Here is a 115343-nt window from a genome sequence, read left to right as displayed (position 1 = left end):
AAGTATGGAGTATGTTGGAAGAAGTTTGCATCTAATGACCCTTCTTCTACAGCAGTGTTAGGTTGATTGTAATCATTAAATTCTGTTATTTCTACTGTATATCCTTCTTTTTCAAGTAATGGTTTAGCTATATTCACTATTTCTTCATGTGGCTTTGGTGTTACCCCAATCTTTATTACCTTGTCATTCTTAGAATCTTTGCTTCCTGAAGTAGCTGTGCCCCCGCAACCTACTAATCCTAGTGTCACTACTCCTGCTAAAACTACTGATAAAATTGATTTCTTTTTCATATTTATTCCCCCTATTTTGATAATTTATTGTAAAAATAATTGCCTATAAGCTGTAGTCCTTGTACTACTATAATTAACACAATACATGTTACTACCATATAATCAGTTTGGAATCTTTGATATCCATAGCTTATAGCTACTTGACCAAGTCCTCCACCCCCAATAGTTCCTGCCATTGCAGAATATCCAACAATACTTATTATTGTAAGAGTAATTCCTGATGCTATTGAAGGAATTGCTTCTTTAAGCATTACCTTAAAGATAATTTGAGTGTTTGATGCTCCAAAAGATCTTGCCGCCTCTATTATTCCTTTATCCACTTCTCTAAGTGATGATTCTATAATTCTTGCCACAAATGGTGCTGCTGCAATTGTAAGTGGAACAATAGCTGCTTCTGTACCTATAGATTTACCAGCAATAAATCTAGTTAATGGTATTATTGCTACCATTAATATGATAACTGGAAAACTTCTTAATATATTAATTACTAAATCTAAAATTGTATAAACTATTTTATTTGGTCTTAATCCGTCTTTTGCAGTAACTGTTAATATTATTGCAGGTATAAATCCTAAAATAAGTGAACCTATAGTCGATGCAAAAACCATCTCTAGAGTTTCTATTAAAGCTTTTACTATTACCTGATTCATTATTCGATCACCTCCAATAAGATTTCCTTATTTTCAAGGTACTTTATAACCTTGTCCTTATCATCTTCGCTGATATTTATTACAAGCCCGCCTAATACTTCGCTTCTAAATTTTTCAAGTTTTCCCCAAACTATAGAAAAATCTATTTCTAATTCCCTTGCCATCTTTGTGATTAATGCATTTTCAGAAGAATCACTTGGGAAGAATATCTTGATATTAACACCTTCTTCTGGTAGTATCCCTTCATCTTCTTCTCCTAAGAATTTCTTTAATGATTTTCCTGGTTGTAAGAATAAATCTTCTGCTCTTCCTTCTGCTTTTATTTTTCCACCATCTAATAGTGCAACTTTTTCACAAACTTCTTTTATTACTTCCATTTGATGAGTTACCATTACTATCGTAATCCCTAATTCTTTGTTTATTTTAGAAAGTAACGCTAAAATATCTTTTGTAATTTTAGGATCTAAGGCAGAAGTAGCCTCATCACAAAGTAGTATTTTAGGGTCTAGTGCTAATGCCCTTGCTATTGCTACTCTTTGTTTTTGTCCACCACTAAGCTCTGACGGTTTGCTTAGCTTTTTGTCTGTTAATCCAACTAAATCTAATAATCTTAATACTTTGTCCTTAATTTCACTTTTGTTGTACCCCCACACTTCAAGAGGAAGAGCAACATTATCAAAAACATTTTTTCTTTGCATAAGATTGAAATTTTGAAAAATCATCCCCAAATCTTTTCTAAATTCCCTAAGACTTTTTCCTTCTAATGATGAAACCTCTTTCCCCATTACATTTACTGAACCTCCATCATAAGATTCAAGTCCATTAATGCATCTTAATAATGTTGACTTTCCTGCTCCGCTGTGCCCTATTATTCCATAAATTTCGCCCTCTTTAATGCTTATTGATACATCTTTTATAACTTGTGTTTCCCCAAAATTCTTTACCACATTTTTAATTTCTATCAAACACATTTCCTCCTTTGACTTTGTTTTGTTAGTTTCCGGATAACTAAGGTGATGTAATAATTAACTTGATTATTAACGTTCACCTCAAAACAAAAGCGCTAGAGAATAAATCTCTAGCGCATAAAACACCATACAAATTTATCCTCTCATCTATCAGCTAAAAGCTGCTGGAATTAGCACCATATAAATATCATTTAATAAAAATAATATTTCGGTTGCCGGGTTTCAAAGGGCCAGTCCCTCCACCGCTCTCGATAAGATATTCAGATTATTTAATTTAGCTTTGACCTAATTATATACAACTTTTTTTAATTTGTCAAAATCTATAGAATAACCTTTTGCTCTTTCAAATCCAAGTATTGTAATCGGATTGGTTTTATTATATATATTTTCTGCATATATTGCAAGATTTTTTTACGAAATTAATTAATAAATTTAAGTTTATAGTATAAATATTAAATTATTTTATATTTATATTGTTAAATCTGCTGCATATGCTATATATTTCTATCAAATATTCAAAATCAATATCTATGCTAATAAAAATATTAACATAAAAAATAATAAATATTCTACAATAAAATTTGAAACCATACACATGTAGATAAATCTATCTATGTGCATGGCTTCATTTTTACTAGAATCACTTTATATATTTTATTCCTCAAAATAATTGCTTCATATCTTAAGCTGCTTTTTTCTGTTTATCTACATTCAGTATCTCCCAATTATTTGAGCAATCTGGAGATATCTCTCCATGTTTTTTAATGTAGCTAGTCATTAAGCTTCTCACTTGGCCATCATCACCAAGTGCTTTTCCTGAATCATAGACAATAATATTTGGATCAGTATTACTTAATCCAGCGGCCTTCATAAAACCACCACCGCCATTAAATCTATAATTGTTTATAGCAACTGTAAATTCATCTGAATCTTTTACTTCAACACCATTAACCTTTAAATTCTTTATTCTATTTCCTGATATTACTCTTCCTGTTTCCTTACCGATAGTACATGCAGGCTGTGTTAAATCAATATCATATGTTGCACCATATAATTGATCCAAGTTATAATCTGGAATATTTAATATTGGATCTTTTATTACTGCTGCATTATCCCCTGTTGTTTGAGCATAATATCTAACTGAATATTCCATCCAATCCTTCAATTGCTTTCCTGTCATTTTTACTCCATACAAAAAGTTTTCAAATACATATACTGCCATCATATCTTTTATTGTAACATCCCCTTGAGGTATATATGCTCCAGAACTTAATGGTGCCGCAATTGATAATTGAGTCCCAGCACTTTCTTTTTGTACTTTATTAATGAGCTCCATAATTGCAGTAGGCTCAGTTAACTGTCCACTTCCTGTAAATTCTCCAGTTGAAGTTCCTATTTTTGTATCTACATATTTTAATGTTGTATCTTCATAAGGTTTAATTAAATCGACAATCTCCTGATCATCTACTATGCTATTATCGATAACAATGTTTTTTGTTGAAATTCCTATAAGCTTTGCATTTCCATCAAAGTTCATATCCACTTGTGCCAAACCTGTAGCTCCCTTAGTTGACTCAACTATTGGAACAACTTTACCTTCTGGATTCTTCTTAGTTAGATCATTTACTTTTAAATGTGTGTGACCTGCCATAATTGCATCTATTCCATCAACTTGTGTCGCTATTGCATTAATTTCATTTTCTGGTATAACATCTGCATCACTCTCTTGACCACTATGTGCTGATATTATAACAACATCTGCGCCCTTGGCTTTTACTTCTTTAACCCACTTTTTAGATTCATCTACAAGATCATTAAATACCAATCCATCATAATGTTTTTTATCTTCCCAACTTGGTATGCATTTATTTTCTAAACCTATAACCGCTACTTTGACTTCTTTACCATTAACATAAAAACTTTTCATTATATATGGATCTACAAAATTTGTTGAATCTTTCTTATATATATTAGCTCCAAGTACTGCTATACCTTCTGATTTATAGTCTTTAATTACTCTATTTAATACATCTAATCCATAATTGAATTCATGATTTCCTAGTGTCCACGAATCATACTTCATGGCCCCCATAACCTTTGCCATAGGGTGCTCTAAAGTAGTATCTAAAATATCATAGTAATATGATAGTGGTGTTCCTTGAATTGTGTCTCCATTATCAATTAGCATCACATTATTATTATTTTCTCTTACACTTTTAACATATGATGAAACTTTAGCTAATCCCTGTGCTTTAGATGGTGCTTTCCCTGTTCCATAATCATAGTTTAAAACTGTACCATGAACATCTGTTGTTGCTAATAAAGTTATTGAACTAGATATATTAACCATTCTTGGTATATCAGTATTAGGTATTGTATTTTTATCATTTTTATCTTTATTTTCTTTACACCAATCTATAAATGCATCTCTTACTAAAACATGAGTATCATTTTTAACATCTAATCCACCGTACTTTGTAAATGCAGTAAACGAATCTCCTCCTTGAGCCACAAAATCTGGAACTGCAACTGATAAACTTTCGTTATCACTAATAGGAGTTCCATCTTCTTTTGTGATAGATTTAACTCTTTGGCCTGATGGAAGATTTGAATCATAGCTAAATTTAATTCCCGATACCTGTAACCCCTTGCTGTTATCCGCAACAGCCTGCTCTAGAACTTCCTTTAATTGAGACTTTGTCATGCTTAATTTATAAATTGTGTTATCAAAAGGCATAAACTGCCACATAGTTCCGACTGTAATATTTCCTTGTGGAATATCTATTCTAAGACCTCCATTGTTTTGAAATCCAACATCAGCTTTAATAGAACTTCTTGTAACATCAGATGCCCAATTTCCTAAAACTGATGATCCATATGGAGAAGCATCTAATTTTCTTGTTAAATCTTTTTCTATATTATACCCAATAACTTCATTCGTCATTGGCTCTATTTGTTTATTAGCACTATTTACAATTTTATCAACTTCACTGTCTGTTTGTGGTGTTCCAGTTTTATACCCCTTGTCATTATCTAATGCCACATAACTTGTTTCAAGACTTGGCTGATTAAATACGATTTTATTATCACTAGTCACCTTGAATTTAGCATCTATATATCCTTTACCGTTTGATCCCGCAATATATACTGGGATATTGGTATTTTTAGCAATCGCAGCAGTTTTAGTATGACTATGTCCGCCAAACACAGCATCTACATTCTGAAGATTATTAGCTAAATCAAATACTGGCCCTGTTGCATTATCACCCTTATCACCTTCATGCACCAATACAATTACTACATCTGCCAATTTATCTTTCTTTATTTGTAGTGCAATAGGATTTATTTCACTTGCAAGATCTGTAAATTTATAGTCACTCACAAATTTAGGTGATACACTCGTCTCTGTTTCTCTTGTTATTCCGCCTATAACGGCAATCTTTATTCCATCTTTAGTTATAATTTTATATGGATCAAATACACGCTTGCCAGTCTTCTTATCGTAAAGATTGCTGCAGACTATTGAATATGCTGCGCCTTTCATTGTTGTATTTGTGGTTGTATCCAATCCCCAATCAAACTCATGATTTCCAAGAGTTGTTATCTCCATTCCAATCTTAGACATAGTCTCCTGAACAGGAACCCCTTTCATGATATTTGATGTTGCAGACCCTTGATACAAATCACCTCCACCTAAAATCAATGTCCTATCTTTATTAGACTCTTTCACTTTTTCTACTCTATCTGCTAAAACCCCTGCAACTTGATTTCCTGATGAATCATTAAGTGATCCATGAAAATCAGTAATTTCGATAACGTCAAATATTTTTTCATTCTCAGTTGCATAAACTCTTATAGAAAATGAGCTAAATAAAGTAATTATAAAGAATAAGCTAGTAAAAATTGATATAACTTTTCTGAACTTTGGAAGTTTTTTCACAATTATTTCCCCCTTAATACTAATCTCATTTACATATTATTACTCACAAAAAATTATATGACACATATTTTTGCAATAGTCTATTTATTGTAAATGTCACCCATTTATTATTCAGATTATTTCTATAATAATTTTATCTAACAACCTCATATTATCTTGTGTTTTAAACAAATAAAAAACTACCAAAAATATTTTTATACTTTCGGTAGCATGCTTAATTAATATTTATTTTTTTCCTTAATTGCCCTATCCATGTCCCTCTTATGAGCTTTTTCTAACATAGAATCTCTCTTATCATAATTTTTCTTACCTTTACAAACTCCAAGCGCAACTTTAACTTTTCCGTCCTTCAAATACAATGATAGAGGTATTAAGGTATATCCATCTCTAGACACTAAACCATCAAGCCTTCTTATTTCATCTCTACGAAGAAGTAATTTTCTCTCTCTTAATGGATCTACATTAAATATATTTCCTTGTTCATAAGGAGATATGTGCATATTTTTTACAAATATTTCACCATTATATATATCTGCATAACAGTCTTTAAGATTCACTCTTCCATTTCGTATTGACTTAACCTCTGTCCCAACTAAAACCAATCCTGCTTCCATTGCTTCTTCTACAAAATAGTCATGCCTTGCTTTTCTATTTTCTGCTAATGAATTCTCATTTCTTTTTCTTGCCATCATAATCACCCGCTATGGTTATATTTCTACTAAAATTATATTATACCCATTTCTGTAAATCAACTTATTTTGAGCATTGCTGATATCAACACTCAAAATAAGTTTATACGCACAAATTTTTGCTCCTTCAGAATATTAAAATCATATCTTATACTTCAACTAGCTCTCTTTCTACTTCGCTAATTTTTCCTTCTGATTCAAAATCTTTATCTGTTTCTTCTCTCTTTGGCTCTTGTGTAATCTTAAAAAATATCTCTCTATTTGTTATATCTACATTAACGCATTCTACTTTTACTTTATCTCCAAGTTTATATAACTTTTTAGTTCTTTCACCAATCAAGCTTAGATTTGCTTCATTGAATATATAATAATCATCGTCTAAATCTGTTATATGAACTAAACCTTCAATTGTATTTGGTAACTCAACGAATACTCCAAAAGATGTAACTGAAGATATAATTCCTTCGAATTCTTGACCAATTCTCTCTTGCATATATTCAGCTTTTTTAAGATCATCAACTTCTCTTTCTGCATCTTGAGCCTTTCTTTCCATTTCAGAAGATTGTTTAGCTGCATAACCTACTATATTTTTTAATTTATTTATTCTAGTTCCATCTACTTCTCCATGCAAATATTCTTTTATGATTCTATGAATTTGTAAATCAGGATATCTTCTTATTGGTGAAGTGAAGTGGCAATAATACTGAGCTGCAAGCCCAAAATGTCCACTGCACTCTGGCGCATATCTCGCCTGCATCATAGACCTTAATAGTAGTGTACTTACAACTGTTTCTTCGTTTTTTCCTTTAACCTTTTCTAGAATCTCTTGAAAACTTTTTGGTCTTATTTCTTCTGTCCATTGGATAGCATATCCTAAATTATAAACAAATTCTTTAAATTTAGCTAATTTCTCTTCATCTGGGCTCTCATGGATTCTGTATACAAAAGGTATATGAGTACCAAACATATGCTCTGCAACTGTCTCATTTGCTGCTAACATAAATTCTTCTATCATCCTATTTGATATTTCACGATCATATGGTTTAATTTCAATTGGTTTTCCTAAATCGTTAAGTGTTATCTTAGCTTCTGCTATTTCAAAATCGATAGCACCTCTTTTGGTTCTCTTATTTCTCAATATACCGCATAGCTCTTCCATCATTTTAAAGTCATCAACAAGATAATCATATCTTTTTATAAGTTCTTCATCATTATCTCTTAATATCTTTGTAACATCTTTGTATGTCATTCTCTCATTAGTTTTTATTACAGATTCTACAATTTCATGGTCTACAACTTTTCCTTTATGGTCTATCTCCATAAAGCAAGTTAATGTTAATCTATCCACTCTAGGGTTTAACGAACATATTCCATTAGATAATTTTCTAGGTAACATTGGAACAACTCTATCTATTAAATAAACTGATGTTGCTCTTTTTAATGCTTCCTTGTCTAATGGACTATTTTCCTTTACATAGTGTGTTACATCGGCAATATGAACTCCTAGTTTAAAGTTGCCATTACTTAATTTTTCGATAGATACAGCATCATCTAAGTCCTTAGCATCTTCACCATCTATTGTGACCATTCTCAAATCTCTTAAATCTCTTCTGCCTTTATATTCTTCTTCATCAATTTCCTCAGAAATACCTTCCGCATATTTTTGAACTTTTTCACTAAATTCTTCTGGAAGTCCAAGTTTTTTAATTATCATTAGAATATCTATTCCTCTGTCACCTTTTCTTCCTAAAACCTCTGTTACAACTCCTTCAGCCTTTCTATTTTCCTCAGGCCATTTTGTTATCTTAACTGTAACAACATCTCCATCCTTGGCACCATTCCTATCCTTCTTTGAGATGAATACATCTTTAGATATTCTTGGATCCTCAGAAACTACAAAACCAAAATTCTTAGAATCTTCATATACACCTACTATTCTAGTAGTGTTTCTTTCAATAATTTCGACTACTTCTCCTTCTCTTTTCTTGGTCTTTGTATCTTCTCTTGTTACTCTAACAGATATTTTATCACCATTCATAGCTCCATTTATACAATTGCTTGGTATAAATACGTCTTTTTGTCCCTCTTCTTCTGGAATTAAAAATCCAAAACCTTTTGAATGTGATTGAAGCGATCCTATAATAAGACCTTCTTCTTCATGATTCGCGTTAGCTATCATATACTTGTCTTTTTTAGTTCTTATAATAAATCCTTCATCTTCCATAGTTCTTAAAGTCTTTTTAAACGCATTATATTCATTTTTCTTTATATCAAATACAGCAATTAACTCTTCAATGTCCATTGGCCTATATGCAGGTTCTTTCATAAAACTTGCTAATGTTTGTTTTATTCCCATAATTTCTTCCTCCATTATACTATTACTATATTTTATTCCTATATACCTATATACTACCACAATAACCTTGTACAATATAGATTTTATCTTATTTTAATATTAGTATTGACATATATATTCTAATTTATTTATATACTATAGTTTAGTTAATAAAAAAATAGTAGTATTTGAGCTATTTATATATGATGCAATGATAAATTTTATTTAAAATTCTGTTACTACAAATACTCAAATAAAGTTATCAATTAAAAAAATCAATTAAAATATATACATTTAAGAATTATTTAACAAAAATAGATATCCTCTTTTATCAAAAGGATATCTGTAAATGACTAAAATATTTTAATTTTAAGGATCTATATGTTTCAAAAAATATTATTACAATATTATACTCCATATATTTTATGCCTGCCAAAAATTTATTTAACAAGCAATAAAACTGAGTTTCTCATGTAATAAATAATGCATAATCAAGAAACTCAGTCTCTAGTTTTCTAGTCAACTTCGTTAATAAAGGTATCATAATAAAATCCTATACTATAAAAAATTTGAAATCAAAATTTTGTCTTTATATATTTTATATTCTTAACTTTCTAATTTATTTATATCAACTAGTCATCAAACAATGTTGTACTTAGATACCTATCTCCCCTATCAGGGAAAACAACAACTATATTTCCACTATCAATCTCACCAGTAAGCTTTAATGCTGCTGAAAGTATTGCTCCAGATGATGATCCAACTATTAAACCTTCCTTTTTAGCCAATAACTTCACATTCTTAAAAGCCTCATCATCGCTAACTTTTATAACTTTATCAACTAAAGATATGTCCATTGTTTTGGGAACAAAATCATTTCCGATGCCTTCTATTTTGTAACTCTTATGCTCTCCACCGACCATTGTTGATCCTTCTGGATCTGCAAGCACTCCTTTAATGTTCTTATTCTTTTCCTTTAGATATTTTATGATACCAGTAAATGTGCCCCCACTTCCAGCACCTGCCACGAAATAATTTATATTACCGTCTAAAGCTTTATATATTTCAGGCCCTGTTGTTTTATAATGAGCCAAAGGATTATCTTCATTTTCAAATTGACCTAGACTAGTGCTATCAGGAATCTCTTTTAACAACTCGCTAGCTTTATTTATAGCTCCAAGCATCCCTTCTTCATCTGGAGTATTAATGATTTTAGCCCCCAAAGCTTTCATTAGCTTTTGCTTTTCTATTGAAAATTTAGTTGGTACTACAAATATTATATTATAGCCTTTATTTATTGCCGCTAGAGCTATACCAAGACCAGTATTCCCCGCCGTTGCATCAACTATGGTATATCCCCTCTTTAAACTTCCATTTCTCTCAGCCCCCTCAATCATTGATACTCCAATTCTATCTTTTACACTGCCACCAGGATTAAAACACTCAAGTTTAGCAAATATATTAATATTTTTTTTAACATTTATATGTGTGAGTTTTATCAGCGGAGTATTTCCAATAAGTTCTTTTACATCACTTACATAATTCATATTAAACTCTCCTTAAATGCATTATTTAAATCATCAATCAAATCATCAATATTTTCTATGCCTACTGACAACCTAACTAGATTATCGACAATTCCGACCTCCTGCCTTATTGTATACGGAATTGCTGCATGTGTCATGCTGGCTGGGTGACATATTAAAGATTCCACTCCACCTAGGCTTTCTCCTAAAGTTATAAGTTTTAAAGAACTTAGAAATTTTTTATAATCTATCTTTTCATTTATAACAAAAGACAATACTCCCCCAAAGCCAGATGCTTGTTTTTTGTGAATTTCATACCCCTTAGAATCTTTTAGTCCGGGATAATATATTTTAGTTATATATTCACTTTGCGATAAAAATTGTGCTATTTTCTCTGCATTTTCATTGTGTCTATCTAATCTAACACCTAATGTTTTTATACCTTGAAGCAATATAAATGAATCAAATGCACCGAGTACTCCTCCAGTTGAATTCTGTATAAAATGCAACTTATCCCACAGTTCTTCACTATTCACAGCTATTAACCCAGCTACCACATTACTATGGCCTCCTAAATATTTAGTGGCACTATGAACAACAATATCCGCTCCAAATTCTAAAGGTCTTTGCAAATATGGTGACATAAATGTATTGTCTACAACAGTAAGTGCTCCGTATTCCTTTGCAAGCTTGCTAACCTCTTCTATATCAGTTATATCCATTAGCGGATTTGTTGGAGTTTCAATAAAAACAGCCTTTATACTTGTGTTGTCCTTTCCATTTTCTAGAATTCTTTTTACATCATTTAATCTAGAAAAATCAACTATTTCATATTGAAGATTAAAATTCTTAAATACTTTATCAATTACTCTGAAGGTTCCTCCATAAAGATTACTTGGAATTATCACTTTGTCACCGCTGTGAAATAAAGATAACACCGCCGTAATAGCAGCCATCCCGCTGCTAAATGCAAGCCCCCCGCTTCCACTTTCCAATAAAGCAATAGTTTTCTCTAGTGCTTCTCTCGTGGGATTTCCAGTCCTTGAATATTCATATCCTTTATTTTTACCTAACTGTTCTTGCTTATATGTGGAAGTTTGATAGATTGGGACATTCACCGATCCTGTTGTCTCATCCCCATCAATTGCACCATGAACTAATAATGACTCTATTTTCATTTTTCTCTCCTCCTTAATGTTTCGCTAGTGCAAAGTTTTCTACACTATTCTTTATTTCTTATATATAAAGGTTTCTGCTATTTCTAAATATAAATTACTATATATTATTAATATAATTCTTATTTGTTTACTATGTTTTATGATAAATAAAATATTTATATTTTATTTCCCTTCACGATTATCATTATGAATCCTTAATAATTTTTTAATACTTGTTTCTATTTATATTAATTAACTAATTTCCTATCCATGAGAGAATGTTCCAAAAACTTCTTTGTCATATAACTGACCATGCATATCATGATTTTTACCTGGAATTACATATGCATCAGCTATAAAATGTTTGCAGTGTCTAAATACATCAAAATATCCACCTGCTTCTCCTCTAAATTTGTCAAGCATTATACATGATGGTGCTTCAAGATGAGAAAGCTCGTTTTGTGGTATTAATGGAATTATATTTAATATTGATGCTCCTTTTATTGTCATAGAAGATTCTTTTAAATTGATTGTTCCCATAATCTTGATACTCCTCCTTTAAATCGTTGTTTAAGTAAAATCTTTAAGCAATCGTACTGACTATTATTTTTGATTGTGCCTTAAATGCAAAATAAAAGAGGACATACTTCTATCTCTAGAAGTACATCCTCTGGTTTTCCAGTCAGATTCTTTGAATATTATCCTTTTCCATATACTCTTATTCATATAAGATTGCTATATTTTTATATAATATATTCCTTAAACTCAAATTTGTCAACATCTTTTTGACTTAATTATGCTTAAAGCTCTCATTAATCTTTACCCTCGTAATATATAATCATACTCCTCTAGATGCTAACTCTAAAATACTACCTCATTCTTATTTTTTCGTTCTTGTCCACCTGTATTACTACTCCATCCTGTATTATTAACGTTATTGATCCAAATCTTATTTTTTCAACCATCTTTAATATTTCCTCTAGTTTTTTATTTTCCACAATTTCTTTACTATTAATATCCATATAATCCCCTCCACAATTTGATATATACAAATTATCTATATATAATTATTTACAAATCATATATTTCCCCTAGAAATTTGTCATATAAATTTCTCCTAAAAAAATAAACTACCTCTGCAAAAAAAACAGAGGCAGAAAATTTCCGCGGTTCCACTCTGATTGTTATTCTTAATGCTTAAAGGCATTTTTATTTAACAACATCTTTATGTGCTATATCAGGCACACCTGCTAAGCATACTTTTAGTTTCAACTTAGTGCTCCAGGATGCATTCAACTAGGTTCAATTTAGAATTCCTCACAGCCTTTTGAGAATTCCTCTCTAAAAACTTCCACTAACTTACTTTTTCCCTTCATAGCGTTAATCTTTTATAATTATATTAATATTTATTCATATTATTCCTATTAAATTACTATGATTTATTTTTATTTAATTATATTCCATATAGTTGCAATTAGTCAATGCGTTTTATATAACACTTTATTAACCATTTGACTAAATTTATTATTTTATGATGATAACAAGTTTCTATAATTATATGGACATACTAAAATTTTAAAATAAAAAAAGCTACCTAAGTAAAGTAGCTTATAGTTATTATTTTATTAAATTTAATAAAATTGTATTAATTGCAAACAATGCCATAAAAATAACTGTTAATCTCACAAGAATTACTTCTTTAGTTCTCGACTTATTTTTTGCAAAGAATGTATCTTTTGTGCTCCCTTGTATTAAACCACTTAACGCATCAGCTTTACTAGGTTGCATATAAACAGTTATAATAGTAGCTAAGCCTAATATTCCTTCAAAAATTAATAATATATTTTGCATAGGTAACACCTCCTATAATGATCAATAACATACATTTAATAATATCACATTTATTTACTTATTACAACTTATGTAATAAAAATTACACCAAGATCGAATTATTTAGAATTTAGAAAAAAGTTATAAGAACTATATTCCTATAACTTTTCCTAATAAACTTTATTATGATTTATCCTTAAGCAAAATTACTTCTTACTTAAAAATTATCTTTAATAATAATTTATTTTATATTAAAGAAAGCTTTTCTGCCTCTGTACTCAGCAACATCATTTAACTCTTCTTCAATTCTTAACAATTGATTATACTTAGCAACTCTTTCTGATCTAGCTGGTGCTCCAGTCTTTATTTGACCTGCATTTACAGATACAACTAAATCAGCTATAGTTGTATCTTCTGTTTCTCCTGATCTATGAGAAACAACTGCTGTATATCCAGCTCTATTTGCCATTTCTATAGCATTTAATGTCTCTGTTAATGTACCTATTTGATTTAGCTTAATAAGAATTGAATTAGCTACACCAAGATCAATACCTTTTTCAAGTCTTTCTGTATTAGTAACAAATAAATCATCACCAACTAATTGAACTTTCTTTCCTAATCTTTCAGTTATAAGCTTCCAACCTTCCCAATCTTCTTCTGCCATACCATCTTCAATTGAGATAATTGGATATTTATTAACCCAATCTTCAAAGAAATCAACCATCTCTGCTGATGTTAATGTTCTTCCTTCATGTTCTAATACGTATTTACCATCTTTATAATATTCTGATGAAGCAGCATCAATTGCTATAAAGATTTCTTCTCCAGCCTTATATCCAGCTTTTCCTATTGCTTCAATTATTACATCAAGAGCTTCTTGATTTGATTTTAAGTTTGGTGCAAATCCGCCTTCATCACCAATACCTGTTGAATAACCTTTATCATTTAAAATTTTCTTTAATGTGTGATAAACTTCAGCACACATTCTTAACGCTTCACTAAATGTAGGTGCTCCTGCTGGCATGATCATAAATTCTTGTAAATCTACAGAGTTATCAGCATGTGATCCACCATTTAATATGTTCATCATAGGGACTGGCAATACTTTTGAATTAACTCCACCGATATATCTATATAAAGGCATATCTAATGAATTTGCAGCTGCATTTGCAACAGCTAATGAAACTCCTAATATAGCATTAGCACCAAGCTTACTCTTATTGTTTGTTCCATCTAATTCAATTAGCATTTTATCAATGTAAGTTTGTTCAAACACATTGCATCCAATTAATTCTTCTGCAATAATTTCATTTACATTTCTAATTGCGTTTAAAACACCTTTTCCTAAAAATTTATCTTTATCACCATCTCTTAATTCTACTGCTTCATACATTCCTGTTGAAGCTCCTGATGGCACTGCTGCTCTTCCAATTGTTCCATCTTCTAAATATATTTCTACCTCTACTGTTGGGAAACATCTTGAGTCTAAAATTTGTCTTGCAACTACATCTACAATTTCTAAATAATCTTTCATTTAATATTACCTCCTCATTTTTATAATTGTATTGAGAATTCTTATCAATATAATTATAATACATAATTTACTAAATAAAAAGCTTTTTATTTGATTTACCATAATATTATTGGTAAAATAATTTAGGAATATTCATATTATTTTTTATGTAAATATAAAACTGACTTATACGATTAAACAAGATCAAAAGTCAAGCTTATATAACATAATTTATTTGTTTAATTTATACAATTATTCTTAGCATATTAGCCGATATAATATTTTATATAAATTTCATAAGAGATTTACTCAAAATGATACTAATGCCATAACGTTTATAAGTATTTTACTTATAACTAATTACATTTAATATTCATTTTGAGTTATCTTCTCCTATATCTTTACATATTTAATCATCATCTAATATCGATAGGTTTTTTGCCCCGCAATATCTTCTAAATTTCAATTCCCATGATGCGGCTTTCTTTGCATCTATTTTTTTTATACATTCAAAAAATTCATCCAACACACCAACTTTACATAATCCCTTCATTAAATGCCTTGGATAATCAACCTTTCTACTATACGCCTTTTTAGGATCTATTATCATAAGTTTTTCATCCTCTGAGACATAAACATCTTTACATCTGATATCTAATTTCTTAAATTTAAGTCTCTTGAACTCTAATAATAATTCATATATGTTTCTAACTAATCTTTCACTTAACCCATTTTCCTTTATATGCTTATCAAGCCTTATTCCATCAACTAAATCCCTTATCACATAGAATTTTCCTCGCTTATACATATAGGGAAAGTATTTCGATCCATTAGTTTTGGCAAGAATACTGCCTTCATCATTACATACCTTTTTTCTCAAAAATATTTTGATGGCTTTTTTATTTGGTAACTCATAAACCACACCATTGTGTCCTTCACCTAGATACTTAGCTTCTCTAAATAATTTTTCTGTATATTCATCAAAATCAGCAGAGTATGCAAAATTCTTTTTCATATTATCAATCCTAAATCTTTTTTACTAATATATTAATTTTACGCTTATTTTATGCAATTCTGATTAAATCCTTCTTTAAAATCTTATCTTTCTTAACTTATCTGAATAAAGTTATACTTATTCTATATAAGTTTTAATTAATAAAGTTTATAACTTAACCTATTACCAAATTCGCTCTTTTTGATGATGAATCAAATTTTAATGAATAAATTTTTAAAATGTATATTTTATAAAACAAAAAAAACTGCCTGAAACAATTTAAATTATTCCAAGCAGTTTTTTTATTAATTAAAATTATTTATTTACTATTAGATTTTCTCCAGTCATTTCTGTAGGAACTTCAAGTCCTAATTGAACTAACATTGTTGGAGCAATATCTGCAAGTTTTCCGTTGCTTAATTTCTTACCTTCAGTATCATTTGCAACCCAAATAAATGGTACTTCATGTGTAGTATGCGCTGTATATGGATTTCCAGTTGAAAAATCTATCATAGTTTCAGCATTACCATGATCCGCAGTGATAAATAAGCATCCATTCTTTTCTAAAATTTTATCTGCAATCTTTCCTACACATTCGTCAACTGCTTCGATTGCTTTAACTGCAGCCTCAACAACTCCTGTGTGACCTACCATATCTGGATTAGCAAAGTTTAGAATTACCATATCATACTTATCGCTATCTAATCTATCTAGTAATTCATCTGTTACTTCATATGCACTCATTTCTGGTTTTAAATCATAAGTTGCAACCTTTGGTGAAGGTATAACTTTTCTGTCTTCACCTGGATTTTCTTTCTCTACTCCACCGTTAAAGAAGAAAGTAACGTGAGCATATTTCTCAGTTTCTGCTATTCTTAATTGATTTAAGCCCTTATTACTTACATATTCTCCAAGAGTATTACTTAAAGTTTGAGGAGTATATGCAACATTTACTCTTTCTAGAGTCTTATCATATTGAGTCATTGTTACAAAAGTAAGATCTAGAGTTTCTCTCTTGAATCCTGCAAATTCTTTATCATTAATAGCTCTAGTTATTTCTCTTGCTCTATCTGGTCTAAAGTTAAAGAATATAACTGAATCTCCATTTTTAATATTTGCAGTTGGATTACCATTTTCAGTTACAACTGTTGGCAATACAAATTCATCAGTTTTATTATCATGATATGATTTTTCTATAGCTTCAGTTGCACTACTTGCAGTTTCACCTTTTCCTAAAACTAAAGCATTATATGCAAGTTCAACTCTTTCCCATCTATTATCTCTATCCATTGCATAGTATCTACCACTTACAGTTGCGATCTTACCTACGCCTACTTCAGCCATCATCTTTTCAGTTTTTTCAATGAATTCTTGTCCTGATGAAGGTGGAACATCTCTTCCATCCATGAATGCATGAACATAAACATTTTGAACTTCTTCTTTCTTAGCAAATTCTAAAAGACCTCTTAAATGTTCTATATGTGAATGAACTCCACCATCTGATAATAAGCCCATTAAATGTAAAGACGATCCTGTCTTTTTAGCATTAGTCATAGCTAATTTTAATGATTCGTTCTCAAAAAAATCTCCATCTGCTATTGCTTTTGTAATTCTTGTTAATTCTTGGTATACTATTCTACCAGATCCGATATTTAAGTGACCAACTTCTGAATTACCCATTTGACCTTCTGGTAATCCAACAGCTAACCCACTAGCTTGTAATTGTGAAGTTGGGTATTTTTCGAATAGTTTATCTAAATTTGGCTTTTTCGCTAAAGTTACAGCATTTCCTTCTGATTTTGGTGCAATCCCAAAACCATCTAATATCATTAACATAACAGGTTTTTTTGACATTTCCTATCCCTCCAAATATTTTCACAAAATATACTATAAAATTCTTAGATTTCTTTATTAAATTAATATCTGTAAGTTAACTAAATAAACTTATTTGTTAGAAATATATAATATTAAATATTATCATTTATTATGTTTTACATACTATTAATATCTTAAATTATATTATTTTTTTACACTTAATGCAACTTTATAAACATTTAAAGTAAATTTATGTTATTATAATATAAATGTTTTATGAATTACTTTAATATCAAATTATTATTTACTTAAAAAAAGCTGTCTTAGTGCGATTTTCGTCATTCTAAGACAGCTTAAAAAATTTAATACTAATAATTAACTATTGCAGCGAAATCAGCTGGAACTAAACTAGCTCCACCAACTAATGCTCCGTCTATATCAGACATTTCCATTTGTGCTTTTATTGTATTTGGTTTAACTGATCCACCGTATTGAATTCTTGTTTTTTCAGCTGATTCTGCTCCATACATTTCAGCAACCATAGCTCTTATAGCTTTGATTGTTTCATTTGCTTGTTCATCAGTAGCAGTTTTTCCTGTTCCAATTGCCCAGATTGGTTCGTAAGCAATAACAAGTTTTTCTACTTGTTCATTAGTTAATCCAGCTATATCAGCTTTTATTTGAGCTTCAATAACTTGGTTAGTAGTTCCGTTTTCTCTTTGTTCTAAAGATTCTCCACAACAAAGGATTGGAGTAATATTATGTTCGAAAGCTTTCTTAACTTTTTTGTTTAGTGCTTCATCAGTTTCATTGAAGTATTCTCTTCTTTCACTATGACCTAAAACAACATAATCTATTCCCATAGCTTCAAGCATTCCTGGAGCAACTTCTCCTGTGAAAGCTCCACTTTCTTCAAAATGCATGTTTTGTGCAGCAACCTTTATATTTGAACCAGCTACAGCCTTTTTAACTGCATCTAAGCATACAAATGTAGGACATACAACTACATCACATGTAGCATCTTTAACTAATGGCTTTAATTCTTCTACCATTTTAACTGCTTCATCAATAGTTTTATTCATTTTCCAGTTTCCTGCGATAATTGCTTTTCTCATTCTACTCACCTCATAATTTTTTATTAATGAAACTTATAAATTATCTAATTATATTATGAATCTATATAAGCTTAAGGAAAGTGATCAGATTTCCTTAAGCTTATTATATATCTACAAAAATTACAAACTAGATATTTAAGAATGAATCCTTGGCCTTAGATTCATCAAATCCCGTCGAATTTGCTTCCTAAAAAATAGCTTATCACTTCTCTTCAATATATATTCCCTAATTATTTAAATACCTTACCTAACAATCCAGCATTTTCAAAAATCTATTACTTAATTATAAGAGATATGTCTATACTCTTGTAGGTAAGTTCAAGTTAAATTCATTTGGGGGTAATCACTACCTAAATCAAGTTTCACTTTATAATCTAACTAAATTTATAATTTTCTTTTGAAAATATTATTTATTCCAAACTAACTATTTAAAATTAGTCGTTTAATGCAGCGATTCCTGGTAATACTTTACCTTCTAAGAATTCTAATGATGCTCCACCACCTGTTGAGATGTGAGTCATCTTATCTCCAAATCCTAAAATATTAACAGCAGCAGCTGAATCTCCACCACCAATTATAGTAGTAGCATCTGCATCAGCCATAGCCTTAGCTACTGCAATTGTTCCTTTATTATAGTTTTCGAATTCAAATACACCCATTGGTCCATTCCAGATTACAGTCTTAGCATCTTTAATTGCATCAGCATATAAAGCTTCTGTCTTTGGTCCGATATCTAATCCCATGTTTCCTACTGGAATATTTTGATCTTCAGTAATTGTAGCTTCTACATCTTTGAATTCTGCAGCAACTCTGTGATCTACTGGTAATAAGAATTTAACTCCTTTTTCAGCAGCCTTAGCAACCATTTCTTTAGCATATTCAAGTCTATCTTCTTCAACTAATGAAGTTCCGATTTCATATCCTTGAGCTTTTAAGAATGTATAAGCCATTCCTCCACCGATAATAATTGTGTTAACTTTATCTAAAAGATTGTTTATAACAGCGATTTTATCAGAAACTTTAGCTCCACCTAAGATAGCAACGAATGGTCTTACTGGACTTTCAACTGCATTTCCTAAGAATTTTAATTCTTTTTGGATTAAGTATCCACATACAGCTGTATCTAAGTAATCAGTTACACCAACAGTTGAACAGTGAGCTCTATGAGCTGTTCCAAATGCGTCATTAACAAATACATCAGCTAATGAAGCTAATTCTTTAGAGAATTCTGGAATGTTCTTAGTTTCTTCTTTTCTGCATCTTGTGTTTTCTAATAAAACGATGTCTCCATCTTTCATTTCTGAAACTGCTTTTTTAGCGTTTTCGCCAACAACTTCTTCATCTCTAGCAAAAACAACTTCTTTTCCTAGCATTTCACTTAATCTTGTAGCTACTGGTGCTAATGATTTTGAAGCATCTTTTCCTAAATGTGAACAAAGAATAACCTTTGCACCTTTTTCTACTAAATATTTAATAGTTGGAAGAGCTCCTACTAATCTGTTTTCATCAGTTATAACTCCATCTTTAAGTGGTACGTTAAAGTCACATCTTACTAGTACCTTTTTTCCACTCACTTCAATATCTTCAATTGTTTTTTTATTGAAATTCATTTATTTTCACCTCTGATATTTATTTTATTGATTATTCCTTCATTTTAAAATAGTCTGGCTTTATAGCCTTATACTACAAAACCAGACTTATTTACTTTAACATAAATTTGCGCTCTTTATGTTCTAAGATATAATTCAAATTACTTTAAGTTAGCGAAGTATCCTAAAGTTCTGATTAATTGGTTAGTGTATGACATTTCGTTATCGTACCAAGCAGCTACTTTAACTAATTGTTCTCCATTAACTTCCATAACCTTAGTTTGAGTACCATCGAATAATGAACCGAAGCTGCTTCCGATTATATCGCAAGAAACTATTTCATCTTCAGTGTATCCGAAAGATTCAGTTGCAGCAGCTTTCATAGCAGCGTTAACTTCATCTACAGTAACTTTCTTAGATAAAGTACAAACTAATTCAGTTAATGAACCAGTGATTGTTGGAACTCTTTGAGCACCACCATCTAATTTTCCAGCTAATTCTGGAATAACTAATCCGATTGCTTTAGCAGCACCAGTTGAGTTAGGAATGATAGAAGCTGCAGCAGCTCTAGCTCTTCTTAAATCACCTTTTCTGTGTGGAGCATCTAAAGTATTTTGATCGTTAGTGTATGAGTGGATTGTAGTCATGAAACCTTTTGTTAATCCAAAATCATCACTTAATACTTTAGCCATTGGAGCTAAACAGTTAGTAGTACATGAAGCACCTGAAATAACTGTATCTTCTGCCTTTAAGATGTCGTGGTTTACATTGTAAACTACTGTTGGTAGATCATTTCCTGCAGGAGCTGAAATAACAACTTTCTTAGCACCAGCTGCGATATGAGCTGAAGCTGATTTCTTTGATGCAAAGAATCCAGTACATTCTAAAACGATATCTACGTTTAATTCTCCCCATGGTAAGTTTTCAGGCTTAGCATCAGCAGTAACCTTGATTTCCTTTCCATTAACTACGAAAGCTCCTTCTTTAACTTCGATTTCTCCATCGAATCTTCCTTGAGCTGAATCATATTTGAATAAGTGAGCTAACATTTTAGCATCTGTTAAGTCATTGATTGCAACCACATTAAATTCAGGGTTGTTGATCATTAATCTTAAAGCTAATCTTCCTATTCTTCCAAAACCATTAATTGCTACGTTTACCATTACAATTACCTCCTAATAATGCTTTTCTTTTTTATAAAAATAAATTTTACAAACTAATTTAATAACTGAATTTAACTATTTAGTTTACTTAATATTCCTTTGGCTGCTGCCTCATCTGTAACTAAAACACCATCATTGTCGTTATATTCAGTTGCAATAATTGACTCTACTTTATTTTTCCCACCTGCTACTGCAATATGTGTTTTTATTTTTCTTGCTTCATTAATTTTAATTCCAATTGCGGTAGTTTCTGAGATTATTTTCGAATCCTTATTAAAATAACATCCAAATGCTTCTCCAACAGCTCCATTATTAATCAAATTATCAATTTCTTGCTGTGGTACACCCCTTTTTCTAGCCATCTGCACCGCGTTACCTATACCATAAATTAGTACATCCGCCTTATGTATAGTATCTATAACAACTTTTACTGCCTCTTCTTTAAGCAAGGTGCCTATTATATCTAAGCTCAAATTTTCCGAGATATGAAGCATCTTATAAGTACCGTTTAATTTCTTTGCTAAAGTGGCTGCTAATGTATTAGCTTGGGTTTCAACTTTCTTACCCATTCCTCCTCTTGCTGGTACTACTTGTATCTGTGATAAATTTGTTACTCTTGGAAAAGCTTCTACAACTTCTTTTAAAGTGCTCCCTCCTGTTAATGCTATAATAGAATTATCTTTTAGCACATCTTTAACATAATTAGCACATGCTTTTCCCAAATCCTTTAAAACCAAAGGATTTTCTTCTACATCTCCTGGGACTATGATTACTTTTTTTAAGTTAAGAGAAGATTGTATTTTCTTTTCAACTTCTGAAAGACCTTTTATTTCATGAATGAAATCATTTAGTTTGTGTATAATCTCTACGCCTTCACTTGTAACTGTCATTCCAGAAGTATTTATCTCAATTAAACCTTGTTCTTTTAAAAAACCTATTTCTGTTCTAACTGTTCTTTCACCGACATTTAGCATATCAGCGAGTACTCTTCGTCCTATAGGTTGATTATGAAAGATTGTTCTGAGTACGTTATACCTTTTCTCCAATGTATTTACAAGCTCAGGAACTATCTTCTTTTGTAATTCTAATATTTCCTGCAACTCAAACACTCCTTTGGTCACTACGTGTCCCATATCATTTCATTATGTCCCACATCTATTATTATAAAACACCTTTTTGAAATTTTAAAGTCTTTAGGAAAACTTTTTTTATAATATTTCAAAAAAAACAAAAAAACCCTAACAAAATAAATTATTAGCAAACTTTTTTCTAGTTTTATACAGCGTTTCATATTTAATATTATTACGCTTAATAATAGCTATGTGAAATAGTATTTTTGAATTCAAGAACCATTTTATCAACTGTCAATTTCAATTACAGAAAAGATAATCATGAACTTTATATATTCCTATAATTAAAGTTGACATGTTCTTAAACTGTAATTGAATATTTACAATTGAATTTAATATTAAAATCTAAAGCTAATTATTTCATGGAATCTTTATAATCTCTTCCTTGCTGAAGATGATTTTATACCTAATTCCTCTCTATATTTTGCAACAGTTCTTCTAGATATATTCATATTTTTTTCTACTAACATAGAACTTATTAGTTGATCTGATAAAGGCTTACTTTTATTCTCTTCTTCTATTATTTTCTTTATTTCATTTTTTATTTTTGAAGTTGCCATATCTTCGTTATTGTTTGAGGATAACCCACTTGCAAATAAATCTTTTATTTTAATTGTTCCATAACTTGTTAAAACATATTTATCTTTAATTGCTCTACTTACGGTAGATTCATGAAGATTGATTATTTCTGCAACTTCTTTTAGTGTCAAAGGTTTTATATACTGTCTTCCAAACTTAAAGAAATCATTTTGCTTTTCAACAACACATTCTAACACCTTATATAATGTATTTTTCCTTTGCTCTATTGACTTAATTAAGAAAAGTGCCTGATTAATTTTTTCTTTAACATAAGTGTTTGTTTCAGAATCTTGATTATTTCTTAAAACATCTCTATATGTTTTATTTATCATAAGTCTTGGCAAAACACTTTCATTCATCAAAATGAAAAATTCACCATCAACATTCTTTATTTCAGCATCAGGAATTATATAATTAACCTCTTCTCCTGTATAAAAGCCTCTTGATGGTTTAGGTTCCAACTTCTTTATTAAATCACCATATCTTTGAGCTTCTCTTGGATTTATATTGAGGTCCTTCGCTACAACTTCATATTTGTTTTCTGCAATATTTTCTAAATGATTTAAAATTATTTTTTCTATCGTATCATCTAAAATATTTAATTTTAGACTCTGAATAAGCAGACATTCCTTGATATTCCTAGCACCAATTCCATATGGTTCCAATGCCTGTACCACTTCTAATGCCCTATTAACTATCTCCTCAGATATATTTAATTCTTCCGCAAGTTCTCGTGTTGATATTTCCAAATACCCTCTATAATCTAATGATTCAACGATATAATTACATATATCTAACATATATTGATCTATATCAGCTTCAATTAGTTGTTCTTGTAAATATTCTTTTAGTGATACTTTCTTCTCAATGAAATTTAATGGTGAAACTTCTTCATTAGAATAATTTGTTTCTGATCTATCCTTGTAATTATCAGAATATAATTCTTCAACTAATTTTTTATGATCGTATTTGTCTTCTATATTAACGTCTCTGTTTATCTGTTCATCATCATATGAGCTTATTTCCTCGTTAACCTCTAACACTGGATTTTCTGAATACTCATTGTCAATATATTCTCTCAAATCATGAAGAGACATTTGTAAAAGCTTTATGGATTGTTGCATATTTTGAGTGAGTACTAATCGCTGTTCCTGGGTCATCTTCATGTTATAATCCAAATTCATAAGTTTCCTCCTTATAATTTATATAAATTATTTTTAATTAAACGTATTCATTAAATTTATTGAAGTAATCTCTCTTTCTATTAGTATACCTCCTATTCTGTAAATATTGCAAGTCCACTATATGTAACTATGTGAATCATATCTAGTACAATAAATATAAAAACATGCTTATATACTACTTATATCAACCATGTTAAAATATAAGTAATAGCTAAAAGCATGTTTTTTATTTATTAATTAAAATTATTTATTTAAAAAAACTAATCCACAGCATCCAGGTCCAGAATGTATACATACAGTTGATCCAACCGGACATTCAATAAAGTTAACGTTATTATCATTCATATATGTTCTAAGTGCTTCCTTTACTTCAATATTATTTACGTCAATCAATATTACAGGCACTTCTTCATCTAAAGTCGCATTTTCCAAATCACTAATAATTTTCTTAATCGCCTTTTTATTTCCTCTAATTTTATCTTTAACTGACATTATGCCATCTTTTATTTCAAGTATTAACTTTATTCCAAGCATGCCACCAACCATGCCAGCAGTTTTTGAAATCCTTCCGCCTCTCACTAGGTACTCTAAAGAATCAAAGTAAACTGAAAGCTTAACTTTATTTCTAATGCTATTTAATTTTTCTTCTACTTCTGAAATGTTATAACCCTTTTCTATGAGCTTAACAGCTTTTAATACAAGTATTCCTAAAGCCGCTGTTACATTCTGAGAATCAACAACTATTATATCTTGGCTTTCCAGCATTTCCTTAGCAATACATGCCGATTGATATGTTCCACTCATTACAGAAGACATATGAATTGATATAATTTTATATCCTTCCGCTAAGTACTTCTTATAGATTTCAACGAATCTATTCGGAGTAACTTGAGCTGTAGTTGGAAGTATATTTTCATTTCTAATTCTTTCAAAAACTTCATTAGTATTTATCTCAACTCCATCTAGATAACTTTCTTCACCAAAGTTTATCAATAATGGCAAAACTTCTATATCGTATTTCTCATATATTTCTTTTGGCAAATCAGCAGTGCTATCTGTTATAATTTTTATCTTTTCCATATATCTTCATTCCTCTTCAATTATTTCATATTAGGAAATCCTATCTGCCTTAAAGCTTCATAAGCCACTATAGCTACTGTATTAGATAAATTTAAACTTCTAGTACTTGATTTTATCATTGGAACCCTAAATCCAATATGCCTATTATGCACTTCTTCAGGAACCCCACTAGATTCTCTTCCAAACATTATAAAATCCCCTTCTTTGAAGGAAATTTCATCAAAATGCGCTTCTCCGTGTGTAGTTGATAAATATATTGTTTTATCACCATATTTTTTCAAGAATTCTTCATAGCTATCATGTATTTCTAGATCTAAATCTTTCCAATAATCTAAGCCTGCTCTTCTCACTTGCTTTTCATTTATTTCGAACCCAAGAGGTTTTATTAAATGCAACTTACTGCCTGTTAAAACACAAGTTCTTGCAATATTTCCAGTATTCTGAGGTATCTCAGGTTCATATAATACTATATTTAAATTCAAAACGTCACCTTCTCCTATTTTGTACAAAAATTATTTCACTTTAATTTAAAATTATACTATATGGTTCATAACAAGTCAAAAATAATAATTGCTTAACCATAGAAAAGTCTTTCACTATAAAAGGTATATTATTGTGTATTCTAATCAGTAAATTATTAAATATATTAAAGTTGTTTTAACCTTAATAAAACTTAAGCATATTTTCTTTAATTAATCTTAATAATTCCTAAAGAAAATATGCTTTGAGTTTTTTATAAATATTAAATTTTTATCTATTGTGTTGGTTGAGCTACAGGTGGTTCTGCTGTTGGCTGAGCTGCTGGCGGCTCTGCTGTTGTTTCTGGCTGTTGAGTCGCATCTACAGGTTGAGTTCCTTTTTTGACTACTATCCCTACACTTGCATAAGTATCTGTTGATACTACTTCTCTATTCACTTCAGAACCATTTTCATAAGTTATCTGATATGCTCTTGCTCTATAACCAGTCATTCCAGCTCCCTCTGTTACTTCTTGTCCTACTGGTAAACTGCTATCATCTACCACTTTTGTTTCTGGTGGTATTGTTTCAAGAATTTCACTTGCCATATCATATGTTCTTCCATTTAAAGCACTAGGATCTCCATATATACTGTAAGTCACTACTTTACCTGACGTATTTCCTTGAATATATATAGGAAAATCATATGTGTTTTTAAACTTATAATCTAAATATCCATATGAAACAGTGGCATCAAGCCCAGGTTGTGCATAACCAACAGCCATGGAATGATTTGTTCTTTCAATAGACCTTAGGTTTGCTTTCATAGCAGCTCTATAAATAGTGGTCGATACTTGACATATTCCACCACCAATTCCGGGCTCTATTTTATTTCCAACATATGTTCCAGCTTCCTTATAACCTCTTTCAGCTGTTCTAGGTCCTACAACGTCATTAAAACTAAATATTTCTCCTGGCATAACTATTGTTCCGTTTATTGCTGAAGTAGCTATTTCTATGTTATTACATCTTCCTTCCGGCGATGTGGAATAATTTGATGAAAAAGTACCCATTACTCCTTTTATCTTGGATAGATCTTCTTGAGTTATTTTAGGTTTTGTTACTTCTAAATCAATTGATACTGAATTATCAGAATTAATATCTCCATTTATATTTTCTTTCAACTTCTGATCTAGTGTATCTAAATTAACTGTCTTTCCTTCTGTCTCTGGTTTAATCACAATATTATTCTTTTGTATGCTAACTGCTGCATCTTTAGCAGGTTGATTAACAGCTATCTGAAGTTTTTCCTCGTATTCCTTCAATTTTTCTTCATTATAAGAAAATTTGATTGGAACCTCCTTGCTCTTACTATTATTACTCTTTATGCTTATATATCTGCTTAAGACCCCATCTTTTTTTCCAAGTTTATAAGCCTCTTCAACAGTTGCATCTATATCATATTTAGGATTAATATCAGAGTAAATAAGTTCATATTGTTTGTCCTCTATTTTAATAGATAACTTTTTATTTTCTATAGATGTTACAAATGTTTCGGTAAGCTTATTCTTAGCTTCTTCTTTAGTCATTCCTCCAATATTTATTTCTTGTACAGTTACTCCCGGATATATTTTATCATCCCACTCCTTAACTATACCTTTTATAGCTATTGAGTATGCAATTAGTGCAGCAGCTCCTACTATAATTAATGTAAATATTGCGAGCATAATTTTCTTCTTTTTATTATAATTGTCTTTAGAAGCGTTTGCTCTTTTGCTGGTGCGTTTTTCCACTCCCTTATTCTCCTTTCAAGGAATTAAATATCATACATCTTCTATGTTTAATATTTATTTTGAGTACATTTATCGATAGCAATTTACATATTTTTCAAATTGTCATCAATGTTTTCATTATATCATATTCCAACTATCAATAGAAATATGATTATATTCCCATATAAGCTGAAATACGATACTATTTATTATAGATTTACTTTTGCACGAGTTTTTGAAGTTTCTCCATCATAATCAAAAGCTTCAATTGATACTTCTACTGGTGCATTCTTCTGAGTATTTACCTTATTACTAGTTATTAAGTAACTTGTAGCATTTTCATCAACAGTTCCAACCCATTCTCTATTTACAAAAATGTTATATCCCAATAAATCTACATCAGGATTTCTATTCCAAGAAACATTTATGTTCCTATTCTGGTACGCTGCCTTTAATCCAGTAACAACACGAGGCTGCCTTAATAAATCTACATTATCCGGTCCCCAATTTGCATCAACAGGATTCCCAATTCCTTGTACAGTTTGGCTTTCACTATATTGCCATATCCTCCATCTGGTCCAGCCTCCAACATTAGGAGGGAATTCAGGATTAATAGGGATACTTGTATACATTGCAATCCATAGTGGCATATTTTTTAGTGGATAGCCACGTCCAGGAATATAAAAATTATCATAAAGCTCTATAAAATTTGTTCCTGTGTAAATCATAAGCCTTCTTCTAGTTTTTCTTTCAAATCTTTTTCTAAATCTATCAATCCAATCAATTAATGTTCTTGTACTTATTGATTTATCCAAAGGTGCCTCTACATCTATTACAGGAAACAAATCCCCATAATCATTGTTTCCGAACCCCTGCTGCAGTGTATTTATAAAGTCATCACATTGTCTATCCGCATCTGTTAGATCATAAGATGGCATAGAAAAATGATATGCTCCAACTGGGATTCCATAATTCCTACTATTCTTCGCATAATCTACAAACTTTCTATCAACCCTAAACCTTCCTGTTGCAGATCCTGACGCTCTCAAGTACAAAAAATCTACTTTTGTTGCCAATACGTTAAACTGAACACTTGTTGTATATTCATTTATGTCTACTCCAAAACGACTGTTAGGATTTTTGTTTTGCATATTTCCTCCACATAAAAATACTTCTCTAATATAAATATTAATTTACAACAGAAAAAGTACCTATAATTTAGTAATTAATTATAGGTTTAGTTGTACATAAAAACTTATATTATTTCCTACTGATTCAGCCCATATTTTGCCGTCATGCAATTCTACTATATTCTTAGAAATAGCTAACCCAAGACCTGATCCTCCTGTATTAGTATTTCTAGATTCATCTAGTCTATAAAATCTATCAAATAATTTTTCACTTTTTTCTTTTGATAAATGGTCTCCTTTATTTCTAAAAACTACAATGGCTTTACCATCCTTCTCGTATAATCCTATTAATATTTCTCCTGGTTTATACGAATATTTTATTGCATTTGTTATTATATTCTCAAAAACTCTAAGCATCTTTAATGTATCTATAGAAACTGAGATTTTTTCAGATTCGAATTTTTTATATATCGTTAATTTATTTTCATCGAGTAACGGTGTCAATTCTTCTATTAATTGTGATAGAAATTCTGCTAGATTAACTTTAGTCTTTGTTAGTGTTATTCCGCTGTTATTTAGCTTAGTATACTCGAATAAATCATCAATTAGTAGCTTTAATCTTTCAGCTTTATTGAATGCTATGTTTAAGTATTCCTCCATTTCTTTTTCATCTTTATACCTGTTTTGAATAACAAGCCCTATGTATCCCATCACAGATGTCAGTGGCGTCCTTAAATCATGAGAAACATTCGTTATCAAATCTGCTTTTGTTTTTTCTGCATCTCTCTCAGCACTAATTTTCTCTCCAATTTCCTTAGCCATTTGATTTATATTATAAGCTATATTTTTAATTTCATCCGTACCTTTCTCTTCTATCCTATAATTCAAGTTTCCACTTGCTATTATCTTAAGGCCAACTGCAATCTCATCCAAGTATTTCATCTTATTATTAGTTATTACAACAAATAGAACTATAAAAACTATAACTGTGAGAATTAGTGCTAAAGATGAATTTGATGTGCTAATTGTATTGTATGTTATCCTTGCCTCTGGAATCTTTGAATAGATCAAGTAAACTCTATCCGAACCTATCTTTAGCGGCATTATATAGCTTTTTTCTCTTGGTTCACTAATCCCTTCACTATTTACATTTGTCATTGCACTTTTTAGTGCACTATAAATATCTATGTTTTCCTCTGCAACATTTTTAGTCTTATATAACACCTTTCCATCTAAATCTGTTATATAACTTTCCTCTCCATCTGATACATTTTCTAAAATGCTATTAATCTTATCTTTATCTTCTAATTTTAAATTTTCTTGAGATTCTATTTGTTTAGCTAAATCATTTGCAGACCTCTCAATAGAATCATAATCATATTTTATCTGGGGTTCAGTATGCTCTCTCTTGAAAAGATTATTAGAAAAACTATAGAAGATAAATGCAGCTAAAAAGCATATTCCTATAACCATCATAAGCTCAAATCTTATATTTTTCTCAATTCTTTTTTTTATACTTCTTATTATTTTTTCAATATACTGTATTAACTTTAAATTTGAAATATCATTGCTAAAAATTCTATGCCTTCCAAGATCTTTATTTTTCAATTTTATATCCTACCCCCCAAACAGTCTTTATAAATCGAGGATTTCTTGGATTTTCTTCTATCTTCTCTCTTATTTTTCTTATATGAACCATGACAGTGTTATCTGAAGTCATGAATTCCTGATTCCAAACGTTCTCATAAATATTTTCTATTGAAAATACTTTTCCTCGACTTTGAGCTAGTAATGATAATATATCAAATTCTGTTGGCGTAAGTCTTACTATATTATCGCCTAACGATACTTCATGTGTTTCTAGATTTATCGTAAGATCCTCTATTTGTATTATATTTTCTTCTTCTACTTCTAATAAATTTGCGTTCTTACCAAACATATGAAATCTTCTAAGTTGTGACTTTACTCTTGCAACTAACTCTAATGGATTGAATGGTTTCGTTAAATAATCATCAGCTCCCATATTAAGGCCTAATATCTTATCAATATCCTCACTTTTAGCGGATAACATTATTATAGGCATTTCTTTAATCTCTCTAATCTTTAAGCAAGTCTCTATTCCATTTAAATTAGGCATCATGACATCTAATATTATTAAATCTATATCATTATCTCTAACTAAATTAATAGCTTCTAAACCATCGCATGCGCTTATGGTATTAAACCCATCGCTCTTAAGATATATATCGACTAAATCTCGTATTTCCTTTTCATCATCCACAATTAGAATAGTTCCTTTTTCCAAACATCCCATCTCCAATCTAAAAATTTTATATCTGAATTCTACTATAATTTCATTCTAACTTAAATATCTTAAAAAAATTTACTAGTAGTTCTTAATATTTTCTAAAATATGTCCATACATACTCTGATGTATAAATATTAAAAGAAATTAAAATATAAAATATTCCTTATGTACACATATGATACATAAATAATTTCCTAATAAAAGGCATGTATTGTTATAGTTGATGAAGCTTAATAAACTGTAATTAAGCTTATATTTACACCATATACAAAACATGCCTTTATTTATACTGTTAATCGTCTCTTTCCAGTTTTCTTTTTTATAACTTATTAATCTATATCATGTTAAATTAACTAGAAATCTCTTCCCATTGTTCATATAATTTTTCAATAGTTTCTTGAAGATTTTTAATTTCTTTATTTACTCTTTCACTTTCAACCGGATTAGAATAAACTTCTTCTTTACAAAGTTCCTCCTGCAATTTTTCAAGAGCTTCCTCATTTTGAGTTATATTAGTTTCTATATTCTTAATTTCATTTTGCTTAGCCTTAGCTTCTTTCTCTAAAGCCTTTTTCTTTTTCTTTTCTTCATTTAATTGCGTTTTTGTCTTTCCAGATGCCAACCCTTCATACGTCTCAAATCTTTGTGGATTCTTCTTCTTTTCAGTATAGTAGCTATAATTCCCAAGATATTCATTGACTCCATGCTCTTCTAATTCCAATATTCTATTAATTACTTTATTTAAGAAATATCTATCATGTGAAATTACAATCAATGTACCATCATAGCTTAAAATTGCCTCTTCAAGAGCCTCTCTTGAAGGAATATCCAAATGATTTGTAGGCTCATCTAATAGAAGTAAGTTTGATTTAGATAACATCAATTTTAGGAGATTTATTCTACATCTTTCTCCTCCACTTAACTTGTTTATTTCTTTAAATACATCATCGCCTCTAAAAAGAAATGATCCAAGAAATCCTCTAAGTTCACTTGTAGTTAACTCTGGAAAGTCATCCCATACTTCATTTAATATTGTCTTATTAGGATCAAGATTAGATTGTTCCTGATCATAGTATCCTACATTAACATTTACTCCTAAAACCTTAACTCCTGAATCACTCTTAACTTTATCCATTATTATATTAAAAAGTGTGGTTTTACCCCGTCCATTTTCACCTATTAACGCAATCTTTTCTCCTCTTTTTAAATCAAAAGATAAATTATCGAATAATTTCTTTTCTCCATAGCTTTTAGCCAGTTTTTCAACATGAAGCACATCATATCCACTTTTAACAGAAGCTTCAAATTTAATCTTAGATGCAGTTTTTTCTTTATCAGGAGCATCTACAATTTCCATTTTATCAAGTGCCTTCTCCCTACTTTCAGCTGCCTTTATACTTTTCTCTCTATTGAATGATCTAAATTTTTCTATTATTGCTTCTTGTCTTTTTATTTCCGTCTGTTGTAAATTATAAGCTTTTAATTTAGCCTCATAATCTTTCTTCATAAGTTCTAAAGATTTTGTATATGGAGCATTATAACAATTCACGTGACCATTTATAACCTGAAATGTTGCTGTTGTTACAGAATCCAAGAAAAATCTATCATGGGAAATTACAATTACAGTTCCTTTATAAGTTTTTAAATATTCTTCAAGCCATTCAATTGCTTCCAAATCCAAGTGATTCGTAGGCTCATCAAGTAGTAGTATATCAGGATTTAAAAGTAATAGCTTACAAAGTGCGACTCTAGTTTTCTGCCCTCCACTTAAAGTTGAAATTAGTTTATCAAAGTCATCTTCTGTAAATCCTAATCCTTTAAGAACTCGCGATATTTCTCCTTTATATGTATATCCGCCTCTGTTTTGATACAGATCTTGGGCAGTTCCATAGTCTTTTATAATTTTCTCATGATATGAAGCATTATTTTCATCATACGGTTCATTCATCTTAGCTTCTAACTCTGTAATCTTACGTTCTAATCTTTGGAGATCTTCAAAAACAATGAGCATTTCATCATAAATCGTTTTGTATGAATCTAATGCTAAATGTTGAGCAAGATAACCCAAAGACTTATTTTTATCTATAAAGACTTCTCCATCATCTTGCGTAATTTCTTTTGATAATATCTTAAACAAGGTTGTTTTTCCTTCTCCATTTGATCCAATTATACCAACCTTATCTCCTTCATTTATTGAAAATGTTACATCTTTCAAAATAGTATTTATACCATAACTTTTACATATATTTTTACAACTTAATACAATCATTTTTTATCCTCCAGTATTTCATACGAAAATCCAGAATTTAAACTATAAAGGTTTAATTTAATATTAAAACGTAAATCCTATATAAAATGGATTAATAGCTTAACTAAATTTTCTCTACTAAATTATACTATCTTATCGGTGTTATATCAATTTAACTATATTAAGAGTTAATTGATAATTTTTTTATTATCGCTACGTAAAATTTGGATTATTATTTAATTTGCTTTATAATAAGTTAAACACGTAATTTGGAGGCAAAATATGACTTTAAAGAATAACAATAAATCTCTTACCCAGAATAAAAAACAATTAAAAGAGGAAGAGTTATTTTTAGCAGCATATGATTTATTTCTTAAAAACGGCATAGAAAAAACTTCGATCGATGATATAACTAAGAATGCAAGAGTAGCAAAAGGGACTTTTTATCTATATTTCAGTGATAAATATGATATTTTAAATAAATTAATTCTTCAAAAAAGTAATGAAATAATACGAGAAGGATTGGCTAAAACAAATGCTTTGGGAAGTAAAGATTTTAAAGAACGTACACTATTCTTCATTGATTATATAATAAATTATTTAAAAGATAATGTTTCTCTGCTAAAGCTAATTAATAAAAATATTTCATGGGGACTTTATAGGAAGGCAATAATGAAACCAGAAGCATATAATGATGTAAAGAAAGTCCTAGATATTTTTGTTAAGAACCTAACTAAATCAGGAATGGACGAAGAAGAAGCTGAAATGACATTATTTATGATTTTTGAATTAGTTGGCAGCATATGTTTTACTACTATAATATTGAAAGAACCCACAGATATCGAAAGTATAAAACCAATACTTTTTAAAAAAATTTTGGCTATGATAAGCGTGTAACTCATATATATTGAAACCTATTTTTAAAAGCTATGTAAAGAAATATCTTAAAGATTTTACATTATAGTAGTTGTAAATCTTCAAGATATTTTTGTATGTTAAACTGGTTATTAGTAGTTATTATTTTTATCGCAATATGCTAATGTAAGTTTTATCAACCTTTTGATAATTACTCTAACTATCGGACGAGGAATTCTATATGAATAAAGAGTCGCGAATATTCCTGGATGTCTTCTTTCAATTCTAGCATAAATTTTATTCACATCATTATCGGAATTATTTCTTTCAAGATCTTCTTCATTTAAATCTAAATCAAGGCCTCTTAGTGCATCAAAAGTAGTAGGTATTTCATTATTAGCTATGTTATTAAAATTGAAACAACTACTAATTCCTTCATTTTGATTATCGGAATAATAACATAATTCAGGCATGCCTGTTTCGGAAGGAAATAAATCTAAATTACGATTATTATCATCAATACCAAACGAAACTTTTTCGTAGATATTTGTACTCATAAATGCTGGTGGAACAAATCTAATATCGTTATCACTCGAGCTGACTTGAGACATATACTTCTTATCAGGGTTCATTTTAAACTACCTCCTAAAAATAAATAATATTTGCTTCTCTTAATTAATATGCATAACAATTATATATAGTACAAAATGGAAAGAAAAAGATATGAATTTTACAGCCCTCTTAAGCGAACAATAAATATATTATAGGAATAATATATATTGGAGGAGATGCATATGAAGATAGAAAATAAGGAAAACATTAAAGACTTATTTGTTGGATTAGATGAAAAAGTGTGTGATTCTGATGGAAATTGTATAGATGGAATAAATTTTGATAATGCAGCTACAACTCCGCCTATTAAGTCAAGTATTGAATATATCAAACAATTGAGCAATACTTATGCTTCTATAGGACGAGGAACAGGTCAAAAAGCTGAAATAACTACCAATTTATATAAAGAATCTAAAAATTTTTTACTGGATTTTTTCAATGTAAAAGATAAAGATAAATATGTTGTAATATACGTTAGCAATACAACTGAAGGTATAAACAAATTAGCAAAAACTCTTACTAAAACTCCAGACGAAATAGTATTAACCTCTAGAATGGAGCATCATTCAAATGATTTGCCTTGGCGAAAAAGAGGTAACGTCGATTATATCGAAGTAGATCAACAAGGCAGGCTCAAACTTGAAGAGTTGGAAGAGAAACTAAAGAAAAGCAATGGTAAAATAAAATATGTATCTCTTACTGGAGCTTCTAATGTAACTGGTTATATAAATCATATTCATTTTATAGCAAAACTAGTTCATAAATATGGTGCCAAATTGATTGTAGATGGTGCACAACTTGTACCACACACAAGAGTTAATATTAGCGGGGACACAGATGATGATCAAATTGATTTCTTGGTATTTTCGTCGCACAAAATTTATTCTCCCTTTGGTGTAGGAGTCATAATAGGATTAAAAGAGGATTTCATGGATGCAGATCCTGATTATTTAGGTGGTGGAACTGTTGAATTAGTAATGGATAGAGAGATTGAGTTTCTTCCCCCACCAGAGAAGAATGAAGCAGGAACACCAAATTTTTTGGGTGTAATGAGCTTAGTTAATTCATTACGAGTTATTAATACCATTGGATACGACTATATAGAAAAACATGAAAGACTTCTTTTAGAGCACACTATAGAAGGACTTAAGAAAATCCCTAAAATTATAAACTATGGAGATACTGAAAACATCAGTGATAGGCTTGGAATTGCCACCTTTAATATAGAGGATATGTATCATCATGATGTAGCTGATATCTTGGCTAAAAAGAAAGGAATTTCTGTAAGACATGGCTGGTTTTGTTCCCATCCATATTGTAGAAGACTCATGAACGTAAGTGAAGATGAAGCTAAAGAATTCCTTGATAATCCAGATAAAAAAATGTTAGGAATGATACGAGTAAGTTTTGCATTATATAATTCAATTGAAGAAGTGGATACCTTTTTAAATGTATTAGAAGATATCTCTTTACGAAAAATAAAATAATAAATTTTCTTTATTTAGAACTAAAAATAAATAGTACAATAAAATTTATTATACTATTGAAAATTCTATTAATTTATAGGATGTATAAATGAAATTCTTCATATATACATCCTTCTATTAGTTAAATATTAAAACATCTAAGCTTATGATTTTATACTTATTATCTATTGATTAAACACCTTATATTTTGGAAGATTTCTCTCAAACTCTAAACTAGGAGCATCTTTGATTAATGGCTCAAAATATGAGCATGCTTCAGGTGTTACAAAATTACCTTCTTTATTAATCCATTCTATAGGGAAATACTTAACATTATTTGCTACATCTTCTGCCTTAACTAATGGATAATTAACTTCATAAGGCTCATTAGATAACCTGTTAATGCTAACCATTTTCCCTGATTCTCCTTGTGAAGCATATTGTAAAGCCATCTTTCCAGCATTATACGCTTCTGTCAAATCAGTGTCTGAAGCACAATGCATTGCACAACGTTGAAGAACCCCAAGTTGTAGTGCTTTTACCCTTGTTGTAAATCCAGCATCAAGAATTAGCCTTCTCAAGTATTCAGATACCCCTCCTAATTGAACGTGTCCAAATTTATCTTGAGAAACACAATCAAATTCAGAAATGAATCTTCCATCTTTATCTCTTATTCCTTCTGATACAATTATATACACTTTATTTTGTTCTTCAAATCTTTGCCTAACATCATTCAAAAATTTGATTTTATCAAACGCTGCTTCAGGAAGGTATATAAAATCTGCAATTGGTTTTCCATCAAGCTTTGCAATACATGCAGAAGCTGCAAGCCATCCTGTATCTCTTCCCATCGTTTCTAAAATAAATATACCGTTATTTATGTAAACTGATGCATCTAAATATGTTTCAAGCGCTGTTGTTCCAATGAATTTTGCTGCACTGCCAAAGCCTGGAGTGTGATCAGTGAATTTTAAATCATTATCAATAGTTTTAGGTATACCTATAAAACTTATTCCAATATCATTTTGTTTTGCATATCGTGAAAGCTTTGCTATGGTATCCATAGAATCATTTCCACCAACATAAAAGAATGATGTTATATCATATTCTCTAAGTATTTCTATTAAACTTTCATATTCTTCACTACAAGAATCTAAATCTTTTAATTTATACCTACAAGATCCAAGCCCTGAAGATGGAGTAAATCTAAAATTATCTATTTCATTTTCTGAAACTGATGACAAATCAATTATATTTCTATTTAATATACCCTCAATACCATTTAGGCCTCCATAAACTTTTTCAAAAGTTTTTAGTTCTTTATTAGCATTTAAAAGTCCTACTACACTTGAATTAATTACTGCCGTTGGCCCCCCAGATTGAGCTATTATACAATTTGACATGAAATTTCCTCCTTGTTTGCTATACTAATTTGGTTAAATATGCTATACTATTTAGCCAATAGTAATACACTATTTATTAATATACAACAAAAAAAAGATTTAATAAAGACTTTTTTTAAATTTTTTGCATATATTAAAAAAACTTTAATTATTATAGAGTAAGTCTAATTTTAAAGGAGGAAGAGAAAATGAATTTGTACGACATTATAATAATAGGAATTGCACTGGCCATGGATGCTTTTGGCGTAACATTAGGAATCGGTCTAAATCCTAGAATTAATAGAATCCATAAAATAAAGTTTTTATTATCATTTGCATTCTTTCAGTTTTTATTTACATACGTAGGTGGAAGTTTAGGATATTTATTTGATACTTATATTACAAGCATCCCTTCCATTGCTGGTGGAATAATTATGGCAGTCGTAGGAACTCTTATAATAATAGATGGCTTTAAGGAAAAAGAAACTGAAATTTTAATAAAAAATAGTACTTGTTTAATACTTGGAATATCCGTTAGTATAGATGCACTAGTTATAGGATTCACTGCATTTCATGAAATTTCATACAATCTTCTACTTTGTGTTGATTCAATTTTAATTGGATTAATCACTTTATTTACATGTACAGTAGGATTTTTTATGTGCAGATATATTAAAAAAATAAAATTTGTTACAACGTATGCTAACTTTTTTGGCGGGATAGCTCTTATATTTTTTGGTTTTAAGATGATATTTTTTTAAGATATTAAATATATGTGATATAATATATTTAATATTTAGCTGTTAGGGGATATGAAAATGGAACCAAAGGAAATTCTTAAAAATAAAGGAATTAAAATAACTAAAGGAAGAACAGAAATCCTAAGTATATTAAAAAATTCTGAAAACAGTTTGTCAGCTGAAAAAATATATCAGATTTATAAAAGCAACAATATAAATATAAATTTGAGCACGGTTTATAGAACTTTAGAATTATTTGAAGAAAAAGAAATTATTGAAAAAATAACTCTAAATGATGGAGTCTTTTCATATAAGCTAAAAGGAAAAACTCATAGGCATCATTTGGAATGTGATATATGTCACAAAGAAGTTGAAATCCCTTGTCCTATGCTTCAGATTCAAGAATTAGTTCAAAATGCGACTGGCTTCACTTTAACAGATCATGACTTGGTTATGAAGGGCGTATGTAAAGATTGCAAAAAGAAACAATAACTAAGTTGTCTTAATATAAGTTATATTTTCTAAAAGGTTTTACTGGAAGATTTGCAGATTGTTTTCAATAGAAATTATGATAAAAACTACTTGTCTAAGGTATTCTTAAACAAGTAGTTTTTCAATTTTAATGTTATAAATATTTAAAAAATTTTATAATTCATATACTATCTGCTTATTTTCAACGAATCCTGTATGATCATATCTATCAGTTCTGAAAATCCTATATTCAAAGCTGCTGCACTTTTAGGAATTAGGCTATTTTTAGTCATTCCTGGAAGAGTATTTATTTCTAAAATGTATGGTACGCCTTCCTCTGTAACTATCATATCAACTCTAGAATACACTTCGCATTTAAGTGCTTTATAAGTTTCTAACGCCATCTTTTCTACTTCCTTGTGTAACTCTGCTTCTAGCTCAACTACTATTTCTTCTGCCCCTCCATCTTGATATTTAGATGTAAAGTCAAAGAATTCAGCCTTAGGCTTAATTGCAATTACTGGAAGCATTTTATTATTATATACAGGGCAAGTTATTTCATCACCTTTTATAAATTTTTCTATCATAACTTCGCTATCCCATTTAAAAGCTTCTGAAACACAGTTTTCAATTTCCTTCTCTTCTTTAACTATGAATGTCGCAACACTTGATCCACCATGAGTAGGTTTTACTACAACTGGATATCCTAATTCATTTATTTTATTGAAATCTATATTATCGCCTTTTCTTAGGTTAATCCAAGGAGCAGTCCTAATCCCATTTGCCTCTAAAACGGATTTTGATACGTCTTTATCCATGCACATAGCACTACTTAAAGGCCCACACCCTGAATATGGTATACCTAGTGTTTGAAGCACTGATTGAACTGTTCCATCCTCTCCAAATTGGCCATGTAAAGCTAAAAGTGCGAAATCTATCCCTTTAGATTTATTTATTATATCTTCTTTTTTATCTATTACAATTGGTAGCACTTCATACTTTTCCTTGTTTATATTTTCAATTATAGATTTTCCACTTTGCAATGATATCTCTCTTTCTGATGATATACCACCCATTATAACTCCAATTTTCATAGATTACCTCCAAAATACTTATTAATATTTCCTGTTAATTAAATTTATTCATTCTAACTTATCTTTATTTTATTAAATTAACGGCACAATTAAAAGAACCACTTTGACTATAAATTGTCTTAATTGTGGTTCATGAAAATTTTATAAATATTCTTTTATCTGTTAGTTTTATTATCATAACTACATAAATCCTTTATTGGACATTCCCCACACTTAGGATTTCTAGCACTACAACATCTTCTTCCATGAAATATAAGTAGATGATGCATAAGAGTCCACTCTTTCTTTGGTAGTTTTTTTTGTAATTGTTTTTCAACTTCTAAAACATTTTCTGAATCTGCAAGTTTTAATCTATTTGATACTCTAAAAACATGTGTATCTACAGCAATAGATGGCACATTAAAGGCATTTGATAAAACTACATTAGCTGTTTTTCTTCCCGCTCCAGCAAGCGAAGTTATTTCCTCCATTGTCTTTGGGACTTCTCCATTAAATTTTTCCTTAAGTTGATTGAACATAAGTATTAAATTCTTGGATTTATTTCTATATAAACCTATCTGCTTTATCCTTTCTTCAAGTTCCTCGTTTGTTAATGTTAAAAGAGAGTCTAGATCTGGATAATCTCTAAATAGATCTTTTGTTACCTCGTTCACTTTTTTATCTGTTGTTTGAGCAGACAATATTGTAGCTATAAGTAATTGGAGTGGTGTTTCATAATTCAATTCACACTTTGCATCTGGATATGTCTCTTTCAATATATCTACAATTTTTTTTGTCCTTGCTTTCATATCTTTTGTAATCTCCTTACTTATAAATTCCTCTATACCTTTCGGGTAAGAGGCTCGCTATACTCCTCATTAGGATATCCATACATTTATTATCATATTCATGTTTGTCTTCATCCTTCTCTTTAGCAGGAAATACAATTTTTTCACCTATATTTATAGTAACGTCAGCATGCTGCCATTTCTCTGCTCCCATATCTCCACTTTTACTTATAGGTAATAACTTATCTGTTCCAGACATACCAATTGGAATTATTTCCGCTTTTGCCATTCTTGCAAATAACAGAATTCCCTTTTTACCTTCTATCATAGCACCTGTCCTACTCCTAGTGCCTTCAGGAAATATTAAAATATCATTTCCTTCTTTAAGAGTTTTAACAACTCTTGTAATAGCTTCTTTATCAGCAGAATTAGGTTTAATTGGTATGTTTTTCACTATCTGAGTTCCTAATTTTGTTATTGGATCTTCTGACAATTTTATTCCCATTACAAAATGTGGATCACTTTTCTCTTTTAGCATTTTTGATAAAACTAATCCGTCCGAATTACTCAAATGATTGCATACAAATATTCTTGGTTTTTTTACTTTATCTATATTATCTGCTCCATTAACAGTTATGTTAGCATATTTTCTTATATAATTATCTACTATTTTTTTTGCTATTTTTATAATTATCCCTTCTGGCATCATTCTTATTAATTTTATTGCAACTGGTGATAACATTTTTCTCCAACCTTTCTTAATAATCACATTTTATATTATACTACTAATTACATTTTATTACAATTATTCAATTCTATACAAGTATTACATGCATAATATATTATTGATCATTATTTATATACATTATATATGCTTTCATATGTCTATGCAATTACCAAAAATATTAAGGTTATTGTAAGATTTCATACCAAATATACTAATATCTTCTTTTACTATTCTAACTTATTTGCAAAAAGCATTTTAATTATAACCAAGATAAATTAATATAACTTATTTAACTTTAGCATAATCTTCATATAAAAAAATACATTAACTAAACTTTCTTGCTCTAAAGTTTAATTAATGCATCTCTCAATTTTCAAATTATAATCCATTTCTTAATAAAATAATTAATAAAAAAATTCTCTGTTTTAATATTTAGTAAAACCTCTTAACTTAGTAAAATTCCTATAAATAAATGCTACTGAACTATACAAGATACGAGTTTATATTAATTGCACTTCATATATTCCCATACTATAAAGCATTAAATAACCATATCGTTAAATATTTTCTTTTTGCGTCCTTTTAAATCACTAATTTCAATTATTGCTGCACTTGCACTATTTCTAACAATATTTTTAGCCTGAACTCCTATTGCTGTTGCACTTGCTGGTACATTCTTTACAACTACAGCATTAGCTCCTATCTTAGCACCCTTTCCTACAGTTATAGGTCCAAGCACCTTTGCACCTGTACCTATCAAAACATCATCCTCGATAGTTGGGTGTCTTTTCCCTACATCCTTACCTGTACCACCTAGAGTTACACCATGATAAAGCGTAACATTGTCTCCTACTTCTGCAGTCTCACCAATAACTACTCCCATTCCGTGGTCTATAAACAACCCTTTTCCTATCTTAGCTCCCGGATGAATTTCTATACCTGTTAAAAACCTAGATAATTGAGAAATTAATCTTGCCAAGAAAAACCATTTCTTTAAATATAGGGCATGTGCAATTCTATATGATATTAGTGCATGAATACATGGGTACAATAATAATACTTCTAGTTTACTTTTAGCCGCTGGATCTTCACTTAAAACTCTTTCTAGATCGTAATTTAATTTTTTAAACACAGCCTATTCTCCTTTCTATAGTTTTCAGTAGAGCTTTTCACATATACAATTATTAATAGAACTTCATTAGTATCTTAAGTTAAATCAATTGTTTCACTGTTAATCGATGATGATTAATAAAACTTTTATAGTTAAATTAATTAATCATATAATCCCATAGATATATACTTTTCTCCCCCATCTGGAGCAATAGCCAATACCTTTTTACCTTTTCCAAGTCTTTTTGCAACCTGTATTGCTGCATATACAGCTGCACCTGAAGATATTCCAATCAATACACCTTCATTTTCAGCAAATGCTTTTGCTGTTTTAAATGCATCTTCATCTCTTACTTGTAATATTTCATCTACATATTCTTTATCATAAACTCCTGGAACAAATCCTGCTCCTATGCCTTGAATTTTATGACCACCTGGATTTCCACCGCTTAAAACTGGTGAATTTGCTGGTTCAACTGCAAATGCTTTAATATCCGAATTTTTCTTTTTTAAATTTTTAGATACTCCTATTACAGTTCCACCACTTCCAACGCCTGCAACAAAGGCATCTAAATCTGGAATGTCTTTATATATTTCTTCCGCTGTTGTTTCATAGTGCTTTTCTGGATTAGCTACATTCTCAAATTGTTGAGGGATAAAAAATCCTTCTCCACTTCCTATTTCCAGAGCCTTTTCTATAGCACCTTTCATGCCCTTAGCTCCTTCAGTCAATACAAGATTTGCACCGTATGCTTTTATAAGATCTCTTCTTTCCTTACTCATTGTTTCTGGCATTACTATTGTTACATTATAACCTTTCAATTTCCCTATAAGTGCGAGTGCTATTCCTGTATTTCCGCTTGTAGGCTCTACTATTGTTGCCCCGGGCTTTAATACGCCTTCCTTTTCAGCTCTCTCAATCATTCCTAATGCTGCTCTGTCTTTAACGCTTCCACCCGGATTAAATTTTTCAAGTTTTACGTATATATCTGCACTATTTTCGTCCTTAATTAAATTATTAATTTTTAAAATAGGTGTATTTCCTATTAACTCTAATCCTCCATTATAAACCATATTATTATTCTCCTCCTCAAATTTCTACTAATTTTAGTATATCTTTTTACATTGATTTTATATTAAATATAATAAAAAAACTTCATCCTCCATAAAAAATTATAGAGACGAAGTAAAATTCGCGGTTCCACTCTAATTGGATTAAATAACTAATCCCTCTCAATTTTGATACTTAAGATATCATATCACTATAACGGGTGATCCCGGAAAATCATACTAAAAAATATATCAAAAAAATCAATGGATATGCTCTCACTCCATTTCTTTAATATATTTGATTTCAAATTTCAACTCCAAAGAGCACTTCACATAAATTCTAGATAAAAAGTTCTCAGCATCCTTTTCTCTCTGTAAACTTCCTTTATGCTACTTTTCTTTTTCATAGTTTTTAATTCTTAGTGTTTTGATAGGTTTTATATTATAATTATATTCTTTCTAAAAAAAAAGTCAATACTTTTTAAAATTTTAATCAAAAAGTATTGACTTTCTTAAATATATAAAAATAAGTAATCCTTACAGGTAAATAATACAAATAAAACATTATTCTTATTAAAAATCTAAATATTTTATGTTCTAATTTTTCTTCTTCCAAAGAGGATACAAAAATTCATCTATCAAATCATGAATAATTACTATTCCAATTAATTTTTCATATTCATCTACTACTGGCACTGAATTCAAATCATATTTTGAGGCAACTTCTATAGCTTCGCTAATTTCATCATCATGCCTTACACGTGATACAGAATAATCCATTATTTCTCTTATCTTTAAATCATTATCATTAACTATTAAGTCTCTTAAAGATACTACCCCTTGAACACGTTCTTCTTCATCCGTTATATAAATATAATATATAACTTCCTCATCTGGTTTTGTTTCTTTTAATATCTCAATAGTATCTCCAACTGTAATATCTAGATTAACAGATATAAATTCTTTACTCATTATACTACCAACAGTTTCATCCTCATATTGCAACAATTCCTTAACTTCATCTGCATCTTCTTTTTCTAAATTTACTAATATTTTTTCTCTTTCTTCTTCATCTAAATCATCTAACAAATCAGCTATCTCATCGTTAGGCATATTTTCTAGCACTTCTACAGTTTTGCTGTCAGATAATTCCTTAATTATTGTCCCCTTATATTCTGAATCTATTTCCTCTAATGTATCGGCTGCTAAATCCTCATCCAGTGATTCCAATACTTGTTTTCTTGAGTTTGTATCTAGATTTTCTAATATATCTGCAAGGTCCGCTGGATGTAAAGTTGATAATTTTTTATATGGTATGGATAATTTCAAATTATTTTCAATCATTTCCAAGGACTCAACATCATCCCATCTTAAGACTTTATCTTCTAACTTCTTTCCTATGATTCCGTATATGAATTTCATAATACCAGCTATTTTTAGTCTTCTATATCTCGCTAATTGCCCTGTTTCAACTCCAATAACTCTGTATTCTCCTGCAATTCTTGCAATTCTCAAATCATTAACTCTTACAACTTGTTTTCCATTTATATCAACTATCTTTTTATCTAATAGATTTTCTGAAAGAAGATAACTATACCTCATCGGTAATATTTCTTTACTTCCTCTTGTTGTGATCTTAATTTTACCATCCCTATTTAAAAATTCTATATATCTAAACTCATAATGAAAGGCTACTCCGTCCTTTTTAAGCTTATACCCAATTATTCTAGGATATCCATCCTCTGTAGTCACATAAATATCTCTTAGAGTTCCTAAAACATCACCAAACTCGTCATAAACTTTTTTATCTAAAATGTTAGTATATAGAAATATAGATAATTCCATCTTAATTATTCCCCCTACTTCTGCAGAAAGAAAATCCTTAAGTGAAATTAGTATTGTAACTAAATTACATCTACTTATATCTTTTAAGGCAAGATAAAAGATTTTCCTTCTGAATATATTTAGTTTTTGCTATATTATAGTTTATATTCTGAGGTCCTTCCTCCATCTTTTACACCGCCCTGTATATCTTCACTTAGTTATAATTTACTACTATCTCTAATTATTATATTACATAGAAGTAAAAAGGCAATAAATTTTTATTTTTAATTTATCTTTTAATTTTCAAATACAAATTTCATTAATTACTCCTCAATCTGTAAATTATAAATATTTCTTTATAAGTTGCTTTGAATTTACACTACCCTTGACTATTGATATTGTTTGTAAACTAATTATTGTTATGTTAATATACTTTAAGAATAAGCTTTAAAAGCTTGTTCGTTTGATTTTTTAATTATTTATTACGTTAGTATGATATCTAAATATAATGATCTTTAATATACGTAATTTTAATATAAATGTGGTTTAAATAAAATAAATTAAGAATTGGAGTTAATATTATATGAAGCTTTGTAAAGAATTCTTACCTATTAGTAAAGAAGACTTAAAAAAAAGAAAAATTGACCAATTGGATTTTATTATTGTTTCTGGCGATGCTTATGTAGATCACCCTTCTTTTGGTACTGCTATTATAGGCAGAACTCTTGAAGCACAAGGTTTTAATGTTGGTATTATAGCTCAACCTAATTGGCATAGTTCTGAGGATTTCAAAAAATTAGGTAAGCCTAAATACGGTTTCCTAGTTAATTCAGGGAATATAGATTCCATGGTTAATCACTATACAGCCGCAAAGAAAACAAGACGTGAAGACTTATATTCTCCTGGAGGAGAGGCTGGCCACAGACCAGATAGATCAATAATTGTTTACTGTAACAGAATACGTGAAGCTTATAAAGATGCAGCTATTGCAATTGGAGGAATAGAAGCAAGTCTTAGACGTTTTGCGCACTATGATTACTGGGATAACAAAGTTAGAAGAAGTATCCTTGTAGATTCTAAAGCCGATTTATTGATGTACGGTATGGGCGAAAAAACCGTTGTTCAAATCGCAGAGTTATTAAGATATGGAGCAAATATTAAAAATATAACAAGTGTTCGTGGGACTTGTTATTTGACTAAAGATATATCGAATATTAAAAATGCAGTTATAGTACCTTCATTTGAAGAAGTATCTACGGATAAGGAAGCTTATGGTGAAGCCTATAAATTGGAATATTACGAACAAGATTCTATAAACGGCAGAACCATAATTCAACAATACGGTGATAGATATTTAGTTCAGAATCCACCTCAAGAAAACTTAACTCAAGAAGAAATGGATATGACATATGATTTACCTTACACAAGAACCTATCACCCTATATATGAAGAAAAAGGTGGCATACCTGCAATACAAGAAGTTAAATTTTCTATAACAAGTCATAGAGGCTGTTTTGGTTCATGCTCATTTTGTGCTCTAACATTTCATCAAGGAAGAGTGATTCAAAATAGAGGGCAAGATTCAATAATTGATGAAGCAAAGCTTTTAACGACTTTACCTGATTTCAAAGGATATATTCATGATATTGGAGGCCCTACTGCAAATTTTAGACATAGAGCTTGCAAGAAACAAATAGAACATGGTACTTGTAAAAATAAACAATGTATGTTCCCTAGTCCATGTAAAAACTTGATAATAGATCATACTGAATATCTTTCTCTATTAAAGAAAGTCAGAAAACTTCCTAGAATAAAAAAGGTATTTATACGTTCTGGTTTAAGATATGATTATTTAATACATGATAAAAATGATGCATTTTTTAAAGAATTATGCGAGCATCATATTAGTGGGCAATTAAAGGTTGCTCCAGAACATGTAGTTCCAAAAGTATTGAATCAGATGGGTAAGCCAACAAGAGAAGTCTATGATAAATTTGTTAATAAGTATTTTCAAATTAATAAACAAATAGATAAAAAACAATTTTTAGTGCCTTATTTAATGTCCTCTCATCCAGGTTCTGACCTAAATGCAGCAATAGATTTAGCATTATACATTAAAGAGATGGGATATACCCCTGAACAAGTGCAAGATTTTTATCCAACACCAGGAAGCTTATCAACAACAATGTATTATACTGGATTTAACCCAATTACCGGAGAAAAAGTTTATATTCCAAAAACACCTGAAGAGAAAGAAATGCAAAGGGCTTTAATACAGTTTGCTGTTCCTAAAAATTATCAAAAAGTAAAGAAAGCTCTACTTAAAGCTCATAGAGAAGATCTAATTGGCAATGGTAAAAACTGTTTAATAGGTTTTACTCCTGGAAAACTAGGCTATCAAGGTAAGCATAAATCAAATGATGGTCCTAGGAATAACTCAAGTAAAAATTCAAGTGCTAGTAAAATGTCTAATGAAAAAAATTCTATAAGTAATACTAAGAAGAATTCAACTAATGGCAATAAAAAGCACTCAAATAAACATTCATCTGATAATTATTCAAATAGAAGAAAAAGAACCATATAAAAAGAAAGGATACTTAGTTGCTTGATATTGCAACTAAGTATCCTTTCTGTCTATTAACCGCTAGCACATATTACTCTTATTCAAAAAAATCCTCTGGATACTTATAACAACTCATCTTAATATTACCTGCTGTTTACATATTCTAAAGCGCGAATTCGTACTCAATTCATTTCCTAGGAACGATAATTGTTCTTTGGCAATATTTTAAAGCCCTTTAATACTAAATTTATGATTATAAGAAATAATATATCGCCAATTACCGAATAAGGGAAGAGTTTAATTCCACCTAAAATAATAATATCCTCTATCATTACTATTAATATTGCTATAATTATAAACCATATTCCTTTTTTATTTGCGTATGGCCTATCCAATAAAATTACATTTAGTATCAGTAATGCACCAAGTAGTATTAGTGAAAACAAAAATAAAATAGTTTCCTTATCTATCTGTAAGATAAATCCATATAAATAATTTACCTGAACTGTCAACTTTGAAGTATGCATTATTACAGCATAAATAATACATACTGTTGCTGCAATAACATATGTTCCACCAAAGTTTAATTTTTCAGACCTTAAATAAACATAGCTTACAGCTAGCACTATAAGAGGCACTGATAGATGATTCAAAAATATTACTGGTTTTAAATAATATATTATTGTACTATTCTTGAGTATACACAATAAAAATAATGCTACATGCCTTAATAAAAATAATGTAATTACTAATGCCAAATATATTTTTATTTTCTTTGGTGAAACCTCGAGATTCTTTCTTATAAGTGAAATTGACAAAAAAATTATAAGTAACAAAAATAAATAATATGCAAAGTTCACAAATTACGCTCCATTCCATATTCCTGTTACTTATATTTATTACTGTCTAGCTTATTTTATACCTAAAAGTTTAATTCCACCCTTAATACATTGAACCCTCAATGGAAAATCTGGCCCTCTTTCTCCATCGATATCTGTAACAATATCTTCTGGAGATTCTATATACAAATCATCTGTTTTAAAATAAACCACTTTATCTGAATCTAAATGCTCGCCCTTTAAAAGCTTTATAAAAAGTGGTATTAGCTCTATTATTTGTATAGCCTTAAATATTATTACGTCGAGTTTTCCGTCTGTAACTTCTGCTTCTGTAGCTAAGTTAAAGTTTCCAGCGGTTTTACCATTAAATACCAATAACAAATACATCTCTCCGTCATAATCACATTCTTTAGACGATAACTTTATCTTTAACTTTCTAAAGTTGGGTAATTCTTCAAGGCCTTTTAGATAATATGCTAATTTTCCTATTGTATTTTTTAAGTTCACATCAGTTTTTTGAGATACATCCGTGAAAAGTCCTGAGCTTGCTACATTTATAAAATACTTCTCATTTATCTTTCCAACATCAACAGCCACTGGCTTTGAGCTTAATATTTGCTTACATGCTTCTTCTATATCATTTGGCATATTAATAAACTTTCCAAAGTCATTTGCAGTTCCAACTGGTAATATACCTATAGGTATATTTATGTTTTTATTTTTCATAGCATTTACTAAAGAATCCACTGTTCCATCCCCACCAGCTATTAAAATATAGCTATAGGTTTCATCTATTATATCTAATGCTTCTGCTAAATCTTTACCTTTTTGAATTCTATATGGCACTACTATTAATCCTACTTCTTGGTGTAGTTTTATAATATTGTCTAATTCGCTTATTATACTATTTTCTCCTGAGTATGGGTTGTATATGAATCTAACCTTTTTCATAAATTAACCTACCTCCAATAAATTTTCTTAAATTATTATTTATATACATAAAAAATAGCCTTAAAATAATTCTTAATACAAGATTATAATTAGCTCTAAATACATATATTAAATTCCTATAAATATTTACATATAATACCTTTGTCATAGATTTTATTATATCATTTTACTTACTTAATGTCGATACTAGATAATCTTAATAAAAACTTAAAGTTAATTTTACACCTTATATTATTTTCATTTATGTGCTATAATAACTCTTTGTAAGTATTTTTTATAATTTTAGGAGTGATTTTATGAGGAAAAGTTGTATTCCTAATGTATTTACCTTTATTAATTTATCTTGTGGAATTATATCTATATTATCAGTAATGAATGAAAAGTATGCAATATCAGGTGCATTTATTTTATTAGCAGGATTGGTAGATAGGTATGATGGAAGAATAGCTCGTTTTTTAAACGTTTCTAGTGAATTAGGTAAAGAATTGGATTCTTTAGCTGACTTAGTTTCATTTGGAGTAGCACCATCTATATTAGTATATATATTATTCAATCTTGAATCTTTTGGACCTAAAGGATTATTTGGATTTATAGTTTTATTGCTATTTCCAATTTGTGGTGCCTATAGATTAGCCAGATTTAATACTACTGATTTTGACGGCGCTTTTACTGGTGTGCCAATAACAATAGCAGGTTGCTTTATGGCATTCTTTTCACTGATTATATTTAATTTTAATATTACACCATCGATTTATCTTGTTGTTCTTTTGATGATCCTTGGTTCATACTTAATGGTAAGTAAAATTAAGTTAAAGAAATTTTAATTATAGTCCATAATAAAAAACTCTATCCTAAAGTTTCAAGATAGAGTTTTTTTGTTTAGTTTTCATCATTATTCTTCTCTTTCTGAGTTTTGAAAATTCAATTCATTATCTATTTCAGTAAATATCTTATCTTTCTCTGTGCTTACTGTAATATATTCATTTTTAATCTTGCAATACTTTAGATAAGAACCTTCACATCGTTCTAAAGTGCTTATCAACTTATCTATTAATTCACCTACATTTTCAACTCTATCTAGTGCTTTCTTAACTTCACTTTTCTCTGCTAAATTTACACCATATAGTTCTGATGCTCCAGCAATTAATAGTCTATAAACATCCACATAATTCTTTAATAATACACTTAAATTATCGATATCTTCATATTGTTTTTTAGCTAAATCATTAAATCTCATAATTAATCCTTTACAAAAAATTAATACTATCTAAATAAAATATTTGTAGTTAATCCCTAATAAGTGACTAACTACAAATAATAATACATTACATTCTTAATGTTTCACCATCAGCATATTCATTATCTATATCGTTAAATATATTGTTAGAGCTATAATGTTCTTCTTCACTTTCAACTATATCATCAAACTTATATTTTTCATGGCAAGGTTTTTGAAGTAAATCTTCATCTAAATCTAAAAACATCATTCCTTTGTTTGAAATATCTTCATCATGGTACGTGCTCATCTGAAACATTTTATTTTCTTGTGGCTTTTCACTAGGAGTCATACTTTCATCAATCTGAAAATACTTAAACTCCAAACTTCTGTTCATAGGCTTCTCTTTCAAACCCTCTACATAAACCACAGGAACCACAAATTCTTCAGGATATTCATAAATCATATGTTTTCCCCCTACTTACAATCCTCATTACATAATCTTCTAAAATATGCTCTTGGATATCTACATAATGGGCATTTCATAGGTGCTTCCTTACCTTCGTATATATAACCACAATTTAGACATATCCATTCTTCTTCTCTATCTGATTTAAATATCTTACCTTCTTTGAGTTTTTTAGCTAAATCTAAAAATCTCTCCTTATGATGTTCTTCAACTTCCTGAAGTTCTTTATAAAAGTCTGCAATATCGTCAAAACCTTCTTCTCTAGCAATTTCCTCAAATTCTTTATAAATTACTTTACTTTCTTCAGATTCACTAAGTGCAGATTCTATCAAATTATTTTTTGTATTATTAATCCTATCTAAATATCTTCTAAACACTTCTCTTGCATGAGCTTTTTCATTACCTGCAGTTGCTTCAAATACCTCTGCAACATAGAGGAAACCATCATCCCTAGCTTTCTCAGCATAAAAAGTATACTTATTTCTAGCTCTAGACTCTCCTGCAAATGTTTTAAATAAATTTCTTTCAGTTTGACTACCTTTTAAGTTCATCTTTGTCTCCCAAAATATTACTTTCTCTCATATATAAACTATTCATTTTTATACTTTTGGTTACCTCATAAGTTAACTCATAATGATGAAACATGCTTATTGACTCAAATCATAAAGTATTGTTTATTATTTTTCATAATCCCGACCTTTTAGGATACAATTATCTTCTTTTCCTGATTACAAGTTAAGATTACTTCTTGCTTATCGCTTGATTTAGTAATTAGCCTAACATCATGTCCCCATAATTCTTGAACGTACTTCAACGTTTCTTTTGCATAAGAAAGCTCAAGTGGTCTTCCGTCAAAAACATTTTCTAAAGTCAATGTATAGTTTTTCTTATTCAAATCAATAACTCTAATATATGGTATATTCCCCATACCTGCAGTATAACTCAAAGTATCTCTAATAGTTTTCCAGCCAGTATCATCTGAAATTTCTTCAATGACAACATCAAAAGTTCTTTGATTATATTGAAATAAATTTAATTCTTCACACAATTCTTTAGTTAAATAACGCCGTAAGAATGAAGAATCTCTTTCAATTTCTCTTACTTCAAATATTTTTTCCTTTCCATATCTTTTTTCAATATCTTCAAATAGTTTGAATCCAACATAATAAGGATTTAAACCGCCTATAGCAGGAGCTATTACATCATTATGCCTTTTCAAAAACTCTAGATGGAGTTCTTGTGGTAATTCTAATTGTTTTAAAATATTATAATGTGTATAGCTTGCCCATCCTTCATTCATAATTTTAGTTTCAATTTGAGGAATAAAATATTCTGTTTCTCTCTTAACAATTCTTAATATTGTTTTCTGCCATTCTTGTAACTGACCATAATTTATTATAAATCCCATGAGATCATCAACAGGCTCCAATGGAATCTTATCTAAATCTGGTAAAGTAATTTCTTCATAAGGATCTAAAATATCTCTATTTTCTTTTTTACTTTCATAATCTTTTAAAATATTTTCTTTAATCTCATTGTTAGTTAGTTCTTTAACTCCAACATTTCTTTTAGATTGATACCTTATCGCATGGCCTGCATCTAGTATTCTTTCGACTTCAGAGTATCCAATACTTGGATCATCAATATAATCTCTTATTATTTTAGCATCTAAATTAAACATTTCTAAAGTATATTTAGCATTAGTACCCTCTTTAAATAATCTGTTATTTCTGAAGAAATCATTATGCCCATATACATGGGCCATTGTTAATATCTGTAACAATAACGTATTATCCTTCATTAAATATGCTAAACAAGGATCTGAATTAATAACCATTTCATAAGGAAGGCCAGTAAGATTTAAAGAATAAAGTGTTTTACTTTTCTCATAAGATTTACCAAAACTCCAATGTGGATATCTTGAAGGCATTCCAACATAAGCTTCATATCCAATCATCTCATTAAAGCCTATAATTTCAAATTCTTGAGGATAACATTCTAGCCCATATTCCTTAACCTTTTTCTCTATTTTCTCATTCCACTTTTCAATATCACTAAAGCTATATTCCAATTTCTTATTCCTCCTTTAACTCCTTCCTAAGCATAATCTTAAGTGCATCCCATAAGTCCTTCTTCTCTTTTATAATTACAGGAACAAATTTTTCATTAGTTATCTCTTTTTTAAATTTATGATACATTGTAGTTGTATATGTTGATGGTAAAAGTTCAGCATAACCAAACATATTACTAACCTCACATATATTTTTTACCGCTGCAACTGCTTTTTCATTATCTTCAGACCAGTTATCTCCATCACTTGCGTATATGCTATATATATTCCATGCTGCCGGAGGATACTTCTCTTCAATCACCTTTAATGCCTCATTAATGCCACTAGATATATAAGTACCACCAGATTCAGACTTATGGAAAAATTCGAATTCATCTACTCTCTTTGCAACTGTAGTATGATATATAAATTCAAATGCTATATTGTTGTATTTTCTTTTTAGAAAAGTTGCCAACACAAAAAAGTAAGATCTTGCTAAATATTTCTTAGTCACATCCATAGAACCAGAGGCATCCATAATAAATAGCATTACTGCATTGCTATCTTTTTTAGGTTTTAATTTAACTCTATAGTACCTAAGATCCTCCTCTCTAAAAGGAAACCTATCTAACTCTTCATCACTTTCTAATTCCCTTAATGCTCTCTTCTTTCCTTGCTTTCTTGCTATCTTTGACATAACTGTTTTCTTTTTTGCAAGTCTTGGTCTTATTCCATGAGTTTGATATCCTCTCTTCTTACCACTAGTTTCAGTAACTATTTCTGAATATTTTTTTTGATCCAAATTAGGTAGGTTGAGATCTTCAGATATATAGTCCATTAGCTCCTCGAGAGTGATTTCTGTTTCATATATATCATCACCCTCTTCATTTCCAGCTCCCTGGTTTCCTTTGGCTAATTTCTTATTTCCATTCCCTAATTTTTCTCCTCTTTTTTCGTTACCTACTCCACTAGCTACTCCCTTAGAGTTCTTTCCATAAACGAATTGATATTCCTTAATACCTTTAATTGGTATCTTAAATTTTTTGTTTTTGCTCTCTCCAACGATACTCTCTTCTGATAATATATCTCCCAAATTTTCTTTTATTGATTTTTCTACAAGTTGCCTATGTCTTCTTCTATCTTCTATGGATCTGTCGTGATCAATTTGATTGTTAGTGTAATCTCTAAATATTGCCATAAGCTAATCTAGTCCCTCCATAAGTTATTAGCTGCATACTTTAAGATTACGTCACAACAATGAAGACAATATCCGTTTCTTTTCATTTCTTCAACCATAGAATCATATTTCTCTGCTTGTTCCTTATCTCTAACCTTTGATTTAGTTATGATTCTTGATAAATCTTTAACTGAAGCTGTTAATTTCTTTTCTATTGCTTCCTTCAAAGGTTCATAAGAAGTATAATCTAATTTTCCGCCTTTCCTAACTATATAGAACATATATGAAGTCACATCTGATCTAAAGCCTTTAGCTGATGCGGCATATACACCTATTTGCTCTTCTATGCTTCTCATAAATTCTTCATCTGGATTAAGTTCTTCACCAGTTGAAACATCTTTTATCTTAGTCTTATTTACATATGCCTCAGCATTATCTATATAATTGTTAAATAAACTCTCAGCTTGTTCTCTAAATGAATGAATAAATGCCTTTGTAATTTCTCTTTCAAGAATTTTATTATATTCTTTTCTTATATTATCTTGAATAAAGCCTAAATATTTCTTTTTATCGTCTGCCGCGATGTCTAGTTCTTTAACAGATTTTATTATGCTTTCCATTATGCTAAGTGGATTTATACAGTCATGTCCTGACTCAGCAAGTGCATTGTCTATTGCTTTTATTATAAATCTTGTACTTATTCCCTTCATGCCCTCATATTGGCCTGCTTCTTCTCTAAGCTCTCCAATATCGATCTTCTTCGTAGTCCCCTTTTCAACAATTTCTTCGCCATTGTAAATCTTAAGTTTTGTAACTGCATCTACTTTAGCTGAAGGTGTTAATCTTGAAAGTATTGCAAACATTGCTGCGATTTCAATAGTATGTGGTGCTATATGTGCTTTAAAATTGCTCTTCTTTAATATTTTTTCATATATCTTAACTTCTTCATCTAGTTCTAAGCAATATGGAACTTCAACTTTTACAATTCTATCTAAAATTGCTTCATTTGTATGATCTGATTTAAATTTATTCCATTCTGCCTCATTTGAGTGAGCAACTATAACTCCATCAAAGTAAATCATTGAGCCCTTACCTGGAGATGGTACTGATTTTTCTTGGGTTGCAGTAATTATTGTATGAAGATATTCAACATCATTCTTAAATACCTCTATAAATTCTACTAGTCCACGGTTACCGACATTAAATGCTCCATTTAGAGAAAAAATTCTTGGATCATCTTCAGAATACATATCCATCTTAGAAATATCAATTGATCCTGTTAGTATTGATGTATCCTGATTATTTGGATCAACAGGTGGAACTACTCCAATTCCCTTTCTTGATCTAATAGAAAATCCTGTTCTTTCAACCGGAAAATCTTCATAAACTCCTTTAAGTTCATTAACAAGTTTATACCTGCATACTGGACATAAATCTCCTTCGATTTGTACTCCTAGCATTTCCTCAAATTTTGGTCTTAAATGTTTTGGAATTAAATGAAGAGGTTCTTCATGCATTGGGCATCCCTTTAATGAATAAACTGGTTCACAGCTTTCTAAAGCTGATTTTAAACTCTCAACTATTGAAGATTTACCTGCTCCTACTGGACCAACAAGGTATAATACCTGTCTTGATTCTTCACCTTTCATGGCTGCTGATTTAAAATAACTTGCAAGTTTCATTATAACTTTATCAATTCCATAAAAATCATTTTTAAAAAAACCATATTTTCTTATTACATCATTTCCATAGATTTTTCTTACTCGAGGGTTTTCTTCACCTTTTAACTCCTCTACGCCTTTGCTCATAATCATCTCATAGATTCTTTTATGAGCAAGATTGACAACTTCTGGATTCTCCTTAACAATATCTAAATATTCTAGAAAACTTCCTTCAAACTTTTGGGTGTTAGACTTTTCTCTATCTGTTTCTATAAATTCTTTAAAGTTCATACTCATAAACACTCCTCCTCCTTTATAACTAAAATATATTCAATTAAACAAAGACATTATGACTACTTTTTTCAAATACTTACTGTTTAATTCCTATTAAATAAAAACCTAAACAATAACCATACAAATTTATCACTTAGTGAGTGTTATTTCATAACTTTATTAAATAACATCCATATAATAATTTTGTTTTCCATTGTAGCCTGTCTAATATATAGATATTTTGATATTTCTAATTAATAACTATTTATTAAATAAATTAATAATATTTCAAATTTATACCTTAAAACATTAAATTCTTTTGCACTAAAAAAGGAATATTTTAAGTTCTTTATACTTAAAATATTCCTTCTTTAACTATTAAATTGTTTTGTCTATTACATAATTTATATTCCAAAAATCATTCTACAATACAATTATATAATATCTGCAATTGTGCCTATGTTTAATTTCTACCCTACTAGTCAAAAGTTCTTGGAGTAAATTCAGAATCTTTCGCTTTTGGCTCACCAAAAACTGATTTTACGCTTTCTGCTTGTGGATTATGATTTAAAGTCTTATGTTTGCTTGTATGTTTCTTTTTCATACTGTTGTCCATTTATATCACTCTCCTCTTCCTATTGACTCTTTAATATTATGTGTATTTCGGACTGTTTTATGCTGGCTAATGTTGTATATATATTTAGTTTTCTATAAGTTCTTTTATATCATCAACTGACGCGCCTATTGTAAATATTATATTTTCATCAATTCTTAATTTACTTTCATTTTCGTTAATTTTTATTTTGTTAACAGTTAAGTTATTCGGACGCAATTCTTTGTATCTAGTACTTGATATATCTATATTAAACTTTTTATCTTTAGCACCTGTAATTTTTATTACAGTTCCATGCTCATCACCATCACTCTCTACTCTTATATCTATAATGTTGTCTTTCCCATTGCAGCCACAGTTCGAATCATTTGGATGCTTTAGAATATTAGCATTACCAGTTATTGTAGCCCATCCACCGCTCAAGGCTAATTTCACTAATATGTTCAAATCATATTTATCCTCTATTTTCTTTAAAAGTTTTCCTAATTCAAATATTGTTAAATCTAGTTTCATTTGCTATTCTCCTTTGCTTATGTAGTACACCATCTATTATAATTGCTTTTATAAAAAATTAATAATTTAATTTTCCTCTATCTATATACTTGTTAATATAAAATATAAAGGATATATCAAACAGATAAAAACATTTTGATATATCCTCTTTATATTATAGGTGATCCTTTTCTTTATGTGGAGGCGCACCTATCTTTTTTCCATCAATAATGCCTAAATCCGCATTATTTTTAGGATCTATTTTTCTACGTTCCGCATTAGATTTAGGTCTATCTTTTATTCTGTTTTTGTTATTATCCATATGTATCACCTCATTATTATGGTGTACATTTAAATTCATTTTATACTGCTGGCTCCAAAATTAAAATTTATTCAAATAATTATTAATAAAATTGATTATTTCCAATTAGTATGGTTATCTATTATTCCTAAACTTACCTCTTTCATATTGCTCAGGCCATTTTACCTCACCATCTAATTTTGAGTCAGCTTCAAGCGGCCAGTATGGTTTTCTTAAAAGAATTCTTCCTAAGAAAATCATATCTGCTCTATCATTTTGAATTATTTCCTCTGCCATATAAGGCGATATAATAAGTCCTCCAGCTATTACAGGAAGTCCTGTATTCTTTTTTATTATCTCTGCAAATTTTATCTGATATCCTTCATATACCTTAATTGGAACAGGAGTTGGTGCAACGCCACCTGAGCTTACATTAATTATATCAATTCCTTCTTCTTTAACCAAATTTATTATTTTAGCCAAATCCTCTGGATGATTTCCTTCATTTAAATAATCTTCAGCACTTATCCTAAGTATTATTGGTTTTTCATTTGTCCACACTTCTCTAACCGCTTTTACTACTTCTTTTAGAAATCGTGCCCTATTTTCTAAGTTTCCTCCATACTCATCAGTTCTTTTGTTGGTAAGAGGAGATAAAAATTGATTTATTAAGTATCCGTGAGCACCGTGGATTTCTATAATATCATATCCTATTTCAATACACCTTTTAGCAGCACTTTTAAAAGCATTTATTACCTCATTTATATCCTCTTTACTCATTTCCTTTGGGACTTTATATTCATTACTAAAAGCTTCAGCACTAGGCCCTATAATCTCAAGATTCTTTATTTCACACTTTCTACCTGCATGACCAAGTTGAATTCCCATAACCGCGCCTAAGCTTTTACATGTATCAACTATCTTCTTTAAGCCATCTATTTGTGAATCATTCCATATTCCTAAATCTTTATCGCTTATTCTTCCTCTACTTTCAACTCCAGTTGCTTCTTGGATTATAAGTCCTACTCCGCCTAAAGCTCTTGTAGCATAATGTATTTTATGCCACTCAGTGGCTATTCCATCTTCTTTAGCTGTATACATACACATAGGTGCCATAACAATTCTATTTTTAAATTCTAAATTTTTGAGTTTAAAATTCGAAAAAAGTTTTGACATATAATTCTCCTCCCTTTTGTTTTTATATTTATGATGTTAATTCTATTCTTTCCTAACTAAACAATTAGATACTGAATTTTAAATAGAAGTTAACCATATAAAATCATTGTAAAAAACTACAGCTTATTAATAATACTAGCATTATATGCGGCCCCGAAGCCATTATCTATATTAACTACGCTAACACCGCTAGCACAACTATTCAGCATAGATAATAATGCTGCAATCCCTCCAAAATTAGCTCCATACCCAACACTTGTTGGTACTGCTATTACTGGTTTATCTACTAAACCTCCTATAACACTTGCTAAGGCACCTTCCATTCCTGCAATTACTATGACAACTTTTGCGCCCCTAATGACATCTAACTTTGAAAAAAGTCTGTGTATCCCTGCAACTCCAACATCAGTTATTTTTTCAACTCTATTGCCTAATATACTGGCCGTTTCAAATGCCTCTTCTACAACAGGTAAATCTGAAGTACCTGCTGCAACAATTGCTATATAATTCTCCGTAATAGGTTGTTCATTTTTCCTAATAGTTATTGTTCTACCAAGTTTATTATATTCTGCTTCTTTGCATATTTCCTTAACTGCATTATACATTTCCTCATTAGCTCTCGTTCCTAATATATTATTGTTTTTTGTAATCATAAATTTTACAATATCTCTAACCTGCTCTACAGTCTTACCTTCGCAGTATATTACTTCTGGATAGCCAACTCTAATTTCTCTATGATTATCTATCTTCGCGAAACCCAAATCTTTAAAAGGTAGATCTTCTAACTTTTCAAGTGCCTCATCTACATTTAATTTGTTATCTTTAACACTTTCTAACAATTCTTTAATTTCTTCTTTGTTCATTAGCTTTATCCTCCTAAGATTTTCTCTGCTAACTTCTTAAACCACTTTAATTCATCTTTAAAATATTATTATTTATTTTTGATTCTATTCTTTTTTCACTATAGTTTCATTAAAACTTCCTACTCTATAACCTTGTAAATCCAATGTTACATATTTAAATCCGCATTCTTTTATTTTTTCAGCAATAGTGTCTAAAAGTTCTTCATTAAATAATTTACTTCTATCATCCCTACTTACTTCAACTCTTGCTAAGTCACCGTGACATCTTACCCTAACAGCTCTAAAACCTATGCTCATCATATACTTTTCTGCATTTTCAATCTTTTCAAAATCTTCTACTTTTAGTTCATTTCCATAAGGTATCCTTGTCAAAAGGCAAGCATAAGGTGGCTTATCCCAGGTGTTAAGTCCCAATTCTTTAGAGAATGCTCTTATTTCTGCTTTAGTTAATTTACATTCTAATAGTGGACTTTTTACTTCTAATTCTTTTAATGCTTTAAGACCTGGTCTATAATCACTTATGTCATCAAAATTAGTCCCATCAATTACACAGTTATACCCTTGTTCTTTTGCTATATTTAATATCATAGTGAATACAGCTGTTTTACAAAGATAGCATCTATCCTCCGGATTGAATTTAATTGAGTCAATAATTGGAGCTTCAATAATTTCATGTTGAACTCCCAATTCCCTTACCAATTCTCTAGCCTCTGCTATTTCCCACTTAGGAATATATGGTGATAAAATCGTTACTGCCTTTACATTGTCCCCAAGAGCATCTTTGGCTACTCTAAGTAAGAATGTGCTATCTACTCCCCCCGAGAATGCTAAAACTACTTTTCCTAATCCTTTAAGGTATTTCACTAGTTCACTATATTTATCATTATTAATCATCTATCTCTTCCGCCTCTCACCTATACATTTTTATTTTCTTAATTTGATTGTAGAATTACTCATTATAGATATTCGAAGTTTGTTTATAAACTTCCCTATACACCTTTTCCATAGTTATGTTATTCTCTTTTGCAATCTTTTTACATTCCTCATATTCAGGCTTATATTTAACTAAGTTGCCTTTATAATATGATTTCTTGATTGTTACTTCTCCATACTGAGTTTCTACCTTTGAAAACTCTCTATTTAACATTATTTTTTCAACTTTATATTTTCTTACGCCTATAGAGGTAGTCTCTTCAAAAATTATGTCCAAAATATCTTTTTCTATTTTTTCACTGATTAATATACTTAACTTTATTCCTGGTCTTCCTTTTTTCATAAATATAGGAGTTTTAAAAACATCCAATGCCCCTGCATCAAAAAGCTTTTCTTCAATATATCCATAAAATTCAGGATTCATGTCATCTATATTAGTCTCCAATATATATTGTTCTTCTATCTTCTCTAATCTACTATCTTCCCCTAAATAAACCCTCAAAACATTAGGTATATCTAGATCTCTATGTCCAATTCCATATCCAATTTTCTTTATAGAGAAATCCATTTTTGAAGTAAACTCTTGAACATTTTCAGCTAGTATCGCAGCGCCTGTAGGCGTAGTTGTTTCAAATTGAACCACTCCAACATTTATTGGAATACCTTTTAATATTTCTACAGTCGCAGGTGCTGGAACTGGCATAAGTCCATGAGCACATTTTACGAATCCACCACCAACTTGAACATGAGACGCCATAATCTTATCCACTTTTAAATAATCTAAACAAATAGCAGCTCCTACTATATCAACAATTGAATCAATGGCACCTACTTCATGAAAGTGTACTTCATATAATGTTTTGCCATGTACCTTTGCTTCTGCTTCTGCTACTCTCATAAACATATTTAAACTTAAATTCTTAACTTTTTCACTTAAGTCACTAGAATTTATTATATTCTCTATATCTTTTAAATTTCTATGATGATGCTCGTGATTTCCTGAATGGTTATGAACATGAGCTGGTTCGTGATTATGTGAACAATCATGTTCATGGCTATGTGGATGATTGTGTTCATGATTATGTGAAGCATCTTCACCATGAGAATGATCGTGATGATTGTGCTCTTCATCATGTACGTGAGAGTGACTGTGATCTTTTATAATATCATTACTACAATGCTCAAAATCTTTATATCCTATGTTATCTGCATTATTTAGTTCATCTTTTAATATAACATCTACTCTTGTTCCTGTTATTCCAAGTTTCTCAGAACTGTTAATTTGTATATCATATTCAGAATTTAAATTAAGCTTTGAAATTTCTTTAAATAAATATTCTTTAGGAACTCCTAAGTTCAACATCGCTGCCAGATTCATATCTCCACTTATACCACAAAAACAATCGTAATATAATATTCTCATTTAGCTCACTCCTTAACTCATTTGTATTAATTTAATAAATCTATTTTTAATTTGCATTATTTTTGTCTATATAATGTTATATTTTCTTAATTATCGAAAAAATGCTCTTTTGAACATATAAATTTTTTTCTTTTTTGAGAATGTAATCATCTTTTCTTAACTGTCTAGAAACTATTTTGCGAATTATAATATCTTATTTTAAGCAAATATTGTCTTAACATTTTTTAATTCTTGACGAATCTTGATTGCTTGAGGACAATGGCTTTCACACTTACCACATTCAACGCATTTATCTGCTCTTTCTGATGGTGCTACTCCATTATATCTTTCCTTAAGTTCTTTTTCTGTTGCTGGAGTAACGAATATATTATACTCATTATATAATGTAAAATTCTTAGGAATATTTACGCCCGCTGGACATGGCATGCAATACTCACAAGCTGTACAATTAACTTTTATTCTTTCTTTAAATGCTTTTTTAACATTATCCATTATTTCCAACTCTTTTTCTGTTAGTGAATTTGGTAAAGCTTCACCTGCCACTCTAATATTTTCAGTAACATTATCCATTACATTCATACCACTTAGTACTACAGATACCTCTGGATGATTCCATACCCATCTTAGTGCCCATTCGGCTGGAGATCTCTTAATTTCTGCTTTATCAAATGTATCAGTAACTACATCTGGAAGATTTCTAACTATTTTTCCACCTCTAAGCGGCTCCATGATAACAACTCCAAGACCTCTATCTGCTGCATATTTTAAGCCTTCAGTTCCGGCTTGGAAATCTTCATCTAAATAGTTATATTGAATTTGACAGAATGACCAATCATAATAATCCACTATTTCTTTAAAAACTTCTAACTTGTCATGAAATGAAAATCCTGCATATCTTATTCTTCCATCTTTAATTGCTGAGTTTAAAAATTCATCTATTCCTAACTTCTTTAAATTTTCCCAAGAACCTTTATTTAAAGCATGAACTAAATAGAAATCTATTCTATCTGTTTGTAATCGCTCTAATTGTTCATTTAAATATTTATCCATATCCTCTCTAGTCTTAATTGCCCAACTAGGAAGTTTTGTAGCTAAATTCACCTTTTCTCTATATCCATCTTTTAAAGCTCTACCTACAAATGGTTCACTTTCCCCTCCATTTCCCATTCCTGTTCCATGATAAGGGTATGCAGTATCAATATAATTAACTCCTTCATCAATTGCGTGGCGAATCATTTTTGTAGCTTTTTCTTCGTCAATTTTAGTAGTATCTCCATCAATAATAGGTAACCTCATACAACCAAACCCTAAAACTGAAACCTTTTCATTTGTCTTTCCAAAACCTCTATATAACAAAGTAATTCCTCCTTAAAATAGATAATTTACATTATAAATTGTTCTATATATATTTTACATCTTATAGTTAACTCTAAGTCAACATATTTGGGAAAAATAAACTCTAAAATGAAAATGTAAGTTCGTTATTACAGCCTAAAGTCATTGTTCTAGAATTAAAAAGTAATTTTTTTATTTACAATACCATATTCATCATTCATAACTTTTATATTAAATAATTTTTTGATGCAATTTTACAAATGCATGCTCTTAGAGTATACTCTAAGTTGTAAAATACATCATATAGTTTAAAGGAGGATAATATTATGGGATACAGTATTGCTGAAGTTGCTGAAAAAACGCATTTAACGCCACACACTCTTAGGTATTATGAAAAAGAAGGTTTACTTCCATTTGTGGATCGCAGTGAGTCAGGCAACAGGGATTTTAAAGAAAAAGATTTAGAATGGCTTGAGCTTATTTGTTGTTTAAAAAATACAGGTATGCCTATAAAGCAAATCAAAGAATATATTCAGTTATGCCTTAAAGGTGATAATACTATTGATGTTCGTAGAGAAATTTTTATAAAACACCGTGAAGAAGTTATAAGCCAAATAGCCGAATTACAAAGAAATCTTGATAAAATTAATTACAAAATTAATTTTTATAATTGTGCCTGTAAAAAGACCGTATAACTAATATAATATAAAACTTGTATTTATATTATAAATAATTTAAATAAAGGATATCCATTGTTAGGCTTGCTAACATTATACATAAGGATTATCCTTTATTTAGGCTCTTTCATAAATTGCAAATAAATAAGTTGATATTTTCTTTAATAAATTTACTCGATTTCTTAATTTGCAAAACTTAATTCTAATTGATATTCTTTAAAATTTATTCATTTCTAAAATTTAAGATAATATTATAGTCCTAAAATAATCTTTATTTCCTTAACATGAGATCTGCTCACTGGTATTTCATTATTTTCATCATCATCGATAATTAACTTATAAGTCCCGTTAAACCAAGGATAGACTTCTTTAACTTTTTCAAGATTGACTACATAACTCCTGTGGCATCTAAAAAAATTTGTTTTCTCAGTCAACTCTTGTAAAGTTTTTGTTGTGCAATAAATCTCTTTATTAGTCTTAACATAATTCCTCTCTCCTTCTGAATAAAAGAAGGAAATTTTGTTAACATCGATAAGAATTATTTTTCCATTATTCTCACATGGGATTTTTTTCAATGCTTGTTTATTTTCAAGTTTACTTAATATATCTATTATTTCATTCTCATTTCTATTAATAATTGTACTTAACGCACAATTTAACGATTCCGCTATTCTCTTTTCATCATATGGCTTTAGTATATAATCATAAATTTTAAGTTCAAAAGCCTTTATTGCATAAGTATCATATGCTGTTAAAAAAATTAGAATTACATCCGGAAATATCTCTTTTACTTCTTCCGCTAACTTTATTCCGTTTTTTCCTGGAATATTAATATCAATAAAAGCAATATCTGGTTCCTCACTCTCTATTAAAGTTAATGCACCTATTCCATCATAGGCTTGCCCCACAACTTTAAATCTACCATCCTTAGATATTATGTATTTTAACTCATCGCTAGATATTGCTTCATCCTCTACTATTACTACTTTTATCTCATCTAGTAATTTCAATTTAATTTCCCCCTTAATCATAATAATTATTTTGGAATGTTAAAGCTAACACTGCTTCCATTATTTGAGCTTGTTATATTTAAAGAATAACTTTCCCCATACAATAATCTAAGTCTATTATTAATATTTTTAAGGCCGAGTCCAGTTGACAAAGATTCATCTGCATTTTCAAATCCTACTCCATTATCACTAATTTCAATGTTAACGTCATCTTCACCATTTCTAATCGAAATTGTTACTATCCCACCATTAATTTTTTTCAGTATCCCATGTTTAATTGAATTTTCTACAATTGGTTGAAGTATGAGTATTGGAAACTTTATATCCAGTAAATTATCATCTATTAAAAATTTCACTTCTAGTCTATTTGAGAATCTAGCTTGTTCAATTGCTACATAAGCCTTTACCAAAGCCAATTCTTTTTTTAGTGTAGAAAAATCTCCTTCGATTTCTAGCGTAGCCCTAAAATAATTTGAAAGATTTAATATAAGTTCCCTTGCTTTTTCTCCATCAGTTCTACAATACGCACTTATCACATTAAGAGAATTAAATAAAAAATGAGGCTCTATTTGTGCTTTTAAAGCCTTTAATTCCGCTACTTTATTTTCTTCTTTTAATTTTATAAGTTTTACTTCACCATCAACTAATTTTTTTGAGCTTTCAATTACCATAACTATTAAAAATACACCAATAGAATTTATAAGTATCATAGATAATGCTATTGTTTTCTCAAGATCTATTGCTGAATTTATATCTTTAGAAAACATTAATATAATTATCATTTGAGTAATTTCTGCTACTACTGCTGCTAACCCTGCAACAGCTGGGTTTAGCCCCTTTTCCTTAAATAATATTCTAAATCCTCCACCTATTGCGCCTTCCACAATTGTTGATAATCCGCAAGCTAACGCCGTAAATCCGCCAAACGAATACCTATGCAATCCACTTATAAATCCCACTATAATTCCAATAACAGGTCCCCCTAAATATCCTGCAACTATCGCTCCAACTGGTCTGCTATTTGCTAATGATTGATCTTTTATATATATTCCAAAATAAGTTCCTAAAATAGCAAGGATTGAGAATATAATTATCATCATCATCTTGTCTTTTCTATCAAACTTGTCCTTAACAAAACACTTCATAATATTAGTTTGTAGTATTATATATATAAATATTGTTATAAGTGCCATTCTCTCTAACATATTTACCATCAACATACTATTACCTCCTTTCCGTCCCTATATACATAAATTATACTACTATGTAAAAAAATCTCAATTTATACTTCATTTATATAAAACTTATTGCAAACTACCACCATGTTTTGTTAATTCATCCATCAAATATAGCATTTCACATGTAAAATGTAGTAATTATTTATTTCTAATGTTAGATTAGCAATGTAAAGAAAACATTTACACAAAGGGGATGTATATATGAATTCTATTGTTTTAGTTATCATTGGTGCTTTAATTCTAATACTATCATACAGATTCTACGGCGCTTTCATTGCTGCAAAGGTATTGGTTTTAGATGAATCTAAAAAAGTTCCTTCAGAAATATACAATGATGGCAAGGATTATGTTCCAACAAATAAGTGGGTTCTGCTAGGTCATCACTTTGCAGCTATTGCAGGAGCCGGTCCTCTTATCGGACCCGTTTTAGCAGCCCAGTTTGGTTACCTTCCTGGTGCTCTCTGGATATTGATTGGTTCCGTTGCTGCTGGTGCAGTTCATGACATGATAATGCTTTTCGCATCAGTCAGGTTTAATGGTGAGTCCATAGCAGAAATTGCAAAGCATACATTAGGAAAAAGAATTGGCTTTATTACTTCCATTTCAGTTATTTTCATATTAATAATTACAATGGCTGGTCTTGGCTTACCAGTCGTTAACTCACTTTATAATAGCCCTTGGGGTACATTTACAGTTGGAGCTACTATTCCAATCGCAATTTTTATAGGAATTTATTTAAAATACATTAGACCTGGTAAAATAGGTGAGGCTACTATAATAGGTATGGCTTTAATAATGCTTGCAGTTATCTTTGGGCCACAAATTGAAGGTACAACTCTTGGTAATTTTTTGACTCTTGATACTAAACAACTATCTGTAATATTAGTAATCTATGGATTCTGTGCTGCGGCTTTACCTGTATGGCTATTATTATTACCTCGTGATTATCTAAGTACTTATATGAAACTTGGAGTTATTGGCGCTTTAGTTATCGGTATAATAATAGTCAGACCAAATTTAGAAATGCCTGCACTAACTCAATACGTTCATGGTGGTGGTCCGGTTGTCAGCGGTAAAGTATTTCCGTTTTTATTCATAACAATAGCATGTGGTGCGCTATCTGGATTCCATTCACTTATTAGCACTGGAACTACTCCAAAACTAATAAAGAGTGAAAAAGATATTCTTCCAATAGGTTATGGTTCTATGTTACTTGAGGCTTTTGTCTCCCTCATGGCATTGATTGCAGCTACATCATTGCCTACATCTGATTATTTTGCTATAAACTCCTTGCCAGAAGTTTTTGATAAATTAAATTTAGTCCCAAAAGATTTAGGAATGCTCGAGTCACTTGTTGGTGAGAAACTTGCTGGAAGGCCTGGTGGATCTGTGTCTTTAGCCGTTGGTATGACATATGTGTTCCAAAAGCTACCTGGTGCATCAACCTTAATGTCTTATTGGTATCATTTCTGTATAATGTTTGAAGCATTATTTATTTTAACAACTATAGATTCAGGAACAAGAATAGGAAGATATTTATTACAAGATCTTTTTGGCAAAATGTACAAACCACTTGCTAAAAAAGATTCTAAATTTAATCTAGTATTTTTCAGTGCATTAATGTCACTTAGCTGGGGAGCTTTACTTTATAGTGGTAACATTTCAACTATTTGGCCTCTATTTGGAGTCGCCAATCAAACTCTTGCCGCAATTGCTTTTGCAATCGGAACTTCTGTACTTATAGAGATGGGCAAGAAAAAATATACCACTATAACAATATTACCTATGATATTTATCGCTATAACAACTTCAACAGCTTCTATTGAAAATATCTTTAATAACTATATTCCAAATGGTAAGACTACATTAACCGTGTTATCAGTTATAATACTTGCTATGTTAATTATAATCCTATATGAATGTATTAAATCTTGGAAAAATAATTGGAATAAGCATCCCAGTGATAAAATAAACTCCATTACGCAAGCTATCCAATAAATGCCTGATAAAATTTTAGTGGAGACTTATATGATTAATATTAGTCATATAAGTCTCCACTAAATCATGTATTCTTAGATTATAAGCTACATTTATAAATTTACTTTTTATTCGGTTCTTTGTATTCCACACCTTTTGTATCAACAGTTATTGATGTAATTACAACATCCTTTTTAGGTGCATCAGCAGAACTAGTTTCTACATTTTGAATTTTATCTACTATATCTAACCCTGATATTACTTTTCCAAAAGCAGCATATTCTCCATCAAGATTTGGTGCATCTCCTGACATTATAAAAAATTGACTTCCTGCACTGTTAGGATCTTGTGCTCTTGCCATAGATAATACTCCTTTTGTATGCTTTAAACTGTTTGCAAAACCATTAGAAGTAAATTCCCCTTCAATTGAGTAACCTGGCCCACCGGTTCCATTTCCTTTAGGATCTCCTCCTTGGATCATAAACCCTTTAATTACTCTATGGAATTTTAAATTGTTATAAAAGCCTTTATTGGCTAAATATATAAAGTTGTTAACAGTATTAGGAGCAATTTCAGGATATAATTCAGCTTGAATTTCTCCAAATCCTTCTACTTTTATAGTAGCTATTGGCAGGTCCTTACTATTTGCTGATGGAGTTGCCTCATTGCTTTCACTTGTTTTAGAGGAATTATCTGCTTCCCCTTTTCCATTGCTAGCATTTTTATTTCCGCAACCTACCAATAAAAATATTCCCACTATAATTGTTATAAAAACAAAACTTTTCTTCTTCGTGATCCTCATAACTTTTTCCACCTTTTATGTATATTTTAACAGCTTAAGTATATCATAATTCTCTATATTACTTAATATTTATTATAGAAGTAATATTGCTATATTATTATTTTTTATTCATAATGCAATTTGATTAGTAAAATTACGCTATACAGAGCATATAATTTTATCAATAAATATTTTTAATTTTGATATATACTCTTCAATAATTCTATCTCCCTTGCATATCCATCAAGCTCATTTGGTGTCTCAAGGAAAAATGGTAAATTGCATAACATTGGATGATTAATAATATTCTTAATTCCCTCTAATCCAATAGAACCTTCTCCTATTTTTTGATGCCTGTCTTTATGACTTCCAAATGGATTCATACTATCATTTAAATGTATTGCACATAATTTATCTAAGCCAATTATCTTATCAAATTGTTCTACTACTTCATCTAAATTATTAACAATATCATACCCTGCATCATAAACATGACATGTATCAAGACAAACACCTACCTTGTGTGATAATTCTACATTATTTAAAATCTCTTTCAATTCATCAAATGTACGTCCAATTTCGGTCCCCTTTCCTGCCATTGTTTCAAGCAATACAGTAGTTGTTTGTTCAGGTTTAAGCACTGCGTTTAGCATATCTGAAATATATTTAATTCCAATCTCTACGCCTTGCTTAACATGACTTCCTGGATGAAAATTATAAAGATTATTAGGAATATACTCCATCCTCTCTAAATCATCCTTCATTACCTCTACTGCAAACTTTCTTGTGTTCTCATCTGCAGAACAAGCATTTAACGTATATGGTGCATGACCTAATATTTTAGAGAAATTATTTTCTTCTACTAACTTTAAAAATTCTTTTATATCTGTTTCATCTATAGCCTTTGCTTTGCTCCCTCTTGGATTTCTAGTAAAAAATTGAAATGTATTTCCGCCTATGCTAATAGCCTCTTCTCCCATATTCTTGAATCCTTTTGAAGCCGATAAATGGCAACCTATCTTTAACATTGTATTTCCTCCCAGCATCTTATGTAATATAATATATCTTCATAATATCATTTTAATTACTATCTGTACTTTTGCCTATATAATATTTTTATATTCCATCAAATTTAAATATTATAATTAATAAACCTAGTAACTTTTTTTAATAATTTTATAAAGAACTTAGAAAAATCATTAGCTTCATAATCAACATATTTAATCTTTCATATAAAAAGCATTGTCATTAATAAATTATTTCTAATAAAAACTGCCTTAACTTTTAATGACAAAGCTTTTTACGCTTGATGCATTCTCTACTTTTATACTAAGTGAATTATGGATAAAAAACTTTATTGAGCTGCAATATCTATTTATAAATTATCGTTCTTTCTAAAATACACATAAAAATAAGATAGGACTAGTTTTATCACATAGCCTATCTCGAAAAACTTTTTATATTGTAATATAGTTTTATACCTTTATTTACTACTCTCACCTACACTTTCTACTTAGAAATTGCTTTTCTATACATTATAGATATAAGTTTATTGCCATTTTTACTTATTCATGTATCTGAATTATTATATTTCTTCTATTGCTAACAGTCTAGGGTTACTCCCTTCTTGTATTTTAATATACACTTTTGCCATCTTCATTTGTAAATCTTTTATTACTGTTTTTACTCTACATATAAAATAATAATCTTCAATTCCATTTGTAATAACTGCAACCGGATTAAACTTCCATCCCTTTATTCCATCTAGTGCTTTTCTAAGCATTTGTTTGTCTTCTACTGTAATTTTATCTTTAATTTTTAATTCTTCAATTTCTCTTAACATAAATATCAAACTTCCTTCCTTATGAATATACTATTATTTTTTCTTGTCAGTTCTTTGTCAAATATATTAATCATTTCTTAATATATTGTTAAAAGAAAATAACGAGGATCTGCCTCATCAACTACTTGATATCCCTCTCTTTCTAAGGAATCCTTTAAAGTGACTCTAATAAATCTAGCATCATCACAAATTAAAAGTTTCTTAATGAGAAGGATTATCTATTACTATTTAGAATTATTTGATGTTAGTCTTCATATAATTAAAAGAAACCTCTTGAATGTTATTTGTTTCTCATTTAGTTACTCTCCATTCACAGTCGCTTTTTATTTTAACCTATTCACTAGCCCCTTACCTTTAGGGGCTCTTTTTATTTAAATATAAATTAATGCTTATTTATCCTGAAAATATGTAAAAAAATAAATCCTCTAACTATATGAATCTACAGTCAGAAGATTTTTAATTAATTACATTCAGAAAAATCCTTTAGTATTTAATAAAGCATACTTTTATAACCACTATCTAAATTCTGAACCCACCATTCCGCTCATCTTCGCTTATGCTAAAAAGTTATGGTTAATTTAACTTATCTGTTTATTCATAGAGATTTCTAGTAAGCTTTTTCTTCTAATTCCAAGCCATAGGGCAATTCCTATAAGACATGATAACCCTTCTGTAGCTGTCATAGCCCAAATAACACCATTAACAGCAAATATTAGGTTTCCCACAATCAAAATAGGGACAAATAAAACACCTCTCACAGCGGCCATAATATTTGATTTCACACCATCACCTTGAGCTTGAAAAATTCCAGTAAAAAATTCACATAGGGCAGCAAAAACAGTTGAGGAAAGTTGAGCTATGAGAGTTATTTGACCAATGGCAATAACCTTAGGATCAATACTGAAGATACCAATAATCTGTAACCTGAGTGCAAATAGAACTGCTCCTAAAGTTAATGTTAAACCAATCATATACAATATAGTTTTCTTAACAATTTCCATGAGACGCTTTTGATTATTTGCAGAGTAAGCAAATGCAATTAGTGGTACAACTCCCATCGCAAAGCCCATGCCAATACAATCTACAATTTGAACAACTCTTTGTGCAATTCCAAATCCCGCTACAACACTGTCTCCATAAATCATAGAATAATTATTGAAAAGAAGACTTATGATGACAAAAAATCCGCTCATTAATAAAGCTGAAACTCCAACCTTAAAAATCTCACCATAAATTTCTTTACTTGGTTTAAAGTCCTTGATTGATAAACTCTGAACAGTACTCTTCTTTTGCAAATAATATACAAAATACAAACCAGAAACTATATTACCACAAACAGAGGCTAGAGCTGATCCCATAACATTCATATTTAGAACGAAAATGAAAAAGGGATTAAGTATTATATTAATTATAATACCTGCTATGGTACCAGTCATAGAAATAGTGGATGCACCCTCTGCACGTACAGCTGCATCAAGCGCCATATTAACAATGATAATTGGAGCTCCAATAACAAGTACCATAACAAAATTTCTTGTATATTGTAGCGTTTCACCACTTGCTCCTAAAAGCGGCAACATATAAGATAATAAGGGCAGACATATCATCATTAGAATAATCCCCATAAGCATTGATGACCAAAAGTTAATGGAACTAACTTTTTTGGTATTGTCTGTATTACCTTCACCTAAAAGTCTTGATATATATGTTCCAGAACCTACTCCAAACATTTGTCCAATTGCCATTAATACTAATGAAAATGGTAATGCCAGTATCACTGCCGCCATCATTGCAGTATTATTAAGTTTACCAACAAAAAAAGCATCGATGATATTATAGACAACTGACGCGATACTACTTAGTATCATAGGAATAGTCATGTGTATTATTGCTTTAGAGACAGGTGCTTTTTCAAGATAGTATAACGATTTTTGATCCATATTTTCCATGTTTTCCATATAAAGAACTCCTTCCATGTTGTATAAGTAATAAAATTAGCACTTAACAATAAGGCATAATCTTCTTTCAATATTATTAATTCTAATTCCTATTTTGTTTCTACAAACATAGTATATAGTTTCTATTTAAACTAAACTTAAATGAAATTTAAACGTAATGTAAACAAAAAGAAAAACCACAATCTGTTAAATTCAGACTGTAGTTATAAACACTTTAATCCCCCTTGAGTTGATAACTGGAGAAGGCTGGATGAACTTCGACTCTCATGGGCATCTCACTCAGAAGGTCGATGACCTCATCATGACACTTTTCAATATTTGGGTTTGAGAAGTGACGCTTGAACGATTCCTCGTCCTTGTAGAACTCAAAAGCCCACAAGGTATCCGGATCGTCATCAGCTCTACAGAGTATCCAATCTACAGGCCCATCTGTATCACCGTTATAATGAAGGTTATTGGTAAGTTCAAATAAAGCATCACCTTTTCCAGGCTTTGCATGCATCTTTAGCACGGTGCCAGGTTGGCTTGGATCGATCATCATATGTTTTCCTTTTGTTTCAATCATGTTATACCTCCAAATAATATTATTTCTAAACACTGTTTGGTTTCTATAAAAATAGTATATAGCTGCTACTTAAACTAAACTTAAATGGAACTAAAACTCAATGTAAACAAAAAATTACAGTCTGTTAATTCAGACTGTAATAATGAACATATTTAGCTTCTATTTGCGCATTATCAAAAAAATAACAAGTCAATCTGCCTGAATATTAGGACTTGTTATTTTCTTTCATATACCTTAGGCAGCCAAATAATAAATTCTGTACCTTTTCCAATTTCACTTGTAAGAGATATTTTCCCTCCATGTAAGTCAATAATCTTTTTTACTATTGAAAGTCCAAGTCCGTTTCCACCCAAAGAACGATTACGAGCTTTATCTGCTTTATAAAACCTCTCGAAAATCCGCGGTTGATCTTCCGATGAAATACCTATACCTGTATCGGAGACTTTACATTCGACCCCGTCTTCATTGTTATATAAGTTAACACCTATATTTCCGTTTTCTGGCGTAAATTTAATAGCATTATTAAGCAAATTTATAAATACCTGACTTAATAAATCTTCATCTCCACATATCATAGTTTCTTCAAGAGAAATATCAAGTGTTATATTTTTTGCTGACCACTGTGGCTCTAACATAAGTAAAACACTTTCAATTTGCTTGTTTATTTCATATTTCTTTAAGTTTAAATTATTGTCTTCTGATTCCAAATTAGATAATCTTAATAGATTTTCGCTTAATTTAGATAATCGTTTACTTTCAGTTTCTATTATGCTGGCATAATGTGATATCTGATCCTTATCTAAACTTCCTTTTTTTAACAGAGTAGCAAACCCTGATATAGAAGTTAATGGTGACTGTATTTCATGTGACACATCTGATATAAAATCTTGGCGTAGTTTCTCCAAAGACCCTAGCTCTTTTGCCATTCTGTTGACATTGTCTGCTACCTCATTAAAAGGATCGAGTTCATTTGTTTTAACAAGTACATTGAAATCACCAGAAGCTATCTTATTCATGGCTTCAACAGCTCCGCTTAATATTGGAAAATGTGAAAGATCAAATTTTTTATGTTTATTAGCGAAGCGCCAGTGCATATATATAAATGCTTTCCAACCTAGAAAATATATCACAGCAGAAGTTAAGCTTTGAACAATAAATATTATATGTAGAGGAATGCTTTCTAATTTACCGAAAATAAATATACAAATATAATATCCACTAGTAAGACCAAGTAATGTTATAATAAAAATCAGTATTAGTGAAAAAAAATACCTGTTTCCTTCCTTCACTTCACTTCCTCCAATCTGTAACCAAGACCCCTAATAGTAGTAATTTTGAACTTGTAAATATCAGACTGAAACCTCTCTCTAAGACGATTTATATGAACATCAAGAGTTCGTTCGTTTCCTTCAAAATCAAGGCCCCAAACCTCTTCTATTAGCCTGTCACGAGAAAGGGTTTTACCAGGATAACTTCCAAGCATAAATAAAAGTTCAAATTCCTTCATTGGTATATCGAATTGTTCATTGTTACTAATTACTGTGTAACTACTTTTATCCATAACTAAATTACCAATATTAATACTCCGTGAAGCAGCTACTTTATAGCGTCTCAAAAGCGCTTTTATTCTAACAAACAACTCATCAATCTCAAATGGTTTTGTTAAGTAATCATCTGCGCCAAGTTCAAAGCCCTTTACTTTTTGGGAAAGCTCGCTTTTAGCGGTGAGCATTAAAATTGGCATATCCTCATAATATCTGCGTGCTTGTTTACAAAATTCATATCCATCCATTTGAGGCATCATAATATCAAGCACACAAAGATCAATTTTTTCCTCCCCAAGTTTTTCTAATGCATCCCTTCCATTTACAGCCTCAGCTATAGAAAATCCTTCATCTTTTAATACTGTACAAATAAGCTCTCTGATATAATAATCATCATCTATAACTAAAATCTTATTCAAATCTATCACCTTCCTCTTTTGAGTATAGAATATCAATGTAAATACAATATAAATTGATCTGTATTTTCATTTATTATTTTGATATTAAATCCTCACAAAGCCTGTATGCAAAAGCCCCCAAATTAAGATAGCGGTATAATAAGGATGTCTTAACCCAGTTGACCTGGATAGACAGTTTCAAATGGATTTGGAGTCGTCGCAGACAACGTCTCAAATTGCCGGCTTAAATTTATTTCCTGGCGATACAAGCAGACTTGGTAGTTTTGCAACTCCAGAAAAATAGTTAATTAGGACATAAATAATAAATACAAGGATGCTTAAAAATATGGTTCAACAAATTGCACCTCATGAAACCATAAAGCTGCATGAACTATTAACCTTTAAAAATCTTTGTCTGACTAAGTCAGTTACTATGTCCCAGTTAGTTTCTGACGAGGAATTAAGGTCTATTTTACAGAATGATACTTGTGCATCTAGGCAGCATACACAACAATTAAGCGGACTTATGAATCATTCTTATATTGCTACCTATGAAACAATTTCAAACTATATGATGAAAAAAGGTTATTACAATGCTTATAATTTACAGGAGCAATATAAAGTAGATATGCAAATAACAGAAACTGCTTTAAATCTTTCATGAATAAACTACATGGGGAGTACATAATATGCCCCTAATTTCAAAATAACCGTCAAAAAATAGACATTCTTAAAAAATTGGTAGTCCTATTAGAATAAAAACTGGTATATTTAATACTATTCTTTAAAAGCATTTGTTTTCCTACATATTTCCCCAAAATATTATTCCACTTCTATTTTTCATTCATAAAAAGAATTCTATATGATTAATTCTCTAATCTAATCTCATAGAATTCTTTACTCCACTTACTATTAATTGTTTTAAAACTATTGATACATGATTTTCATAAAAAGTGTTTATATAAATAATGACAACATTTTTATAATTTTATGTCATTATTAATTAAGCTTTGTGATAGTATTAATTATAACTGAAAATTCATAGTGCTTTTTCTTTTTCAACTACCTTTTCCTTTTTATTTTTTGTTATGAAAAGGTTGGAGCAGGAAATTCACCAATTTTCATACGTAGTAAACTATACGGCTTTTGTCGTAGGTCTTTTCCATAATGAAATCTTGCCTGCCTGTGTAATTGGTTCACAATGACATATAAGTATTGATCCGGACTAATTGAAAAAGTATCCGGCCATAAAATTCTTGGATCATGTACAATGGTTTTCATTGTGCCATTTGGCAATATTTTTCGAATACTGTTGTTTTCATAGTCTCCAGCATAAATATTTCCTTTTGCATCAGTGATCATTCCATCAGACGCGCCTTTTTCTCCCCAATACTTCACATGATAAAGCAAATCCATCTCTGGTATCGTTCTGTCTCTTAGGGCTTCAGTCGGGATTGAGAACAGATGACGACTGGTTAGTGGACAAAAAAATAAAAGTTTTCCATCGGGAGAAATTGCTATACCATCAGACGCCATTCTAAATGGGGAAGTTGAGCCATCTTTGTTTCGATTCATCAAAATTTGACCTTCTACTTTCGGTAAAAAATAGGGATCTGGTGAAGTTGAATTTGCTCCATTTAACCGTCTGAACGCGTTTCCATTTTCTAAATCTACCACGATAATAGCTCCTGGCCCTTTTGAAGAAGAATCCGTTATATATGCATACCCTGCTTTTCCAACACGAAAATCAAATCGTACATCATTAATATAAGTTGTTGGCAGGATAACATCTTCTGTAAAGTTATATACTTTTCTTAGTTTATTGTTTTTTAAATCAACAGCGACTAATTTTGCCCCCCCTTTGATAGGCACTGAAAAGTTTGGTGCTCCTGTATCTAATACCCAAAGAGTTCCCCTTCCATCAGCAACTACACTTTGGACACTAATGAAAGAGTTTGCGATATTCTCGGGGTTAGCTAAATTAGCTTCTAAATTAGGGTATGGCCGCAATTGATCCCCTACTATTTCCGCTACAGTAAATTTAACGTCGTCTCCCCATTTCGGAAAGCAAACAAAAATACGACCTGTTTCTGAAACAGTAACACCTGTAGGCATAGCCTCATAAAATGTATAAACTAATTGAAATTCACCAAAATATTTTTCAATAGGTAACATAGGCATAACAATACCTCCTCATTATATTCAAACGGTATATTACCTATAATATGATTGAGATTCGTTTTTAGTGCCTGGTCTTTAATGAGTTTTTCTAGTAATTACAAAGTGTTATGGTGCATACAAATAGGACTTCACATCATGATCATAAAACACACTTCAATATTTACTTAAAAACCTTCAAAGCCTTTGATATTAGCCTATTTTCTTTCTATCCTAACAACGGTCTCAACGTGACTCAAGAGGAGAGAATGAATGGCATTTGAGTGTGTCCGTTCTCGTAAACATATCCACTGTTCTTTTTATACTATTAGTAGATGAGAGCATATTGATGACCACATTACACCATTCATAACTCTTATACTTCCAATGCTTCCTTCGCCATCTGAACATATTCCTCAACACCAGATACCATTGCAAACTCGGCAATTGAAACAGGATACGCAGCAACCAGTTCAATAATATGCTCTTTCATCTTAGGCCAGTAATATCCACCTGCTTCTTTGTAAGCAAGAATCAGAGCTTCAAGACCTTCTTCTCCGAACGCCTTATAATGAAAAACAAAGTCATTTGATATATCCGTAACTTTAGCTTCAGTCCAGTCGATTAATCCAGTTACATCAGCATCTCTATCGATCATAGTATGACCTGCATGAACATCTCCATGAATTAATCCCGTTTTCTTTGGCCACATTTCATCATCATTTATCCATGCCTGCCGTCTGATCCATAGATTCTCACCCACACCAAACTTAGCTTTTATATCATACATACGCTGCTTCATTGACATTTTTGCCTCTTCAGGGGTTTGCACTGCTAGACCAAGCTCAGCAGCTTTATCACTAGGTATGCTATGAAGCTCTGCTAACACCTTACCAAGAGACTTGTGAAATGATTCTGGAATATTGTTAATATCTATTTCCCAAACATAGTTTCCTATATTATGGTCTATAGTTCCTGCCGGCACACCATCTAACTTCTTGTAAGCTATTAGTTCATTTGTGTAAATAGTCCAGTTTGGTGCCTGAAAACATTTCGCATACTGATTAACTAAATCTAATGCTTGTTTTTCTAGCTTTGTTCTGGGCATTACATCTTCCCGCCTAGGCAATCTAAGAACCCAATCCGTTTCATTTTCATCTTGTGCAAATACAACTTGAAAATCAAGTCCAGATTCATTAAACTGCATTGTTTCTTCCTTTAAAATAAGATTATGTTTTTTAGCTGTTTCCATAACTTGTTTCATTTCTTTACCCATTCAAATCACTCCTAATTTTAAAATTTAGGTTATAAATTTCCTGCATACTCTGATATAGCATTAATAATTTCATCCCAATCATTATAGTGGAGCTCATCCCCCGCACCATCTAAGGTAATTAATACAGCATTTGATATAATTTTAGAAAGATGCACTCCATGCTCATACGGAATAATATGGTCATCGGTTCCATGAATTACCAATGTAGGTACACTGATTTCGTCAGTTCTTGACAAATACGAATTCCAACCTCTTATAAATCCGCGATTTTCTCTACTCTGTAAATTACTGGCTCTATCAAATTCTTCTTCATTCAGTCTTCTTACTTTTTCTTCATCGAAAAAACGTTTTGATCCTGTAAGAATTCTACTTTTTTAATAAAACACTCCATCACTTCATCTTTATTTTGCCAATTTGTAATTTTATGTTCACCTAAGGCTTCTGTTACTTTACTATCCTTTTTAGGGAGCCTGGAATCGAAATTTGATGTCATAATTAATGAAATAGTAAGAACCTTACTTGTGTGTTTAAGAGCTACTATCTGCGTAATAATTCCACCCATTGACATACCGACTATGTGAGCCTTATCAACGTTATACGCATCTAGTACCTGAATTGCATCATCAACCAAATCCTCAAAGGTATACTCTGGATGACCATATTATATTCGTATTTTACTTTCATTTAATAATACTTAGACCAAATTAAGGCCTGGCAATTTGATTAGCAACTGCTTCGAATAATAAATCTCTAATCCTTTCATAATTATATTGCTGTAAATCTCTCTTTTGAGAACCTATTAATAATGCTGATCTTAAAACTCCGGCTATAACACCTGGGTCTTCATCGATAATCTCCTTAGAATCTTGACGTGACTTTATAAACTCCATAAGAGAGGCGATGCTTCTTAGATGCTCCGAGCCAACATACTCTGGATTTAGTTTTCTAGAAACAAGTTTATATTCCTCAATGTCGTAAACCAGCCTTTGAGTTAAAATCTTAGATTCTAGTTCCAAAGCCATCATATTTAAGTACATTTTTATAGCTAGACGTATATTTTCTGTAGCTATAACCTTTGGCCAAATCTGCTTTTGAATTTGTTCTCCCTCATGTGCTAACAATTCCATATATAGCATTTCTTTTGATTCGAAAAATATATAAAAGGAACTCTTTGCAATACCAACTGATGAAGTAATATCCTCAAGAGAAGTACTTTTAAATCCTTTATCTATAAAAAAGCGACAGGCAACTTTAAGCAATTCTTCTCGAATTTTTTCTTTTTCTAGCTCTGTAAATTTAGCCATAACATAACCCCCATAAAAACTTAAAAACAAAATATTTATTTGTTTTTATATTAGCATAGAACATTTTACAAATCAAATACATTTATTTATCATCCATCCTATCTCCCCAACCCCACAATTTTATCTATCCTATTCACCCAACCCACCGAGTTTCTTATCCCAAAAATTAACCCTCGATATGTTCACATGAACGTATATCGAGGGTTTAAGTTTAGTAGTTAGAATTACTTTCGTTTTATGAAACTCAGTATTATCAAGGCTTTTACGAACTTCATTTTCTTGTTATCAATGCAACACACTCCACGTGAGGCGTATTAGGGAACATATCCTTAACTTTAGTTTTAATAACTTTATATCCTTTTTCCGTAAGTACTCTAAGGTCATTAACTAATGTCTTTGGATTACATGAAACGTATATTATCTCTGGTGCATTAAATTTAATTACATAATCTAACGCCTTAGGATGTACTCCAGTTCTTGGTGGATCTAATATTATTATATCCGGTTTAACTTTTACTGTTTTTATTATTTCTGCTACATCACCAGCTATAAATTCACAATTATTTAATCCATTTAATTTAGCATTTTCTCTTGCAGCTTCAACTGCTTCTTCAATAAGTTCTATTCCTATTACTTTCTTTGCATTTGGAGCTACTATTTGCCCTATCGTTCCTGTACCACAATAGAGATCAAATACAATTTTTTCTTCACTATCTCCCATAAACTCTTTAACAATAGAATATAGACTTTCTGCACCTTTTGTATTGGTTTGAAAGAATGAAAATGGAGAAATATTAAATTGTAATCCGAGTAATGTTTCTCTAATATAATCTTTTCCAAATAACACATTTACCTTTTCTGGTATTACTGCATCTGATTTCGAATTATTTTCAGTATGGATTATAGATACTAAATTTCCTTTATAACTTTGTTCTCTTAGCAATTTAACATATTCACTTAAATCAAAGTCTATCTGAGTAGTAGTAACTAAATTAACTAATATCTCGCCAGTATTTTGAGCTTTTCTTATCACTAAATGCCTTAAATAGCCTTCAGCTTTCATTATTCTATAATAAGGCAAATCTTTCTCTCTAAAGTAATCAGCAGTCAATCTAATAATTTTTCTGTAATCCTCATCAACAAGTTTACATTCATCTACAGTTAATATTCCAAAAGATTTTCCTCTCATGTGCATACCTAATGAAAGTGGCTCTCCCTTGGCTTCATCACCAAATGTAAATTCCATCTTATTTCTATATTCCCATTGGTTAGGGCTTCCTTGAATTCCCAGATACTCTCCTGTATCAACATTTGCTTCTCTAAATAACTCTTTAACTTCTTCACTTAAAAATTCTAATTGCTTTTCATATGGTATACCTTGTGATGAACATCCTCCACAAACTCCAAAATGAGGACATGAAGTTTCAATCTCATAATCAGCTCGTTCGTCTACGCTTATTAATTTTAACTCCGCATAATCTTCTTTCTTCCTTTTTACCCTACCTGTAACTGTTTGACCTGGAAAAGCATTCTTAACATATATAGTCTTATCTTCTGCATAACCTATTCCTGTCGATGGAAATTGTAACTTTTCTATTTTAACGCTTAAATCGCTTCCTTTTTTCATCATCTACTCCTAAGTACTTATATTTTAAAATTTTATCTGTAATTAAAAATTAAGAATATAAAAAGTAATTTTTATATTCTTTAAATTATAATAGTAAATTCAGTTTATAAATTAATTCATATTTAATATCTTTTTCCCAAAAGTATTTTCTAGTTTACTCTTTTCCATTATTGGGGCATAAATACAATTTATAATAAAATATATTATTCCTCCTGCTAAAATTATAGCTCCATTATCCCTTACGAACATGTATCCACATAATTTTAAGATTATATCACACAATAGTACTAATAAAGCTGAACCAGCAATCATTAATAACTGATCAAGTGCGTTAGCTAATATAATTTTAGAAGAAGATTGTTTATCTGATTCTTCATCACTTGTTATTAAACTTTCAACCTCTTTATTAACATTGTTATCTGTTTCTTCCTCAGTATCCGAAATCTTTTTAATTTCGTTTTCTTCCACTTCATCGTTTATTTCATTTTCATTTAAGTTATCTTTTTCCAAAAAATTTTCCCCCTTGTAATCTACTTCATACTCATTTCACCATCAGCAAATTTGTATTTCTTTGTAGATAATTTATATATTATACACGTTTTGGTAGCTAAGATCTCTTCCTTTAAGCCATCAATTGTGTTATTAATCTGAACTTGGTTTTCACCACTTTTTAGTTTATCAATTATTTGTTTATTTATGTCTGAATAATCTCTACCTTCTTGGTCTGTAAATGCTTCTATGTACTTTTTAAAAGATGTCTTCCCTAAGTCAAAATTATTATTCTTTATTGCACTCTCACCATCAAAATTTAAGCTCAACTTTAGACTTATATCACCAGTCTCTAAGTTATCACCATATGTCTTCATTCCAAAATACATACTTTCAATTTTATTTACTTCTGGCTTTTGATTGTCAAAATATATGGAGTTATCATTTACAGATTCATCTTTTTCTTTTCTTGTTTTCTCATCTTTTGTATATTTTACCCCTAAATCCTTGGTTATATTCTCCATCTTTGATAATTTATCTTTAAATAACTTTTGTGTTTGATCTAATGTATAATTTTTTGCCCATTTTCCCTCTAAACTGTCATCATTAGAGTTTGTGCTACTTTCCGTTGTTGTGTCCGTTTTCTTTGTTGAACTATCTGTAGCATTTGTACACCCAGCTAACGATGCTGAAACTATTATGCTCATAAGTATACTTATAACCTTTTTAGACACTAAATTTTCCCCCTTATTTAAATTAGATGTTATTTTTATGTCTAACTAATATACGGCAAATGAATAATACAATTTTACCATCAATGTATTACAACTATGTGTCAATATTATACCTTTTTTCTTACCTAAATAATATTATGTTCTCTTTTCTAGATTGCTTTTACATTCATTTAATATAATTAGTTTTGATATAACACTGTTTATTATATATTTTTTTACTCTTTCATGCAATTATTATAACGTTAACAAGCATTAATGTAATATATTTGTAAGTTGTTCAAATTTCGATTTGTTCCTTTATTCGCTCAAACATGTTGTCTCCTATTCCAGATACATTTTTTATTTCCTCAATTGATTTAAATCCACCATTTTTTTCTCTATATTCAATTATACCTTTTGCTTTTGAATCGCCTATGCCATTTAGTGTCTTTAATTGATCTAATGTTGCACTATTTATATTAATTTTTTTATCTGAACTATCTTTATTACTAGAATTTGAATTTACAGTTTGTATTTCCTTGTTTTCATCATTTTTGTTTAAAATATAAATCAATTCATGATCTTGCAATTTTTTTGCTCTATTTATATTACTTAAATCTGCATTTTCAGTAAGCCCACCTGATATGTCTATAAGATCCTTTACTATTGAGTTTTCACTCATTGTATAAACATCTGGCTTTTTTACTTCTCCTTTTATTTCTACAACTATATTCTTATTTTTTGCTGCAACTATTTGTTTCTTGTTATCCTTACTATTTGATTTATTATTATTTTGAGCATTAACCGATTCATCATTTGATGTATCAGCTTCAATGCTATCATCTACAAAAATACTTTCTGTATCATTTTTCTTTAATTCTTTAAACCCAGATTTCACATATAATCCTATAAGTACAATTACCACAATAAATAGCATACTTAATATGCCGATTTTTTTCTTATCTTTTAAGAACTCTTGTACCACTTCTTTTTCTCCTTTACAATTTCTCCTTAGATATTATTTCCACATTTTTATTATTTAGACTCTTATTGGAATCTATTTGAACTTTGTATAGCGCAAATTCTTTTTTTTTGATAAAATGTATTTTGAGTACGATTAAAAATATTTAATATAAGTATGGAGAATTTTATGAAAAGAATTTTTAAAACATTTAATATATTATTCTTGTTTTTATTTTGCTTTACCTATTCTAGTGCACAAGCAGAAACACAGCCTCCACAGATTAACGCTGAGGGTTGCGCTTTAATCGATGCATCTACCGGTCAAGTGTTGTATGGTAAAAATGAAGAGAAAGTTTTAGAACCTGCTTCAACTACTAAAGTAATAACTGCAATTATAACCCTAGAAAAGTGTAAACTAGATGATGAGGTAACTGTTCAAGAAGATTTTACCAAAATAGATGGAACTGCTGTTGGTTTATTAAAAGGTGATGTGGTAACTGTTCGAGATTTGCTTTTAGGTCTTCTTTTGGAATCAGGAAACGATTGTGCAAATGCTTTAGCTGATCACATATCAGGAAGCACAGAAGCATTTTCTAAACTTATGAACGAAAAAGCAAAGGAACTGGGAGCTTTACACACAAACTTTAAAAATCCAAGTGGATTACCAGATCCAGAACATACAACTACTGCACATGATTTAGCGTTATTTTTAAGAGAAGCTATAAATAACAAAGATTACGTTCAACTATCTACTACACCAAATTACACAATAACGCTCAAGAATAACCCTTCAAAGACTATTGTACTTAACAATAAAAATTATATGATAAATAAGAATTCTAGATATTATTATCCTTTTGCTCTTTGCGGTAAAAATGGCTATACAACAAAATCAAATCATACTTACGTAGCTGCTGCAGAAAAGAACGGACATGTTCTTGTAGCTTCATTTTTAAATGCGCTTGATAAAGATCAAAACTTTCATGATATGCAAGCAGTCTTAAATTACGGCTTTGATAATTATTCTTTAGTTCACCTTTACAAAAAAGGCGATGAAGTCTCACAGTACAAAATAACTAACAATCTTACAATACCTGTTATGGCTTCAAAAGATATTGATTATGATGTTCCTAAGGGTCAGGAAGATTCAGTATCTTCTGAAATAAAAATACAGGATCAGGATTTAAGTAAACAATCATTTAATGAAGGTGATAACATACTAAAAGGTACTGTTTATGTTAATGACAAAGAATATACAACTATGGATTTAGCTGCTGGAACATCTAGAAAGTATGAATTTCCTCTTTCTATTAATTCATTGTCAAACAATGCAAATTCAGAACTCTATATAGGATCTGTCGCTATTGTTTTAGCAGGAGTATTTGGATTAAGAAAGCTTATAAATATAAAATTAAAGAAATAAAAATAAAGGAAGTCTTCTGTGACTTCCTTTATTTTTGTTTAAATATATATTAATTATAAAAATTTACTTTGCATTTAAATATCCACAAGCTTTCAAATATTCAGCTGAAAGAACTCCGCCACCTGCTGCACCTCTTAATGTATTATGAGAAAGACACACAAATTTGTAATCAAATATCTTATCTTCTCGTAATCTTCCCATGGATATTCCCATTCCATTTTCATAATCTCTATCTAAATTAGTTTGAGGTCTATTATTCTCTGTGAAGTATTTCAAAAATTTCTTTGGAGCACTTGGAAGCCCTAGAACTATTTCTGGAACTTTGAAGTTTTCCCATCTACTAATTATCTCTTCCTTCGAAGGTTTATTCTTAAAACTAACATAAACTGCTGCCAAATGTCCATTTGCTACAGGTACTCTTATACATTGAGTTGTAATAATCGGACTATTAGCATTTATAATTTTACCTGATTCTATTTGTCCCCATATTTTTAGTGGTTCATTCTCACTTTTCTCTTCTTCACCATCAATAAATGGTATCACGTTATCAATAATTTCAGGACACTCATTAAAAGTTTTACCAGCTCCGGAAATGGCTTGATAGGTACATGCTAGAATATTTTTAGGCTTGTATTCCATAAGGGCACTTATTGGGGGAACATAACTTTGAATTGAGCAATTAGGTTTTACTGCTATAAATCCTCTTTTAGTTCCTAAACGTTTCTTTTGGCTTTCAATAATCTGTGCATGTACTCCATTTATCTCTGGAATTAACATCGGTACATCATCCACGTTTCTATTCGCTGAATTATTTGAAATAACTGGTGTTTCATGTTTCGCATAATCTTCTTCAAGTAACTTAGTTTGTTCCTTATTTAGAGAAATTGCACAAAATACAAAATCCACCATACCAGAGATTTCCTCAACTTTAAATGCATCCTTAACTACCATATCCTTATATTTTTCAGGTAATGGTGTTGTCATCTTCCATCTATTAGCTATTGCCTCTTTATAAGTTACTCCTGCTGAATTTTTACTTGCAGCTAGCACTGTAACTTCAAACCAAGGATGATTCTCCAATAAACATAAAAATCTTTGTCCAACCATTCCTGTAGCACCTATTATACCAACCTTCAACTTGTCTCCCATTAAAACCACCTCTTAAAATTAATTTTGCTTATCTATTATAAGTATGATATCATTTATGCATATATTAGTAAAATTGATAATTTCTATTAACATAATCAATTATTTTGATGGAGATGATTATATGGATTTTAAACAACTTAATGCTTTTCTAATGATAAGCAGACTTCAAAGTTTTACTAAAGCGGCTGATAGCCTGGGCTATGCTCAATCTAGTATAACGACACAAATTAAGCTTTTGGAAAGTGAGCTTGGTGTAAAACTTTTTGAAAGAATAGGTAAGAACATAACTTTAACACATGAAGGAAAGAGACTTTTACCATATGCAAAACAAATATTAAAGCTATCAAGTGATGTAAAAAATGCTGTACTTAACACTGACGTTCCAAGTGGGACATTAACGATTGGTGCTGCTGAATCTTTATGTGTTTTAAGACTTCCTGAAATCCTTAAAGAATACAAAAAGCTATATCCTGAAGTAGAAATCTCTTTAAAATTTGGAAATTGTGCTGAATTTAAATATTTCTTAAATGATAATATTATTGATGTAGCATTTTCATTAGGTGTAAAAATTAATTCAGAAGAATTTATATCAGAAATTGAAATTCCAGAGCCAATGTTGCTTTTAGCCTACCCTGGCCATACCCTTATAAATAAAAAAGAAGTATTTCCAAAAGATATCGAGTCAGAATCACTTATATTAACAGAAATGGGATGTAGCTACAGATCTACATTAGAAAACATCTTAAGTAGCTGCAATATAAAACCAAATGTAGCCATAGAAACAGGAAGTGTTCAAGCCATTAAACAATTTACAATGAGTGGTCTTGGAATAACCTTACTTCCAAAGGTTGCTGTTGATGATGAAATAAATAGTGGTAAACTTGTTCCTCTAAATTGGGAAGGTCCTGACTTTGGAATAATATCTCAAGTACTTTATCACAAAAACAAATTGATCTCTCCTGCTCTAAAAGAATTCTTAAATTTATCAAGAAGTTTTATGGAATCATACTTACAATAGAATAATGTAAAAAGCTCAAGCAACCTATTAAATTAGATGCTTGAGCTTTTTACATTATTACTTATCATATTAAATTTATTTCAATTTACTAATTAATTCTTTCATATCATCTGGAAGTTCAGCTCTTAATGAAAGTATTTCACCACTCCTTGGAGATTTAAAATCTAATCCAAATGCATGAAGAGCCTGCCTCTTTATTAAATCTTCTTCATCCCCATCTCCATATAATGTATCACCGTAAATAGGATGACCTAAATGACTTAAATGCACTCTAATTTGGTGGGTCCTTCCAGTTTCAAGTTTGCATTCTACTAAACTTGATTCATTGTATTCTTCAACGACTTTATAGTGAGTTATACTCCTTTGACCTCTCTCATCGATAACTCTCCTAATGCCATTTTCAATTCCTTCAGGTTTATATATTGGTAGATCAATTGTCCCTTGTTTTTCTTTCATAATTCCATGAACTAATGCTAAATATTTTTTTTCCACCTTATTTTCACTCATTTCTTTAGATAGCATTCCATGAGAAAACTGATTTTTAGCAATTATAATAAGACCTGATGTATTCATATCTAATCTAGAAACTAATCTAACTATACAATTTTGGCCGCTCTCCATAAAATAATTGATTACTCCATTTGCAAGAGTCCCACTTTGATAACTTTTAGTTGGATGCACCACCATAAAAGGTTTCTTGTTGACTACTAAAATATCTTCATCTTCATAAACTATATCTATATCCATTTTTTCTGGAGCTATATCCTGACTTTCATCTTTTTCCAAATCAATCTTTATAATTTCTCCCTCATTTAGAACTCTATTCATTTTTACAACTTCATCATTAACAAATATTCTTTTACCAAGAGATGCACTTCTAATTAATCTTGTTGATAAGCCAAGTTCCACTTTCAAATATTCTCTTATTTTAGTGCCCTTCTCTATGTTAACAACCTGTTTTTCTAAAATACTCATATAATTTATCTTCTCCTCATATAGTATAATTTAGGAATATGTCAAATTGATGATGCACAATAACGATAATACTCATTCTAATATCTTTGTATTTTTACTAACCATACATATCTATTAAGTTTATGTGCATCACTATACTAGAAACCGGAACATAATATGTTACTTATTTCGTTGAGCCACCACAAAACTCTAATTCACTTTACTTACCGAAGGTTTCAAAATCCTTACCTAAAATTATAATCACATCGTAATCTTTATATTCTTTCTTGTTCTCTTTTTCATCATTTTCTTTTATATTTAAATCCTGTTTAATAGTCTTTAATTTATCGGCATCATTACTAAGTATTTCACTTTTATCACTAAGTTCAGTATTGCCAGTATCAACTTTTGTATACCCAGCATCACTTAATTCCTTTGCCACTTTTGCCGCCAATCCATTAATCTTTGTAGCATTTAAAACCTTAATTCTTATATCATCTTTTGCTACTCCTTCTGCTGATTTATTAGATACAGAAGATGAAGTAAGTGATGATAATATATCTTTATTTTCATTTTTATCAACTATTAAAAATGACTCTCCATTTATAGTTTTCGGCGTTCCACTTACAGTTGCCATTGTTACATTTTCCTTTTTTATACCAATAAATTTAAACCCATATCCTAAAATATCAGTTGGTGACAGATTTGTTTCCACATTATCTCCTAATGCTGTAATTATTTTAGGTGCTCTAAATATTACAAAAGGACTTGTACACTTTTCAATAACCTTAGAAATAAATTTTTGTTGATTTTCTATTCTATCTAAATCTCCATTAGCAAGTCCACTTCCATCATTATTTTTTCTCCACCTAAAAAATTCTTCTGCTTTTTTACCATCTAGAGTTACAGTTTCACCGGCTTTAAAATTTATATGAAGATTTTGACCTTCATCATCATAAATCATATTTCTATCGATCTTCATTTCAATTCCTCCGATAGCATCAATGATTTCACGAAAAGCATTGTAATCAACTTTAACTATATAATTTATATTTATATTCAGTAGATTTTCAACTTCTGATTTTATCTTCGGATATCCACCAATTGCATAAGCTGAATTTATTTTAACATTTCTATCATTTATATTTATTAGTGTATCTCTTGGAATAGACACAATACGAATACTTTTGGTTTGAGGATTATAATTAGCTACAATTATTGTATCTGTTCTCTTTATTGATTGATTATTTACCTGCTTTGGATCTCCTATATCCATACCAAGTAACAAGATATTTACTGGCTGATTAAATGATACACTTGCACCACTTGGCATTGACTTGCTCTCAACCTTCATTAAAGCATAAACTCCAGATACCATTGATACTATAACAAAAGTTATTATAAGAGATATAATACCTAAAACTAACTTTTCAAATACTGTTGTAGAATCATTACTTTTTTTAAAAATTTTTGAGAATGCTGTATCTCTCTTTTTATTAGTTTTCCTTCTCATGCACCCACCTCTTATAAATTTTCTTTACTTAATATAATATACATTAAGTAACCTCTCTAATCTCATTAAATAAATCGAAATTTCTATTTATATCAGTACTTATAATTTAAATTCAGGATTAAATAGAAAATAATTTCGTGCCTTTATAGTATTCTCATCAATTAATAAGTTTCTAGCCAATAATACTTTTATGCTACTAGTTAAACCAAAATAGACTCCTTTATCCAAGTTCTCAAATGTAGCTCTTCTTATCTCATCAACCCCATCAAAATTTCTTCCAGGTTCTATCATATCTGCTATATAAATAATTTTTGTTAAAGTGGACATATCCTCTTTACCTGTAGTATGCCATCTTATGGCATCCAGTATTTCATCATCATCAATTCCAAGTCTGTCTTTAGCCTCTATTGGCGCAACAATACTGTGCCATAAATTCATATTCTTTTCTTCTATCTCAGATATAATAACATTATTTTCTTTGATCATTTCTCTCATTTTATCTATAGATAAATTTTTAGCAACATCATGTACAAGACCTGCAATTTCAGCCTTCTTTTCTGAAACTCCATTTAGTTTTGCTAACCTCTTTGCTGTGTCTGCAACCCCTAAAGTATGCATATAACGCTTTTCTAATAAATTAGATTTAAGATACAAATTCATTTCTTCTATGGATAACAAGATAAATTCCTCCTAAAATTAAATATATTTCTATAAATCCCAGAGCCTTAGCTTTATGAAATTCTATCTATATAGCTTATTTTTATAGATAATATCTGAAACTCCCTCTGGCACAAAAAAATCTATTCTCTTATTTTCATGTACTCTATTTCTTATATCAGTTGATGATATTTCAAGCTCTTTCAAATCTAAAACAATTATTTTTCCATTATATTTTTCTTCTATAATATGTTTCCTATTTATCATATCACTTTTGTTTATTCCTCCTCTTGAGAATACTACAAGAGTTGCTAATGAAAAGATTTTTTCTACTTCCTTCCACTTTTCCATACTGAACAAACAATCTGCTCCAGTTATAAAAAACAATTCATTATCTTTATCCCTAGCACTAATCTTATTTTTAAAATACTCTAATGTTTCATGAGTAAAACTAAGTCCACCCTTCTCTATTTCATAATCTGATACAGAAAACTCGCTAAAGTGCTCTATTGCTACTTTAACCATGCTATACCTTAATCCAGGATCTGTAATTATATTATTAACCTTAAGCGGCTGTATTCCTGCCGGCATAAAGATAACTTCATCTAAGCTTAATTTTTCTTTAGCTTCATAGGCTATATATAAATGCGCATTATGAATAGGATCAAAAGTACCACCTATTATACCAAAGCGTTTCATAAGATTTCCTCCAAAAGTATTATACTTATTATAATCATATTAAAAATTCCTTTTTTATTATATCATGAAGTAAACTTAAATATTATTTTTAATATCTTAATTTTTATAAAAAAAGAAGCTTCTATAAAAGCAGCTTCTCTATTAATTATTTCCTATATATAATTATTTATTAGGTAATTCAATTTTTCTCTTTTTCAAATTGCTAGATTGTTTATATAAAACTATCTTATTACCTATCGCTTGAATTCCTTCACATTTTACAGCTTTACATATCGTATCAGAAGTTTCTCTTGTTTCTAAACCACTGTTCTCTAAAACTTTTATTTTAATTAATTCTCGAGCTTCTAATGCTTGTGAAACTTGTATTAAAAAGTTTTCCTCAACACCATTTTTACCTATTTGAAATATTGGTGAAATATCATTAGCTAATCCTCTTAAATAAGCTCTTTGTTTTCCTGTTAACATATTATTTATTCCTCCTAAAATTTTTCAACATATTTGTTGCATTAATTATCCCTGGGGGTTATTTTTCAACTTATAACTTAAATTTCACTGCACTCAATTATAAGGAGAATATTTTTATATAGCAAATATATAATATTAAATTTAAATTAATTAAAGTATATATTCAAATTCAAAATCATTTAATCTAACCATATCACCGTCTTTTACTCCCATTTCTCTAAGTTCATCAAAAATACCTTTATTTCTAAGAACCTTATGGAAGTATCTTAAAGAATCTGCATCATTTACATTTACTGCACTTAGTAATCTATCTACAAATGTACCTTCAACTATATAAACATCATATCCCTCTTCTTTATTATGTTCAACAGTAATATCATAAGTAAATCTCTTTTCTTCTGGTATATACATTTCATCTTCTGAGATTTCTAATTCTTTAACTGGAATATCCTTAAGTATTCTTGCCGCTTCTTTCATAACAGCATCAACACCTTCATTAGTAGCTGCTGACATCTTAAATACTTTATCAAATCCCATTTCTTGAACTTTCTTTTTAAAATCTTCAAATATGCTTTCATCATAAAGCATATCAGATTTATTAGCCACAACAATTTGAGGTCTATCCCAAAGCTTTACAGAATACTTCTTTAATTCCTCATTGATTTTAATGAAATCTTCAAAAGGATCTCTTCCTTCAACACCAGATATATCGACTATATGAATTAAAAGTCTAGTTCTCTCGATATGTCTTAAAAATTGTATTCCAAGTCCAACACCTTCTGCTGCTCCTTCAATTATTCCTGGAATATCAGCCATTACAAAAGGATCAATTCCATCAACAGCAACAACACCTAGATTAGGTTTTAATGTAGTAAAATGATAATTTGCAATCTTCGGTTTTGCTTTTGTTGTCATTGATAACAATGTTGATTTACCTACATTAGGGAATCCTAATAATCCAACATCAGCGAGTAACTTTAATTCTAAAACTATATTTAACTCGTCTCCTGGCATCCCTGGTTCTGCATAATGAGGTGCTTGCTTAGTAGCAGTAGCAAATTTAACATTTCCCTTTCCACCTTTTCCACCTCTTAATAATACTAATTCTTGCCCCTTATGAGAAAGATCTGCAATTATCTTATTAGTTTCTGCTTCTCTTATAATGGTTCCCATAGGTACCTTTATATATAAACTTTCACCATCTTTACCGTAGCATTTTGAACCGCCGCCATTTTCACCAGATTCTGCAATAAACTTTTTCTTGTATTTAAAGTCTAATAACGTTGTTATTCCAGTTTCAACTTGAAAAATGATGCTACCACCCTTTCCTCCATCTCCACCATCTGGTCCGCCTAGAGGTACATACTTTTCTCTTCTAAATGAAATAGCACCATTACCACCGTTACCAGATTTAACGAAAACCTTCGCCGTATCTATAAACATAAAAATCACCTTTCCTTGTTTGTTTTACTTTATCATCTTAATATAAAATTTTTTAGTTCTATTATTACTTATTCTTTCCTAAAAAATATCGCTTTATTATATAATATTGGATTTAATGTCTAATCTCAATATATATTATCATAAAAATATTAAGGCATATCAAAGAAAATAACATCTAAAATGCTAGTCTATTTCTCTGATATCTGTCACTCTAGACATCGGCACCTTCTTAACTCATTATTTTCTTTCATATGCCTTAAAAAAGCACTCTTAAACTAAGAGTGCTTTATTTCTAAAATAATTATTCAGCTATTGCTTCAACGTCTACTGGGTAAACACTTGCTCTTTTCTTATCTCTACCAAGTCTTTCGAATTTAACAACTCCATCAACTTTAGCAAATAAAGTATCGTCCTTACCTTTTCCAACATTTTCACCTGGGTGAATTTTAGTTCCTCTTTGTCTTACAAGAATGTTTCCAGCAAGAACAAATTGTCCGTCAGCAGATTTAACTCCTAATCTTTTTGATTCAGAGTCTCTACCATTCTTAGAACTACCAACCCCTTTTTTATGAGCGAATAATTGAAGGTTCATAATTAGCATGTGACTACACCTCCTCTTTTATTAAAGTTATATATTCTCTACGTTTCTTTTTCCCTACTAATTGATCAAATCCTAAAATTACACTTTCCAAGCTTTTTTCAAAAGTTTTTAATAAAACTTGAGCTTGATTTAGTTCTTCTAGATTAAAATCTTGAAGGTCTAATTTCAAGTATCCATCTTGTATTTCGTATGTTGAATTAAGTTCTAAAACTTCATCCAAACCAATAATTACACTTTGAGATAAAACTGAAACTGAATTACATATCATATCAAATGCTTCACCTACTAAAGCAGGCTCATTTGAAAAATCTCTGTCATTACCTATAGCGTGACCATTTATTACGAATCCAACAATATCATTATTATGTTGTTTGATTTTTACTTTAACCATAATTTTATTATGCTTCGATCTTTTCGATTACTAGCTTAGTGTAAGGTTGTCTGTGTCCATTCTTTCTTCTATAGTCCTTTTTAGACTTATACTTGAAAACTACAACTTTCTTTGCCTTACCTTGTGCTGCAACCTTAGCTACAACTTTAGCTCCTTCAACTACTGGCGCACCAACTTTGATACCTTCCTCAGTTCCTACAGCTAAAACTTCGTTTAATTCAACTGTTGAGTCAACATCAGCGTTAAGTTTTTCAACGTATATTACGTCTCCTTCTTGAACTCTGTATTGTTTTCCTCCTGTTGCTAATACTGCGTACATTAAAACACCTCCTCATAACGGTCTCGCCACTTTTGGTACAAAGATTCAACTTTGTTTTACATAAAACCTTACGTGCGCGGTCTACAAAAGCCAGTTTATCATATTTCTATTACTTTGTAAAGTATAATCTATAATTTATCCATATAAACATAATTTAGCATGATTGTTAACTGATTTAATACTTTTCTATAACTGTAACTTTATAATCTTTTAAGTTATCTTTTTGCCCCTGAAATATCAGTGGTTCAATTTTATATCCTTCTATATTATCTACATAATTTAGATATATCTCTTTATCTAATCCATCTATTTCTTTCATAAACTCAAAAATATTTTCTCTTATTCTATCTTTATAAACGCTATCCATTTGTATATGAAAACAATTTATAGAACTTTCTTCCTGCATCCTTACTATATCATTTTTTATTAGCCCTTCAATATAAGATAACTTTAGAATTATTCCTCTTCCTTTACATAGGCTGCATTCTTCTTCCATATATTCATATATACTTTTTCCTTGCCTCTTTCTAGCTATTTGAACCAAATCTAGCTGGGTAAATGGGAATATCTTTACATTACCTTTATCTAACCTAAGACTTTCCTTAAGTGCATCCATTACAATATCTCTTTGACTTTTATCTCTCATATCAATAAAATCTATTACTATAATTCCACTTAAGTTTCTAAGCCTAATCTGTTTTCCTATTTCTCTAGCCGCTTCTAAATTAGTTTCCAAAATTGTTTTATTGAAACTTTTCTCCTTTATGTTTTTTCCACTATTAACATCAATAACATACATTGCTTCAGTTCTATCAATTACTATGTATCCTCCACATTGTAGGTTAACTTTATTATGCCTCAACCTTAATATTTCTTTCTCAATTCCATAAAAATCAAAAAGTTTTCTATATCCTTCATACTTCTCTATTTTTAAATTTTCCTGTCCTTTGGCAAAGCTTGATATCTTATCAAAATCAATGCTATTATCAACATAAATTTTTATAATTTCTTCTCCAGAAAAATTCATCAAAAGCTTAGTTAATGTTAAATCTTCACCATAAATCTTTCTTACTCCTAATGAATGTTTCATTTTTTTATCTATATTTTGAAATTCATCATAAAGCTTAGAAATCTCATTTTTAAGAATATTTATATCTACATTTGCACCTTCTGTCCTTACTGTTATGCAAACATCTTTTAACGGTTCAATATTCCTCAATAGTTCTATTTTCTTTTCTTTATCTTCTATTCTCTTAGAAAATTCTATTCCTTGTTCATAACAATTTAAGACAATATATTTCCCGGGAATTGACACCTTTGCAGTTAATTTGGCGCCTTTATCATTAAGAGGCTCTTTTAAAACTTCTACTAGTATATCGTCTCCCTTTTTTATTCCTTTTGCCTTTAATTCATCACTATAATATAGGTAACCTTCTTTATCTAAACCCAAATCAACAAACACTGAGTTTATAGCCGGAATTATATTTTTAATTCTTCCCTTATAAATTTCTCCTATTATCGGTTCATTCTTGCTTTCTTCAACAATGCTTTCTATTAATTCATTATTAGATTTAATAGCTACCCTTAAAATTCTTTCTCTTCTCTCAACAAAAATCTCTTTCATTCTATAACACATCCTAGTCAATGCACAATGCACAGTTCACAATGCACAATTAGTGAGCAATTTCCTTTGAAAATCTAATTATCATATAATTTGATACCTTAGTATTTTGCATTTATTATAATTTTTAAAATCTCTTAAGAGATTTATTCCTTAATTGTGTATTGCGCATTGTAAATTGTGAATTATATATTTATACACATTTATATAATGGTACAAGTTTATTATTCTTGTAAAAATACATTTCTTCTCTTTTGGTATTAACAAACGAATCTAAAATCGCATTTGAAGTTTTTTCTTGGATATAACTAACAAGTAAATCTGCACTTAAATGTTCCCTACTTCCTGTACTTATAACTGCATTAAGAATTAAGAACTCATCTTTAACCCAGAAACTAAACTCCTTAACAAAAGCCCTTATATTGACTTCTCTTTCACCTTTTTTGCTTTTCTTGACTGTATTCCACTCATTAATTTCTAAAAGTTTACCAACTTCCTCTTCTAAATTTGAGACATCAGAATACTTAATTTTTATAGTATATCTTGCTGCATCAATTAAAGCCATAGCTTGAGGAACTTTCTTTTCTCCTTCTTTATAAGGAATTGCAAGTGCACTTATATATTTTATTCCACTTGGCGCGGTCTCATTTAATTTATCCACAATTTCATTTTCATTCACCTCAGTTGTTAACACCATATCCATATACTCACCACTTGAATATACTCCTACTGATAAAGGCTGTGCTATTGATGTATTCATATGTGGATTAAATCCTTGAGAGTATTCTATAGGTAGCCCCGCTCTTCTAATATTTTTTTGAATAGTTTTAAGCACATCTAAATGAGATATAAACTTAATATTTTCCTCTTTAGTAAATTTAGTTAAGTATCGCACCTTCAAAACACTCCCCATCTTTAAAGTTCACATTAATTCCACATCCTGTACATCCTTCTCTACAGTTTTGTGTTAACTCTGCTCTTTTAGCTTTTTCATTTTCTATTTCTAAATATTTTCTATTTACTCCAATATCAATGAAATCCCATGGTAATACTTCATCATAGCTTCTTTCTCTGTATGCATAGAAATCTACATCTAAATTACACTCTTCTATAGCTTCCATCCATACGTCAAATTTAAAGTGTTGATCCCAACCGTCGAATCTAGCACCCTTTTCAAAAGCTTTAATTAAAACATCACATAATCTTCTATCCCCTCTTGCAAAAACAGATTCCATTACTGATGTCTTTTGCTCATGATAGTTATAAACTATACATTTTGATTTAATTGAAGATTTAACAGCCTTGATTTTTTCAGTAACCTCATCAAACTTCGCCATTGGTGACCATTGGAATGGAGTAAATGGTTTCGGTATAAGTATTGATGTACTTACTGTAAGTCTTAAACCTTTATTATTATTTATCTTATTAGGCACTTGTTTATATCTATATACTATTTTTTCTGCTAATTCCCCAATTCCTCTGCAATCTTCAAGCTCTTCATATGGAAGTCCGACCATAAAATAAAGCTTTAAAGTTTTCCACCCAGCTGCAAATGCACTTGTAGCTGCATCTAAAATTTTATCTTCAGTAAGACCCTTGTTGATTATGTCCCTCATTCTTTGAGAACCTGCTTCTGGAGCAAAAGTTAATCCTGTTTTTCTTACCTTTTGGATATCCTTAAGCAAATCTACTGAAAAAGCATCAACTCTTATAGACGGAAGTGCTATACCAACTCTGTCGTCTTCATGCTCATTAACTAAATCTGTAATTAATCCTTTTATATCAGAATAATCGCAAGTACTTAATGACGAAAGAGAAATTTCTTCGTATCCTGTACTTTTAACTAATTTTCTTGCTAAATCCTTTAAATCTTCCCTTGTCTTTTCTCTAACTGGTCTATAGAGCATGCCTGCCTGACAGAATCTACATCCATTTGTACATCCTCTGAATAACTCTAGAACTATTCTATCGTGAACAATTTCTGAATAGGGAACTATTATATCTGTAGGAAAATCTACCTTAGTATAATTATTTATAATTCTCTTTGTAATAGTTTTTGGTACGTCATCATACTTAGGTCTAAATTCTTTAATTGTATTTTCTTCATTGTAAATAACATCATATAAGGAAGGCACATAAATTCCTTGTATTTTAGATATTTCTCTTAGAAATTCTTTCTTCTTTCCTTTTCCTTTATACTTCTTATAAACATCTAAAACATCATTCATCATTTCTTCGCCTTCACCAATTTCAAAGAAATCAATGATATCATATAAAGGTTCTGGATTATATGCGCAAGGTCCACCAGCCATAACTATTGGCTCATCTTCTCCTCTTTCTGATGCTCTTATAGTAATACCAGACATATCAAGCATATTTAAAATATTTGTATAACTCATCTCATATTGAAGTGTGAATCCTAAAATATCAAACTCCTTTAGAGAATCTTTTGTCTCTAATGTAAATAACGGAATATTATTTTTTCTAAGCTGTTCTTCCATATCAGGCCATGGTGCAAATGATCTTTCACAATATGTATCACTTCTTTGATTTATAGTATGATAAAGTATTCTGCTTCCTAAATGTGACATTCCTACTTCATAAACATCAGGAAAGCAAAATGCAAATCTTATGTCAACTTCCTTTAGATCTTTAACAATCTCATTTAATTCTCCACCAGTGTATCTACTTGGTTTTTCAACTTTAAATAAGATATCATCTGAAATTTTATTCATTAATAAATTTCCTCCTTAAAACACACCATCATATGTGCAATTCTCCATAAATGCTTGCCTTTAAATTTTTGTCAAATTTAAAGAATTTAAAACCTTTAGTATTTCAAATACTAAATGAACCCACTTTTTGCTTATGCATAAATAAAAGAAGTATAAACTCTAATTGCTATACTTCTTATTTGCTATCCCTATTCTAACATAATTAATTCTGAATGGGAATATTCTTATTGTTTCCAATACTATATACAATTTATTTTATTCTACATTTCCTTCAAAGCCTTTGAATTTTTATCATTGTATTTCTTACTATATCTCCAATCAATTATCCATAATATAAATGATAATCCGGCATTTATACCAAATACAAATCCAAACACTCCATAAAGGCGAAGCTTATTGAAAAAGTCTCCTGCAAAGGAATTGAACATTACATCAATTTCCTTTGGATTGAGCAGCTCAATTTGCTTATTGCTGATATTCTTTAGATTTATTTTCCTTAATATTGGCACAATATAATCACCAACTGAATTTAAACCTGTTTCAATAGTTTTACTTATAAGATAATCCTTAGATCTATCTGATATAAAGTAAAAGTTGTTATTAATTGCATTTTGAACTATAGCATCAATTGCAATCATAATTTTTTGGTTAAATTCTGCATTAGCGAAAATATATTTAATAACCCTATCAAGATCATTGCTTAGAGTACTTACATCAATAATTTGTTCTATCTTTAATTCCGATAATGTATTTTCATAGAAACTTTCCATAAACATAGATATCGATTTTTTTGATTCTTCGCTCTCAATAATTATGCTTAAAATATTACTTATACAATTTTCAATTTCATATCTATCAATTCCTTTTAATAATACAGAATTAAATTCAATGTTGAATAAATTTTTCAACATATTTTCATTAAAGAACTTTTCTATTGTTATAGATAATTTATCTTTATTAATATTTATGCTTCTATATATATCTTCTTTTATAATATTGACTTCCTCAAAAAACTTCTTATAAATCGAATCTAAATTGCTTAATCCAAATAATTCAAGATATTCTGAAAGTGGAGCCACAGCTAATGAATCTAAAATTAAATCACTTGCATTATAAATATATCCTTCAAAGTTAACATTCTTATCAAATTGTTCAAATAAATTATTTATTAATATTCGAATATTAAATTCTTCACCCTTTATATTTAATTCACTCAATCTAATAGGGTATATACTTTCATTTAATGCAGCTTTTGTAGTATTAATAAGTTTATCGTTCTCTTCTCTTAGCATTAAAGGAAGTTTTTTATTTAGTATAATATCAACAACTCTATATGCTATGTCATCTCCACCAAAAGTTGCGTAGGCTATCTTCTCAAAGAAATTAAGTTCACTCTTAATAGTTTCTTGTACATTTTCAGTTATAATATTCTGATTATTTTTTAAGTAAACAATTAATTTATTTGAAAAATAAGACGTTATAGGATGCAGATTATTATCAATTACATTCTTGACTCTACCATCAAACATTGATCCCACATCATTATTTTCATCTAAGCCATTACATAAATATTTGCTTATCATATTTTCTAAATATATTTTAAAATCATTAGAAAAATATTCATATGCATATTTCCCTATATTAACTTTTGCTTTTTCTATAGAATCTTTACCTATAACCTCTTTACATGATTGTTTTATCGCTACAGAATAATAATCTTTGTATTCTTTTGTAATTAAATCTATAAAATCTACCTTTTCAATAGTACTAAGATTATCTTGTATAAGCTTATTGCCTTCCTCTTGAATATAACTTTGAATTTCAATAAGTATATCTTCTGAAATAACATCACCAATTTTGTAATTTGAAGATATTTTATTTTCTATAAACTTCGTTAAAGAACTTTTACTATTACTAATACTACTTATTATTTTAGGTATTCCATTCTGAATGTAACTTTCCTTGATAAAATTATCAAATTTGCTTTCTTTTAATCTGTTAGTAATTCCTTCGGATAAACCTGAACTACTATTACAATACTTTAAGATTATTTTATAGATATACTTTACAAAATCATTCTTTTTACTTCTAGCAAAGTCAACTAAAATTTGATAATTATTATTTTTAACTAAGGTAGTTAGTACTGAAGACATATTATCCTTATGAGAATTGAAACTTTTATTAATTTCCTCTTTGTTTAATAATTCTTCATCAATTAGTTTCGCCATTCCAATTGCGAACTCATTTTTATGTGCCGGTATATATCCTAATGCAAACTTCTTAAAAAATGGTATTTTAGATATAATTTTATTTTCTTTGTATGGATGGAAAATCATCCACAAGGCTACAACATTTGTTATGTATCCTATAAATGCCATAACTCCAAGTGACAACAATCCATTAAACATATTACTTGGAAATCCGTAAAGTCCAATAGAATTTGGAAATATTAATTGATATATTATCCCAACTACAGTACCTAAAACAGCACCAAAAACAGAAAGTGGTTTAAGTTGACTTCCCATAAAATCTTGAACTATATCGCATATTTCATCCTCGTCATATTTACTTAAACTATTTTTTGCAATTTTTTTAATATTTCCATTTAATAGACTTGGAAGCTTAGATATTAATGCTGGGTAACCTTTATTTATAAGAATATTTGATAATTGATCCTTATTAAATCCTTTATTAACTAATTCCTTAATCTGATAATTCTTATATTTATCCACAGCTTCTCTATAAATTGATACTGAATTATCCACAATATATTCCAATATGTTCACATTATAGTTTGATAATATATCTCCTATTTTAAGTTTTTTAACATTTGATAATATAACCTCTTCTAATTTCTCGCTATATGTATCTTTGTTCTTTCTGAGCAAATTATTAGCCCATATTGAAAATTTATTAGATAAACTAAATACACTTTTATCTTTAAATAATTCTGATAATTTTTTGTGGAATATTTCATCACTCTTTGAATTTATGAATTGTGCAATCAAAGTATTTATGTTTTTACATAATCTCGTTTTGTTTTTAAAAATACTTTCATATAACATTGGCTTAAGCTTTGTATTGAATAATTTTAACAAATCTAACTTAGCAATCTCATTTACTTTCTTTGAAAATTGAGATTTTATTAGTATCCTCAACGTATTCTTTCCATGAGCTGCAAATACTTTAGTAATAATTTCAGCAACATCATCAGATGTAGCTAAATTGTATTTTTCCAATGATTCTACTATGTTTTTAACCTTTGTGTCCTTCAAGTAATCTATAATAGAAGTTACTATTTTATCACTTGATTCATCATCAAAATTATTATTAATATAGCTTATAATTTTATTAACAATATTGTTTTTAGATGAAACATCTCCCATAAGTGCATTCCTAACCTTTGAGATTATAAGCTTCTTTATGCTTTCATCTATATCTTGTATCGCTTCATCAATTGCGGATTCAATCATTTCATCCAAAGATGATTTATTACTTGAAATCCACTCCAAAATATAAGGCATGACCTTAGGAATAGCTATTTTTATAAAATTCGTAAGTGATTTTTTCATCTCTTTAGGAAGTATTTCATAAATAGTAAAATCAATATTTTTCCCAATTGAAACAATCTCATTTGTAATTTTTAATATTAAATCCTTTCCTTCAGAAGAGTTAATAAATTCAGTAATTTTAATGAATAATCTTGAAATAACTTCTTCTTGCTGAGTTTCCGTAATAAAATGATTAATATCCCGACTTCCGATAGAGTCTTGTAATTTGACAAGCGTTGCATCTACATTTATATTTGAAAGCATATTGTCCAAAAACATCTTGCACGACTTTTCATCTGATAAAATATCGTTATTAAATATGTTTTCAACACACTCAATAATATTATCAGTTAATTTTTTCTGGACTTCTTTAGAAAAAATATCAGCTAAAGTAATATTAGAATTTTCCTTGTATAAATCAGAAATAAATCCATTCACTGCATCGGCATTTTCAAATTCGCAAATCAGTAGCTCATAGCATGAATTTATAACTTTTGATATCTGTTTTTCACTTAATATATCTTGTAGATCAACATTACGCATAAGACCATCTATTAATTCTGGTAAGAGTATATTTAGATTATTTCTTATAAATTCTTCACTTTTAAGTATGCTCTCTGAGAAACCATCTATTTCAGCTATTTTAGTATTTCCTAAACTATTGCTTAATTGTTTCTCAAAAAAAGTTTGAGCCATTTGTTTAATATATGTATTTATATTTATATTAGGCATTTCGGACCTTAATGTATCTGCATTTATTATATCTCTTTCTACTAATTCGCTAATCTCTTCAATAAATTTCTCCTTCTTCTTTTTAATTACCCCTCCTAGCTTTAAAGGTGTATATTCTTTAAAAAGCATATCAACTGCATATTTATTTGTGATATATCCAGCTACTCCACCTGAAAACCCCTGAAATGCTAGTAAAAAAATAAATGTTAACATCAGCTATTCTCCCCTTATGTAATATCAATTCTAAACAATAACTTTTTCACATATAAAATATGTTGTTTACATCATATTATACTAATTTATTGACTTTATTTCCACATTTCATACTACACCAACAAAAAGTGCTAATCCTCATAAAAAGATTAGCACTTTCATTAAATCTATTTTCTGTTATTCTTTATTAGGTTATATACAATTACAGCTGCTTCTGCATTGCTTATATTGTGTGACCCATTAAAGTTCCCATTAGTATCCCCTTTAATGATATTAAGAGCATAACACATTGATGCATATCCTTTATATGCGTCTTCTATATTATCTTTAAAAGGACTATTAAATATTTCAGAATGTCCAGCCAATTTCTCATATCCTAGGTATCTTATAATAAATTTTGCGGCATCATTATATGATACTACTGAATTTGGAGCTTTTTCTTCATCTTTAATTACTCCATTTTGAATTAACATATCATAAAATTCATCATCGCTATAGTTATTTTTTACTGGCGAATATATATATTTAAAGAAATTCATTTGAGTAATATTCATATTTGGATTAAATTTTTCTCCATCTATATAATACCCATTATCTAAAAGCTCTTTTACCGTCTTTTCACACCAATGCCCATTTATATCTGTATATTCTGGTAATTTATTTTCTCTATATGCTTTTCCACTATAATCTATCCTTATACCATTTATAGGATCAATAATATAGCTATCATTCTTGTTTATAAAGTCATACACTATTCCAACTTTATTTGGATCTAACATTGTATATTGTAATGAGAATCCTGCTAAATCTTTAATTTTATTAAATGCAGCTTCCTTACTTATAATATTACTAATGTCAGGAAAAGAGGCATTATCATACCAGTTATTATCATAACCAATGATTTTCCCTGTATTCTTATCTACTTCAACATTTAAGTAATTTCCAGAAAACTCTATTCCATTCACTTGACGTACATAGTTAAACATAAACGTATTTTCTTCTATTGGTCTATCAGTAATCTTTAAAATTGGATTATTTATATCCTTAAACTTTGTTTGTGTAAACTTATTAGGTGCTACTTTTTTCAAAAAGTTTTCTACTGTGTTTTGCGCATCTGCCTTAGAAGTATTACCACTTGTTCCAAGTTTATTATAATTATAAGAATGTAACGATATTACTTCTCCAGATTTTGCATTCACTCTTCCATATACACCGTCAAAAGAAATATTCCATGAATATTCATCATCAAGATAGTTTTTATTTAATGATGCATCACTAACTTTCATATCAGCCGTTATTAAATCAGATGTTTCTCTAAGTATACTTTCTGCCTTTTCTTTACTTATAAGATTTGCAACATTCCGAATCGCATCCATCTCTTCTTGTGTCAACTCTTGATTTGCTTTATCCAAATTATTTGCAGAAGCATTTACTAATGAATGATCCTTATTTCTATCATCTAATTTATTATCACTTGAATATGATACTACTTGTCCAGTTTTAGCATCAATAAATTCACTTATATTACTTGGAGCATATCCTGCAAATATATTCATTTTCTTCTTCTCATAATCATAATAAGAATAATATTTTAAATCTATACCTATTTTATCTATATATGCTTTTTCTGCAGTAACAGAATCAATTATCCCACTTAAATTAGGATATTCAGCTCCCTTTACTTCTAAATTGTCATTGCTAAATGATGTCACTTTCCCACTGTATTTATTTACACCAACATTTATATAAATATAGTTAACCGGAATTTCATTTACAAACTTTTGATAAGTAAAGTTATACTCATCTCCTTGAAAAGAAGCTGAATCATTTTTTACTAACTTTATTTCTCCAATATATTCTGGAATTACATTTTTCAAAAAATCTTCTGCTGAAACTTGGGCCTGATCTTTCGTAATATTTGCTAAACCGTCTTTGCTCTCCTTGCTATCCCCATCATAATTACTATATTGATATAAGAATCCATCTTCACCTATTGATGCAGATATTGATCCTTTCTTATCTTCTTTTTCTGCCCAATTTAAATCCCAAATTCTAACTTTTGTCCCCCTAACTTCACGTTCGCTTGAATTATGTGTAAACTCTGTATAATCATCTGGAACTGTTATAATTTTCTTTGCTGATATGATAGCTTGCTCTAAGTTTTTGCTATCTTCATCCGCAGCAAATGTCGGAATAGAAATAGTAGACAATATTAAACATAATGTTAATATCCCGCTTATAATACCTTTCTTTTTCATAAATATCCTCCAATCTTTAATAATGAGTTATTTTTTATACTATCTAAATATAATACGATTCTTCATATGAAAATTTTGCATTAAATTATAATTTTTTCACAAATTTTTATACAGTTACTTTTAAATACCTGTGTTAAAGCAATAAATTAATATTTTAAATTTTGGTAATTCATAAAAAATCTAAAATTTTCTATATAAGAAATGGAGTTAATAATTAATTTTAATTATTAACTCCACACTACTAACTATTATCATACTATGCATCTATTAATACTTTCTTCTACTTTATATTCATCTATATTTTGTTTTATTTTTAATATAGATGACAAAACTACTCTCACTAAAATATTACTAAAAAAAATATCTCGCCTTTTATCTCCTAAATTTCTAATATAAATACTGTGCATATCTTCAATATAATCTACTATATCATTTATAGACTTTAATTCTATTCTGGATTCCTCTGTGCATTCATTCCACACTTCAGATAGCTTTTTCCACCATAAAATTCTTTGAGTTTGTTCATATAATTCATGCCTAATAATATTTCCTTCAAAAGCTTTATTATGTGGAAAAGTAAAAAAATCACATAGGTAATGACTCAATATTCCTAGCTTAATTGAAATATCCTTATTTCTTTTAATTTCACCATAAATTATTTCATCAATAATCCCTATAACCTTCTCCCAATCCTCATTTTTACTATGCATAGTCATTCTATATTTGAGCTTTAAATCAGGTAACACATTTCCATAAATAAAAAAGTTACTATCAATAATATTTGAGTAGCCTCTCTCAATTAATTCCTTGCTAAGAAAATAACCTATTTTCCCATGAAGTAAAGTATCCATATTAACGCTCCTACCCTTTTTAATCACATTTAGAGAGTAATAAACAAGTAATTGTCTGAATCACAATACAAAAGTGCATTTTCACACATAGAAGATACATTTTTATTATGGTACTAGTTATTACTCTTCATCACATGCTTAAATTATAAAAAAAGTAAGTTAAATCACCATTACGTTTCTGTTATTTTTTAACGAGCTTAATTATTTTTCTTTTTTAATTGTACATACTCTTCTAGTGTTATATTTCCATAATCCTTTAATGCTTTTATAAGCTCATCTTCATGTATTATACTAATGAGTTCCATGTCATCATTAAGAATATAAAAACTGTTAAATTTGTTTTTATCAACTAAAGATAAAACATTAACTAAACCTTTTTTATAATACACAGAAATTGATTTATTCTCTATATAGTTATGCTTTTTTAACTTTCTTATTTTCTTGATCATATCTCCCATTATTATATACATAGTTTTTTCTTTTTCTATAAATGTTGCATATGTGATTAATATGACTGCAAGAAATAAACTTATATTAACTTTATGTAATATCATTATTATAATAAATATTAAAAATAATGTTCCTGAAATAATAAAGCTAAAGATTTCTGTAATTTTCTTTGATCTTTTATATAATAGCTTCTTTGATAATAGTATTTCACATACCCTTGAACCATCAAGAGGATAAGCAGGCAATAAATTGAATGCTCCTAAAAAGAAATTAACTTTTATACTATCTTCAATAATTTGATACTTAAAATATCCATATAAATAGCACATAACCACAGCCATAAAAATATTGAAAAATGGTCCAGCTAAATATAAAATCATTTTTTTTCTTTCAGTTAACTCATCGATGTCACTTAATTCGACTTTAGCACCAAATATGCTAATATTAACATTATTAAATTTGCACCCAAATTTACTTGCAACTATCATATGTGCAAATTCATGCAATATTACCCACAGAAAACTAATAACAATGTAACCTTCATAATCTCCAAGCCACATTAATATCGACAGTTCTAAAATCAATACCATATACCATTTCTTCATTTCTAACCCCTATAATATTGCTATATCAAAATAATTTGCAATGCACAAGTAAAAAATGGAACTTAATCAAATATTAAAATATATTTTATATTCATAATAATATGTTATTTCCTATAAATTTAATTGTTCATATTACTGTTGCTTCTTATATATTCCATAAAATTAAAAGTCCTTAACTTTAAATTTTCAATTTTCAAATCATCTACAGTAAAATTTCCAATCTTTAAATCCTTACCTTTTATATTTCCTATCTGCATTGTACTAAAAGTATCTATATACTCGTTATAATTAAAATTTCGGTTTAATGCTTGTTTACATTTAATGTGCATTTCTTGTACTTGTGCGTAAGGGGTATACTTCAATCCAACAAAAAATAGCAATAAAAGTGTAGCTCCAGTTAGTTCCTTAGTTATTCTCTTAATCAAAACATTTATCATCTTATCGTTACTTTTCATATTACTCCCATATCTTGAACCAATGATAGCATTATTAGCTTTCTTGCCTGAAGTCAAATGGTTCCTTTTATCCTTTCTTCCTTTCGTTGTATTATTAATGTTCTTATAGTAATCCTCATAAGCTGATCTATAGCTGCCCATGATACACTCCTTTCAAATTCATTCACATTAAAGTATATTTACTACTTCATAAAATTATGAGAACAAAATTGTTGCAGAATCTTTGTATTTGCTACATTCCGCAATATTTAGATATCATTTAGGCTGCTTAATTAAAAAAATACACCGCCTAGAATTTTTATGCCACTAATACCTACTCTTCGAAAATCATCTATTTTATAATAAATAATCCTTAAAAATTAAAATAAGATTAATAATTTTATACTGTACTCAAAATTCTTATTTGCAATTTCTACTGTACTGGATAAAATTATTAATCCTATTATTTTATAAATAATTTTGGTATATTCACTATAATTATTTTTTACATTTCCCTCCAAATTGAGCACTCAACTTATTGAAATTATAGCATAAATTTATTATAGCAACATGCATATTCTAAAAGTGTATCTTTTTTCTTCTCATTCCTACATTTATTACTAGTGCTATTGAAATTACTGTTGTAAGCAATGAACTTCCTCCATAGCTAACAAGCGGCAGGGTTATTCCTGTAATTGGTAGTAATCCTATTGTCATCCCTATATTCTGCAATATAGCAAATAAAAAATATGACACTATTCCAACACATATAACTGAGCCAAATATATCTTTAGATGTTCGTGCTACTGAAATCATCTTATATATAAGAAATCCGTAAAGCATTAACAAAACAATTGCACCTAAAAAGCCCCATTGATCTGCTATTGCAGCAAAAATAAAGTCCGTCTGAACTTCTGGTACATTTTGTGCAGCATATGTTGTAACCCCATCTTGAGCCAGCGACGGACTACTTCCAAGTAATCCACCTGAACCAATTGCAATCAACGACTGATTTAAATGATACGTACTTGCATCATCGATGCTTGGATTCAAAAATGCTGTAAATCTTGCTTTTTGATATGTTTCTATGAGTCCTGAATTCCACACAATCACTATTCCAAGTACTAAGCAGGCTAATCCTCCAGCAATAATTCTCGTATCAAACCCCATTGTATAAAATATTCCTAAAACTATAAAGAAACATACCATACTCATTCCCATATCAGGTTGGATTACAATAAATATTACTGGTACTATGCAATAAAATGCTAGTGTTAAAAAATTCTTAACATCATTTATTTTTCCGTCCATCTCATCTAACTTCTTACCCAGCATAAGTATAATTACAAACTTTGCAAATTCTGACGGCTGAAGGTTACCTACTCCTAAACGGATCCATCCTCTAGCACCATTAACTACTATTCCAATCCCTGGAACCATGGTTAATATAAGAAGAACTACAACTCCCCAATATAATATAGGTACATAGTTAAATATTATCTTATAATCTACTGCCACAAAAATATATAACGCTACAAGTGATATTGCAAACCAACCCAGCTGTTGCTTTACAAAACTCAATCCAAATTGTCCTTTTGTGCATAGATATATATTAAATGTTCCGTATAAAATTAAAAGAATTAAAGAAATTAATATAGTCTTATCAATTTCTTTAATTAATTTCATATCTAATTTTAATAGTCTAAACAATATCTCACCTCCTAGTTATATTAATCTTATATAACTCAATCAATCTTAATTATACATTATTATTACCGCATTCTCCATAATAATTATATTGGGTATAAAAAACATAATAATTTTGTAATAATTTAAAGATAATATCTTGTTAAATACCCAAAGTCATCCATATTTAACAAACTTAATTATTATAAAAAAATGAGATGACTTGTTTTAAAGAATTAGCCATACAATTCTTTAAAACAAACATCTCTTATAATTTAAACAAAACAAGTTACTTATCTTCCCTTTATACTTTTAATTGGAATGTTAGCTATTAATGCAGAAGTATTTTCACCTTCTTCATCTCCATTCTTATTTACGGATATTTCAACATCCTCAACTTGTATATCAATATACTTAGAAATTACTTCTAAAATCTCTTCTCTTATTTTCTCAATAATATCTGGGGCAATTTCTCCTCTATCATGTATAAGAATTAGCTTTAGTCTGTCTTTTGCAACTTCTTTAGGTGTTGGCTTACTATTTAAACTCTTAAAAAAACCCATTCTCTCAACCTCCCTTAATTTCGCTTAAATAGCTTCTTTAAGGAGCTAAAAAATCCCTGATGCTCTTCTGTATGTAAATCAATAATAGGAACTTCCTCACCTGTAATTCTTCTAGCTATATTCTTGAACGCTTGTCCAGCAATCGCACCCTCTTCTAACACAATAGGTTCACCTTTATTAGTTGAAATAGTTATATTCTTATCGTCTGGAACTACTCCAAGTAACTCTACTGATAATGTTTCAATAATATCAGCTACATCAAGCATATCTCCATTCTTAGTCATTTCATAGTTCAATCTATTTACAATAACAGAATGGTCTTCCAATCCCTTTGAATCAAGCTTACCAATAACTCTATCAGCATCTCTAACAGATGTTATTTCTGGATTTACAACAATAATTGCTTTTTCCGCACCTATTACAGCATTTTCAAATCCTTGTTCTATTCCTGCTGGAGAATCTATTAAGACATAATCAAACTCTTCTTTTAATTCATTTACTATTTTTAACATTTCCTGTGGACTTATATCATCTTTATCCTTAGTTTGAGCTGTTGGTAAAAGAAATAAATTAGCAAATCTCTTATCTTTTATAAGTCCTTGTTTTAATCTGCATCTTCCTTCTATAACATCAATTATTGTATATACTATTCTATTTTCTAATCCTAGCAATACATCTAAATTTCTAAGCCCTGTATCTCCATCTATAACAACTACTTTCTTACCAAGTGATGCTAAAGCAGTTCCTATATTGGCTGTAGTTGTTGTTTTTCCAACTCCACCTTTACCTGAAGTTATTACAATAGATACTCCCATTAAAAAATCCCTCCGACGTTTTAGTATATATATTTATTTGGTAAATATGGTTCCACTATTATCAACCCATCCCTAATTCTTGCTAATTCTGGATAGCTTGGCTTTTGGATATCATCTGGAGACATAGCTATAACATTTGCAATTTTTAATAGTTCAGGTTGTAGTAGGAATGCTGCTATTACCGCTTTTATATTTCCATTAGTCCCAGCGCTCACTTTACCCCTTATACGTCCTAAAACAATTACATTCCCTGCTGCATATACTTCTGCACCACTATTTATGTCTCCTACTATAACTATGTTTCCTTGGTAATTAATACATTCTCCGCTTCTAACTGTCTTTCTTATAAATTTAGTTTTCCCTTCGTATACACCGGAGAATACCTTAACCTCTTTTTCATTCACCTGCTCAATTTCCTTTTCTATATCTTCTAGAACAATATCTTTTAATTCAATTTGAGTTAATAATTTTTCTTTAAGAATGCCTACTTCCTTTTTATTAACCAATTTTAAATCTATTCTTAATATTAGAGTTGTCCCTTTATAAAAATGCTTTCCTTTAGAAAGTTTCTTTATTAGTAATACAAGCATATCATCAAAACAAGCAAATTTATTCATATTGATAGTTGTATTTATTCCATCTTTATTTCCCTTTATTAAAATACCATCATTATTATACATTCATTCCCTCCAATGAATTTTGCAGGTTAAAATAGTTAAATTGTTTTGAAAATGGCAACCTCTCTAAAATTATATCATTATACTGACTATTTTTGTATATATGTTTCACTAATTTTTGATTAAATTTTACAAAAGCATATAAAACATCAAAATTTGATAATATGCAGTGTATATACCAAAGCATTGAACAGCTATCACACTATAATATTACATCAACATAATCCCTTATATTAATACTGTCTTCATCCACTAAACAGTCTACTGCAACTATATTTACACCATTCTCTTTTGCATATTTTAGTGTATCTCCAAATTCCTTATGAGTCTCTACATTAGGTTCAAAATGAACAACATCTTTCATTTGTATTACGAATATGACGTAGGCATCATACCCTTCTTTAACGCAATCAACAAGTTCTCTAAGATGCCTAAGACCTCTTTCCGTAGGTGCATCAGGAAACTTTACAATTCCATTATTCTCTAAAGTCACTCCTTTTACTTCTATAAAAATTTTCTGATTCTTTGTCTCAACATAAAAGTCAAACCTTGAATTCTTATATTTAGTTTCTGGTTTTATTAACGTCACATCTTTTAAGAGGTTCCCTTTTAATATCCATTCATGAACAACCTTATTAGTTACTTGAGAATCCATATTGATCATTCTGTCTCCTTTTATAACGCCTATAAGAGAAAACTTAGTTTTCCTTTTAGGATTATCATTTTTTTGAATAAATACTGTCGCATTAGGTGTCAAAAGTTCCTTGCATCTTCCAGTATTTTTTACATGGCAAACTTCTTCATTGCCATCAATTTCAACATAAGCTATAAATCTATTTGGTCTTGAGATAAATTTTCCTTTTAGAATATTATTATATTTCATTTTTCCCTCACTAAATCTAATTTTTTATAAAAAGGTATCTATAATTAGGTTTACTTTATGCAATTTTTATAATTGCATACCTAATATAGATACCTTACAAATCAATTGATTTTTATTAATTTATATTTAAATACAAGATTTCTATTATAAATTTTTACTAATGAGTTTGGTTTGTATTTGCCTGTGAAGCATTTGCCTCTTGAGTATATGGATTACCTAAAACATATTTTTTCCATGTATCTGATGATGAAGTATACTGTGTGTCATTCTTTAATTGATCCTTGAAATAAGCATCATAAACTGATTTAACTACTGATGCAATATTACTTCCATGACCTCCATCAAATACTACCGCTGCTACAGCTATCTGTGGATCATTTGCTGGCGCAAAACTGACATATGTTGCGTAAGGTTCCCTTCCTTTTTCTAATTGATCATCAGAAACGTCGGCTGTACCAGTCTTACCAGCTGTTGGTATTGGATATCCTAAAAATGTAGAACTACCGGTACCATCTGCTTCTTGGTTAACAGCTGTCATTCCTTGCTTAACAGCATCTTGAGTCTCTTTTGACATTTTAACTGTATTTAAAACTTCTGGTTTAAACTCTTGAACTATATTTCCATCCCCATCTGTAACTTTATCTACCAAATGAATCTTATATCTTGTTCCTCCATTTGCAATAGTTGATATGTATGATACTAGTTGCAATGGAGTAAAGTTATTCATTCCTTGACCTATTGATGCTGAAACAAGTGAACCTGGGGATCTTACTTGTCCTGGCATATCATTAGTTGCAAATTGAGCTAATTCTTCTGCTACTATTGTAGCCTGGGAATCAATATTTACGCTTCTTCCAGATATACTTGCCTTATACTCATCAGAATTATTCATTAGGTTTAAAACATCTTTTTTTATATCCTTGGCAAAAAAATCATGGCTTACTGCTTGCTGATTATCAGAATTCTTATCTATAGCATCTTTGACTTTATCTTTGATTGCTTTCTTAGCTGCCTTAACTGCATCATTATCATTATCAGAATCTTTTAAATGAATTGGAGCAAAAAACACTCCGTTGTATTCACCGTTATCTAAAAATGTAATTATGTTATCTGTCGACATTGCTAAGAAATTCTTTTTATTATCAGTAAAATTGTACGTCTGACCAAAGCTTTCTCCAATTTCTATTCCTGTTGACTTCTTTGCATTACTATTTGGATCAACTCCTAATCCAAATTGCCAAGCATATTTAGCAAGAGAATTTAGAGCTTCAACATTATTAGCCTTACCTCCTGCTTGTATATACATTCTAGTAGCAGTTTCATAGAAGTAGAAGTTAATAGATTTTGCTATAGCTGTTGTTAAACTTATGTTCCCTTGTGCAGCTTCTAATCCTCCTGGCTTAAAAGCTTTACCAAAAATCTCTGGATGAATATTAAATACTCCTGTATCATTTATCATTTCACCTGGAGTTATTACCCCTGATTCTAAACCTGCAACAGCTGTAAGAGGCTTGAATGTAGAACCCGGTGGAATTAATGACTGAGTTGCATAATTAAATGTTGCTTTTGGGTATAAATCAAATTTATCCCATCTAACTCCATTTCTTACTGGGAACAAATCATCAACAGTTTTATTAAGTCCCATTCTTTTAATAAACTCCTGTCCAAACTTTTCTAGATCAGGATTAAAATAATCTTTATACTGCTCAGGAGTTAACTGTCCTGGAACTGTAAATAAATTTGGATTCAAATTAGGATAACTTGTTAAAGCTAATACCCTTCCAGTTTTAACTTCAACTGCTACCAATGCACCTCTGGTTGCATTCAATAGTCTATTTCCTTTATCATCTCTTCCGGTAGCCTGCATATCAGCAATTTTATCTGCCAATGCTTGCTCTGCTGCATATTGAATATCTCTATCTATTGTAAGATGAACATCATCTCCCGGATAAGGTTCAAGTTTAAATAATTCTTGCGAAACACTTCCTTTAGAGTTAACTTTAACAGTTGTTCCACCCTTAACTCCTTTTAATTGTTCTTCGAAAGCCGATTCTATTCCAGACTTTCCTACAGAATCTGATGAAACATCATATCCTTTAAGTTCATATGTTGATTTTTGTGTATCATTAATTGAAGATACATACCCTAAAACTGAAGATGCTAAATTATTATATGGGTATGATCTTATAGGTGCCGAACTCACATTTATTCCTGGCAAATC

Annotated in this window: 103 protein-coding genes, 1 riboswitch and 2 other annotated features (2 of these 106 cut by a window edge); of the genes, 11 read left to right on the top strand and 92 right to left on the bottom strand. The window is 29.8% G+C overall.

Annotated features, from left to right (window positions below):
- The 26 genes from PZA12_RS03540 to PZA12_RS03415 form a co-directional block, all read right to left on the bottom strand.
- Positions 1-290, bottom strand: partial view of a MetQ/NlpA family ABC transporter substrate-binding protein gene (locus tag PZA12_RS03540; protein ID WP_041894123.1) — the beginning only. Its footprint begins 541 nt before the window's first position; the window shows 290 of its 831 coding nt (coding positions 1-290); the start codon lies at positions 288-290; its stop codon lies beyond the left edge, outside the window.
- 11 nt (positions 291-301) lie between these two features.
- Entirely contained in the window at positions 302-940 is a 639-nt protein-coding gene (locus PZA12_RS03535; protein WP_078116002.1) for a methionine ABC transporter permease, read from the bottom strand.
- Positions 940-1905, bottom strand: coding sequence for a methionine ABC transporter ATP-binding protein (locus PZA12_RS03530; protein WP_103698520.1), 966 nt, complete (start codon positions 1903-1905; stop codon positions 940-942). Before PZA12_RS03530 ends, PZA12_RS03535 begins: the two co-directional genes overlap by 1 nt.
- Positions 1906-2048: 143 nt before the next feature.
- Positions 2049-2166: riboswitch (SAM riboswitch) on the bottom strand.
- A 424-nt stretch (positions 2167-2590) separates the two neighbouring features.
- The gene (locus PZA12_RS03525; RefSeq protein WP_103698519.1) at positions 2591-5848 is read right to left on the bottom strand and encodes a bifunctional metallophosphatase/5'-nucleotidase; all 3258 of its coding nucleotides are present in this window, start codon (positions 5846-5848) and stop codon (positions 2591-2593) included.
- 218 nt (positions 5849-6066) lie between these two features.
- On the bottom strand, positions 6067-6537 hold the full coding sequence (gene smpB / locus PZA12_RS03520; RefSeq protein ID WP_103698518.1) for an SsrA-binding protein SmpB: 471 nt from the start codon (positions 6535-6537) through the stop codon (positions 6067-6069).
- 148 nt (positions 6538-6685) lie between these two features.
- Positions 6686-8893: a ribonuclease R gene (rnr, locus tag PZA12_RS03515; protein WP_078115999.1), complete on the bottom strand. Its 2208-nt coding sequence runs from the start codon at positions 8891-8893 to the stop codon at positions 6686-6688.
- A gap of 611 nt (positions 8894-9504) precedes the next feature.
- Positions 9505-10419 (bottom strand): PLP-dependent cysteine synthase family protein, encoded by a 915-nt coding sequence (locus PZA12_RS03510; RefSeq protein WP_103698517.1) that lies wholly within the window; start codon positions 10417-10419, stop codon positions 9505-9507.
- Positions 10416-11576: a trans-sulfuration enzyme family protein gene (locus PZA12_RS03505; RefSeq protein WP_103698516.1), complete on the bottom strand. Its 1161-nt coding sequence runs from the start codon at positions 11574-11576 to the stop codon at positions 10416-10418. The genes PZA12_RS03510 and PZA12_RS03505 overlap by 4 nt, the downstream gene beginning before the upstream one ends.
- 243 nt (positions 11577-11819) lie before the next feature.
- Positions 11820-12095, bottom strand: a complete 276-nt coding sequence (locus PZA12_RS03500) for a hypothetical protein (RefSeq protein WP_242984844.1) — start codon at positions 12093-12095, stop codon at positions 11820-11822.
- Between the two features lie 329 nt (positions 12096-12424).
- A complete protein-coding gene (locus PZA12_RS03495; protein ID WP_078115996.1) occupies positions 12425-12577 on the bottom strand; it encodes a YezD family protein in 153 nt (50 codons plus the stop codon).
- Between the two features lie 124 nt (positions 12578-12701).
- Positions 12702-12940: a binding site (T-box leader), on the bottom strand.
- Between the two features lie 232 nt (positions 12941-13172).
- Positions 13173-13406: a preprotein translocase subunit SecG gene (gene secG / locus PZA12_RS03490; RefSeq protein WP_077837088.1), complete on the bottom strand. Its 234-nt coding sequence runs from the start codon at positions 13404-13406 to the stop codon at positions 13173-13175.
- Positions 13407-13626: 220 nt separating this feature from the next.
- Positions 13627-14919 carry a phosphopyruvate hydratase gene (gene eno / locus PZA12_RS03485; protein WP_103698515.1) on the bottom strand — a complete coding sequence of 431 codons (1293 nt, stop codon included), beginning with the start codon at positions 14917-14919 and terminating at the stop codon, positions 13627-13629.
- A gap of 388 nt (positions 14920-15307) precedes the next feature.
- Positions 15308-15913, bottom strand: coding sequence for a protein kinase (locus tag PZA12_RS03480; RefSeq protein WP_103698514.1), 606 nt, complete (start codon positions 15911-15913; stop codon positions 15308-15310).
- Positions 15914-16207: 294 nt separating this feature from the next.
- Complete coding sequence (gene gpmI / locus PZA12_RS03475) at positions 16208-17746, bottom strand: 2,3-bisphosphoglycerate-independent phosphoglycerate mutase (protein ID WP_078115994.1); 1539 nt, start codon at positions 17744-17746, stop codon at positions 16208-16210.
- 329 nt (positions 17747-18075) lie between these two features.
- Positions 18076-18822 carry a triose-phosphate isomerase gene (gene tpiA, locus PZA12_RS03470; RefSeq protein WP_077837092.1) on the bottom strand — a complete coding sequence of 249 codons (747 nt, stop codon included), beginning with the start codon at positions 18820-18822 and terminating at the stop codon, positions 18076-18078.
- Between the two features lie 434 nt (positions 18823-19256).
- Entirely contained in the window at positions 19257-20432 is a 1176-nt protein-coding gene (locus PZA12_RS03465; RefSeq protein WP_078115993.1) for a phosphoglycerate kinase, read from the bottom strand.
- A gap of 140 nt (positions 20433-20572) precedes the next feature.
- The gene (gene gap / locus PZA12_RS03460; RefSeq protein WP_011967945.1) at positions 20573-21574 is read right to left on the bottom strand and encodes a type I glyceraldehyde-3-phosphate dehydrogenase; all 1002 of its coding nucleotides are present in this window, start codon (positions 21572-21574) and stop codon (positions 20573-20575) included.
- A gap of 71 nt (positions 21575-21645) precedes the next feature.
- Positions 21646-22707: a sugar-binding transcriptional regulator gene (locus PZA12_RS03455; protein WP_031275614.1), complete on the bottom strand. Its 1062-nt coding sequence runs from the start codon at positions 22705-22707 to the stop codon at positions 21646-21648.
- Positions 22708-23075: 368 nt separating this feature from the next.
- Positions 23076-24467, bottom strand: coding sequence for an RNA polymerase factor sigma-54 (gene rpoN / locus PZA12_RS03450; protein ID WP_077843800.1), 1392 nt, complete (start codon positions 24465-24467; stop codon positions 23076-23078).
- Between the two features lie 243 nt (positions 24468-24710).
- Positions 24711-25547 carry a DegV family protein gene (locus tag PZA12_RS03445; RefSeq protein WP_078115992.1) on the bottom strand — a complete coding sequence of 279 codons (837 nt, stop codon included), beginning with the start codon at positions 25545-25547 and terminating at the stop codon, positions 24711-24713.
- A gap of 20 nt (positions 25548-25567) precedes the next feature.
- On the bottom strand, positions 25568-26029 hold the full coding sequence (locus PZA12_RS03440) for a tRNA (cytidine(34)-2'-O)-methyltransferase (protein ID WP_077843798.1): 462 nt from the start codon (positions 26027-26029) through the stop codon (positions 25568-25570).
- Between the two features lie 272 nt (positions 26030-26301).
- Complete coding sequence (locus PZA12_RS03435; protein ID WP_103698513.1) at positions 26302-27798, bottom strand: VanW family protein; 1497 nt, start codon at positions 27796-27798, stop codon at positions 26302-26304.
- A gap of 188 nt (positions 27799-27986) precedes the next feature.
- Positions 27987-28928 (bottom strand): glycoside hydrolase family 25 protein, encoded by a 942-nt coding sequence (locus PZA12_RS03430; RefSeq protein ID WP_011967939.1) that lies wholly within the window; start codon positions 28926-28928, stop codon positions 27987-27989.
- A gap of 78 nt (positions 28929-29006) precedes the next feature.
- Positions 29007-30515: a sensor histidine kinase gene (locus PZA12_RS03425; RefSeq protein ID WP_103698512.1), complete on the bottom strand. Its 1509-nt coding sequence runs from the start codon at positions 30513-30515 to the stop codon at positions 29007-29009.
- The gene (locus PZA12_RS03420; RefSeq protein ID WP_181006003.1) at positions 30505-31221 is read right to left on the bottom strand and encodes a response regulator transcription factor; all 717 of its coding nucleotides are present in this window, start codon (positions 31219-31221) and stop codon (positions 30505-30507) included. Before PZA12_RS03420 ends, PZA12_RS03425 begins: the two co-directional genes overlap by 11 nt.
- 343 nt (positions 31222-31564) lie before the next feature.
- A complete protein-coding gene (locus PZA12_RS03415; RefSeq protein ID WP_078115988.1) occupies positions 31565-33484 on the bottom strand; it encodes an ABC-F family ATP-binding cassette domain-containing protein in 1920 nt (639 codons plus the stop codon).
- Positions 33485-33745: 261 nt separating this feature from the next.
- Here PZA12_RS03415 and PZA12_RS03410 point away from each other — a divergent pair, with 261 nt between their 5' ends.
- Positions 33746-34360, top strand: coding sequence for a TetR/AcrR family transcriptional regulator (locus PZA12_RS03410; RefSeq protein WP_077843549.1), 615 nt, complete (start codon positions 33746-33748; stop codon positions 34358-34360).
- A gap of 110 nt (positions 34361-34470) precedes the next feature.
- Here the strand turns inward: PZA12_RS03410 and PZA12_RS03405 are convergent, their stop codons facing one another.
- A complete protein-coding gene (locus PZA12_RS03405) occupies positions 34471-34950 on the bottom strand; it encodes a hypothetical protein (RefSeq protein ID WP_078115987.1) in 480 nt (159 codons plus the stop codon).
- A gap of 162 nt (positions 34951-35112) precedes the next feature.
- Between PZA12_RS03405 and PZA12_RS03400 the strand changes: the two genes are divergently transcribed.
- A complete protein-coding gene (locus PZA12_RS03400) occupies positions 35113-36417 on the top strand; it encodes an aminotransferase class V-fold PLP-dependent enzyme (RefSeq protein ID WP_078115986.1) in 1305 nt (434 codons plus the stop codon).
- A gap of 164 nt (positions 36418-36581) precedes the next feature.
- On the opposite strand, the gene PZA12_RS03395 is transcribed toward PZA12_RS03400, so the two are convergent.
- Positions 36582-37799 carry a 6-phosphofructokinase gene (locus PZA12_RS03395; protein ID WP_078115985.1) on the bottom strand — a complete coding sequence of 406 codons (1218 nt, stop codon included), beginning with the start codon at positions 37797-37799 and terminating at the stop codon, positions 36582-36584.
- Positions 37800-37987: 188 nt separating this feature from the next.
- Between PZA12_RS03395 and PZA12_RS03390 the strand changes: the two genes are divergently transcribed.
- Together PZA12_RS03390 and PZA12_RS03385 are read left to right on the top strand one after the other, a co-directional pair.
- Positions 37988-38539: a manganese efflux pump MntP family protein gene (locus tag PZA12_RS03390; RefSeq protein ID WP_078115984.1), complete on the top strand. Its 552-nt coding sequence runs from the start codon at positions 37988-37990 to the stop codon at positions 38537-38539.
- A 57-nt stretch (positions 38540-38596) separates the two neighbouring features.
- On the top strand, positions 38597-39010 hold the full coding sequence (locus PZA12_RS03385) for a Fur family transcriptional regulator (protein WP_011967930.1): 414 nt from the start codon (positions 38597-38599) through the stop codon (positions 39008-39010).
- A gap of 167 nt (positions 39011-39177) precedes the next feature.
- Here the strand turns inward: PZA12_RS03385 and PZA12_RS03380 are convergent, their stop codons facing one another.
- The 6 genes from PZA12_RS03380 to PZA12_RS03355 all read right to left on the bottom strand — a co-directional run bounded on the left by PZA12_RS03380 (position 39178) and on the right by PZA12_RS03355 (position 45582).
- A complete protein-coding gene (locus PZA12_RS03380) occupies positions 39178-40083 on the bottom strand; it encodes a D-alanine--D-alanine ligase (protein ID WP_011967929.1) in 906 nt (301 codons plus the stop codon).
- Positions 40084-40238: 155 nt separating this feature from the next.
- Positions 40239-40871: an endonuclease III gene (nth, locus tag PZA12_RS03375; RefSeq protein WP_078115983.1), complete on the bottom strand. Its 633-nt coding sequence runs from the start codon at positions 40869-40871 to the stop codon at positions 40239-40241.
- A gap of 16 nt (positions 40872-40887) precedes the next feature.
- Positions 40888-41592, bottom strand: a complete 705-nt coding sequence (locus PZA12_RS03370) for a lysophospholipid acyltransferase family protein (RefSeq protein WP_077837109.1) — start codon at positions 41590-41592, stop codon at positions 40888-40890.
- A gap of 526 nt (positions 41593-42118) precedes the next feature.
- On the bottom strand, positions 42119-42709 hold the full coding sequence (epsC, locus tag PZA12_RS03365) for a serine O-acetyltransferase EpsC (RefSeq protein ID WP_078115982.1): 591 nt from the start codon (positions 42707-42709) through the stop codon (positions 42119-42121).
- Positions 42710-42849: 140 nt separating this feature from the next.
- The gene (gene cysK / locus PZA12_RS03360; RefSeq protein WP_077843544.1) at positions 42850-43761 is read right to left on the bottom strand and encodes a cysteine synthase A; all 912 of its coding nucleotides are present in this window, start codon (positions 43759-43761) and stop codon (positions 42850-42852) included.
- Between the two features lie 100 nt (positions 43762-43861).
- Positions 43862-44153, bottom strand: a binding site (T-box leader).
- Between the two features lie 181 nt (positions 44154-44334).
- Positions 44335-45582 carry a magnesium transporter MgtE N-terminal domain-containing protein gene (locus PZA12_RS03355; RefSeq protein WP_077843543.1) on the bottom strand — a complete coding sequence of 416 codons (1248 nt, stop codon included), beginning with the start codon at positions 45580-45582 and terminating at the stop codon, positions 44335-44337.
- Positions 45583-46144: 562 nt separating this feature from the next.
- Here PZA12_RS03355 and PZA12_RS03350 point away from each other — a divergent pair.
- A complete protein-coding gene (locus PZA12_RS03350) occupies positions 46145-48145 on the top strand; it encodes a YgiQ family radical SAM protein (RefSeq protein ID WP_078115980.1) in 2001 nt (666 codons plus the stop codon).
- 173 nt (positions 48146-48318) lie between these two features.
- Here PZA12_RS03350 and PZA12_RS03345 read toward each other — a convergent pair whose 3' ends face one another.
- On the bottom strand, positions 48319-48984 hold the full coding sequence (locus PZA12_RS03345) for a hypothetical protein (RefSeq protein ID WP_077837114.1): 666 nt from the start codon (positions 48982-48984) through the stop codon (positions 48319-48321).
- A gap of 51 nt (positions 48985-49035) precedes the next feature.
- Positions 49036-49914 (bottom strand): YegS/Rv2252/BmrU family lipid kinase, encoded by an 879-nt coding sequence (locus tag PZA12_RS03340; protein WP_011967921.1) that lies wholly within the window; start codon positions 49912-49914, stop codon positions 49036-49038.
- A gap of 296 nt (positions 49915-50210) precedes the next feature.
- On the opposite strand from PZA12_RS03340, the gene pssA reads away from it, so the two are divergent.
- Positions 50211-50738 carry a CDP-diacylglycerol--serine O-phosphatidyltransferase gene (gene pssA, locus PZA12_RS03335; RefSeq protein WP_077843540.1) on the top strand — a complete coding sequence of 176 codons (528 nt, stop codon included), beginning with the start codon at positions 50211-50213 and terminating at the stop codon, positions 50736-50738.
- Positions 50739-50806: 68 nt separating this feature from the next.
- Here pssA and PZA12_RS03330 read toward each other — a convergent pair whose 3' ends face one another.
- From PZA12_RS03330 to PZA12_RS03265, 14 genes are all read right to left on the bottom strand, one after another.
- Entirely contained in the window at positions 50807-51151 is a 345-nt protein-coding gene (locus tag PZA12_RS03330) for a hypothetical protein (RefSeq protein ID WP_078115979.1), read from the bottom strand.
- A gap of 88 nt (positions 51152-51239) precedes the next feature.
- The gene (locus PZA12_RS03325) at positions 51240-51596 is read right to left on the bottom strand and encodes a hypothetical protein (protein ID WP_078115978.1); all 357 of its coding nucleotides are present in this window, start codon (positions 51594-51596) and stop codon (positions 51240-51242) included.
- An 11-nt stretch (positions 51597-51607) separates the two neighbouring features.
- Complete coding sequence (locus tag PZA12_RS03320; RefSeq protein ID WP_078115977.1) at positions 51608-52150, bottom strand: rubrerythrin family protein; 543 nt, start codon at positions 52148-52150, stop codon at positions 51608-51610.
- Positions 52151-52299: 149 nt separating this feature from the next.
- On the bottom strand, positions 52300-53670 hold the full coding sequence (locus PZA12_RS03315) for a SpoVR family protein (protein WP_077837118.1): 1371 nt from the start codon (positions 53668-53670) through the stop codon (positions 52300-52302).
- A gap of 4 nt (positions 53671-53674) precedes the next feature.
- Positions 53675-54847, bottom strand: coding sequence for a sporulation protein YhbH (yhbH, locus tag PZA12_RS03310; RefSeq protein ID WP_077843538.1), 1173 nt, complete (start codon positions 54845-54847; stop codon positions 53675-53677).
- Positions 54848-54855: 8 nt separating this feature from the next.
- Complete coding sequence (locus PZA12_RS03305) at positions 54856-56778, bottom strand: PrkA family serine protein kinase (RefSeq protein ID WP_078116077.1); 1923 nt, start codon at positions 56776-56778, stop codon at positions 54856-54858.
- 460 nt (positions 56779-57238) lie between these two features.
- Complete coding sequence (locus tag PZA12_RS03300) at positions 57239-57376, bottom strand: CPC_1213 family protein (RefSeq protein WP_017212516.1); 138 nt, start codon at positions 57374-57376, stop codon at positions 57239-57241.
- 84 nt (positions 57377-57460) lie between these two features.
- Positions 57461-57886 (bottom strand): UDP-N-acetylglucosamine pyrophosphorylase, encoded by a 426-nt coding sequence (locus tag PZA12_RS03295; protein WP_078115976.1) that lies wholly within the window; start codon positions 57884-57886, stop codon positions 57461-57463.
- A 154-nt stretch (positions 57887-58040) separates the two neighbouring features.
- Positions 58041-58187, bottom strand: coding sequence for a hypothetical protein (locus PZA12_RS03290; protein WP_011967911.1), 147 nt, complete (start codon positions 58185-58187; stop codon positions 58041-58043).
- A gap of 114 nt (positions 58188-58301) precedes the next feature.
- Positions 58302-59342, bottom strand: coding sequence for an NADPH dehydrogenase NamA (gene namA, locus PZA12_RS03285; protein WP_078115975.1), 1041 nt, complete (start codon positions 59340-59342; stop codon positions 58302-58304).
- Between the two features lie 116 nt (positions 59343-59458).
- Complete coding sequence (larB, locus tag PZA12_RS03280) at positions 59459-60205, bottom strand: nickel pincer cofactor biosynthesis protein LarB (protein WP_078115974.1); 747 nt, start codon at positions 60203-60205, stop codon at positions 59459-59461.
- A gap of 84 nt (positions 60206-60289) precedes the next feature.
- Positions 60290-61099, bottom strand: a complete 810-nt coding sequence (gene larE / locus PZA12_RS03275; RefSeq protein ID WP_078115973.1) for an ATP-dependent sacrificial sulfur transferase LarE — start codon at positions 61097-61099, stop codon at positions 60290-60292.
- 55 nt (positions 61100-61154) lie between these two features.
- Positions 61155-62561 (bottom strand): nickel pincer cofactor biosynthesis protein LarC, encoded by a 1407-nt coding sequence (larC, locus tag PZA12_RS03270; RefSeq protein ID WP_078115972.1) that lies wholly within the window; start codon positions 62559-62561, stop codon positions 61155-61157.
- A 198-nt stretch (positions 62562-62759) separates the two neighbouring features.
- Positions 62760-63917, bottom strand: a complete 1158-nt coding sequence (locus tag PZA12_RS03265; RefSeq protein ID WP_078115971.1) for an aldo/keto reductase — start codon at positions 63915-63917, stop codon at positions 62760-62762.
- A gap of 305 nt (positions 63918-64222) precedes the next feature.
- Here PZA12_RS03265 and PZA12_RS03260 point away from each other — a divergent pair, with 305 nt between their 5' ends.
- The gene (locus tag PZA12_RS03260) at positions 64223-64591 is read left to right on the top strand and encodes a MerR family transcriptional regulator (RefSeq protein WP_077837126.1); all 369 of its coding nucleotides are present in this window, start codon (positions 64223-64225) and stop codon (positions 64589-64591) included.
- A gap of 233 nt (positions 64592-64824) precedes the next feature.
- Here PZA12_RS03260 and PZA12_RS03255 read toward each other — a convergent pair whose 3' ends face one another.
- Positions 64825-65583, bottom strand: coding sequence for a LytR/AlgR family response regulator transcription factor (locus PZA12_RS03255; RefSeq protein ID WP_077837127.1), 759 nt, complete (start codon positions 65581-65583; stop codon positions 64825-64827).
- A 26-nt stretch (positions 65584-65609) separates the two neighbouring features.
- Positions 65610-66803, bottom strand: coding sequence for a sensor histidine kinase (locus PZA12_RS03250; RefSeq protein WP_078115970.1), 1194 nt, complete (start codon positions 66801-66803; stop codon positions 65610-65612).
- 219 nt (positions 66804-67022) lie between these two features.
- On the opposite strand from PZA12_RS03250, the gene PZA12_RS03245 reads away from it, so the two are divergent.
- Positions 67023-68819, top strand: coding sequence for a carbon starvation CstA family protein (locus PZA12_RS03245; protein ID WP_078115968.1), 1797 nt, complete (start codon positions 67023-67025; stop codon positions 68817-68819).
- A 100-nt stretch (positions 68820-68919) separates the two neighbouring features.
- Here PZA12_RS03245 and PZA12_RS03240 read toward each other — a convergent pair whose 3' ends face one another.
- The 7 genes from PZA12_RS03240 to PZA12_RS03210 all read right to left on the bottom strand — a co-directional run bounded on the left by PZA12_RS03240 (position 68920) and on the right by PZA12_RS03210 (position 75908).
- A complete protein-coding gene (locus tag PZA12_RS03240; RefSeq protein WP_078115967.1) occupies positions 68920-69600 on the bottom strand; it encodes a peptidylprolyl isomerase in 681 nt (226 codons plus the stop codon).
- 173 nt (positions 69601-69773) lie between these two features.
- The gene (locus PZA12_RS03235; protein WP_078115966.1) at positions 69774-70607 is read right to left on the bottom strand and encodes a deoxyribonuclease IV; all 834 of its coding nucleotides are present in this window, start codon (positions 70605-70607) and stop codon (positions 69774-69776) included.
- A gap of 557 nt (positions 70608-71164) precedes the next feature.
- Positions 71165-71422: a hypothetical protein gene (locus tag PZA12_RS03230; RefSeq protein ID WP_077837132.1), complete on the bottom strand. Its 258-nt coding sequence runs from the start codon at positions 71420-71422 to the stop codon at positions 71165-71167.
- Positions 71423-72000: 578 nt separating this feature from the next.
- Positions 72001-73380, bottom strand: coding sequence for an MATE family efflux transporter (locus PZA12_RS03225; protein ID WP_078115965.1), 1380 nt, complete (start codon positions 73378-73380; stop codon positions 72001-72003).
- Between the two features lie 214 nt (positions 73381-73594).
- Positions 73595-73945 carry a putative quinol monooxygenase gene (locus tag PZA12_RS03220; protein WP_078115964.1) on the bottom strand — a complete coding sequence of 117 codons (351 nt, stop codon included), beginning with the start codon at positions 73943-73945 and terminating at the stop codon, positions 73595-73597.
- Positions 73946-74160: 215 nt separating this feature from the next.
- Positions 74161-75234, bottom strand: a complete 1074-nt coding sequence (locus tag PZA12_RS03215) for a sensor histidine kinase (RefSeq protein WP_078115963.1) — start codon at positions 75232-75234, stop codon at positions 74161-74163.
- Complete coding sequence (locus tag PZA12_RS03210) at positions 75231-75908, bottom strand: response regulator transcription factor (RefSeq protein ID WP_077837135.1); 678 nt, start codon at positions 75906-75908, stop codon at positions 75231-75233. Before PZA12_RS03210 ends, PZA12_RS03215 begins: the two co-directional genes overlap by 4 nt.
- A gap of 325 nt (positions 75909-76233) precedes the next feature.
- Between PZA12_RS03210 and PZA12_RS03205 the strand changes: the two genes are divergently transcribed.
- Positions 76234-76551: a hypothetical protein gene (locus tag PZA12_RS03205; protein ID WP_103697886.1), complete on the top strand. Its 318-nt coding sequence runs from the start codon at positions 76234-76236 to the stop codon at positions 76549-76551.
- A gap of 422 nt (positions 76552-76973) precedes the next feature.
- Here PZA12_RS03205 and PZA12_RS03200 read toward each other — a convergent pair whose 3' ends face one another.
- From PZA12_RS03200 to PZA12_RS03160, 9 genes are all read right to left on the bottom strand, one after another.
- The gene (locus tag PZA12_RS03200) at positions 76974-78068 is read right to left on the bottom strand and encodes an L-dopachrome tautomerase-related protein (protein ID WP_078115962.1); all 1095 of its coding nucleotides are present in this window, start codon (positions 78066-78068) and stop codon (positions 76974-76976) included.
- Between the two features lie 352 nt (positions 78069-78420).
- Positions 78421-79320 carry an Mph(B) family macrolide 2'-phosphotransferase gene (locus PZA12_RS03195; RefSeq protein WP_078115961.1) on the bottom strand — a complete coding sequence of 300 codons (900 nt, stop codon included), beginning with the start codon at positions 79318-79320 and terminating at the stop codon, positions 78421-78423.
- 29 nt (positions 79321-79349) lie between these two features.
- Positions 79350-79637: an alpha/beta hydrolase gene (locus PZA12_RS03190; protein ID WP_338481387.1), complete on the bottom strand. Its 288-nt coding sequence runs from the start codon at positions 79635-79637 to the stop codon at positions 79350-79352.
- 5 nt (positions 79638-79642) lie between these two features.
- On the bottom strand, positions 79643-79951 hold the full coding sequence (locus PZA12_RS03185) for an alpha/beta fold hydrolase (RefSeq protein ID WP_199882991.1): 309 nt from the start codon (positions 79949-79951) through the stop codon (positions 79643-79645).
- A gap of 73 nt (positions 79952-80024) precedes the next feature.
- Positions 80025-80624, bottom strand: a complete 600-nt coding sequence (locus tag PZA12_RS03180) for a TetR/AcrR family transcriptional regulator (protein WP_078115960.1) — start codon at positions 80622-80624, stop codon at positions 80025-80027.
- Between the two features lie 271 nt (positions 80625-80895).
- A complete protein-coding gene (gene rlmD, locus PZA12_RS03175) occupies positions 80896-82251 on the bottom strand; it encodes a 23S rRNA (uracil(1939)-C(5))-methyltransferase RlmD (protein WP_103697887.1) in 1356 nt (451 codons plus the stop codon).
- 111 nt (positions 82252-82362) lie between these two features.
- Positions 82363-82761: an RDD family protein gene (locus tag PZA12_RS03170; RefSeq protein WP_077842087.1), complete on the bottom strand. Its 399-nt coding sequence runs from the start codon at positions 82759-82761 to the stop codon at positions 82363-82365.
- A gap of 20 nt (positions 82762-82781) precedes the next feature.
- Complete coding sequence (locus PZA12_RS03165; protein ID WP_077842086.1) at positions 82782-83474, bottom strand: hypothetical protein; 693 nt, start codon at positions 83472-83474, stop codon at positions 82782-82784.
- A 277-nt stretch (positions 83475-83751) separates the two neighbouring features.
- The gene (locus tag PZA12_RS03160; RefSeq protein ID WP_077842085.1) at positions 83752-84438 is read right to left on the bottom strand and encodes a ComEA family DNA-binding protein; all 687 of its coding nucleotides are present in this window, start codon (positions 84436-84438) and stop codon (positions 83752-83754) included.
- Positions 84439-84603: 165 nt separating this feature from the next.
- Between PZA12_RS03160 and PZA12_RS03155 the strand changes: the two genes are divergently transcribed.
- Positions 84604-85839 carry a D-alanyl-D-alanine carboxypeptidase family protein gene (locus PZA12_RS03155; protein WP_078115893.1) on the top strand — a complete coding sequence of 412 codons (1236 nt, stop codon included), beginning with the start codon at positions 84604-84606 and terminating at the stop codon, positions 85837-85839.
- Between the two features lie 63 nt (positions 85840-85902).
- On the opposite strand, the gene asd is transcribed toward PZA12_RS03155, so the two are convergent.
- Positions 85903-86988, bottom strand: coding sequence for an aspartate-semialdehyde dehydrogenase (gene asd / locus PZA12_RS03150; RefSeq protein ID WP_078115892.1), 1086 nt, complete (start codon positions 86986-86988; stop codon positions 85903-85905).
- 121 nt (positions 86989-87109) lie between these two features.
- Here asd and PZA12_RS03145 point away from each other — a divergent pair, with 121 nt between their 5' ends.
- Entirely contained in the window at positions 87110-88006 is an 897-nt protein-coding gene (locus PZA12_RS03145) for a LysR family transcriptional regulator (RefSeq protein ID WP_103697888.1), read from the top strand.
- Between the two features lie 75 nt (positions 88007-88081).
- Here the strand turns inward: PZA12_RS03145 and PZA12_RS03140 are convergent, their stop codons facing one another.
- From PZA12_RS03140 to PZA12_RS03030, 23 genes are all read right to left on the bottom strand, one after another.
- A complete protein-coding gene (locus tag PZA12_RS03140) occupies positions 88082-88981 on the bottom strand; it encodes an RluA family pseudouridine synthase (protein ID WP_077842081.1) in 900 nt (299 codons plus the stop codon).
- Positions 88982-89180: 199 nt separating this feature from the next.
- Positions 89181-90473 (bottom strand): LCP family protein, encoded by a 1293-nt coding sequence (locus PZA12_RS03135; protein ID WP_103697889.1) that lies wholly within the window; start codon positions 90471-90473, stop codon positions 89181-89183.
- Between the two features lie 99 nt (positions 90474-90572).
- Positions 90573-91151, bottom strand: a complete 579-nt coding sequence (yqeK, locus tag PZA12_RS03130) for a bis(5'-nucleosyl)-tetraphosphatase (symmetrical) YqeK (protein WP_103697890.1) — start codon at positions 91149-91151, stop codon at positions 90573-90575.
- Between the two features lie 63 nt (positions 91152-91214).
- Positions 91215-91829, bottom strand: coding sequence for a nicotinate-nucleotide adenylyltransferase (nadD, locus tag PZA12_RS03125; protein WP_077842078.1), 615 nt, complete (start codon positions 91827-91829; stop codon positions 91215-91217).
- 162 nt (positions 91830-91991) lie between these two features.
- Positions 91992-92294, bottom strand: a complete 303-nt coding sequence (yhbY, locus tag PZA12_RS03120; protein WP_023973712.1) for a ribosome assembly RNA-binding protein YhbY — start codon at positions 92292-92294, stop codon at positions 91992-91994.
- Positions 92295-92444: 150 nt separating this feature from the next.
- A complete protein-coding gene (obgE, locus tag PZA12_RS03115) occupies positions 92445-93737 on the bottom strand; it encodes a GTPase ObgE (RefSeq protein WP_023973713.1) in 1293 nt (430 codons plus the stop codon).
- Positions 93738-94038: 301 nt separating this feature from the next.
- Positions 94039-94338, bottom strand: coding sequence for a 50S ribosomal protein L27 (gene rpmA / locus PZA12_RS03110; protein WP_011967859.1), 300 nt, complete (start codon positions 94336-94338; stop codon positions 94039-94041).
- A gap of 4 nt (positions 94339-94342) precedes the next feature.
- Positions 94343-94729, bottom strand: a complete 387-nt coding sequence (locus tag PZA12_RS03105; RefSeq protein WP_011967858.1) for a ribosomal-processing cysteine protease Prp — start codon at positions 94727-94729, stop codon at positions 94343-94345.
- A gap of 7 nt (positions 94730-94736) precedes the next feature.
- Positions 94737-95048 (bottom strand): 50S ribosomal protein L21, encoded by a 312-nt coding sequence (rplU, locus tag PZA12_RS03100; RefSeq protein ID WP_011967857.1) that lies wholly within the window; start codon positions 95046-95048, stop codon positions 94737-94739.
- A 175-nt stretch (positions 95049-95223) separates the two neighbouring features.
- On the bottom strand, positions 95224-96672 hold the full coding sequence (locus PZA12_RS03095; protein ID WP_039770318.1) for an Rne/Rng family ribonuclease: 1449 nt from the start codon (positions 96670-96672) through the stop codon (positions 95224-95226).
- Between the two features lie 190 nt (positions 96673-96862).
- Positions 96863-97564 (bottom strand): TIGR03936 family radical SAM-associated protein, encoded by a 702-nt coding sequence (locus PZA12_RS03090; protein WP_017209731.1) that lies wholly within the window; start codon positions 97562-97564, stop codon positions 96863-96865.
- On the bottom strand, positions 97548-99404 hold the full coding sequence (locus PZA12_RS03085) for a TIGR03960 family B12-binding radical SAM protein (RefSeq protein ID WP_077867723.1): 1857 nt from the start codon (positions 99402-99404) through the stop codon (positions 97548-97550). Before PZA12_RS03085 ends, PZA12_RS03090 begins: the two co-directional genes overlap by 17 nt.
- A 260-nt stretch (positions 99405-99664) precedes the next feature.
- A complete protein-coding gene (locus PZA12_RS03080) occupies positions 99665-103900 on the bottom strand; it encodes a DUF445 family protein (protein WP_103697891.1) in 4236 nt (1411 codons plus the stop codon).
- A gap of 167 nt (positions 103901-104067) precedes the next feature.
- Positions 104068-106158 (bottom strand): S-layer homology domain-containing protein, encoded by a 2091-nt coding sequence (locus tag PZA12_RS03075; RefSeq protein ID WP_103697892.1) that lies wholly within the window; start codon positions 106156-106158, stop codon positions 104068-104070.
- Between the two features lie 251 nt (positions 106159-106409).
- The gene (locus PZA12_RS03070) at positions 106410-107009 is read right to left on the bottom strand and encodes a zinc dependent phospholipase C family protein (protein ID WP_078115862.1); all 600 of its coding nucleotides are present in this window, start codon (positions 107007-107009) and stop codon (positions 106410-106412) included.
- A gap of 197 nt (positions 107010-107206) precedes the next feature.
- A complete protein-coding gene (locus tag PZA12_RS03065) occupies positions 107207-108064 on the bottom strand; it encodes a M50 family metallopeptidase (RefSeq protein WP_011967850.1) in 858 nt (285 codons plus the stop codon).
- A gap of 119 nt (positions 108065-108183) precedes the next feature.
- A complete protein-coding gene (locus PZA12_RS03060; protein ID WP_011967849.1) occupies positions 108184-108660 on the bottom strand; it encodes a hypothetical protein in 477 nt (158 codons plus the stop codon).
- A 417-nt stretch (positions 108661-109077) separates the two neighbouring features.
- The gene (locus PZA12_RS03055; RefSeq protein ID WP_077868985.1) at positions 109078-110208 is read right to left on the bottom strand and encodes an FtsW/RodA/SpoVE family cell cycle protein; all 1131 of its coding nucleotides are present in this window, start codon (positions 110206-110208) and stop codon (positions 109078-109080) included.
- Positions 110209-110477: 269 nt separating this feature from the next.
- A complete protein-coding gene (gene minE, locus PZA12_RS03050) occupies positions 110478-110747 on the bottom strand; it encodes a cell division topological specificity factor MinE (protein ID WP_011967847.1) in 270 nt (89 codons plus the stop codon).
- Between the two features lie 14 nt (positions 110748-110761).
- On the bottom strand, positions 110762-111562 hold the full coding sequence (minD, locus tag PZA12_RS03045) for a septum site-determining protein MinD (RefSeq protein ID WP_078115861.1): 801 nt from the start codon (positions 111560-111562) through the stop codon (positions 110762-110764).
- 20 nt (positions 111563-111582) lie between these two features.
- Complete coding sequence (minC, locus tag PZA12_RS03040) at positions 111583-112242, bottom strand: septum site-determining protein MinC (protein WP_078115860.1); 660 nt, start codon at positions 112240-112242, stop codon at positions 111583-111585.
- A 199-nt stretch (positions 112243-112441) separates the two neighbouring features.
- Entirely contained in the window at positions 112442-113122 is a 681-nt protein-coding gene (sfsA, locus tag PZA12_RS03035; RefSeq protein WP_078115859.1) for a DNA/RNA nuclease SfsA, read from the bottom strand.
- Positions 113123-113279: 157 nt separating this feature from the next.
- Positions 113280-115343 carry the 3' portion of a penicillin-binding transpeptidase domain-containing protein gene (locus PZA12_RS03030; RefSeq protein WP_103697893.1) on the bottom strand. 831 nt of this gene lie beyond the right edge of the window, so only the last 2064 of its 2895 coding nucleotides appear in the window; its start codon lies beyond the right edge, outside the window; it ends in the stop codon at positions 113280-113282.

Origin of the sequence: Clostridium beijerinckii (genome assembly GCF_036699995.1) — a bacterium.
Lineage (GTDB): Bacteria > Bacillota > Clostridia > Clostridiales > Clostridiaceae > Clostridium > Clostridium helianthi.
The sequence above is the reverse complement of the archived record's forward strand: the minus strand, read 5'-3'. Positions and strand labels throughout refer to the sequence as shown.

Excerpts from the sequence above, each read along its gene's own strand:
- PZA12_RS03535 (WP_078116002.1), bottom strand. The coding sequence starts at position 940 with ATGAATCAGGTAATAGTAAAAGCTTTAATAGAAACTCTAGAGATGGTT.
- smpB (WP_103698518.1), bottom strand. The coding sequence starts at position 6,537 with ATGGCAAGAAAAAGAAATGAGAATTCATTAGCAGAAAATAGAAAAGCA.
- rnr (WP_078115999.1), bottom strand. The coding sequence starts at position 8,893 with ATGGGAATAAAACAAACATTAGCAAGTTTTATGAAAGAACCTGCATAT.
- PZA12_RS03510 (WP_103698517.1), bottom strand. The coding sequence starts at position 10,419 with ATGAATTATGTAAGTGATGTAAAAGAACTTATTGGAAATACTCCGCTG.
- PZA12_RS03505 (WP_103698516.1), bottom strand. The coding sequence starts at position 11,576 with ATGAAAATAGAGTCATTATTAGTTCATGGTGCAATTGATGGGGATGAG.
- PZA12_RS03500 (WP_242984844.1), bottom strand. The coding sequence starts at position 12,095 with ATGGGAACAATCAATTTAAAAGAATCTTCTATGACAATAAAAGGAGCA.
- PZA12_RS03495 (WP_078115996.1), bottom strand. The coding sequence starts at position 12,577 with ATGGATATTAATAGTAAAGAAATTGTGGAAAATAAAAAACTAGAGGAA.
- secG (WP_077837088.1), bottom strand. The coding sequence starts at position 13,406 with ATGCAAAATATATTATTAATTTTTGAAGGAATATTAGGCTTAGCTACT.
- eno (WP_103698515.1), bottom strand. The coding sequence starts at position 14,919 with ATGAAAGATTATTTAGAAATTGTAGATGTAGTTGCAAGACAAATTTTA.
- PZA12_RS03480 (WP_103698514.1), bottom strand. The coding sequence starts at position 15,913 with ATGAAAAAGAATTTTGCATACTCTGCTGATTTTGATGAATATACAGAA.
- gpmI (WP_078115994.1), bottom strand. The coding sequence starts at position 17,746 with ATGTCAAAAAAACCTGTTATGTTAATGATATTAGATGGTTTTGGGATT.
- tpiA (WP_077837092.1), bottom strand. The coding sequence starts at position 18,822 with ATGAGAAAAGCAATTATCGCAGGAAACTGGAAAATGAATAAAACTATT.
- PZA12_RS03465 (WP_078115993.1), bottom strand. The coding sequence starts at position 20,432 with ATGAATTTCAATAAAAAAACAATTGAAGATATTGAAGTGAGTGGAAAA.
- gap (WP_011967945.1), bottom strand. The coding sequence starts at position 21,574 with ATGGTAAACGTAGCAATTAATGGTTTTGGAAGAATAGGAAGATTAGCT.
- PZA12_RS03455 (WP_031275614.1), bottom strand. The coding sequence starts at position 22,707 with ATGGGACACGTAGTGACCAAAGGAGTGTTTGAGTTGCAGGAAATATTA.
- rpoN (WP_077843800.1), bottom strand. The coding sequence starts at position 24,467 with ATGAATTTGGATTATAACATGAAGATGACCCAGGAACAGCGATTAGTA.
- PZA12_RS03445 (WP_078115992.1), bottom strand. The coding sequence starts at position 25,547 with ATGGAAAAGATAAAAATTATAACAGATAGCACTGCTGATTTGCCAAAA.
- PZA12_RS03430 (WP_011967939.1), bottom strand. The coding sequence starts at position 28,928 with ATGCAAAACAAAAATCCTAACAGTCGTTTTGGAGTAGACATAAATGAA.
- PZA12_RS03420 (WP_181006003.1), bottom strand. The coding sequence starts at position 31,221 with ATGGGATGTTTGGAAAAAGGAACTATTCTAATTGTGGATGATGAAAAG.
- PZA12_RS03415 (WP_078115988.1), bottom strand. The coding sequence starts at position 33,484 with ATGATTGTATTAAGTTGTAAAAATATATGTAAAAGTTATGGTATAAAT.
- PZA12_RS03410 (WP_077843549.1), top strand. The coding sequence starts at position 33,746 with ATGACTTTAAAGAATAACAATAAATCTCTTACCCAGAATAAAAAACAA.
- PZA12_RS03405 (WP_078115987.1), bottom strand. The coding sequence starts at position 34,950 with ATGAACCCTGATAAGAAGTATATGTCTCAAGTCAGCTCGAGTGATAAC.
- PZA12_RS03400 (WP_078115986.1), top strand. The coding sequence starts at position 35,113 with ATGAAGATAGAAAATAAGGAAAACATTAAAGACTTATTTGTTGGATTA.
- PZA12_RS03395 (WP_078115985.1), bottom strand. The coding sequence starts at position 37,799 with ATGTCAAATTGTATAATAGCTCAATCTGGGGGGCCAACGGCAGTAATT.
- PZA12_RS03390 (WP_078115984.1), top strand. The coding sequence starts at position 37,988 with ATGAATTTGTACGACATTATAATAATAGGAATTGCACTGGCCATGGAT.
- PZA12_RS03385 (WP_011967930.1), top strand. The coding sequence starts at position 38,597 with ATGGAACCAAAGGAAATTCTTAAAAATAAAGGAATTAAAATAACTAAA.
- PZA12_RS03380 (WP_011967929.1), bottom strand. The coding sequence starts at position 40,083 with ATGAAAATTGGAGTTATAATGGGTGGTATATCATCAGAAAGAGAGATA.
- nth (WP_078115983.1), bottom strand. The coding sequence starts at position 40,871 with ATGAAAGCAAGGACAAAAAAAATTGTAGATATATTGAAAGAGACATAT.
- PZA12_RS03370 (WP_077837109.1), bottom strand. The coding sequence starts at position 41,592 with ATGTTATCACCAGTTGCAATAAAATTAATAAGAATGATGCCAGAAGGG.
- cysK (WP_077843544.1), bottom strand. The coding sequence starts at position 43,761 with ATGGTTTATAATGGAGGATTAGAGTTAATAGGAAATACACCTATTTTA.
- PZA12_RS03355 (WP_077843543.1), bottom strand. The coding sequence starts at position 45,582 with ATGGAATTATCTATATTTCTATATACTAACATTTTAGATAAAAAAGTT.
- PZA12_RS03350 (WP_078115980.1), top strand. The coding sequence starts at position 46,145 with ATGAAGCTTTGTAAAGAATTCTTACCTATTAGTAAAGAAGACTTAAAA.
- PZA12_RS03340 (WP_011967921.1), bottom strand. The coding sequence starts at position 49,914 with ATGAAAAAGGTTAGATTCATATACAACCCATACTCAGGAGAAAATAGT.
- pssA (WP_077843540.1), top strand. The coding sequence starts at position 50,211 with ATGAGGAAAAGTTGTATTCCTAATGTATTTACCTTTATTAATTTATCT.
- PZA12_RS03330 (WP_078115979.1), bottom strand. The coding sequence starts at position 51,151 with ATGAGATTTAATGATTTAGCTAAAAAACAATATGAAGATATCGATAAT.
- PZA12_RS03325 (WP_078115978.1), bottom strand. The coding sequence starts at position 51,596 with ATGATTTATGAATATCCTGAAGAATTTGTGGTTCCTGTGGTTTATGTA.
- PZA12_RS03320 (WP_078115977.1), bottom strand. The coding sequence starts at position 52,150 with ATGAACTTAAAAGGTAGTCAAACTGAAAGAAATTTATTTAAAACATTT.
- yhbH (WP_077843538.1), bottom strand. The coding sequence starts at position 54,847 with ATGGCAATATTTAGAGATTACACTAACAATCAAATTGATCACGACAGA.
- PZA12_RS03305 (WP_078116077.1), bottom strand. The coding sequence starts at position 56,778 with ATGAACTTTAAAGAATTTATAGAAACAGATAGAGAAAAGTCTAACACC.
- PZA12_RS03300 (WP_017212516.1), bottom strand. The coding sequence starts at position 57,376 with ATGGACAACAGTATGAAAAAGAAACATACAAGCAAACATAAGACTTTA.
- PZA12_RS03295 (WP_078115976.1), bottom strand. The coding sequence starts at position 57,886 with ATGAAACTAGATTTAACAATATTTGAATTAGGAAAACTTTTAAAGAAA.
- PZA12_RS03290 (WP_011967911.1), bottom strand. The coding sequence starts at position 58,187 with ATGGATAATAACAAAAACAGAATAAAAGATAGACCTAAATCTAATGCG.
- namA (WP_078115975.1), bottom strand. The coding sequence starts at position 59,342 with ATGTCAAAACTTTTTTCGAATTTTAAACTCAAAAATTTAGAATTTAAA.
- larB (WP_078115974.1), bottom strand. The coding sequence starts at position 60,205 with ATGAACAAAGAAGAAATTAAAGAATTGTTAGAAAGTGTTAAAGATAAC.
- larE (WP_078115973.1), bottom strand. The coding sequence starts at position 61,099 with ATGATTAATAATGATAAATATAGTGAACTAGTGAAATACCTTAAAGGA.
- larC (WP_078115972.1), bottom strand. The coding sequence starts at position 62,561 with ATGAGAATATTATATTACGATTGTTTTTGTGGTATAAGTGGAGATATG.
- PZA12_RS03260 (WP_077837126.1), top strand. The coding sequence starts at position 64,223 with ATGGGATACAGTATTGCTGAAGTTGCTGAAAAAACGCATTTAACGCCA.
- PZA12_RS03250 (WP_078115970.1), bottom strand. The coding sequence starts at position 66,803 with ATGTTGATGGTAAATATGTTAGAGAGAATGGCACTTATAACAATATTT.
- PZA12_RS03245 (WP_078115968.1), top strand. The coding sequence starts at position 67,023 with ATGAATTCTATTGTTTTAGTTATCATTGGTGCTTTAATTCTAATACTA.
- PZA12_RS03240 (WP_078115967.1), bottom strand. The coding sequence starts at position 69,600 with ATGAGGATCACGAAGAAGAAAAGTTTTGTTTTTATAACAATTATAGTG.
- PZA12_RS03235 (WP_078115966.1), bottom strand. The coding sequence starts at position 70,607 with ATGTTAAAGATAGGTTGCCATTTATCGGCTTCAAAAGGATTCAAGAAT.
- PZA12_RS03230 (WP_077837132.1), bottom strand. The coding sequence starts at position 71,422 with ATGTTAAGAGAAATTGAAGAATTAAAAATTAAAGATAAAATTACAGTA.
- PZA12_RS03225 (WP_078115965.1), bottom strand. The coding sequence starts at position 73,380 with ATGGAAAACATGGAAAATATGGATCAAAAATCGTTATACTATCTTGAA.
- PZA12_RS03220 (WP_078115964.1), bottom strand. The coding sequence starts at position 73,945 with ATGATTGAAACAAAAGGAAAACATATGATGATCGATCCAAGCCAACCT.
- PZA12_RS03205 (WP_103697886.1), top strand. The coding sequence starts at position 76,234 with ATGGTTCAACAAATTGCACCTCATGAAACCATAAAGCTGCATGAACTA.
- PZA12_RS03200 (WP_078115962.1), bottom strand. The coding sequence starts at position 78,068 with ATGCCTATGTTACCTATTGAAAAATATTTTGGTGAATTTCAATTAGTT.
- PZA12_RS03195 (WP_078115961.1), bottom strand. The coding sequence starts at position 79,320 with ATGGGTAAAGAAATGAAACAAGTTATGGAAACAGCTAAAAAACATAAT.
- PZA12_RS03180 (WP_078115960.1), bottom strand. The coding sequence starts at position 80,624 with ATGGCTAAATTTACAGAGCTAGAAAAAGAAAAAATTCGAGAAGAATTG.
- rlmD (WP_103697887.1), bottom strand. The coding sequence starts at position 82,251 with ATGAAAAAAGGAAGCGATTTAAGCGTTAAAATAGAAAAGTTACAATTT.
- PZA12_RS03155 (WP_078115893.1), top strand. The coding sequence starts at position 84,604 with ATGAAAAGAATTTTTAAAACATTTAATATATTATTCTTGTTTTTATTT.
- asd (WP_078115892.1), bottom strand. The coding sequence starts at position 86,988 with ATGGGAGACAAGTTGAAGGTTGGTATAATAGGTGCTACAGGAATGGTT.
- PZA12_RS03145 (WP_103697888.1), top strand. The coding sequence starts at position 87,110 with ATGGATTTTAAACAACTTAATGCTTTTCTAATGATAAGCAGACTTCAA.
- PZA12_RS03140 (WP_077842081.1), bottom strand. The coding sequence starts at position 88,981 with ATGAGTATTTTAGAAAAACAGGTTGTTAACATAGAGAAGGGCACTAAA.
- PZA12_RS03135 (WP_103697889.1), bottom strand. The coding sequence starts at position 90,473 with ATGAGAAGGAAAACTAATAAAAAGAGAGATACAGCATTCTCAAAAATT.
- nadD (WP_077842078.1), bottom strand. The coding sequence starts at position 91,829 with ATGAAACGCTTTGGTATAATAGGTGGTACTTTTGATCCTATTCATAAT.
- yhbY (WP_023973712.1), bottom strand. The coding sequence starts at position 92,294 with ATGTTAACAGGAAAACAAAGAGCTTATTTAAGAGGATTAGCTAATGAT.
- obgE (WP_023973713.1), bottom strand. The coding sequence starts at position 93,737 with ATGTTTATAGATACGGCGAAGGTTTTCGTTAAATCTGGTAACGGTGGT.
- rpmA (WP_011967859.1), bottom strand. The coding sequence starts at position 94,338 with ATGCTAATTATGAACCTTCAATTATTCGCTCATAAAAAAGGGGTTGGT.
- PZA12_RS03105 (WP_011967858.1), bottom strand. The coding sequence starts at position 94,729 with ATGGTTAAAGTAAAAATCAAACAACATAATAATGATATTGTTGGATTC.
- rplU (WP_011967857.1), bottom strand. The coding sequence starts at position 95,048 with ATGTACGCAGTATTAGCAACAGGAGGAAAACAATACAGAGTTCAAGAA.
- PZA12_RS03095 (WP_039770318.1), bottom strand. The coding sequence starts at position 96,672 with ATGAAAGAGATTTTTGTTGAGAGAAGAGAAAGAATTTTAAGGGTAGCT.
- PZA12_RS03085 (WP_077867723.1), bottom strand. The coding sequence starts at position 99,404 with ATGAATAAAATTTCAGATGATATCTTATTTAAAGTTGAAAAACCAAGT.
- PZA12_RS03080 (WP_103697891.1), bottom strand. The coding sequence starts at position 103,900 with ATGTTAACATTTATTTTTTTACTAGCATTTCAGGGGTTTTCAGGTGGA.
- PZA12_RS03075 (WP_103697892.1), bottom strand. The coding sequence starts at position 106,158 with ATGAAAAAGAAAGGTATTATAAGCGGGATATTAACATTATGTTTAATA.
- PZA12_RS03070 (WP_078115862.1), bottom strand. The coding sequence starts at position 107,009 with ATGGATACTTTACTTCATGGGAAAATAGGTTATTTTCTTAGCAAGGAA.
- PZA12_RS03065 (WP_011967850.1), bottom strand. The coding sequence starts at position 108,064 with ATGAAGAAATGGTATATGGTATTGATTTTAGAACTGTCGATATTAATG.
- PZA12_RS03060 (WP_011967849.1), bottom strand. The coding sequence starts at position 108,660 with ATGGGCAGCTATAGATCAGCTTATGAGGATTACTATAAGAACATTAAT.
- minE (WP_011967847.1), bottom strand. The coding sequence starts at position 110,747 with ATGGGTTTTTTTAAGAGTTTAAATAGTAAGCCAACACCTAAAGAAGTT.
- minD (WP_078115861.1), bottom strand. The coding sequence starts at position 111,562 with ATGGGAGTATCTATTGTAATAACTTCAGGTAAAGGTGGAGTTGGAAAA.
- minC (WP_078115860.1), bottom strand. The coding sequence starts at position 112,242 with ATGTATAATAATGATGGTATTTTAATAAAGGGAAATAAAGATGGAATA.
- sfsA (WP_078115859.1), bottom strand. The coding sequence starts at position 113,122 with ATGAAATATAATAATATTCTAAAAGGAAAATTTATCTCAAGACCAAAT.